This is a genomic window from Rhizobium sp. P43 (assembly GCF_056730705.1).
Window position 1 is genome coordinate 398026 of sequence record NZ_CM161539.1, and the last position, 112893, is coordinate 510918.

The 112893-nt window shown below is 61.4% G+C and carries 103 protein-coding genes, 1 tRNA gene and 1 pseudogene (2 of these 105 cut by a window edge); 43 read left to right on the forward strand and 62 right to left on the reverse strand.

The annotated features are described in order from the left end of the window. Positions 1 to 497: the 3' portion of a substrate-binding domain-containing protein gene (locus tag AC1PUL_RS01870; RefSeq protein ID WP_480466355.1), read on the forward strand. 457 nt of this gene lie to the left of the window's left edge; 497 of the gene's 954 nt are visible here — the last part of the coding sequence; the start codon falls outside the window, past its left edge; it ends in the stop codon at positions 495 to 497. Between the two features lie 141 nt (positions 498 to 638). Continuing rightward, entirely contained in the window at positions 639 to 1691 is a 1053-nt protein-coding gene (locus AC1PUL_RS01875; protein WP_480466356.1) for a sugar phosphate isomerase/epimerase family protein, read from the forward strand. A gap of 2 nt (positions 1692 to 1693) precedes the next feature. On the opposite strand, the gene AC1PUL_RS01880 is transcribed toward AC1PUL_RS01875, so the two are convergent. Then, positions 1694 to 2329: a CatB-related O-acetyltransferase gene (locus AC1PUL_RS01880; protein ID WP_480466357.1), complete on the reverse strand. Its 636-nt coding sequence runs from the start codon at positions 2327 to 2329 to the stop codon at positions 1694 to 1696. Positions 2330 to 2512: 183 nt separating this feature from the next. Between AC1PUL_RS01880 and AC1PUL_RS01885 the strand changes: the two genes are divergently transcribed. Continuing rightward, complete coding sequence (locus tag AC1PUL_RS01885) at positions 2513 to 3685, forward strand: Gfo/Idh/MocA family protein (RefSeq protein ID WP_480466358.1); 1173 nt, start codon at positions 2513 to 2515, stop codon at positions 3683 to 3685. 468 nt (positions 3686 to 4153) lie between these two features. After that, complete coding sequence (locus AC1PUL_RS01890; RefSeq protein WP_480466359.1) at positions 4154 to 5527, forward strand: GH1 family beta-glucosidase; 1374 nt, start codon at positions 4154 to 4156, stop codon at positions 5525 to 5527. A gap of 33 nt (positions 5528 to 5560) precedes the next feature. Here AC1PUL_RS01890 and AC1PUL_RS01895 read toward each other — a convergent pair whose 3' ends face one another. Then, a complete protein-coding gene (locus tag AC1PUL_RS01895; protein WP_166601513.1) occupies positions 5561 to 5956 on the reverse strand; it encodes a winged helix-turn-helix transcriptional regulator in 396 nt (131 codons plus the stop codon). A gap of 162 nt (positions 5957 to 6118) precedes the next feature. On the opposite strand from AC1PUL_RS01895, the gene AC1PUL_RS01900 reads away from it, so the two are divergent. The 3 genes from AC1PUL_RS01900 (at position 6119) to AC1PUL_RS01910 (ending at position 9487) form a co-directional block, all read left to right on the forward strand. Further along, a complete protein-coding gene (locus tag AC1PUL_RS01900; protein ID WP_480466360.1) occupies positions 6119 to 6757 on the forward strand; it encodes an NAD(P)H-dependent oxidoreductase in 639 nt (212 codons plus the stop codon). 180 nt (positions 6758 to 6937) lie between these two features. Then, positions 6938 to 9172: a putative bifunctional diguanylate cyclase/phosphodiesterase gene (locus AC1PUL_RS01905; protein ID WP_480466361.1), complete on the forward strand. Its 2235-nt coding sequence runs from the start codon at positions 6938 to 6940 to the stop codon at positions 9170 to 9172. Positions 9173 to 9238: 66 nt separating this feature from the next. Continuing rightward, positions 9239 to 9487, forward strand: a complete 249-nt coding sequence (locus AC1PUL_RS01910) for a hypothetical protein (RefSeq protein ID WP_480466362.1) — start codon at positions 9239 to 9241, stop codon at positions 9485 to 9487. A 28-nt stretch (positions 9488 to 9515) separates the two neighbouring features. Here AC1PUL_RS01910 and trhO read toward each other — a convergent pair whose 3' ends face one another. After that, a complete protein-coding gene (trhO, locus tag AC1PUL_RS01915) occupies positions 9516 to 10460 on the reverse strand; it encodes an oxygen-dependent tRNA uridine(34) hydroxylase TrhO (protein WP_480466363.1) in 945 nt (314 codons plus the stop codon). A gap of 172 nt (positions 10461 to 10632) precedes the next feature. Between trhO and AC1PUL_RS01920 the strand changes: the two genes are divergently transcribed. From AC1PUL_RS01920 to AC1PUL_RS01935, 4 genes are read left to right on the forward strand one after another with little or no spacing between them, the layout of a single operon-like run. Next, entirely contained in the window at positions 10633 to 12150 is a 1518-nt protein-coding gene (locus AC1PUL_RS01920) for an ABC transporter substrate-binding protein (RefSeq protein ID WP_480466364.1), read from the forward strand. Next, entirely contained in the window at positions 12147 to 13082 is a 936-nt protein-coding gene (locus AC1PUL_RS01925) for an ABC transporter permease (protein WP_480466365.1), read from the forward strand. Before AC1PUL_RS01920 ends, AC1PUL_RS01925 begins: the two co-directional genes overlap by 4 nt. Then, positions 13079 to 13897 carry an ABC transporter permease gene (locus tag AC1PUL_RS01930; RefSeq protein ID WP_480466366.1) on the forward strand — a complete coding sequence of 273 codons (819 nt, stop codon included), beginning with the start codon at positions 13079 to 13081 and terminating at the stop codon, positions 13895 to 13897. Before AC1PUL_RS01925 ends, AC1PUL_RS01930 begins: the two co-directional genes overlap by 4 nt. Next, positions 13894 to 15297: an ABC transporter ATP-binding protein gene (locus AC1PUL_RS01935; protein WP_480466367.1), complete on the forward strand. Its 1404-nt coding sequence runs from the start codon at positions 13894 to 13896 to the stop codon at positions 15295 to 15297. Before AC1PUL_RS01930 ends, AC1PUL_RS01935 begins: the two co-directional genes overlap by 4 nt. Here the strand turns inward: AC1PUL_RS01935 and AC1PUL_RS01940 are convergent. Further along, the gene (locus tag AC1PUL_RS01940) at positions 15294 to 16202 is read right to left on the reverse strand and encodes a CHAD domain-containing protein (RefSeq protein ID WP_480466368.1); all 909 of its coding nucleotides are present in this window, start codon (positions 16200 to 16202) and stop codon (positions 15294 to 15296) included. The two genes, AC1PUL_RS01935 and AC1PUL_RS01940, sit on opposite strands and share 4 nt — an antisense overlap. Further along, on the reverse strand, positions 16192 to 16674 hold the full coding sequence (locus AC1PUL_RS01945) for a CYTH domain-containing protein (RefSeq protein WP_480466369.1): 483 nt from the start codon (positions 16672 to 16674) through the stop codon (positions 16192 to 16194). Before AC1PUL_RS01945 ends, AC1PUL_RS01940 begins: the two co-directional genes overlap by 11 nt. A 155-nt stretch (positions 16675 to 16829) precedes the next feature. Here AC1PUL_RS01945 and AC1PUL_RS01950 point away from each other — a divergent pair, with 155 nt between their 5' ends. The 4 genes from AC1PUL_RS01950 (at position 16830) to AC1PUL_RS01965 (ending at position 19467) form a co-directional block, all read left to right on the forward strand. Then, positions 16830 to 17468 carry a 2-dehydro-3-deoxy-phosphogluconate aldolase gene (locus AC1PUL_RS01950; protein ID WP_480466370.1) on the forward strand — a complete coding sequence of 213 codons (639 nt, stop codon included), beginning with the start codon at positions 16830 to 16832 and terminating at the stop codon, positions 17466 to 17468. Between the two features lie 87 nt (positions 17469 to 17555). Continuing rightward, positions 17556 to 18254 carry a tellurite resistance TerB family protein gene (locus tag AC1PUL_RS01955; RefSeq protein WP_480466371.1) on the forward strand — a complete coding sequence of 233 codons (699 nt, stop codon included), beginning with the start codon at positions 17556 to 17558 and terminating at the stop codon, positions 18252 to 18254. A 104-nt stretch (positions 18255 to 18358) separates the two neighbouring features. Next, the gene (locus AC1PUL_RS01960; protein WP_480466372.1) at positions 18359 to 19051 is read left to right on the forward strand and encodes a GNAT family N-acetyltransferase; all 693 of its coding nucleotides are present in this window, start codon (positions 18359 to 18361) and stop codon (positions 19049 to 19051) included. Positions 19052 to 19065: 14 nt separating this feature from the next. Then, entirely contained in the window at positions 19066 to 19467 is a 402-nt protein-coding gene (locus AC1PUL_RS01965) for a hypothetical protein (protein ID WP_480466373.1), read from the forward strand. Positions 19468 to 19472: 5 nt separating this feature from the next. Here AC1PUL_RS01965 and AC1PUL_RS01970 read toward each other — a convergent pair whose 3' ends face one another. The 3 genes from AC1PUL_RS01970 to AC1PUL_RS01980 form a co-directional block, all read right to left on the reverse strand. Continuing rightward, on the reverse strand, positions 19473 to 20597 hold the full coding sequence (locus AC1PUL_RS01970; protein ID WP_480466374.1) for a nickel/cobalt transporter: 1125 nt from the start codon (positions 20595 to 20597) through the stop codon (positions 19473 to 19475). Beyond that, a complete protein-coding gene (locus tag AC1PUL_RS01975; protein ID WP_480466375.1) occupies positions 20591 to 21235 on the reverse strand; it encodes a DUF1007 family protein in 645 nt (214 codons plus the stop codon). Before AC1PUL_RS01975 ends, AC1PUL_RS01970 begins: the two co-directional genes overlap by 7 nt. 87 nt (positions 21236 to 21322) lie before the next feature. After that, entirely contained in the window at positions 21323 to 22216 is an 894-nt protein-coding gene (locus AC1PUL_RS01980; protein ID WP_480466376.1) for a LysR family transcriptional regulator, read from the reverse strand. A gap of 576 nt (positions 22217 to 22792) precedes the next feature. Here AC1PUL_RS01980 and odc2 point away from each other — a divergent pair. Next, entirely contained in the window at positions 22793 to 23926 is a 1134-nt protein-coding gene (odc2, locus tag AC1PUL_RS01985) for an ornithine/lysine decarboxylase (protein WP_480466377.1), read from the forward strand. Between the two features lie 69 nt (positions 23927 to 23995). Continuing rightward, positions 23996 to 24580 (forward strand): GNAT family N-acetyltransferase, encoded by a 585-nt coding sequence (locus tag AC1PUL_RS01990; RefSeq protein ID WP_480466378.1) that lies wholly within the window; start codon positions 23996 to 23998, stop codon positions 24578 to 24580. Positions 24581 to 24667: 87 nt separating this feature from the next. Here AC1PUL_RS01990 and AC1PUL_RS01995 read toward each other — a convergent pair whose 3' ends face one another. Then, positions 24668 to 25627, reverse strand: coding sequence for a hypothetical protein (locus AC1PUL_RS01995; protein WP_480466379.1), 960 nt, complete (start codon positions 25625 to 25627; stop codon positions 24668 to 24670). 11 nt (positions 25628 to 25638) lie between these two features. Between AC1PUL_RS01995 and AC1PUL_RS02000 the strand changes: the two genes are divergently transcribed. Continuing rightward, complete coding sequence (locus tag AC1PUL_RS02000; RefSeq protein ID WP_480466380.1) at positions 25639 to 26274, forward strand: outer membrane protein; 636 nt, start codon at positions 25639 to 25641, stop codon at positions 26272 to 26274. A gap of 330 nt (positions 26275 to 26604) precedes the next feature. Continuing rightward, positions 26605 to 27225 carry an outer membrane protein gene (locus tag AC1PUL_RS02005; protein ID WP_480466381.1) on the forward strand — a complete coding sequence of 207 codons (621 nt, stop codon included), beginning with the start codon at positions 26605 to 26607 and terminating at the stop codon, positions 27223 to 27225. An 81-nt stretch (positions 27226 to 27306) separates the two neighbouring features. On the opposite strand, the gene AC1PUL_RS02010 is transcribed toward AC1PUL_RS02005, so the two are convergent. The 6 genes from AC1PUL_RS02010 to AC1PUL_RS02035 all read right to left on the reverse strand — a co-directional run bounded on the left by AC1PUL_RS02010 (position 27307) and on the right by AC1PUL_RS02035 (position 33205). After that, complete coding sequence (locus tag AC1PUL_RS02010) at positions 27307 to 29142, reverse strand: methyl-accepting chemotaxis protein (protein ID WP_480466382.1); 1836 nt, start codon at positions 29140 to 29142, stop codon at positions 27307 to 27309. Between the two features lie 294 nt (positions 29143 to 29436). Beyond that, on the reverse strand, positions 29437 to 30423 hold the full coding sequence (locus AC1PUL_RS02015) for a WD40 repeat domain-containing protein (protein WP_480466383.1): 987 nt from the start codon (positions 30421 to 30423) through the stop codon (positions 29437 to 29439). Between the two features lie 56 nt (positions 30424 to 30479). Beyond that, positions 30480 to 31586 (reverse strand): CobW family GTP-binding protein, encoded by a 1107-nt coding sequence (locus AC1PUL_RS02020; protein WP_480466384.1) that lies wholly within the window; start codon positions 31584 to 31586, stop codon positions 30480 to 30482. Between the two features lie 98 nt (positions 31587 to 31684). Further along, positions 31685 to 32080, reverse strand: coding sequence for a type II toxin-antitoxin system VapC family toxin (locus AC1PUL_RS02025; RefSeq protein WP_480466385.1), 396 nt, complete (start codon positions 32078 to 32080; stop codon positions 31685 to 31687). After that, positions 32077 to 32355 carry a type II toxin-antitoxin system Phd/YefM family antitoxin gene (locus AC1PUL_RS02030; protein WP_480466386.1) on the reverse strand — a complete coding sequence of 93 codons (279 nt, stop codon included), beginning with the start codon at positions 32353 to 32355 and terminating at the stop codon, positions 32077 to 32079. The genes AC1PUL_RS02025 and AC1PUL_RS02030 overlap by 4 nt, the downstream gene beginning before the upstream one ends. A 58-nt stretch (positions 32356 to 32413) precedes the next feature. After that, positions 32414 to 33205 carry a creatininase family protein gene (locus tag AC1PUL_RS02035; RefSeq protein ID WP_480466387.1) on the reverse strand — a complete coding sequence of 264 codons (792 nt, stop codon included), beginning with the start codon at positions 33203 to 33205 and terminating at the stop codon, positions 32414 to 32416. 88 nt (positions 33206 to 33293) lie between these two features. Here AC1PUL_RS02035 and AC1PUL_RS02040 point away from each other — a divergent pair, with 88 nt between their 5' ends. The 5 genes from AC1PUL_RS02040 (at position 33294) to AC1PUL_RS02060 (ending at position 37823) form a co-directional block, all read left to right on the forward strand. Further along, positions 33294 to 33824 carry a MarR family winged helix-turn-helix transcriptional regulator gene (locus AC1PUL_RS02040; RefSeq protein ID WP_480466388.1) on the forward strand — a complete coding sequence of 177 codons (531 nt, stop codon included), beginning with the start codon at positions 33294 to 33296 and terminating at the stop codon, positions 33822 to 33824. A gap of 76 nt (positions 33825 to 33900) precedes the next feature. Further along, a complete protein-coding gene (locus tag AC1PUL_RS02045; RefSeq protein WP_480466389.1) occupies positions 33901 to 34917 on the forward strand; it encodes a LacI family DNA-binding transcriptional regulator in 1017 nt (338 codons plus the stop codon). 58 nt (positions 34918 to 34975) lie between these two features. Continuing rightward, on the forward strand, positions 34976 to 35938 hold the full coding sequence (locus tag AC1PUL_RS02050; protein ID WP_480466390.1) for a 2-hydroxyacid dehydrogenase: 963 nt from the start codon (positions 34976 to 34978) through the stop codon (positions 35936 to 35938). A gap of 74 nt (positions 35939 to 36012) precedes the next feature. After that, the gene (locus tag AC1PUL_RS02055; protein ID WP_480466392.1) at positions 36013 to 36492 is read left to right on the forward strand and encodes a hypothetical protein; all 480 of its coding nucleotides are present in this window, start codon (positions 36013 to 36015) and stop codon (positions 36490 to 36492) included. A gap of 224 nt (positions 36493 to 36716) precedes the next feature. Next, positions 36717 to 37823, forward strand: a complete 1107-nt coding sequence (locus tag AC1PUL_RS02060) for a TRAP transporter substrate-binding protein (protein WP_480466393.1) — start codon at positions 36717 to 36719, stop codon at positions 37821 to 37823. Positions 37824 to 37973: 150 nt separating this feature from the next. Here the strand turns inward: AC1PUL_RS02060 and AC1PUL_RS02065 are convergent. Both AC1PUL_RS02065 and AC1PUL_RS02070 read right to left on the reverse strand, forming a co-directional pair. Next, positions 37974 to 39798: pseudogene (locus AC1PUL_RS02065) on the reverse strand (TRAP transporter large permease). Next, positions 39791 to 40366, reverse strand: coding sequence for a TRAP transporter small permease subunit (locus AC1PUL_RS02070; protein WP_480466394.1), 576 nt, complete (start codon positions 40364 to 40366; stop codon positions 39791 to 39793). The pseudogene AC1PUL_RS02065 and the gene AC1PUL_RS02070 overlap by 8 nt, the downstream one beginning before the upstream one ends. 516 nt (positions 40367 to 40882) lie before the next feature. On the opposite strand from AC1PUL_RS02070, the gene AC1PUL_RS02075 reads away from it, so the two are divergent. After that, positions 40883 to 41107 carry an aa3-type cytochrome c oxidase subunit IV gene (locus AC1PUL_RS02075; RefSeq protein ID WP_298468541.1) on the forward strand — a complete coding sequence of 75 codons (225 nt, stop codon included), beginning with the start codon at positions 40883 to 40885 and terminating at the stop codon, positions 41105 to 41107. Between the two features lie 133 nt (positions 41108 to 41240). Here the strand turns inward: AC1PUL_RS02075 and AC1PUL_RS02080 are convergent, their stop codons facing one another. Both AC1PUL_RS02080 and rpsU read right to left on the reverse strand, forming a co-directional pair. Further along, complete coding sequence (locus AC1PUL_RS02080; protein ID WP_480466395.1) at positions 41241 to 42107, reverse strand: tetratricopeptide repeat protein; 867 nt, start codon at positions 42105 to 42107, stop codon at positions 41241 to 41243. A gap of 138 nt (positions 42108 to 42245) precedes the next feature. After that, positions 42246 to 42470: a 30S ribosomal protein S21 gene (gene rpsU / locus AC1PUL_RS02085; protein WP_006726944.1), complete on the reverse strand. Its 225-nt coding sequence runs from the start codon at positions 42468 to 42470 to the stop codon at positions 42246 to 42248. A 304-nt stretch (positions 42471 to 42774) separates the two neighbouring features. Between rpsU and AC1PUL_RS02090 the strand changes: the two genes are divergently transcribed. The 5 genes from AC1PUL_RS02090 (at position 42775) to AC1PUL_RS02110 (ending at position 48630) form a co-directional block, all read left to right on the forward strand. Next, on the forward strand, positions 42775 to 44028 hold the full coding sequence (locus AC1PUL_RS02090) for a sarcosine oxidase subunit beta family protein (RefSeq protein WP_480466396.1): 1254 nt from the start codon (positions 42775 to 42777) through the stop codon (positions 44026 to 44028). A gap of 17 nt (positions 44029 to 44045) precedes the next feature. Next, positions 44046 to 44366 carry a sarcosine oxidase subunit delta gene (locus tag AC1PUL_RS02095; RefSeq protein ID WP_136538109.1) on the forward strand — a complete coding sequence of 107 codons (321 nt, stop codon included), beginning with the start codon at positions 44046 to 44048 and terminating at the stop codon, positions 44364 to 44366. After that, the gene (locus AC1PUL_RS02100) at positions 44363 to 47356 is read left to right on the forward strand and encodes a sarcosine oxidase subunit alpha (protein ID WP_480466397.1); all 2994 of its coding nucleotides are present in this window, start codon (positions 44363 to 44365) and stop codon (positions 47354 to 47356) included. Before AC1PUL_RS02095 ends, AC1PUL_RS02100 begins: the two co-directional genes overlap by 4 nt. Then, positions 47349 to 47903, forward strand: coding sequence for a sarcosine oxidase subunit gamma (locus tag AC1PUL_RS02105; RefSeq protein WP_480466398.1), 555 nt, complete (start codon positions 47349 to 47351; stop codon positions 47901 to 47903). Before AC1PUL_RS02100 ends, AC1PUL_RS02105 begins: the two co-directional genes overlap by 8 nt. A gap of 301 nt (positions 47904 to 48204) precedes the next feature. Continuing rightward, positions 48205 to 48630 carry a type II toxin-antitoxin system VapC family toxin gene (locus tag AC1PUL_RS02110; RefSeq protein ID WP_480466399.1) on the forward strand — a complete coding sequence of 142 codons (426 nt, stop codon included), beginning with the start codon at positions 48205 to 48207 and terminating at the stop codon, positions 48628 to 48630. 3 nt (positions 48631 to 48633) lie between these two features. Here AC1PUL_RS02110 and AC1PUL_RS02115 read toward each other — a convergent pair whose 3' ends face one another. The 18 genes from AC1PUL_RS02115 to AC1PUL_RS02200 form a co-directional block, all read right to left on the reverse strand. After that, a complete protein-coding gene (locus AC1PUL_RS02115) occupies positions 48634 to 49692 on the reverse strand; it encodes a DUF2332 domain-containing protein (RefSeq protein WP_480466400.1) in 1059 nt (352 codons plus the stop codon). 20 nt (positions 49693 to 49712) lie between these two features. Next, complete coding sequence (locus AC1PUL_RS02120) at positions 49713 to 50201, reverse strand: MaoC family dehydratase (protein WP_480466401.1); 489 nt, start codon at positions 50199 to 50201, stop codon at positions 49713 to 49715. 88 nt (positions 50202 to 50289) lie between these two features. Further along, positions 50290 to 52248 carry a glycogen debranching protein GlgX gene (glgX, locus tag AC1PUL_RS02125; RefSeq protein ID WP_480466402.1) on the reverse strand — a complete coding sequence of 653 codons (1959 nt, stop codon included), beginning with the start codon at positions 52246 to 52248 and terminating at the stop codon, positions 50290 to 50292. Positions 52249 to 52330: 82 nt separating this feature from the next. Next, a complete protein-coding gene (gene arsH, locus AC1PUL_RS02130; RefSeq protein WP_480466403.1) occupies positions 52331 to 53059 on the reverse strand; it encodes an arsenical resistance protein ArsH in 729 nt (242 codons plus the stop codon). After that, a complete protein-coding gene (gene arsC, locus AC1PUL_RS02135; RefSeq protein ID WP_480466404.1) occupies positions 53034 to 53459 on the reverse strand; it encodes an arsenate reductase (glutaredoxin) in 426 nt (141 codons plus the stop codon). Before arsC ends, arsH begins: the two co-directional genes overlap by 26 nt. Continuing rightward, complete coding sequence (locus tag AC1PUL_RS02140) at positions 53456 to 54157, reverse strand: aquaporin (protein WP_480466405.1); 702 nt, start codon at positions 54155 to 54157, stop codon at positions 53456 to 53458. Before AC1PUL_RS02140 ends, arsC begins: the two co-directional genes overlap by 4 nt. Positions 54158 to 54162: 5 nt before the next feature. Beyond that, entirely contained in the window at positions 54163 to 54672 is a 510-nt protein-coding gene (locus AC1PUL_RS02145) for an arsenate reductase ArsC (RefSeq protein ID WP_480466406.1), read from the reverse strand. 10 nt (positions 54673 to 54682) lie between these two features. Continuing rightward, on the reverse strand, positions 54683 to 55042 hold the full coding sequence (locus AC1PUL_RS02150) for an ArsR/SmtB family transcription factor (RefSeq protein ID WP_480466407.1): 360 nt from the start codon (positions 55040 to 55042) through the stop codon (positions 54683 to 54685). A 116-nt stretch (positions 55043 to 55158) separates the two neighbouring features. Beyond that, a complete protein-coding gene (locus tag AC1PUL_RS02155; protein ID WP_480466408.1) occupies positions 55159 to 56787 on the reverse strand; it encodes an alpha-D-glucose phosphate-specific phosphoglucomutase in 1629 nt (542 codons plus the stop codon). Positions 56788 to 56790: 3 nt separating this feature from the next. Continuing rightward, entirely contained in the window at positions 56791 to 58230 is a 1440-nt protein-coding gene (gene glgA, locus AC1PUL_RS02160) for a glycogen synthase GlgA (RefSeq protein WP_480466409.1), read from the reverse strand. A gap of 8 nt (positions 58231 to 58238) precedes the next feature. Further along, on the reverse strand, positions 58239 to 59498 hold the full coding sequence (gene glgC, locus AC1PUL_RS02165; protein WP_480466410.1) for a glucose-1-phosphate adenylyltransferase: 1260 nt from the start codon (positions 59496 to 59498) through the stop codon (positions 58239 to 58241). A gap of 13 nt (positions 59499 to 59511) precedes the next feature. Beyond that, positions 59512 to 61725: a 1,4-alpha-glucan branching protein GlgB gene (gene glgB / locus AC1PUL_RS02170; RefSeq protein ID WP_480466411.1), complete on the reverse strand. Its 2214-nt coding sequence runs from the start codon at positions 61723 to 61725 to the stop codon at positions 59512 to 59514. Beyond that, a complete protein-coding gene (locus AC1PUL_RS02175) occupies positions 61725 to 64187 on the reverse strand; it encodes a glycogen/starch/alpha-glucan phosphorylase (RefSeq protein WP_480466412.1) in 2463 nt (820 codons plus the stop codon). Before AC1PUL_RS02175 ends, glgB begins: the two co-directional genes overlap by 1 nt. A gap of 260 nt (positions 64188 to 64447) precedes the next feature. Then, positions 64448 to 65671, reverse strand: a complete 1224-nt coding sequence (locus AC1PUL_RS02180) for a VWA domain-containing protein (protein ID WP_480466413.1) — start codon at positions 65669 to 65671, stop codon at positions 64448 to 64450. A gap of 93 nt (positions 65672 to 65764) precedes the next feature. Then, entirely contained in the window at positions 65765 to 66646 is an 882-nt protein-coding gene (locus AC1PUL_RS02185; RefSeq protein ID WP_480466414.1) for a transglutaminase family protein, read from the reverse strand. Between the two features lie 4 nt (positions 66647 to 66650). Further along, positions 66651 to 69065 carry a circularly permuted type 2 ATP-grasp protein gene (locus tag AC1PUL_RS02190; RefSeq protein WP_480466415.1) on the reverse strand — a complete coding sequence of 805 codons (2415 nt, stop codon included), beginning with the start codon at positions 69063 to 69065 and terminating at the stop codon, positions 66651 to 66653. Between the two features lie 3 nt (positions 69066 to 69068). Further along, complete coding sequence (locus AC1PUL_RS02195) at positions 69069 to 72395, reverse strand: transglutaminase family protein (RefSeq protein ID WP_480466416.1); 3327 nt, start codon at positions 72393 to 72395, stop codon at positions 69069 to 69071. 130 nt (positions 72396 to 72525) lie between these two features. Beyond that, positions 72526 to 73953: a mannose-1-phosphate guanylyltransferase/mannose-6-phosphate isomerase gene (locus tag AC1PUL_RS02200; RefSeq protein ID WP_480466417.1), complete on the reverse strand. Its 1428-nt coding sequence runs from the start codon at positions 73951 to 73953 to the stop codon at positions 72526 to 72528. A 248-nt stretch (positions 73954 to 74201) separates the two neighbouring features. Here AC1PUL_RS02200 and AC1PUL_RS02205 point away from each other — a divergent pair, with 248 nt between their 5' ends. Together AC1PUL_RS02205 and AC1PUL_RS02210 are read left to right on the forward strand one after the other, a co-directional pair. After that, positions 74202 to 74894 carry a fumarylacetoacetate hydrolase family protein gene (locus AC1PUL_RS02205; RefSeq protein WP_480468460.1) on the forward strand — a complete coding sequence of 231 codons (693 nt, stop codon included), beginning with the start codon at positions 74202 to 74204 and terminating at the stop codon, positions 74892 to 74894. A gap of 1 nt (position 74895) precedes the next feature. Next, positions 74896 to 75333, forward strand: coding sequence for a hypothetical protein (locus AC1PUL_RS02210; RefSeq protein WP_480466418.1), 438 nt, complete (start codon positions 74896 to 74898; stop codon positions 75331 to 75333). A gap of 138 nt (positions 75334 to 75471) precedes the next feature. Here the strand turns inward: AC1PUL_RS02210 and AC1PUL_RS02215 are convergent, their stop codons facing one another. The 3 genes from AC1PUL_RS02215 to cpdR1 all read right to left on the reverse strand — a co-directional run bounded on the left by AC1PUL_RS02215 (position 75472) and on the right by cpdR1 (position 77008). Continuing rightward, on the reverse strand, positions 75472 to 76266 hold the full coding sequence (locus AC1PUL_RS02215; protein WP_480466419.1) for a DUF3800 domain-containing protein: 795 nt from the start codon (positions 76264 to 76266) through the stop codon (positions 75472 to 75474). Positions 76267 to 76475: 209 nt separating this feature from the next. After that, positions 76476 to 76550: transfer RNA gene (locus AC1PUL_RS02220), tRNA-Val, on the reverse strand. 95 nt (positions 76551 to 76645) lie between these two features. Then, on the reverse strand, positions 76646 to 77008 hold the full coding sequence (gene cpdR1 / locus AC1PUL_RS02225; RefSeq protein ID WP_006726917.1) for a response regulator CpdR1: 363 nt from the start codon (positions 77006 to 77008) through the stop codon (positions 76646 to 76648). A 198-nt stretch (positions 77009 to 77206) separates the two neighbouring features. Between cpdR1 and AC1PUL_RS02230 the strand changes: the two genes are divergently transcribed. Next, entirely contained in the window at positions 77207 to 78082 is an 876-nt protein-coding gene (locus tag AC1PUL_RS02230) for an N-formylglutamate amidohydrolase (protein WP_480466420.1), read from the forward strand. A 326-nt stretch (positions 78083 to 78408) separates the two neighbouring features. Further along, entirely contained in the window at positions 78409 to 79185 is a 777-nt protein-coding gene (hisN, locus tag AC1PUL_RS02235; protein ID WP_480466421.1) for a histidinol-phosphatase, read from the forward strand. Positions 79186 to 79194: 9 nt separating this feature from the next. On the opposite strand, the gene AC1PUL_RS02240 is transcribed toward hisN, so the two are convergent. After that, the gene (locus AC1PUL_RS02240) at positions 79195 to 80184 is read right to left on the reverse strand and encodes an alpha/beta fold hydrolase (protein WP_480466422.1); all 990 of its coding nucleotides are present in this window, start codon (positions 80182 to 80184) and stop codon (positions 79195 to 79197) included. A gap of 398 nt (positions 80185 to 80582) precedes the next feature. Here AC1PUL_RS02240 and AC1PUL_RS02245 point away from each other — a divergent pair, with 398 nt between their 5' ends. After that, positions 80583 to 81053 (forward strand): Hsp20 family protein, encoded by a 471-nt coding sequence (locus AC1PUL_RS02245; RefSeq protein WP_480466423.1) that lies wholly within the window; start codon positions 80583 to 80585, stop codon positions 81051 to 81053. Positions 81054 to 81080: 27 nt separating this feature from the next. Here the strand turns inward: AC1PUL_RS02245 and AC1PUL_RS02250 are convergent, their stop codons facing one another. The 5 genes from AC1PUL_RS02250 to AC1PUL_RS02270 all read right to left on the reverse strand — a co-directional run bounded on the left by AC1PUL_RS02250 (position 81081) and on the right by AC1PUL_RS02270 (position 84938). After that, entirely contained in the window at positions 81081 to 81680 is a 600-nt protein-coding gene (locus tag AC1PUL_RS02250; RefSeq protein WP_480466424.1) for a DoxX family protein, read from the reverse strand. Beyond that, entirely contained in the window at positions 81677 to 82456 is a 780-nt protein-coding gene (locus tag AC1PUL_RS02255) for an HvfC/BufC N-terminal domain-containing protein (RefSeq protein ID WP_480466425.1), read from the reverse strand. The genes AC1PUL_RS02250 and AC1PUL_RS02255 overlap by 4 nt, the downstream gene beginning before the upstream one ends. Further along, on the reverse strand, positions 82446 to 83366 hold the full coding sequence (bufB, locus tag AC1PUL_RS02260) for an MNIO family bufferin maturase (protein WP_480466426.1): 921 nt from the start codon (positions 83364 to 83366) through the stop codon (positions 82446 to 82448). Before bufB ends, AC1PUL_RS02255 begins: the two co-directional genes overlap by 11 nt. 77 nt (positions 83367 to 83443) lie before the next feature. After that, complete coding sequence (locus AC1PUL_RS02265; RefSeq protein WP_480466427.1) at positions 83444 to 83746, reverse strand: BufA1 family periplasmic bufferin-type metallophore; 303 nt, start codon at positions 83744 to 83746, stop codon at positions 83444 to 83446. Positions 83747 to 83891: 145 nt separating this feature from the next. Continuing rightward, the gene (locus tag AC1PUL_RS02270; protein ID WP_480466428.1) at positions 83892 to 84938 is read right to left on the reverse strand and encodes a threonine aldolase family protein; all 1047 of its coding nucleotides are present in this window, start codon (positions 84936 to 84938) and stop codon (positions 83892 to 83894) included. A gap of 415 nt (positions 84939 to 85353) precedes the next feature. Here AC1PUL_RS02270 and gltB point away from each other — a divergent pair, with 415 nt between their 5' ends. The 4 genes from gltB to AC1PUL_RS02290 are packed head-to-tail and all read left to right on the forward strand — an operon-like array spanning position 85354 to position 92278. Beyond that, positions 85354 to 90072: a glutamate synthase large subunit gene (gene gltB / locus AC1PUL_RS02275; protein ID WP_480466430.1), complete on the forward strand. Its 4719-nt coding sequence runs from the start codon at positions 85354 to 85356 to the stop codon at positions 90070 to 90072. A gap of 59 nt (positions 90073 to 90131) precedes the next feature. Beyond that, complete coding sequence (locus AC1PUL_RS02280; RefSeq protein WP_480466431.1) at positions 90132 to 90404, forward strand: antitoxin; 273 nt, start codon at positions 90132 to 90134, stop codon at positions 90402 to 90404. An 8-nt stretch (positions 90405 to 90412) separates the two neighbouring features. After that, positions 90413 to 90799, forward strand: coding sequence for a PIN domain-containing protein (locus tag AC1PUL_RS02285; protein ID WP_480466432.1), 387 nt, complete (start codon positions 90413 to 90415; stop codon positions 90797 to 90799). Between the two features lie 24 nt (positions 90800 to 90823). Further along, positions 90824 to 92278 (forward strand): glutamate synthase subunit beta, encoded by a 1455-nt coding sequence (locus tag AC1PUL_RS02290; RefSeq protein ID WP_480466433.1) that lies wholly within the window; start codon positions 90824 to 90826, stop codon positions 92276 to 92278. A gap of 80 nt (positions 92279 to 92358) precedes the next feature. Here the strand turns inward: AC1PUL_RS02290 and AC1PUL_RS02295 are convergent, their stop codons facing one another. Continuing rightward, a complete protein-coding gene (locus AC1PUL_RS02295; RefSeq protein ID WP_480466434.1) occupies positions 92359 to 93579 on the reverse strand; it encodes an SGNH/GDSL hydrolase family protein in 1221 nt (406 codons plus the stop codon). Positions 93580 to 93691: 112 nt separating this feature from the next. After that, positions 93692 to 94903: a lytic murein transglycosylase gene (locus tag AC1PUL_RS02300; RefSeq protein WP_480466435.1), complete on the reverse strand. Its 1212-nt coding sequence runs from the start codon at positions 94901 to 94903 to the stop codon at positions 93692 to 93694. Between the two features lie 195 nt (positions 94904 to 95098). On the opposite strand from AC1PUL_RS02300, the gene galU reads away from it, so the two are divergent. Then, positions 95099 to 95986: a UTP--glucose-1-phosphate uridylyltransferase GalU gene (gene galU / locus AC1PUL_RS02305; protein WP_480466436.1), complete on the forward strand. Its 888-nt coding sequence runs from the start codon at positions 95099 to 95101 to the stop codon at positions 95984 to 95986. A gap of 25 nt (positions 95987 to 96011) precedes the next feature. Here galU and AC1PUL_RS02310 read toward each other — a convergent pair whose 3' ends face one another. Continuing rightward, positions 96012 to 97547: an outer membrane beta-barrel protein gene (locus tag AC1PUL_RS02310; RefSeq protein ID WP_480466437.1), complete on the reverse strand. Its 1536-nt coding sequence runs from the start codon at positions 97545 to 97547 to the stop codon at positions 96012 to 96014. 155 nt (positions 97548 to 97702) lie between these two features. On the opposite strand from AC1PUL_RS02310, the gene AC1PUL_RS02315 reads away from it, so the two are divergent. Then, positions 97703 to 98698 carry a KpsF/GutQ family sugar-phosphate isomerase gene (locus tag AC1PUL_RS02315; protein ID WP_480466438.1) on the forward strand — a complete coding sequence of 332 codons (996 nt, stop codon included), beginning with the start codon at positions 97703 to 97705 and terminating at the stop codon, positions 98696 to 98698. A gap of 8 nt (positions 98699 to 98706) precedes the next feature. Here the strand turns inward: AC1PUL_RS02315 and AC1PUL_RS02320 are convergent, their stop codons facing one another. From AC1PUL_RS02320 to AC1PUL_RS02360, 9 genes are all read right to left on the reverse strand, one after another. Beyond that, positions 98707 to 99165 carry an NfeD family protein gene (locus AC1PUL_RS02320; protein ID WP_480466439.1) on the reverse strand — a complete coding sequence of 153 codons (459 nt, stop codon included), beginning with the start codon at positions 99163 to 99165 and terminating at the stop codon, positions 98707 to 98709. A 5-nt stretch (positions 99166 to 99170) separates the two neighbouring features. Continuing rightward, entirely contained in the window at positions 99171 to 100172 is a 1002-nt protein-coding gene (locus AC1PUL_RS02325; RefSeq protein ID WP_480466440.1) for an SPFH domain-containing protein, read from the reverse strand. A gap of 183 nt (positions 100173 to 100355) precedes the next feature. Then, positions 100356 to 102323 carry a methyl-accepting chemotaxis protein gene (locus AC1PUL_RS02330; RefSeq protein ID WP_480466441.1) on the reverse strand — a complete coding sequence of 656 codons (1968 nt, stop codon included), beginning with the start codon at positions 102321 to 102323 and terminating at the stop codon, positions 100356 to 100358. 83 nt (positions 102324 to 102406) lie between these two features. Then, positions 102407 to 103015, reverse strand: coding sequence for a hypothetical protein (locus AC1PUL_RS02335; protein WP_480466442.1), 609 nt, complete (start codon positions 103013 to 103015; stop codon positions 102407 to 102409). Positions 103016 to 103433: 418 nt separating this feature from the next. Then, positions 103434 to 104468 (reverse strand): ferrochelatase, encoded by a 1035-nt coding sequence (hemH, locus tag AC1PUL_RS02340; RefSeq protein ID WP_480466443.1) that lies wholly within the window; start codon positions 104466 to 104468, stop codon positions 103434 to 103436. 121 nt (positions 104469 to 104589) lie between these two features. Further along, complete coding sequence (locus AC1PUL_RS02345) at positions 104590 to 106467, reverse strand: 5'-nucleotidase C-terminal domain-containing protein (RefSeq protein ID WP_480466444.1); 1878 nt, start codon at positions 106465 to 106467, stop codon at positions 104590 to 104592. Between the two features lie 200 nt (positions 106468 to 106667). Next, positions 106668 to 107030: an outer membrane lipoprotein Omp10 gene (omp10, locus tag AC1PUL_RS02350; protein WP_480466445.1), complete on the reverse strand. Its 363-nt coding sequence runs from the start codon at positions 107028 to 107030 to the stop codon at positions 106668 to 106670. A 185-nt stretch (positions 107031 to 107215) separates the two neighbouring features. After that, a complete protein-coding gene (locus tag AC1PUL_RS02355) occupies positions 107216 to 108658 on the reverse strand; it encodes a homospermidine synthase (protein ID WP_298467525.1) in 1443 nt (480 codons plus the stop codon). A 136-nt stretch (positions 108659 to 108794) separates the two neighbouring features. Continuing rightward, positions 108795 to 109655, reverse strand: coding sequence for a heme-dependent oxidative N-demethylase family protein (locus AC1PUL_RS02360; RefSeq protein WP_480466446.1), 861 nt, complete (start codon positions 109653 to 109655; stop codon positions 108795 to 108797). 97 nt (positions 109656 to 109752) lie between these two features. On the opposite strand from AC1PUL_RS02360, the gene AC1PUL_RS02365 reads away from it, so the two are divergent. Next, entirely contained in the window at positions 109753 to 110028 is a 276-nt protein-coding gene (locus tag AC1PUL_RS02365) for a CopG family ribbon-helix-helix protein (RefSeq protein ID WP_480466447.1), read from the forward strand. A gap of 5 nt (positions 110029 to 110033) precedes the next feature. Beyond that, entirely contained in the window at positions 110034 to 110330 is a 297-nt protein-coding gene (locus AC1PUL_RS02370) for a type II toxin-antitoxin system RelE/ParE family toxin (protein WP_480466448.1), read from the forward strand. A gap of 4 nt (positions 110331 to 110334) precedes the next feature. Here the strand turns inward: AC1PUL_RS02370 and AC1PUL_RS02375 are convergent, their stop codons facing one another. The 4 genes in view from AC1PUL_RS02375 to AC1PUL_RS02390 are tightly spaced (at most 22 nt apart) and all read right to left on the reverse strand, a layout consistent with a single transcriptional unit that may run on beyond the window. Further along, positions 110335 to 110616: a YciI family protein gene (locus AC1PUL_RS02375; RefSeq protein ID WP_480466449.1), complete on the reverse strand. Its 282-nt coding sequence runs from the start codon at positions 110614 to 110616 to the stop codon at positions 110335 to 110337. Between the two features lie 8 nt (positions 110617 to 110624). Next, positions 110625 to 111245, reverse strand: a complete 621-nt coding sequence (locus tag AC1PUL_RS02380; protein ID WP_480466450.1) for an aminotransferase class IV family protein — start codon at positions 111243 to 111245, stop codon at positions 110625 to 110627. Then, positions 111230 to 112393, reverse strand: a complete 1164-nt coding sequence (locus AC1PUL_RS02385) for an aminodeoxychorismate synthase component I (RefSeq protein ID WP_480466451.1) — start codon at positions 112391 to 112393, stop codon at positions 111230 to 111232. Before AC1PUL_RS02385 ends, AC1PUL_RS02380 begins: the two co-directional genes overlap by 16 nt. A gap of 22 nt (positions 112394 to 112415) precedes the next feature. After that, positions 112416 to 112893, reverse strand: the end of a protein-coding gene (locus AC1PUL_RS02390) for a M3 family oligoendopeptidase (protein WP_480466452.1). The gene runs 1373 nt beyond the window's last position; the window shows 478 of its 1851 coding nt (coding positions 1374–1851); its start codon lies off the right edge, out of view; it ends in the stop codon at positions 112416 to 112418.

Genomic DNA, 112893 nt, shown 5'->3' on the forward strand with positions numbered 1-112893 from the left:
CGCCCGATGCCGAAGTCGTCGTGATCCGCGGCATGCCGATCCCGATCGATCAGCAGCGCCAGGACGGTTTCGACAAGGGCATTGCCGGCTCGAACGTCAAGGTTCTCGACCGCCAGTTCGGCAACTGGAACCGCGACGATGCCTTCAAGGTGATGCAGGACTATCTGACCAAGTATCCGAAGATCGACGTGGTCTGGTGCCAGGATGACGACATGGCCGTCGGCGTGCTCCAGGCGATCGAACAGGCTGGCCGCACCGACATCCAGTACATCATCGGCGGTGCCGGCTCCAAGGACATGATCAAGAAGGTTATGGACGGTGACAAGATGGTTCCGGTCAACGTTCTCTATCCGCCGTCGATGGTGGGGACTGCCATGGAGCTGACGGCTGCCGCGATCTATGACGCGGTTCCCGTCCACGGCACCTATACGCTCGACGCGACGCTGATCACGCCTGATAACGCGAAGAATTACTACTTCCCGGATTCGCCGTTCTGATCCCCCGTTCCTGCCGCGATTGCTCTGCCCGGGTTTTCCCGGGCAGATGCTTGAATGCCTGCATCATTCAGGTTGTCACGAAAATCCATCTCCTGTAACCGTTTACGGAAACGTTGCAGGAAGTCTCAGGGAGGAGAATTCATGAAGACGATCAAGGGGCCGGCGATCTTTCTCGGCCAGTTTGCCGGCGATGCCGCGCCGTTCAATACCTGGGATGGAATCACCAAATGGGCGGCCGACAAGGGCTATGTCGGTGTGCAGGTTCCAACCTGGGCCGGCCAGCTGATGGACCTGAAGAAGGCGGCCGAATCCAAGGATTACTGCGACGAGCTTGCCGGTGTCGCCCGGGCAAACGGTATCGAGATCACCGAGCTTTCCACGCATTTGCAGGGACAGCTGGTGGCCGTGCATCCGGCCTATGACGAGGCTTTCGATGGCTTTGCGGCACCCGAAGTGCGCGGTAATCCCAAGGCGCGGCAGGAATGGGCGGTGCAACAGGTCAAGTATGCGCTCAAGGCCTCCAAGCTTCTCGGCATCAAGGCGCATGCGACCTTCTCCGGCGCGCTGGCCTGGCCCTATATCTATCCCTGGCCGCAGCGTCCGGCGGGTCTGGTCGAGACGGCCTTTGACGAACTGGCGCGCCGCTGGCTGCCGATCCTCGACTATGCCGAGGAGCAGGGCGTCGATGTCTGCTACGAAATCCATCCGGGCGAAGACCTGCATGACGGGGTCACCTTCGAGATGTTCCTCGAGCGGGTGAAGAACCATTCCCGCGCCAACATGCTCTACGACCCGTCGCACTATGTGCTCCAGTGCCTCGACTATCTCGACAACATCGACATCTACAAGGACCGGATCAAGATGTTCCACGTCAAGGACGCGGAGTTCAATCCGACCGGTCGCCAAGGCGTCTATGGCGGCTATCAGGGCTGGGTGAACAGGGCCGGGCGCTTCCGCTCGCTCGGCGACGGCCAGGTCGATTTCGGCGCAATCTTTTCGAAGATGGCGGCGAATGATTTCGACGGCTGGGCCGTTGTCGAATGGGAATGCGCGCTGAAGCATCCGGAAGACGGCGCCCGTGAAGGGGCCGAGTTTGTTCGGGCGCATATCATCCGGGTGACCGAAAAGGCGTTCGACGACTTCGCATCCGGCGGAACCGACGATGCGGCCAACCGCCGGATGTTGGGGCTCTGAGACTAGACGGCCTTGAGGGCGGCGATGTCGCCGCTCTCGAGGTGGGGCAGGGCGCGCTCGATTTTGTCGAGCGGCCAGTCCCACCAGGCGAGCGTCAGGAGATCCTCGATTTGCGTATCCGTAAGGCGTTTGCGGATCAGGGTCGCGGGATTGCCGCCGACGATGGCGTAGGGCGGTACATCGCGGGTGACCACGGCGCGAGCGGCGATGATGGCGCCCGGGCCGATCGTGACACCCGGCATGATCGTGGCACCATGGCCGATCCAGACATCGTGGCCGATCACAGTGTCGCGGTAGGGCAGATCCTGGTAGCCGTCGATGGTCTGAGGGCTGAAGACGCGGAAGGGATAGGTCGTCACGCCCGACATGGCATGATTGGCCGAGCTGGTGATGATGATCGCCTCGCGGGCGATCTGCACGAAGCGGCCGATCACGAGACGCTCTTGGCTGAAGGGATAGAGATAGGGCGCAAGAATTGTCGCCGTTTCTTCCGCTTTGCCGGAATGGGTGAAGTAGCTGAAGTCGCCGATCTCCATTTTGGGATGGTCGATGACGGCGGCAAGCTGGACGGTCTCGCGATAGGGCGTGCCGTCGGCAAGCGTGATGGGATAGGGTTGTCTCGGGTCGAGAAAAGGCATGGTCGAGATCCTTCAGAAGAGCATGCGTCGCGCGTCGCGTTGACCGCTGACGCCGGTTTGAAATGCTTTGCCTCAGAAGAGGCGGATCTCAGATGTTCACTGTCAGGGCATCCTTCTTTACGGATGTCAGTCTAACGGATCTGGAGAGCGAACTCCAGACACCGCATTTCAAGGAGGAAGCATATGGCGATCGAAGCGAGCAAGTCGGGCAAGCGAACCCCGAAGATCCGGCTGGGCATGGTTGGCGGCGGGCAGGGCGCCTTTATCGGTGCGGTGCATCGCATGGCGGCCCGTCTCGACGACCAGTATGATCTCGTTGCCGGTGCGCTGTCCTCGACGCCGGAAAAGTCTGTCGCTTCGGGCCGCGAACTCGGGCTTGATCCGGAGCGCTGCTACGGCTCTTACGAAGAGATGGCGGAGAAGGAAGCGGCGCGTCCCGATGGGATCGAGGCGGTGTCGATCGTGACGCCCAACCATGTGCATTTCCCGGCGGCGAAGGCCTTTCTGGAGTGCGGCATCCATGTCATCTGCGACAAGCCGCTGACCTCGAACCTCGAGGATGCCAAGGCGTTGAAGGCAGTTGCCGACAAGGCGAAGGCGCTGTTCATCCTGACACACAATTACACCGGCTATCCCATGGTTCGGCATGCGCGCGAACTGGTGCGCTCCGGCGAGCTTGGCGATATCAGGCTGGTGCAGATGGAATATCCGCAGGATTGGCTGGCGGAACCGATCGAGCAGACCGGCCAGAAGCAGGCCGCCTGGCGCACCGATCCGAAACAGTCGGGTGCAGGTGGTTCGACCGGCGATATCGGCACGCATGCCTATAATCTCGGTTCGTTCATTTCGGGCCTCGAACTGGATGAGCTGGCAGCAGATGTGCACACCTTTGTCGAAGGTCGCCGTCTCGATGACAATGCCCATGTGATGCTGCGCTTCAAGGGCGGGGCAAAGGGTCTTTTGTGGTGCAGCCAGGTAGCGACCGGCAACGAGAACGGGCTGAAGGTTCGTATTTACGGAACCAAGGCCGGCATCGAATGGACGCAGGCCGATCCCAACTATCTGTGGTTCACGCGCCTCGGCGAGCCGAAGAAGCTGATCACGCGGGGCGGTGCAGGGGCGAATGCCGCAGCTGGCCGTGTGACGCGCATTCCGTCGGGGCATCCGGAGGGATATCTGGAAGCCTTCGCGACGATCTATACGGAAGCCGCTGCCGCCATCAATGCAGCGAAGTCGGGTGCTGCTGTCGATCCGGCGGTGGTCTATCCGACGGTGGATGACGGCGTGAAGGGTGTCGCCTTCGTCGAGGCCTGTATCGCGTCTTCGAAGCAGAATGGCGGTTGGGTGAAGGTTTGAGCCCAGCTCCCCTTTCAGGGGGGAGGTCGCCGCAGAGCGGCGGCTGGGAGTGATCGATAAACTTGCCCCTCACCCTGACCCTCTCCCCGCAAGCGGGGAGAGGGGATGTCAGGCGTTTGCGGGTCCGGCCTTCTCCCCGCTCGCGGGGAGAAGGTGCCCGAAGGGCGGATGAGGGGCATATTTGGCGAACAAAACCGATAATGCTTAGCCGGTCCTCACCCTGCCTCCGCTTCGCTCGGCTTCCCTCTCCCCAAGGGGAGAGGAGGTCACGCAGGCGCTCTGCCGATTCCGGAGATGCACCCCACCCCGGACCTTCGGTCCGACCCTCCCCCTCGAGGGAGGGTGGATTTCCTGCAACGTTGCAGTTTTTTGTTTCTGCCGTCTTCACCGCGTCGCGCGATTGCTCTAAATCGCTTTTGACTGACCAGTGGCGGCCGTTCCGCACTGACATGACGAAGGATGTGTTTGATGATCGATCCCAAGGCGCTCGCCTCGCGTTTCCCCGGTGATTTCCTCTTCGGTGTCGCCACCGCTTCCTTCCAGATCGAAGGGGCGTCGAAGGCGGATGGCCGCAAGCCGTCTATCTGGGATGCGTTTTCCAACATGCCGGGTCGGGTCTTCGGGCGGCACAATGGCGACATGGCCTGCGATCACTACAACAGGTGGGAAAGCGATCTTGACCTGATCAAGGACATGGGCGTCACCGGCTATCGCTTCTCGATTGCCTGGCCGCGGATCATTCCCGAGGGCACCGGACCGATCAACGAGAAGGGTCTCGATTTCTACGACAAACTGGTCGACGGGCTGAAGGCGCGCGGCATCAAGGCCTATGCGACGCTCTACCATTGGGATCTGCCGCTGGCCCTCATGGGCGATGGTGGCTGGACGGCGCGCTCCACGGCGCAGGCCTTCCAACGCTACACCCGCGTGGTGATGGAGCGGCTTGGCGACCGGCTGGATGCAGTCGCGACCTTCAACGAGCCCTGGTGCTCGGTCTGGCTCAGCCATCTCTACGGTGTGCATGCGCCGGGCGAGCGCAGCATGGATGCTGCCCTTCATGCGCTGCATTACACCAACCTTGCGCATGGTCTGTCGGTTCAGGCGATCCGCGAAGTGGCACCCAATGTCCCGGTCGGGCTGGTACTCAATGCGCATGAGACGCTGCCGGGTTCGGACAGCGCTGAAGACCGTGCTGCGGCCGAGCGCGCGCATCAGTTCCACAATGGTGTCTTCTTCGATCCGGTGTTCAAGGGCGAGTACCCCGCCGAGTTCCTTTCGGCGCTTGGCCATCGCATGCCGAAAATCGAGGAGGGGGATCTCGCCATCATCAGCCAGAAGCTCGACTGGTGGGGGCTCAACTATTACACGCCGATGCGCGTGGCCGATGATCCGACGCCAGGTGCCGAATTCCCGGCCACGGTGGGCGCGCCGCCGGTCTCCAAGGTCAAGACCGATATCGGCTGGGAGGTCTATGCGCCTGCCTTGAAGTCGCTCGTCGAGCGGCTCTACGCCCGCTACGATCTGCCCCCCTGCTACATCACCGAGAACGGTGCCTGCTACAACATGGAGGTCGAGGGTGGTGAGGTCGAAGACCAGCCGCGGCTGGATTACTATGCCGAGCATCTCGACAAGGTCGCCGACCTGATTGCCGAGGGCTATCCGATGCAGGGCTACTTCGCCTGGTCGCTGATGGACAATTTCGAATGGGCCGAGGGCTACAGGATGCGCTTCGGCCTGGTGCATGTCGATTACGACACGCAGGTCCGCACCATCAAGAAGAGCGGCAAGTGGTATCGCGATCTGGCTCTCGAATTCCCCAAGGGTAACTTCAAGGCCGATTGACCAGGCAGGGGGCTCCGGCCCCCATGCTCCAACTCAGCCGAGCTTGATCAGCTTGTTGCCGGCGTCAACCTCGTTGCGGCGGTCGAATTCCGCGCGGGCCGTCTGGATGCGGTCGTGATGGGTGAAGACCCAGCCTCCGAGTGCCCGGATCGGCTCACCGAAAGAGCGGCCGAGATCGGTCAGCGCATATTCCACTTTCGGCGGGACAGTCGGATGCACAGTGCGCTCGACGATGCCGTCTCTCTCCAGTGAACGCAGCGTCAATGTCAGCATGCGCTGCGAGATTCCGACGACCGATCGTTTGAGATCTGAGAAGCGCTGCGGACCGTCGCCCAGCATCATGATCACCAGAACCGTCCATTTATCGCCAAGCCTCGCCAGCATTTCGCTGACGGTCTGGCATTTCGTGGGGTCATAGTTGTCGCACATGGCGGGTCCAATCGTTCTATCGGTGTAACCTGGTATCAAAAATGTGCCTTCTTGCACAAATTTTCCGGTTCCATATCTAGGCCTGGTTACGAATTGATACCAGACCTTGTCGTCCGTGCCAACTCCCAAGGCGCCCCGGCGGGTCCAACCAGGAGCGAGACCATGTCCGCACTTATTGAAAAGCTGAACTGGCGTTATGCCACCAAGAAGATGGATCCGTCCAAGGTTGTTTCCGAAGACAAGGTCGAACGGATCGTTGAAGCCGCCCGTCTGGCCCCGACCTCCAGCGGCCTGCAGCCCTTCGAAGTCATCGTCGTCACCAACAAGGACGTGCGCGCCAAGATCCAGGAAATCGCCTGGAACCAGGCCCAGGTCACCGAAGGCTCGCACCTGCTCGTCTTCGCTGCCTGGGACAATTACACGCCCGAGCGCATCAACCACATGTTCGACCTCGTCAATGAGGAGCGTGGTTTCACCAATGAAGGCTGGGAAAACTACCGCCAGATGCTGCTCAACAGCTATCCGCAGCGCGACGCCCAGGTGAATTTCGAGCATGCCGCGCGTCAGGCCTATATCGGCTTCGGCATGTCGGTCGCACAGGCCGCCTTCGAGGGCGTCGATGCAACCCCGATGGAAGGTTTTGACCCGGTCAAGCTCGACGAAATCCTTGGCCTGAAGGAAAAGGGCCTGCGTTCGGTCACGATCCTGCCGCTCGGCTATCGTGCCGCCGAGGGCGATTGGCTCGCACCGCTGAAGAAGGTCCGCCGTCTGAAGGATCAGTTCGTGTCGGTTGTTGCCTGACACTCTCGCAATTCGCGTCGGCACCTCCAGGCCGACCGCCAGGGCTCCGGGTAACCGGGGCCCTTTCTGTTGGTGTATCAAGATACCCGATTGAGTTGTTATTGTGCATGCTCTTCAGTGTGTTAAGTCAAATTGAACACATTGTGACGCAAGGTGTAGCCTCAGCCTTGGGTAACTCGTATGCGGCTTCATCATTTGGACAGACGGCTTCGGCCACTCGCTACCCGACGGGTGGCGGTCGCAGCCTTGCTCGTCGTTTTTGCGACCATGGCGATGATGGTGGCCTCTATCGTGATGACGGCGCTCGATCGGGTCGCGGGTTATGCCAATCACCTGGACGAGGAACGCTCACGCCAGACGCTGGTCGGTGCCGTCCAGACATTCGAACACCAGCTGGGCGCGACGCTTCTCGACTATACCGCCTGGGATGATGCCGCTGCCAATGCCTATGTCCACAAGGACATGGCCTGGATGATCAGCAACTTTGGCGACATGACCTTCGATAGCGATTTGTTCGATGTGGCCATCGTGCTCGATGCCGAGGGACGCCCGATGATGGCCTATTCGGATGGCCAGCCTTTGGACGCCGGTGCCAAAGGTTATCTGACACCGGGACTGATGAAGCTGTTTGACAAGGTTCGCTATGGTCAGACTGGTCGTGTGCCGCAGGCGCTCGGCTTCATCCGAACACAGAAGGGCATCGGTGCCGCGGGTGTAGCGCTGATCCGGCCGAAATCCGGCGAGATCGACAGGCCTGTTGCGGACTATGTCTATCTCGCATTCATTCGCCATCTCACGCCTGCGACCGTCGAACGCCTCTCGGAGGCCTATGTGCTGCCCGGTCTTGTGCTGACGCCGCCATCCTCCGCAAATACTGCGGTCACAATCTCCGCTCCGTCCGGCGAGAGCATTGCTGCGCTGGCCTGGATACCTCGTGCACCTGGTGACCAGAGCCGCGAGCAGGTTGCACCCTTGATCAAGGCCGCGCTTGTGATCGTGACCATCTACGCATTGCTGCTGGTCGTCATAGGCAATTCCGAGATGCGAAGGGTCCGTGCCGACGAGGCAAACGCCGTCAAACTTGCGCAGACCGATCGGCTCAGCGGGCTCTTGAACCGGGCTGGCCTCACCCAGATGCTGGATGACCAGGTTCGCCGCGCTCGTGAACTCGATGAAGATGTTGTCCTGCTCTATCTCGATCTCGATGGGTTCAAGGAGGTCAACGATGCCTATGGTCATGCGACAGGCGACCGGCTGATCCGGGCCGTGGCGGCTGGTCTTGCTGTGCTCGTCGGAGACCGGGCCGGTCTTGCCCGGATCGGCGGTGACGAGTTTGGAATTGTGCTCTCCGGCAAGGATGCGCAGCAGCGCGCTCTGGCGCTGGCCAGTTCGATCATTGCTTTCTTCGATGAACCCGTCTTGCTCGGTGAGCGCACCGTTGTGGTCGGCTGCAGCATCGGCATCTGCGTTTCGGAAGGCGGCCTGGTGGAGGGCGGCGAACTGACGCGGCGCGCCGATATGGCCATGTATTCGTCAAAGGATGGCGGGCGCGGGCGCTGGACCGTTTATGATCCCCGCATGGACGAAGAGCGGGAAAGCCGCAACCAGATGGAGATCGATCTCCGTGAGGCGATTGCTCGCGGCGAGATCGACGTCGTCTACCAGCCGGTTGTCGATGCGAAGACCTTCACACTTGTCAGTGTCGAGGCCTTGGCACGCTGGACGCGCAGAGGGCACGGGCCTGTGTCGCCGGATGTTTTCATTCCGATCGCCGAGACGAGTGGCTTGATCGACCAGCTCGGCCTCTGCGTTCTCAAGCAGGCCTTGCGCCAGCTCCGAGACTGGCCGGAGCTGAAGCTTTCGGTCAATGTTTCGCCCGGTCAGTTCCGAGATCCAGCCTTTGTCGATCATGTTGCCGCGACCTTTGAAGAGGCAGGCGTCGAGCCCGGCCGGGTCGTCCTGGAAATGACCGAGACCTACTTTATCCAGAGCCCCGACCGGGCAAGGCTCGCATTGGAGCGGCTGCGCTCGCTCGGTCTCAGGATCGCGCTCGACGATTTCGGCGCCGGCTTCTCCAGCGTCGGTTATCTCAGGCAATTCGGTTTCGACCGGATGAAGATCGATAGGTCGCTCGTGCAGTCTTTGGAGCGCGGGCATCGGGCCGTCGAAATGCTGCAGGCGACGGTGGCGCTCGCGCGCTCGCTCGGCATACCTGTCACGGCTGAGGGGGTCGAGACGGAGCAGCAGGCCGTCATCCTGCGCCTTGCCGGCTGCGACCAGTTGCAGGGCTATCTTTTTGGCCGTCCGCAATCGCCTGAGGAGATCGCTGCCTTCATGCTGCGCCCGATGGAATTGCGTGCCAAGGCCGCCGAACTCGCCTTTGCCGCCGGGCGGGATCAGGGCTCGCTCGGCTGAACTTGTCGGCGTTCGGGGAACCTAGGGCCGGGGTTCAGGCTTCTCCTTTCAGAAAGGAGATTGACCATGTTTACCACCGATACCTGGCTCAGAGTTGTCTGCAGCATGATGATCAACGCCGTGATCTTCGGCACGGGCGCCATCCTCGTGCTGTCGGTCCCGGCGCTGGCGGTGCATGCCAAGGTCCTGCTGCCACTCGTTGTCATCGCAGCCTTTGCAGCCGCACCCTTCTTCGCCCTCGTTGTGGCGCCACGCATGCGGCTGAGGAACTGGGGTCGACGGAACTGGCAGCGCGGCGATGTGATCTCCGGCTGATCGGGGCCCGCGACGCAGTCGGCGGCTTTCAGCCGCCGATATGCCGCTCGCCGCGTTTCTTGGCGAGCGCGATCTGCAGTTGGCGCTGGCGGTAGCGGTCGCGGTCGGCCTCCGTGCGGCTGTCATAGCAATGGCTGCAGGAGACGCCTTCCTCATAATGAGGATGGGTCAGTTCCTCCGCCGTGATCGGGTTGCGGCAGGCGTGGCAGAGCTTGTGGTTGCCTTCCTTCAGGCCATGGGTCACCGAGACGCGCTCGTCGAAGACGAAGCAGGCGCCGTCCCAGAGGCTCTGTTCTTCCGGCACTTCCTCCAGATATTTCAGGATGCCTCCCTTGAGGTGGTAGACCTCCTCGAAGCCCTGTTGCTTCATGAAGGCTGTCGCCTTCTCGCAACGGATTCCGCCGGTGCAATACATCGCGATCTTCGGCTTGTTGTGCAGGCCGGGATTGTTCTTCACCCAGTCGGGAAACTCGCGAAACGTCTTGGTGTTCGGATCGATGGCACCGCGGAAGATGCCGATCGCCGTCTCGTAATCGTTGCGGGTGTCGATCACGATGGTCTCGGGGTCGGAAATCAGGTCGTTCCAGTCCTTCGGATCGACATAGGTGCCGACGATCTCGTTGGGGTCGATGTCCTCGACGCCCATGGTGACGATTTCCTTCTTCAGCCGCACCTTCATGCGCAGGAAGGGCATCTTCGATGCCCTGCTCTCCTTGTGCTCAAGGCTTGCGAATTCCGGCTGGCTGCGGATGTAGGCCAGAACCTTGGCGATCGCGGCGTCGGTGCCGGCGATCGTGCCGTTGATGCCTTCATGCGCAATCAGCAGCGTGCCCTTGACGCCTTCCGCCTTGCACAGGCTCTCCAGCGGCTCCTGAAAACTCTCGAAGCGCGGAAACTTGGCAAAGTGATAGAGGGCGGCGACGCAAAAGGCGCCGCTTGTCTCGGGGCGGGGGGCTGTCGTGTGTTCGGTCATGGCCAGCGAAATACCGCCTCAGCCCCTGTGGCGCAACGCATTTCCTACGTTCGATGCAAGTTTGAAATTCGTCAAGTCGCACGTTGATTGTGCGTTTGTGCCTTGCAGCACTGGACAGCGCAGCATCGTTTAGATAGATCGATGTAACTTTATAACATTAAAGGTGATCCTAATGTTCAGGAATATCTTCGCTGCCTCTTTCGCCCTTCTGCTCGCCGGTGCCGCGCCCGCCATAGCCTCCGACGGTGTGGTCGATATCGTCGCTCCTTTCGAAATCACCGGTCTCGACCCTGCAAAATCCGGAGACATTTTCCTCCGCATGCGGATCGTCGAGACACTGGTCGAAGCCGACAGGGACGGCAATCCGGTTCCGGCGCTGGCGAAGAACTGGTCGGTGAGCGAAGACGGTCTCATCTGGCACTTCGAGCTGCAGCCGGGCGTGAAGTTCCAGGACGGCACAGCGCTGACGGCAGAAGCGGTGGCGTCCGCACTTAACATCGCCAAGGACAAGGCTGGGCTGCTCAGCAAGGCGCCGATCACCGAGATCAAGGGGGAGGGCGCGGGCGCTGTCGTCGTCTCGCTGTCGAAGCCCTTTGTGCCGCTCTTGGCCTTCCTCGCCGAAAACCGTGCCCAGATCCTGGCGCCGGCTGCCTATGAGGGTGCCGAGGTCAAGGCGATCGTCGGTACGGGGCCGTACAAGCTTACCAAGCTTGAGGCGCCGCAGAGCCTCGCCGTTGAACGTTTCGCCGACTATTGGGGCCAGAAGCCGGAAATCGAAAAGGCGACCTATCTCTCGGTCAGCCGTGCGGAGACCCGCGCGCTGATGGCCGAGAGCGGTGACGCCGATTATGTGTTCAACCTTGATCCGGCGAGCCGCACGCGGCTGGCGAAGAGCGACAAGGTCGTGCTGCAGTCCGTATCGATCCCGCGCAGCGTGCTCCTGAAGGTCAATGCCGGCCATCCCTTCCTCGCCGATGTGAAGGCACGCGAGGCGCTGAGCCTGGCCATCGACCGCGAAGGGCTTGCGGTAGCCATCCTGCGCTACCCGGCCGCGGCCACGCAGCTTTTCCCGCCGAGCCTGAAGATCTGGCACGATGCCGATCTGGCACCGCTCGGCTACGACCCTGAGAAGGCCAAGGCGCTGCTGGCCGAACTTGGCTGGACGCCGGGCGGCGACGGCATCCTGCAGAAGGACGGCAAGCCGTTCGCGCTGACGCTGACGACCTATCCGGATCGCCCGGAACTGCCGCTGATCGCCGCTGTCCTGCAGGACCAGCTGAAGGAAATTGGCGTGGCGCTGACGATCAACTCGACCAATTCCTCCGAGATCCCGGCGAAGCATCAGGACGGCTCGCTGGAGCTTGCACTGATGGCGCGCAACTTCGCGCTGGTTCCCGATCCGATCGGCACCATGCTTTCCGACTACGGCCCAGGCGGCGGTGACTGGGGCGCGATGAACTGGACGAATGCCGGGTTCGAAAAGGCACTGGATGATCTGACCCGGGTTACGGACCCCGCTGAGGGCGAGGCGCTTCGCCATCAGGCCGTGGCTGCGATCCAGGCTGATCTGCCGGTCATTCCGATCGCCTGGTATCAGCAGACGGTCGCCTTCTCGCCGAAGCTGGAGGGGGCCACGATCGACCCGTTCGAGCGGACCTTTGGACTTGAGACCATGCGGTGGGCGAAATGACCAGGGCGATCCTGAACCGCCTGATCCAGGCGGCTCTGGTGGCCTTCATGGTGGGCATCATCTGCTTTGTGATGACAAGATCGCTTCCGGGCGATCTTGCCTACCGGATTGCTGCAGGCCGCTATGGTTATGATGTCGTCGACAGTGCGGCCGCTGCCAAGGTGGCCGCCGAGCTTGATCTCGCCAAACCGGCCATCCTGGCCCTCTTCGACTGGATGGCCGACCTCCTGCGTTTTGACCTCGGAACGTCGCTGGTCACGGGCAAGCCGGTCATCGAGGAAATCGGCATGCAGCTCGGCCATACGATCGAGCTGGCGCTGGCCGCCATCGTGCTCTCGCTGTTCATCGGTCCGCCGCTCGGCATTCTCGCGGGGCTCAGGCCCGGCGGCTTGCTCGACCGGTCGCTGATGCTGGTGTCCACGGCTTTGCGGGCTCTGCCGCAATTCGTCGTCGGTCTCATCCTGATCATCGTCTTCGGTATCACGCTCAATCTGCTTCCGGCGGCCGGTCATACTCATGGCACGCATCTCATCCTGCCGGCGCTGACTCTGGCGCTTGGGCTGGCTGCTGTCTCCAACAGGGTGGCGCGCGATGCGATGGTTGCCGTGTCGCGCTCGCCCTACTACGCCTTCGGTCGAACGAAGGGGTTGTCGGAATGGCAGGTCTTTTCGCGGCACGGATTGCGCAATGTCGCGGTTCCAATCGTCACCTATCTCGGCGTGCAGTTCGTCTATCTCGTCGAAGGCGTCGTGGTGGTCGAGACGCTGTTTGCCTGGCCGGGCATCGGCCATGCGCTGGTGCATGCGATCTTCGGCCGCGACGTACCGATGATCCAAGGGACGGCGCTTGTCATGGGGTTGATGTTCGTCGCGCTCAACGCGCTGGTCGATCTCTTCTGCCATGGCATTGATCCGCGGAGGCGCAGCGCATGACGACACTCGATTATGTGGCGCCGCGCCCGGCGCGCTGGCCACTGCGCCGGCTCGCCGGTGTGGCCATCCTTGGCGGCTTGCTGGCCTTTGCCTTCCTGCCGCTGGTGATCGGTGGCGTCGATCCGCTGAAGCAGACGCTGCGCCTGACCCTGCAGGGGCCGAGCGCTGCCGACTGGTTCGGCTATGACCATCTTGGTCGTTCGATGCAGGCGCGGCTTGCGGCAGCGCTGCGCCTGTCGCTCGGGCTGGCTTTGCTGTCGGTCTTCACCGCGATGATCCCTGGCGTGTTGCTTGGGGTTCTCGCTGCCTGGCGCGGCGGCTTTGTCGACCGGGCCGTTGGCTCGGTGTCGGAGGCGTTCCTGGCCCTTCCGGGACTGTTGCTTGTGCTGATGCTGACGGCGATCGTGCCTGACAATCCGGCCATGCTCTATATCGGCATTTCGCTGGTGCTGTGGGTCGAGTATTTCCGCCTGACGCGGGCCATGGCGCGGCCTTTGCTGATGTCGCCGGCGGTGGAAGCCTCGCGGCTGCTCGGTTTCGGTCCGGCCTATATCCTGCGCCGGCATCTCTGGCCGGAACTGGCGCCGATGATTTTGACGGTGGCCGCTTACGGTGCTGCGTCGGCGATCATGGCTATCGCAGCGCTCGGCTTCGTCAGCGTCGGCGTCCGCCCGCCGACGCCGGAGCTCGGATCGATGATGATCGAGCTCTTGCCCTATTACCAGGAAGCGCCGCATGCGCTGCTGCAGCCGATTGCCGTGATCTTCCTGATGGTGCTGGCGCTGCAGCTGATCGGCGGAAAGGATAAGCCATGACTACTCTACTTTCCGTCGAAGCGGCCTCGGTCTCTGCCGCGACCGGCGAGATCGTCGCTCCGGTCTCGTTCTCCCTCAAGGCCGGGCGGCCCTTCACCATTCTCGGCGAAACCGGCTCGGGCAAGAGCCTGCTCGCTCAGGCGATCATCGGTGTGTTGCCGGAGGGGCTGACGGCCACTGGTAGTGTGACCATCGACGGGCAGGTCCTATCGCTGGCCGAGCCGAAGCGGTTTCGGCCGCTCTGGGGCCGCAAGGTCGGCGTTCTGCCGCAGGAACCCTGGCTGGCGCTTGACCCCACCATGATGGCGCTCGAGCAGGTGGCCGAGGGGCATCGTTATCTCGGACGTCTCGGGGAAGACGAGGCCATCTCTGCCGCTCGGACCGATCTCGAAGCGCTGGGTGTGCTCGATGCCGAGGCGAAGCTTCCCGGGCAGCTCTCCGGAGGCATGGCGCAGCGCGTCGCCTTTGCCGCCGCGCGGGCCGGCGGTGCGCGGATCATCATCGCCGACGAACCGACCAAGGGGCTCGATGTCAGCAGGCGCGACGAGGTGATTGCACTTCTGATGCAGGAGGTCGAGGCCGGCGGTACGGTCCTCGTCATCACCCATGATCTGGCGCTGGCCCGGCAAATGGGTGGCGATCTCGCCGTCATGCTGGAGGGCAAGATCATCGAGACGGGGGAGGCGGACGAGCTTCTGTCTTCGCCCTCGCATGACTATACCCGTCGTCTGATTGCGGCGGAGCCGGAGAACTGGGCTGAACGAGAGGCCGTGGTCGTTGAGGATGGCGACCCGATCCTGATCGCTTCGGGTCTGAAGAAGGCACGCGGCGGGAAGCTGCTGTTTGCCGATCAGGATTTCGCGCTCCGACCCGGCGAGATCGTCGGCATTACCGGTCCCAGCGGCTCGGGCAAGAGCTCGCTCGGCGATGTGCTGCTCGGGCTCTTGAAGGCGGATGCAGGTGAGGTGACCCGTTTGCCGCAGGCGAAGCCCGTTCGCTATCAGAAGCTCTACCAGGATCCGCCCTCTGCCTTCCCGCAGAAGATCACGCTCGGGGAGGCAATCGCCGATCTGGTGCGCCTGCATCGGCTGGATGGAACGCGCGTCCAGCCTTTGATGGAGCGGCTGCGCCTCGCCCCCGTGCTTCTCACGCGCCTGCCGACGGAGGTCTCCGGCGGCGAGTTGCAGCGTTTCGCGTTGCTGCGGGTGCTGCTCCTTGATCCGCTCTTCCTCTTCGCCGACGAGCCAACTTCGCGCCTTGATCTGATCACCCAGCAGGAAACGATTGACTTGCTGACGGAGCTGGCGCGCGAGCGCAACTGCGCGGTGCTGCTTGTCAGCCATGATGCGGCGCTGATCGAGAAGACCTGCGACCGACAGGTGCGTATCGGCCAGGCTTAAGCTGTCGCCCGCAGCCAAAGCGTCTCGATGACGTCGGCCTCGCGTCTCGCGGGATCGGCGAAGACCTGGCCGGCAAGGGCCACAGCCTCGCGGCGGAGATCCTGCTGGCGGCGGATGATGATCGCCAGCAGGAAGGACTGTCCTTCGCCGTCGCCGAAGATCTGCGGCTCGTTGTCAAGCAGCGTGGTCAGGACGGTCAGGTCATGCTCATGGCCGAGCAAATCGACCAGGCGCTTGGCATCCTTTCGCTTGGCGGCAAAGGCGCTTGGCCAGAGGTCGCGGAGCAATGCAAGGTTCATCCAGTAGGCCTGGGCCGCCTTGCGCAAATCGTGATAGGCCTCGCCGTGACCTTGCCCCTCGCAGAACTCCAGCGCTTCGGTTGCGCGTTCCAGGCCGTTGCGCCAGCCGCGTGCGAGCAGGCGGGCGGCGTGTCCTGGTTTTGTCGAGAGTTCAAGGCCGTCAAGCGCTGCCTGCGCGTCGTGACAGCCGTCGATTGCGTGGCACACCTTGTCTTCTAGATCCGTTTCCGAAGAGGCGAGGTGGTCCCGCCTCAGCACCAACACTGCGCGGGCTGCATCCAGCGTCTCGGCCTCGTCATCGGTCAGGGTGTGTTCCGAGAGGTGATCGACGGTTTCGATCAGGGCTGTCGCATCGCGGACCAAAGCAAGGCTGTGGGCGATGTCGCGCAGGCGCGCATTTTCGTGCCGGCGGAAGGTTTTGTCGGCCTGGGCGATGAGGCGGTAGAGGTTGCGCACCCGCTTGAACTTCTTGCGGGCCTCATGGATCGCCTCGTGCAACCCCGCTGGTCTGGTCTCCAGGGCGGTTACGGCCTGCTGCAACTGCTCGCGGGCAATCCGCGTGACCTCAGCTCCCAGTCCGGCGTCCGGGCTGATCCTATAGGACATGCACCCGCTCCGGCCGGGTTCGCTCGGTCGCCAGGGCCTGGTTGGAGTAGCGCTTGTCGCCGGTTACTTCTCGGCCCAGCCAGCTTGGCAGCTTCGGATCGTCTGTTTCCGACTGCATCTCGACTTCGGCAATGACGAGGCCGCGGTGATGGCCGCCGAAGACGTCGATCTCCCAGGTGAAGCCGGCAAAATCCACCGTGTAGCGTGTCTTGTCGATCACGTGACCATTGGCGATGCCAATCATCTCACGGGCGTCGTCTATAGGGATGGGATATTCGAATTCGTCGCGGATGCGCAGGTTGCTGCCGAACTTGATCGTCAGCTGGGCGGTTTCATCATTGCGGGTGCGAATGCGCACCGATCGATCGCTTTCAGCGGAGATATAGGCCTGGAGGATCCGGGTCTCGGAGGTGACGCTGCTCTTCCAGGCATCGTCCCGCACGAGAAACTTGCGTTCGATTTCTTTCGCCATACGCACACGCTCCGAAAAATGACGCCCTTGAACCATAGCGGAGCCGGTCCTGTTAGGAAACTGGAAAGATTCCGTGCTACCTGTCGGTCTCGACATCCTGGCCCATGCGGGTTAGTGAAAGGCCGATCTAATCGTTTTAAAAAGAGGGTCCTGCCATGGGCGACAAAACCGAAAAGCTCCTCTCCACCCTGAAGCTTCAGCCGGTTGTGCCGGTTTTGATCATCGAGGATGCCAAGACGGCTGTGCCTTTGGCGCGCGCTCTTGTCGCAGGTGGCCTGAAGGCGATCGAGATCACTTTGCGCACCTCTGCGGCACTCGAAGCGGTTCGCCTCGTTGCCCAGGAAGTCGAAGGGGCCGTGGTCGGTGCCGGCACGATCCTGAACGCCGCGCATTACGCCGCAGCCGTTGATGCCGGTTCGCAGTTCATCGTCAGCCCGGGCACGACGCAGGAACTGCTTGATGTCGCGCGCGACTCCGACATTCCGCTGCTGCCGGGTGCCGCAACGGCATCGGAGGTCATGGCGCTGCGCGAAGAGGGCTACAAGGTCTTGAAGTTCTTCCCGGCCGAGCAGGCCGGCGGTGCCGCCTATCTCAAGGCGCTGTCCTCGCCGCTCGCCGGCACGTTGTTCTGCCCGACCGGCGGCATCTCGCTGAAGAACGCCATGGACTATCTGTCCCTGCCGAACGTCGTTTGCGTCGGCGGGTCCTGGGTCGCGCCGAAGGAGCTGGTGTCTGCCGGTGACTGGGCGGGTATCACCAAGCTTGCCAGCGAAGCCGCCGCGCTCAAGGGCTGAGTTTTCAGGCGGTTTGTGTTCCAGCCTCTTTGTAATGTCACAGTCGCTTCCTATCTAGGGAGCGACTGTTTCAACAAGGAGACCCCGATGTTCGACGCCAAGAAGCTGCTGGATCAATTCCTCGGATCGCAGATGCCGGGAGCGTCGGGCTCCATCGGCAAGAAGGGCAATGATCTGCTCGATCTTGCCAAGAACAATCCGTGGAAGAGCGGCGCGCTTGCGGCTGTGCTGCTCGGCACCAAGACCGGTCGCTCGATCGGTGGCAATGCGCTGAAGCTTGGCGGTCTCGCCGTGATCGCTGGCCTCGGCTACCAGGCCTATAAGAATTATCAGGCGGGTCAGAAGCCTGAACCGACGCAATCTCTGCCGGAGCTCCTGCCGCCACCGAAGGATTCGCCCTTCAGCACCGAGCCCCAGGCAGTATCCGACGACTTCGCTCTGTCCCTGGTGCGGGCGATGATTGCCGCGGCCAAGGCCGATGGCCATATCGACGTCGCCGAACGGTCGCGCATCATGGACAAGATCCACCTTTCGGGTCTCGGCGCCGAGGCTGAAGCCTTTATCGAAGCCGAGCTTGCCAAGCCGATCGATCTCGATGCGCTGGTGGCCTCGGCCAAGACCGAAGAGCAGAAGGTTGAGATCTACACCGCTTCGCGCCTGACCATCGAGCCGGATACGCGCACCGAGCGCGGCTATCTCGACATGCTGGCCGGTCGCCTTGGGCTTCCCGATGCGCTGGTCGATCACATTGAGGCCACTGTCGCCTCCGCCAAGGTCAGTCTGTGACGCCAGGCTGCGGCATCGGGTCCGGTGCCGTGTCCATGCCGATGGTTGCCTTTGCCTGATCTCTGGCCTAAGCCTCGGACGATCGATCGGCCCGAGGCTTCATCATGCGTGACCTGTCCAGTTTCAAGGGATGTCCGGCTCCCCAGCCCGTCAGGCTGGAGGGCCGTTTCGTTGTGATCGAGCCCTATGATCGCTCTGCGCATCTGAAGGCCCTGTGGGATGGCCTTGGCGGCATGGAGGGGATCAATCCGCTGCTTGCCTATTTCACGCAGCCTGATTTCCGGGGCATCGAGGATTTCGACGCCTGGCTGACGGGCGTACAGAAGGGCGGCTGGGTCACGGAAGTCATGCGTGACAGGGCGACGGGTAAGGTCGTTGGTGTGGCGAATTACATGCGGCCTGATCCGGCCAATGGCGTGGTCGAGGTGGGTGGCGTTGCGCACGGCCCTGATATGAGCCGTTCGCCGCTTGCGACCGAGGCGCATTATCTGCTGGCCCGGCACGTCTTCGACGATCTCGGCTATCGCCGCTACGAATGGAAGTGCCACAACGAGAACGAGCCGAGCAAAGTCACGGCGAAGCGCTACGGATTCAGCTTCGAGGGTGTGTTCCGCCAGCACATGCTGTCCAAGGGCAAGAACCGCGACACCGCCTGGTTCTCGATGATCGACAGCGAGTGGCCGCTGATCCGGGCCGCATTCGAGGCCTGGCTTTCGCCTGAGAATTTCGACGCAACCGGTCGCCAGCGGCGCCGGCTGGAGGATCTGCGGGCCGAGCTCGCGGCCAGAGAGACATGATTGGAAAGCAAACCGTGAAGCCGAACATCTTCAGCATCATTCTCTATGTCGGCACGGCTCTGGCCGTCGCCGCTCTCGCCTATGCGAGCTTCAAGAGCGTCACCGTTGCCTGGTCTGTCGGGCTGTGCGTGGCGATCGGCGTGGTCGTCTATGCCTTCAGCCTCTTGCCGGAACCCAAGAAGGTGGCACGCAAGGAAGGGGCTGCGGCATCCGCCCGGTCCCCGGCAGCGCAGGCCGCAGCCGTGGTCGCGGTGATCTTCGGGCTGATGCTGGTCGTTCCGACCGTCGTGCTCTGGATTGGCCGCTGGTCGCCGGAACTCGGCGCATTGGTCGGCGCCCTGGCGCTGATGGCGATGTTCCTGATCCTCTGGCTTCGCTCGCGCTATCAGCGCAGCCATGGAAGCGACGAGAGCTGAGGCTTTCAGGCGCTGAGGCCAGCCGCCAGCAACAGGGCGCCGAGCAGGATCAGCATGAGGGCAGCTGCCACCTCGATGGAACTGGCGACCATGCCGGCCCGGCGGGAGCCGGGGCCTGACAGCTTCAGTGCGATGCCCTTGGCGCCGACGGCAAGGCTTGCGAGAGCCGACACCGTAATCGCCGTCCCGAGTGCCATGGCGAAAACGGACAAGACGCCGCCGAGCAGCAGGCCGTTGAGGAGCGCAAAGGTCATCACCAAAAGTGCGCCGGAACACGGGCGCATGCCGACCGCAATGACCGCCGACCAGGCATCCCGGAGGCTGAAGACGCTGCCACCGACCAGGCTCGGATCGGGCAGATGGGCAATCCCGCATTCATGGCAGACCGAGCCCGGGGCAAGAGCGTCGTGGTCATGGGACACGGCCATGGCGCGGAAGCGGGAGCCGCTGGCTTCGGGGCGGGCGCTGGTTTCGGTGGGGCCCGCAAACAGCGAGGCCGTGACGCTGCCGCCCGCGGCGCTGTCGGCGCCATCGAAAAGGCCTCCCGTCGTCGCGGCTGCGGCAGGAGCGGTATGGGCGAAGGAGGCTCTGAGCTTGCGGACGAGCAGCCACAGTCCGAAGGCGATGATCATCGCATAGCTTGCGATCTCCAGCGTGCGCGTTGCATCCGTCATGCTGATCGAGGTGCCGCGCAGCACGAGATAGGCAGTGCCGACAACGGCAATCGCGACCAGGCCCTGGAGGAAGGCGGAGACGAAGGAGACGAGGATCCCGCGGCGAAGCTCTATTTCGTTGGCAAGCAGATAGGACGAAATCACCGCCTTGCCATGCCCTGGGCCGGCGGCGTGGAAGACGCCATAGACAAAGGACAGGCCAACCAGCGTTGCAAGGCTCCAGGGATCCTCGCGCATGGCCTTCAAGGCGGTCGTCAGCGAACGGTAGAAGGCTTGCTGATGGGCGTTGATCCAGACCAGAAGCTCGGCGAAGGGGCCACTTGCCGGCTGATAGCTCGGCTCGGCCGCTCCTATGCCCAAAGGCGAGGCCGCATGCGCTATGCCGGCGAGCAGCACGAAGGAGACGGCCAGCGCGGCAAACCTTGCGGTGTTTGCTGAACGGGCCGGTCTCAGCATGTGACCTCCATGCGGGTGGCAAAGAGCTTGCCCATGTCGTTGCCCGTGGGGTCGCTGAAGAAGGCTTCCGTCAGGTTGAGTTGGTTTTGCGCGATGACCTCATCCGGATCGGGGCGCACGACCTTTTGCGCGCAGGCGGAGAAGGCCTTGCCCTCCAAGACCATGTCCTCGTCTTTCGCAAAGTCGATCGCGGTATAGAGGGTCGGATCGTAGATGCCGAAGGTCATGCGTCCGCCCACCTTCACGGGGGTCTTCGGCTTGGCGATGAAGAAGACAAGGAGCTGGTTGTCCTTGAAGTCGACGTTGAAGACGTCCGGTCGGCCGATCTCGCTCGATGCACCGTCTTGGGTGACGAACGTGAAGTAGCTGTAGTCGCCAAGCGAGTCGCGGATGGTATTGGCGATGTCGGTCAGTTCGCTGTGGTCGAGCTTCAGGTCGCTGTTCTTGTCGAAGTCCATGAGGACACTCGAGGAGAAGATGTCGTCGAAGCGCCAGACATTGCGCAGCTCCTTCAGCGTGCCGTCATCGGCCGCGACGATCTCCACCCGTGCTTCGGCAAAAACGTGCGGATGGGAGAGCGCCGGCGTCGCGAATGCGACGACCGCTGCGGTCGCCCAGTAACCGAGGCGTTTCAGCATGCTTGGATAACCCTTCCCGAATTCCGGCTTGGCTCCCTCCCTGTCCGATGATTGGGACAAAAGTGGGACCCGCTGCATCTCCAGCCGTTACGAATAGCGCTTGAACCATGCGTGAAGGTAGTCAACGAAAGCGCGGACCTTGGCCGGCAGGTAGCGGCGATGCGGATAGACGGCATAGATGCCGCGATCCTTGGCGATGAAGTCATCAAACAGCGAGACGAGTTCGCCGGAGGCGAGATAGGGGCGGGCGATGAAGTCGGGGATCATCGCCACGCCCATGCTGGCGCGGGCCGCCCGCAAGGTCGCCTGCGGACTGTTGACCTCGATCGGGCCGGAGACGCTGACGGAGATCATTTCACCATCCGGCTCCTGAAAGCGAAGGCTGTTGTGCGAGCGGGAATTGGTGTCGATGAGGAAGGGGATGCGGGACAATTCGCTCGGATGGGCGAGGGGGCCGTTCTCGGCAATGAAGGCCGGCGTGGCGCAGGCATAGACCCGGAAATCGGAGAGCTTGCGGGCGATCATGCCGGAATCGTCGAGCTTGGTGATTCGGATGCCGAGATCGAAACCTTCCTCGATCAGATCGACGAAGCGGTCTTCGGCGACGATTTCGAGCGAGAGCTGCGGATTTTCCTTGGCGAAATCAATCAGCGACTGGCCGATTTCGGCGTCGATAAAGGTGCGGGGAACGGTGACCTTCAGCTTGCCTTTGAGGTCGGCATTGTTCTCACGGACGAGGTCCGCGAGGTTGTCGATCTCCTTCAGGATGTCGGCTGCGGTCCGATAATAGGTGTGGCCGGCCTCGGTGAGGGAGAACTGACGGGTGGTGCGGTTGAGCAGAAGAGCCCCGAGCTCGTCTTCCAACTCCCTGACATATTTTGACAAAAGTGCTTTTGAGCGGCCGGTCTTGCGGGCGGCGGCAGAGAAGCCTTCTGCTTCCACCACGTCGATGAAGGCTCTGATGCGCGTCAGCGTGTCCATGTCTGTCCCGTCCCCTCGCAAAGTTGCCAGATTGTGAACAAAGCGCCCGCTTCGTTCAATAGGCGCTGCATAAACGGCGAAAAAACTTCCGGGCGGCCTCAAAAAATCTCTTGATTATGACGGACAGTTTTCTTATCTCCGTGCTTGCCCAAAGTCGCACGTGCCTGTGGGTGTCCGCCGACCCTCGAATTGGGATTTATCCCTAAGGTGAGGTCATCGGTAAGGTACCTGGAACTAACCCCTCCAGTCGCTATTCCGGCCAACCGGGAAATGCGAGGACATCTTGAAGCAACGACGGTGCGGGCCTTTCTGGTTCTCTGCCGGCTTTCCAACAGCCGGGGTACTGAAGAGGCACACCATCATTGCCGGAAGTGCGGTAGGGTCTCCCTCCAATCCATGGCAGACAAAGCGGATTTATGCGCTCAGGCAAGAGTGCGTTCATCCATCGTTTCGCGCGTCGAGCGTTCGTACGGTACCGGTGTCTCCACCGACTGGTTTCGAGCGATGTCTCGCCGTCCTTTGTCCATCCGAAGCCTGGCCGCTTCGGATATCGCTGGAATTTGGAAGGTTACATCGATGACCACTGCACGCATCCTCGACTTCATCAACACCCGACGTCCGGAAGGTCCCTGCCTCGTGGTCGACCTCGACGTCGTGCGCGACAATTTCGGTGCCTTCCGTCATGCCCTGCCGGACAGCGCCATCTACTACGCAGTCAAGGCGAACCCGGCGCCGGAGATCCTCCAGCTCCTGGCCTCGCTCGGCTCGAACTTCGACTGCGCTTCCGTTGCCGAAATCCAGATGGCACTCGATGCCGGCGCCACCGCCGATCGCATCTCGTTCGGCAACACCATCAAGAAGGAGCGCGACATCGCCCGTGCGTTTGCACTCGGTGTCAACCTCTATGCCGTCGACAGCCATGAGGAAGTCGAGAAGATCGCGCGTGCCGCACCTGGCGCTCGTGTGTTCTGCCGCGTCTTGACTGATGGTGAAGGCGCCGAATGGCCGCTGTCGCGCAAGTTCGGCTGCGTGCCGCAGATGGCTGTCGACGTGCTCGTCTATGCCCACCAGCTGGGCCTGGAGTCCTTCGGCGTCTCGTTCCATGTCGGCTCGCAGATGACCAAGGTCGATGCCTGGGATGGTGCTCTTGCCGATGCCAAGCGCGTGTTCAACTCGCTGGCGAAGCAGGGCATCGTGCTGAAGATGGTCAATATGGGTGGTGGTTTCCCGACCAAGTACCTGCGCGACATTCCGTCGGCAGAGGCTTACGGTCAGGCGATCAATGCGTCGCTGAAGAAGCACTTCGGCAACAATATCCCGCAAACCATCATCGAGCCGGGCCGCGGCATGGTCGGCAATGCCGGTGTGATCAAGGCGGAAGTTGTGCTGATCTCCCGGAAGTCCGACAATGACGAACACCGCTGGGTGTTCCTCGACATCGGCAAGTTCGGCGGTCTGGCCGAAACCATGGACGAAGCGATCCGTTACCCGATCCGCACCGTCCGTGACGCCGATGACATGGCGCCCTGCGTGCTCGCCGGTCCGACCTGCGATTCGGCCGACGTGCTCTACGAGAAGAACATGTATCCGCTGCCGATCTCGCTTTCGATCGGCGACGAGGTTCTGATCGAATGCACCGGCGCCTACACCACCACCTATTCGGCGGTGGCGTTCAACGGCTTCGAGCCACTGAAGTCATACGTCATCTGACGTCTCCCGCGCCGGCCAACCGGCGCGGACCTTCACAATCATCGTCATCGCTTGGGATGGGAGGCCAGAATGGCCGCTGTTCTGGAAAGCATGCGCGCGCTTTTCGCGCCGGCGCCTGCATTCGTCATCGATCATGAAACGCCGGCCGACGTCGTCGCCCGTGAGTCGCTGCTCGACCGCTCCATGGGCAAGGATCGCCGCAAGAAGTCGTCGGAGAAGATCCGGCGTGGGCGCATTCCCGCGGAAGGCCTTGCCTTCGTCGCGCGGGACGCTGCGGGGCATGTGATCGGCACCGTACGCCTGTGGAATATTGAAGCCGGCGTTAGCCGTGAGGGTATGGCCGTTGATGCCTTGCTGCTTGGTCCGCTCGCTGTCGATGCCGGCCATGAAGGCAAAGGCATTGGTGCCGCACTGATGCGGGCAGCCCTTCTGGAAGCGCGCAAGCGTGGCCATGGCGCCGTGTTGCTTGTGGGTGACGCCCCCTATTACGAGCGTTTCGGCTTCTTCGCCGAAAAGGCGCAGCATCTGGTGATGCCGGGTCCGTTTGCGCGTGACCGCTTCCTGGCGCTGGAACTCTTGCCCGGCTGGCTCGAAGGAGCCGCCGGCATGGTGGTCGCGTCGGGTCGCAAGCTCGGCGGACTGTCGCGCAGATAGGCAGCCTGAAACTGTCGCCGTCCAACAATCATCAAATTCGCCGGTGTGTGCCTCACGCCCACTCCGGCGACATCTGTTTTTGGGCTTTCAGAAGCGCTGCTGATTTCGTTCAGCAAGCTTGGCCAGCGCGTCCGTATCAGGTTGATATCGAGCGTTGCTCTCGTCCCACCGGTACGTGACGTTTATGACCTCAGTCGCTCTCGGCGGTGGAGCGTCAGCACAAGCCTCGTCATCCGTCGGTCCGTCCACGAGGCGCACCGTCACCATGACGTTCGGTCTCTGGTCCTTACCTTCTTCCAGCGTCAGGTCCACGTCCTGACGTCGCTCAAGGCCGCAAAGCGCTTCCGAAAACGTCGAGACATCTGTGATCGGAATAAGCTGGTTTGGGATAGCAAGGTAAAGACTGGCAATCCGGTATGTTTGTGATGAGTTGGAATGGCTGTTGTCGATGACGATGAACGCCGTCTGATCGTTGATGACCCGCGTTTCTGTTCCGAGAGACGTTAGCCGATCAAACCCGACATTTACGAGATCCTGCAACACCGGTGTTGGTCCCTGGGTGTTGTAGAGGGCAAGAATGGCGGGCGCATCTGGGGCCCCGGCAGGCTCTCCGAAATCGAAGAGCGCAACCAGGCTGGCCTCTCTGGAGAAGCGAATGATTGGGGCGCTTGTGATCTCAAGGCCGTCCGGCGAGGCCGCGTCCATGTCGAGACGGTCTACCAGGGCTGGATTGAATGTGGTGCCGCGCCATCCGGATTGTGTTTGTGCAAGGTCCGGGACAAGCGTTCTCGCGAGATCTGCATAGCGCGTTGTCTGGTCTTGTCGAATAGGCTCGTCGAGCAGCGCTGAGCGCCACGTCTCCTGCGCTTTCGATAGGGTGACCGAAAGGGCAAGCATGGCTGCGATTGCACCAGGCAAAAGGCGGGGCATCATCTCATCCTCCACGTAGCTTCCGTCGTGACGCGAAAATTGCCTGCAAAGATTGGACTGGTCCCACTTCGCCACATCTCTTAGCTGGAAGAAACTGCTGAGTTTCTTTTTGATCAAGGAGAAGATTGATGGCTACACTCCGAAATTTAACATTGGTCGCGGCATTGACTGCGGCCGGGGCCGTTCAAGCTGCCGATGCCGTCATGGCGCCGGCCGAGCCGCCGCCGCAGGCGGCAGAGGTGTCCACCTGGTCCTGGGCTGGCGGTTATGCCGGTGTTCAGGGCGGCTATGGCTGGGGTGATACGACGTTGAGCCGCAGCGGCACCTCCGGCGAGGTTGATTTCGACGGCGGACGGTTCGGTGGTTTTGTCGGCTACAACTGGGCTCTCGGCTCCGCCTTCATCCTTGGTGCCGAAGCGGATCTTGGCTATGACTGGAATGAATACACCAGTGGCACGGAAGCTCTGGAGACCACCGTGCAGGGTGGCCTGCGGGCGCGGGTGGGTTACGCTGCCGATCGTGCGCTGCTCTATGCCGCCGGTGGCTGGACCGCAACGCAGCTCTCCTACCGGGATACGGGTGTTTCCATCGAAGACACCTTGAACGGCTGGACCATTGGTGCCGGTGTTGACTACGCCTTGACCGATCGCCTGTTCGCACGTGGGGAGTATCGTTACAACGACTATGGCCGCAAGACGGTCGATGGGACTGGTGTGGATTTCGACCAGCATGTCGTGCAGGTGGGCCTGGGCTTAAAATTCTGATCCCTCCCTAGCTTGCATCTCTATCGCCCGGCCGCGCAGCGAGCCGGGCATTTTCGTTCGCGTCGCGCTTGCGGCTTTCAAAATGATCCGCATCTCACGCAGCTTTCACGGAGAGCTGACACAGTCCTGACACACCCGCCCCTTTTTTCCGCCACCTCAGGGAACTATCTCCACGTTCGTTGCTTCTTCGGGCGGGGGTCCGGGGCGAAAAACATCGCGCCGGCAGGAACACAGGCGCCAGATCGGTTTTGATGGTTATGTTGTATAATCATCACATACATTAACCAGAGATGGCGCTATATGCGGACTTGTAACACAGGAGTTAAACACATGATCAAAAGCATCCTTCTCGGATCTGCCGCCGCTCTGGCGATTTCGACTTCGGCCTTCGCGGCTGACGCCATCATGGAAGCACCGGCTGAGCCGCCGGTGGTTGTCGAGACCGCACCGCAGTTCTCGTGGACAGGCGGCTATGCAGGTATCCTGACCGGCTACGGTTGGGGCGACGCAGACGTATCCGGTGCCGGCAACGCTGATTTCGACGGTGCTCGCTTTGGTGGCTTCGTCGGTTACAACTGGGATCTCGGCAACCAGCTCGTCGTCGGTCTCGAAGGCGACCTGAACTATGACTGGAACGAAGAAACCGTCGCTGGCGTTGGTGACTTCGAAACCGGCCTGAACTGGTCGACCCGCGCTCGCATCGGCTATGCCATGGACCGCGCGCTGTTGTTCGCGGCCGGCGGTTACACCGGCACAAACCTCGAAGGTCCTGGCGGCGATGACACGCTGCACGGCTGGACCGTCGGCGGTGGTGTCGATTACGCTCTGACCGATCGTATGTTCACGCGTCTCGAGTACCGCTACAACGACTTCGGTGATGGCACTGTCGGCGCCCGTAACGTTGATTTCAATCAGCATACGGTCAATGTGGGTCTCGCCGTCAAATTCTGATCCAATCTGATATGATCAGAGCAACGCCCGGCCTTCCGAGAGAGGAAGGCCGGGCGTTTGTGTATAAGTCGCTCGGTGAACTCAGGCCGCGCGATGGTCGATGACGTGTCCACCAGGGCCGCGGACTTCTTTGCGACGATTGAGTTCGAAACGGTTGACCAGCGTGGTCAGCTGGACCGCACCTTCCGCCAGCGTATGGCTGATGGCCGTTGTCTCCTCGACCATCGCGGCATTCTGTTGCGTCATCTGGTCGATGCTGTTGATGGCGGATCCGATTTCCTGCAGGCCGATCGCCTGTTCGCGCGCCGCCGTGGCGATTGCATCGACATTGGTGTCGATGCGGCTGACGAAGTCGCCGATCTGTGTCAGTGCCTCGCCCGTTTCACCGACCAGCTGAACACCGGACGACACTTCCACGCTCGACTTCTGGATCAGACCCTTGATGTCGCGTGCAGCGTTCGCAGAGCGCTGTGCCAGTTCGCGTACTTCCTGGGCGACAACCGCAAAACCCTTGCCGGCGTCACCGGCGCGAGCTGCTTCGACGCCAGCGTTCAGGGCCAGGAGATTGGTCTGGAAGGCGATCTCGTCGATCACGCCGATGATCTGGCCGATCTCGGACGATGCGGATTCGATACGCTCCATGGCCGACACGGCTGAGCGGACCACGTCGCCGGAAGCGAGCGCACAGTTCTTGGCTTCTCGCACCAGTTCACGAGTGTCGCTGGTGCGCTGGGCCGAAGCCCGGACGGTTGCCGTGACCTCTTCAAGTGCTGACGACGTCTGTTCAAGGGCGGCTGCCTGCTGCTCGGTGCGTTGCGCCAGATTGCTGGAAGCCTCGCGCATTTCCTGGCTGTTTTCCAGCAGGCGGCGGGTCTCTTCCATCACCTTTTCCAGCGTAGCCTGGAAGGTCGCGATTGAGTTGTTGAAGTCCTGGCGAAGAGGTTCGAAACGCGGATCAAAGGCTTCGTCCAGCGTCATGCGGATGTTGCATTCGGCCAGACGATGCAGGCCAGCGCCAAGCGCTTCAATGACGAAGCGCAGAGCTTCGGCCTCGATCACACGGTCCTTGTCGCGCAGAGCCCGTTCGCGATCGACTTCAGCGCGTGCTGCCTCTGTCTCGGCCTGCAGACGCTGGTTCTCCAAGCCAGCCTGGCGGAAGATTTCAACCGCAGCGGCGATATGCCCGATCTCGTCGGTACGCTTTGCATGGGGAACAGTGGCGGTAAAGTCGCCAGTCGCCATATGGGTCATGAAATCGGTGATTTCGCCAAGTGGCCTCAAAGCGCGGCGATGGATGAAATAGACACTGCCCAGGGCGGTTGCGATGAGAAGCAGTCCGAGTGCCAGCAGCAGCGCTTCCTGCCGGCTCGATTCTCCGGCCGCGTAGGTTTCACGGTCCACCAGATACTCGCTGGCCATGGTCACGAGCTCGTTCACGGATGCCTCATGATCATGAAACTCGACCTTCAGCTTCGACAGGACCGGTGTGATAGCGCTGGCATCGCCTGCAACAAGAGCGGGCTTCAATTCGTTTTGAAGGGTGCTCCAGTAGCGGTCGCCCTTGGCGATGACCTCGTTGTAAAGCTTGGCGCGCAGGTTGTCGGGAAGGGTTGAGCTCTTCCAGTATTCCTCGCGTTCGTCATAAAGCTTGTTCAGCAAGTCGAAGCGAGGGATGTTTACAGCAGCCGTGTCCGGATGGATGAAGACTTCGTTGGCCAGCGCATAGGATTCGATGAGGTAAAGCGGTGGCGGAAGAATGTCGGCGATCAGGTCCTTGCCGTCTACGATCTGCTTATAGATCGGTCCATTGACCTTCAGCGTCTGCAGCGTTTGAGCTCCGACACCCGCGACAGCGATGATTCCGGTAGCAAGAGCAAGGCCGGCTGCCGTCACCACGATTTTCAGGTTTAGGTTCATGTTGCGTCCGTTTGCAATCCGTCCGCCGGACAGGCGCGTGCGTCAGCGCCCCCGGCATGCCGTGGTTGATAAGAAAAATGGAATAGGCTTTGGAGGAATGATTCCCAGTCCAGACGAGACGCGGCTTTTTTCTCTCGCTCGTCGCCCCAAAAATAGGGGGCGATTTACTACCACATTGTTAAGGTGACCATTTAGTAAATCACCTATTGCAATATTTTATAGTATTTGAACGTTTTGCGCGATTTTTTACAGTGACGCACGCAACCATCGCGCTTTGATGGTGGTTCGGATCAATTATGCGGTGATGTCGATCACGCCGCAGTCGCCCGCTTCCGACGCGAATGCGAGGAGCTTGCCGGTGCTGCTCCAGGCCAGAGACGTGATTGCACCCTTGCCTGGACGGCGCAGAAGCGCCTCCTTGCCGTCGGCAATCCGCACTGCCAGGATCATGCCGTCGATGAAGCCGATGGCAAGCACCTCTTCGGCCGGATGGAAGGCAACCTGGGTGACGAGGATGTTGGACCGGGTGCCGAGTTCCAGCGGTGCCTTGCCCATGGGGCCGTCCTTGCCGGAGAAGGGCCAGACAATCGCTGCTGGTGCGCCTGATGAGGCAAGCCACTTGCCCTTCGGCGACCAGGACAGCGATTTCACTTTCGCCGGGTAGCCGGTCATCCGCATATGGCGCGTTTCGGATGCCTTTCCGTCAAGCTTCCAGCCATGCAGGGCGCTCTCCTGCATCATGGTCACGGCGAAGCGGCCGTCCGGCGAGAAGGTGACGCCGGTATGGGCTCCCTTCCAGTCGAGATCGACAGCTGCCCCTGCCGTCCCGACCCAATGCAGGGTGACGCCGTTATAGCGGGCAACCGCGATGCGCAGACCTTTCGGTGCGAAGTCGACGGCTTCGACGGTGCGCTCCTCGGCAAATTCCTTGGTCGTGCCGTCGGAAAGGCGCACAAAGGTGGACTTGGCATAGGCATAGGCCACGGCCCCCTGCGGTCCGGGAGCAACGACCGTGATCCACTTGCGCGGAACATTGGCGAGTTCGGTGATCGTCCCGTCATGGGCGATGCGCAGCACGCGGCCATCCTCGCCGCCGGTCAGCAGCGTCTGGCTTGCCGGATCCTTGACGCAGGTCAGCAGGCCGGCATTGGCTTCGGTGACCTTCTCTCCGCCGTCCAGACGATGGATTGCACCACTTGCGGCGGCGAAGACCGGGATGTCACCGAGAAAATGGGTCGAGACAACGTGACCTTCGATATCGAGCGGCGCAACGGTGGGCATTGGTGCAGGCTTTCTTTCAGGCAGACTTCAGAAAAAGAGGGCGCCGAAGCGCCCCGTCAGGCGGTGGCTTCGCAGGCCTTGAAGCTCGCTTCGAGCTTCTCGCGGTCGAGTTCGCGGCCGATGAAGACGAGGCGGCTTTCGCGCTTCTCGCCGTCCTTCCACGGACGCTGGTGGTCGCCCTCGACAATCATGTGAACGCCCTGGACGACATAACGCTCCTCGTCGCCCTTGAATGCGATGATGCCCTTGAGGCGCAGGATGTTGGGGCCTTGCGTCTGCGTGATCTTCTGGATCCAGGGGAAGAAGCGGTCCGGGTTCATCTCGCCGCCGCGCAGCGACACCGAGGTCACCGTCACGTCATGGATCGGCGAGGGGGCGTGGTCGTGATGATGGTGGTGATCATGGCCATGATGGTGATCGTGGTCGTGATCATGGTGGTGATGGTCATGGCCGTGGTGATGATGATCGTGGTCGCAATCCGGGCCGCAGACATGGTTCGGGTCGTCATGGTCGAGGAAGTGCGGATCGTTCTCCAGTGCGCGCTCCAGGTTGAAGGCGCCCTGATCCAGAACCTTGGTCAGGTCGACGCCCGAGCGGGTCGTCGAATAGATGCGTGCCGACGGGTTGATCGCACGGACGATGTCTTCGATGCGGTGCAGCTCGTCATGGCTGACGAGGTCGGTCTTGTTGATGACGACGACATCGGCGAAGGCGATCTGGTCCTCGGCTTCTCGGCTGTCCTTGAGGCGCAGCGGCAGGTGCTTGGCGTCAACAAGTGCCACGACCGCGTCGAGTTCGGTCTTCGAACGCACGTCGTCATCCATGAAGAAGGTCTGGGCAACCGGGACCGGGTCGGCAAGGCCCGTGGTTTCGACGATGATGCCGTCGAAGCGACCGGGACGGCGCATCAGGCCCTCCACGACGCGGATCAGGTCGCCGCGTACCGTGCAGCAGACGCAGCCATTGTTCATTTCGTAGATTTCTTCATCCGACTCAACGATCAGGTCGTTGTCGATGCCGATCTCGCCGAACTCGTTGACGATGACCGCGTATTTCTTGCCGTGGTTCTCGGAGAGAATGCGGTTCAAGAGCGTCGTCTTGCCGGCGCCGAGATAGCCGGTGAGCACGGTAACGGGTGTCGGTTTCGCGGTTGCTTCGGTCATGAATGCCTCTGATGTCAGGGGGCGCCGGGCGATGCGGCTGTAATGGTATTACCCCATATAGGGGTTCCGGTGCGTCAGTTCAAAGGCTTTCGTACGTGTCAGGCAGGGGCCAGTGCCGAGCGGATATCTGTGCGCGTGAAGTCGTCTCCGACGAAGAGTAGCGGGCAGTCAAACTCCTTGGCCGTGGCATAGGAAAAGCAGTCGCCGAAATTGAGGGCGGCGGAGTGGAAGCCTTTGCCGAAGCGTTGGTAGGCCGCCGCGGCGCGTTCTGAACGGGCGGCTGTCAAAGGGATGATCTCGGTGATTGATGCTGTCATGAGCATCTTCATTTCCGCGAGCCGCTGATTGCGTGCAGCGACGATATGGGCTTCCGTCACCGTGGCAGCAGACATCAGCAGGCGTTGTGATCCATCAGAGAGAATGGCCTCGCACGCATCTACTGCCGTCTCCCGCTTGAGTACCGCCATCAGCGCCGAGGTGTCGACCACTATCACTTGGGCAGGCCGTTCTCGTCATACAGGAAGTCTTGGCTTCTCGCTGCAGTTTCGTCCGGGTAAGGGTCGGGCATCTGTGCGGTGCGTTCCCGTATCTCCTTCAAGATTTGCCGTCTTTCCTCAAGCGAGAGAGTTGGCCGTATCTCGACCGGCTCTGCCGGTCGCAAGGCGACAGCATCCTGCCCATCGCGGGTAATGATCACGGGCTCTCCGCGTTCGGCTCGCTCCACGAGTTCTTCGAACCGTTCGCCTGCTTGCTCCATGGAAACGCGCATGCTTCTTCCCCGCGATTTCTGCCGATCAATATGCGCCTTCCCTGGAGAGCCTGCAAGCTCACGCCAGTGTTGCAACATCGAAGTGATGTACGTCTTCGAGCAGTTCGAGCATGCCCTTCACAGCATGGGTCAAGAGCTTTTCACCCCTCTCTGCCGTCGCCGCTGCCGCATTGCCGGCGACGCCGTCGGGGTTGAGATCCGACATCTTCCAGCCGAAAGCATGCGGGCCATAGGCGCGCAGGTGTCTGTAGCGCATGGCAAACTCCGACTGGCGCGAGGGGAACGCCCGCGCGCTTGTCATGTCGACCCGATCCGGCGCCAGTGCCAGCATGACCGATGTCTCGATGTCGCCGCCATGAATGTCGATGGCCTTGTCTTCTGGCGAGATCCAGCCTTCCGGTTGACCGAAGCGGGTCCAGCTTGTGGCGACGACCAGCATGTCGAAGCGCACCCGCGCTTCGGTTGCGACAATGGTCAGCAGGGGGGAGTTGCCGCCATGGGCATTGAGCAGCACGAGCTTGCGGATGCCCTGTCGATGCAGATCCTCGGCAATCCCGAGCCAACGGATGACTGCCTCGTCATAGGTGAGCGTCCGGCTACCTGCGACATCCATGTGCTCGATCGAATAACCGACGGGTTCGACCGGCAGAATGGTGACCGGCAAATGCGCCGGCAGGGCATCGGCGACACGGCGCATGATCCCTTCGGCGATGATCGTATCGGTCTCGAAGGGCAGGTGAGGGCCGTGCTGCTCGTGGGCGCCAAACGGGAGAACTGCGATCCAGTCGCGTCGGTCCTCGATCGTCAGCCGGGGATCATTGTCCGCAAACCTTGGTGCCGGCTTCGCCATCTGGCCTAACCTCGTCATCTTCGTTATGCATGGCAGCCATCGCGGCGGAGTACCGTGGGGCCGCAGCGTTTGTCGACCGGGGAGAGTCATGGCGAAAAAGGACAAGGCCGACAAGGACCGCAGTGAAAAGAAGAAGGGCAAGAAGAAGGAGCCACCGGCTTCCGGCGTGTTGAGCAGCGCCGTCATCCAGGCCGCTCGTGCCATGCGCACGCGTTTGTCGCACGGTCTTGCCGAAAGTGGGCTTTATCCCGGACAGGATGGCGTGGTGCAACTGCTTGCCCAGGAGGACGGTCAGACGCCCGGAGCGCTGGCCCATCAGCTCGGTGTGAAAGCCCCGACTATGACACGAACCATCGGGCGTATGGAGGCGCAGGGGTTCGTTATGCGTCGAACCGATGACCGCGACGGTCGCCTGACCAAGGTCTATCTGACGGATGAGGGGCGCGGCAGCGTCGCGCGTATCGCCGAGGCCACATCGGCCTGTGAGACACATGCGATCCAGGGCCTTTCCGGCAAGGAGCTGAAGACGCTGGTCAAACTGCTGACCATCATCGAAGGCAATCTTTCCGGCCACAGTGTGGTCCGTTCCGCCGATCAGGCGGATGATGACGACGATTGAAATCGCGGATTAAATTGTTTAATTAAATCTTTTAAGGGCGGTCGAACGCCCACCGATTTGCTGCGAGGGAGGAAACGTGGCACAGAAGGTAAAGCTTTCGACCATTGCGGAAACGCTTGGTCTTTCCACGGCGACCATTTCGCTTGCCCTGCGTGACAGCCCGCTGGTTGCGGTCGATACGCGGGAGAAGATCAAGGAGCAGGCGCGGGCTCTCGGCTATATCTACAACCGCCGCGCCGCCAGCCTTCGTACATCTCGATCCGGGATCATCGGTGTCGTCGTGCATGACATCATGAACCCGTTCTACGGGGAAATTTTGAAGGCGATCGAAACTGAACTCGACCGCAGCCGCCACACCTTCATCCTTTCCAACCACTATGACAGCGTCGACAAGCAGCGCATGTTCGTCGAGACGCTGCTGCAATTGGGTGGTGACGGTGTGATCATGTCACCGGCCATCGGCACGCCGCCGGAAGACGTCATGCTGGCGGAAAACAATGGGATGCCGGCGATCTTTATCGCCCGTTCCATGGATGGGCTCGATGTGCCGATCTATCGCGGTGATGACAGCTACGGGATCTCGCTTGCCACCAATCATCTGATCGGCCTTGGCCATCGCTCCATCGCCATGATCGGCGGCACCGATCAGACGTCGACGGGACGCGACCGCTATCAGGGCTATGTCAATGCGTTGCGCAAGGCGGGGATCGAAGTCGATCCGGGCCTTCGCATTCCCGGGCCGCGCACGAAGCAGGGCGGCTTCGAAGCTGCCGTCAATTTCCTGTCGCTGCCGCAAAAGCCGACGGCGGCCGTCTGCTGGAACGATCTCGTCGCCATCGGTCTGATGAACGGTATTGCCCGTGCCGGGCTTATCCCCGGCCAGGATATTTCGGTCACCGGCTATGACGATCTCGAAGAAGCCTCGATTGCGACGCCGTCGCTCACCACCGTCTGGAACGGTCAGGCGGAGGTCGGGCGGCTTGCGGCGCGTGCGCTTCTCGACAAGCTGGCCGGTAGCCATGAGCCGGATGGTATTCACCTGATCAAGCCAGAGATGCGAATTCGTCAATCGACCGGTCCGAACCGTCGGTAGCCTTCAAGCCGGCTTGCATGCCGCTCGCCAATCTTCCGCGCCCTGCAAGGAGACAGCCATGTCCGATCGCCCACTCGTGCTCATTCCCGGCCGTATTCATCCGCGTGTCCGTGCCCGTCTTGCGGATCGGTTCGATCTTCTGGAGGTCACTGATGCCACGGCCATCGGCGCGGAGCCGGGTCAATTGGAGAAGGTGCGTGGTGCTGCTGTTTCTGGCCGCTTCCCGGCTTCGCTCATCGATCGCTTGCCGAAGCTTGAGGTGATCGGCAGTTTCGGGGTCGGTTATGACGGCGTTGACGTGCAGGCGGCCGCTGCGGCAGGGGTGATCGTGACGAACACGCCGGATGTGCTGAATGATGAAGTGGCGGATACGGCGATCGCGCTGCTTCTCAACACCATGCGTCAGTTCTATTTCGCTGAGCGGTACCTGCGGGATGGTCGCTGGGAGAAGGAGGGAGCCTTTCCGCTTTCGCCGCTTTCGCTCAAGGGCCGTAAGGTCGGTCTCCATGGTCTCGGCCGGATCGGCATGGAGATTGCCAATCGTCTGCTGCCGTTCAAGGTTGAACTCGCCTATCACACACGACGCCCGCGTACGGATGTCGATTTTGCCTATCACGATACGCTGACGGGCTTGGCACAGGCAGTCGATGTGCTCATCTCGATCGTCCCATCGACGCCTGAGACCATTGGTTCGATCAATGCAGAGGTTCTCTCCGCTCTTGGAGGTGACGGTGTACTCATCAATGTCGGCCGTGGTTCGACCGTTGATGAGCCGGCGCTGATTTCGGCGCTCCAGAATGGCACGATCGCTGCCGCGGGCCTCGATGTCTTTGCCGATGAACCTCGCGTGCCACAGGCGCTGATCGACTTGCCGAATGTCTCGCTGTTGCCGCATGTCGCGTCCGCCTCGGTGCCGACGCGCAATGCCATGGCTGATCTCGTCGCGGACAACCTCATCGCCTGGTTCGACAAGGGGCAACCGCTCACGCCTGTTCCTGAAACACCCTATCCGCGAAACTGATTCGGCAGTTCAGCCTTCGGCAAGTTTCGAGGTCCATCCTTCTTGGGCTGGGTTTCGAGCGGAGGGGTGATGCAATGAAGGCTTCTCTCGTCATTGTGACGACCGCAATTGCATGTGCTGGTGTGTCGGCTGCCGGGCTTGCCTTCTGGGCAACGCCTCAGCTGCCTGATCGCATGGCTCCTGATCCGATCGTGCTCGGGACCATCCCCTCGGCCGCTCCCTTGCCACCAATGCTTTCGGCGCCCATGGATGCGGGCACGGTTTCGCCCCCCGCCGTCTTTTCGGTCTCGAACTTCAAACGCAAGACCGTCTGCCTTGTCGAACGCGGTGCAGCGCTGACCAGCCGAAGCCGTGATTTCTTCGCCCCGCCCGACTGCGCGCTTGTGTGGCCGGGTCTGACCCAGGCAACGACCTGGACTCAGAACGAGGATGGCAGCGTGACGATCAGTGACTCGTCAGGCACGACATTGCTGATGCTCACGCGCGGACGACACTTTTCCTATGAAGTGACTGACATGCCCGATGCCGATCTCGCCCTGCTGATGCTGCCTTGAACAGGGCATCGCTGGCGCACCGAACCGGATTTGAACGTCACTTGTGTTCATGTTCGCGCTAACAGCGCGGTCCGGCCCAAAAAGGCACGTTCAAGTGAAAGCTCTCATCCAAAAGAATAGCGCCCAAGCGCTTGAAACGCTTTGGACAAAATGGTTAGCTCGCGCATCGCTGCCGGGAGGGGCCGACGATGCCCACCGGCGGGGCAACACTTGGGAGGTAGTTCATGGATCGTCGTTCATTTATCAAGAAGGCCAGCGTGGCAGGTGCAGGTGTGGCAGCGTCCACAGTGCTTGCAGCACCGGCCATCGCGCAGAGTTCTCCGAAAATCACCTGGCGCTGCTCTTCGGGCTTCCCGAAGGCGCTCGACACCATCTATGGCGCTGCTGAAGTCTTCGCCGCAGCCGTCAACGAAGCGACCGACGGCAATTTCCAGATCCAGGTTTTCGGTGCAGGCGAAATCGTTGGCGCGCTGGAAGGTGCAGATGCCGTTCGCGACGGCACCATCGAAATGGCGCATACCGCGTCCTACTACTTCTTCGGCAAGGATCCGTCCTGGGCATTCGGCACGGGCGTTCCGTTCGGTCTGAACCAGCGCATGACCAATGGCTGGCTCTATGAGGGCGGCGGTCTTGATCTGCTCAACGAGTTCTATGCCGCCAACAACATGATCTCTTTCCCGGCTGGTAACACCGGTGCACAGATGGGTGGCTGGTTCCGCAAGGAAATCAACACGGTTGCCGACCTGCAGGGCCTGAAGTTCCGTATCGGTGGCTTCGGTGGACGCATCATCTCCGAACTCGGCGTCGTTCCGCAGAACATCCCGGGCGGTGACATCTACGCGGCTCTCGAGCGTGGTACGATTGATGGTGCTGAATTCGTCGGTCCTTACGACGATGCCAAGCTCGGCTTCAACAAGGTTGCGCCTTACTGCTACTACCCCGGCTGGTGGGAAGGCGGCGTTACCCTGATGAACATGATCAACCTCGACAAGTGGAACGAACTGCCGAGCAACTACAAGGGCATCGTCAAGAGTGCTTCGGCGCTCGCCAACGGTGTGATGATGGCGCGTTACGACAGCCTCAACCCGGCTGCCCTGAAGCAGCTCGTTGCTGACGGCACCCAGCTTCGTCCGTACAGCCGCGAAATCCTGGAAGCTTGCTATGATGCGGCGACCAAGGTCTATGCTCAGATCAGTGCAGAGAACCCGCAGTTCAAGAAGCTGCACGATTCCTACATGGGCTATCGTGGCGATGGTTATCTGTGGTTCCAGCTGTCCGAATACAGCTTCGATACCTTCATGATGCTGCAGCAGCGCGCGGGCAAGCTCTAAGCTCTCGCGATCTGACGCTCGATCAAGCGGCCCTGGGACGAGAGTCCCGGGGCTTTTTTGTTGCCGGTATCTCGGTGACGCGTCGCGACGAGGCAAAAAAGAAACCCGGCGCGTGGCGCCGGGTTTCACAGTTCGAGGTGCGTTCTGGCCTTAGTCGAAGCGAGGCAAGCCGCCAGCATCGCCGGGGCCCGGCAAGCCGCCGGGTGCCGGCTGGGACGCCCCACCTGCCGGTGCATTGGCTGGCGGCGTTGCGGGCGCGCCGAAGTTCGGCATCGCAGGCATGCCATCTCCGGGTCCCGGAAGGCCCAGCGCAGGTGCGCCATCGAGGCTCATTCCGGGAAGACCGAAGCCTGCACCACCGGCATTGTTGATCTGCTGGTTGATGTCCGTCTGGTTCATCTGAACCGGCTCGGTCTTGTAGTGGGTGACCAGGCCGGGGAAGGCGATGAGCAGACCGAGCATCACGATATTGATAAGAATGAACGGCAGCGTTCCGGCATAGATCGAGCGCGTGCTGATCGGGTCAATCATACGATTGGTCGTCTTGTCATGCCATGCCTTGGTCGGAGCAACCGAGCGCAGGTAGAACAGGGCAAAGCCGAAGGGTGGCGTCAGGAACCCGACTTGGAGGTTGAAGCCAAGAAGGACGCCGAACCAGATCAGATCGATGCCAAGTTGCTCGGCTACCGGCACCAGGAGCGGCACGAGAACGAAGGCGATCTCGAAAAAGTCCAGGAAGCAGCCGAGGATGAAGACGATGATCGTCACCACGATCAGGAAGCCTGTCTGGCCGCCCGGCAGGGCGAGCATCAGGTCTTTGACCCAGATATCGCCCGAGATTCCGTAGAAGGTCAGTGCGAAGACGCGGGCGCCGATCAGGATGAACATCACAAACGTTGCCAGTTTGGCGGTCGAGTTCGAGCGCCTGCGACAGAGTCGTATAGTTCAGACGACCCTTTGCTGCTGCCAGAACCAGAGCGCCAGCCGCACCCATGGCACCACCCTCCGTAGGGGTGGCGATGCCGAGGAAGATCGTGCCGAGCACCAGGAAGATCAGAGCAAGCGGCGGAATGAGAACGATCACCACCTGCTCCGCCATCTTCGACAGCAAGCCGAGTTTCATCTGGCGGTTTGCCACGGCAAACAGGTAGGGAATGACGGTTGCCAACACGGCGGACCACACGACCCGGATCTCGTAGCGCAACTCGGTGAACACAAAATAGTAAGCGAGCGTGTAGAGGGCTATCGCTGCCAACAAGATGATGTAGAGAGATTTCCCACCACTGCCGAGCGGACGCGCCTCAGGCGGCAGGGCAGGAGCCCATTCTGGCTTAACCAGTGTCACGGCAAAGATGTAGAGGCAGTACATGCCGATCAGGATCATGGCCGGCAGAATGGCGCCGAGATACATGTCGCCCACGGAACGGCCGAGCTGGTCGGCCATGACGATCAGCACCAGCGATGGCGGAACGATCTGTGCGAGCGTGCCTGACGCTGCGATCGTGCCGGCCGCCAGGCCGGGATTGTAGTTGTAGCGCATCATGATCGGCAGCGAGATCAGTCCCATGGCAATGACCGATGCCGCGACGACGCCCGTGGTCGCGGCCAGAAGCGCGCCGACGATGACAACGGCAAATGCCAGGCCGCCACGAACCGTGCCGAAAAGCTGTCCGACTGTATCGAGAAGGTCTTCGGCCATGCGTGACCGTTCGAGGATTAATCCCATGAAGGTGAAGAACGGGATCGCCAGAAGCGTGTCGTTGCGCATGATGTCGAAGACACGGTTCATATTGGCCTGGGCCAACGGCCAGGAGAGCTTGATCTCAGGCGAGATGTAGCTCAGTTCGACGCCGAAGACGAAGAAGTACATGCCCCCGGCGGCGAGCGTAAAGGCGACAGGATAGCCCAGCAGCAGCAGGCTCATCACGACGATGAACATGATGGGGGCCAGGTTGTGCGCGAAAAGATCAAGCATGGTTGCCCTCCTTCGTCTCGTCGGCAGGGGCCGCAGATCCATGGCCGCCGCCAGCGGTATCCTCCAATTCGCCCCGGATGATGGCGGAGCGCTTGATGATCTCGGAGAAGGCTTGGAAGGTTAGAAGCACGAAGCCGAGAAGAATGGCACCTTTGGCCGGCCAGATGATCAGGCCACCGGCATTGGAGGAAATTTCGCCCGACGTGAAGGACCGCCAGAAGAACGGTACGGCGAGATAGGTCATCATCAGCGCGAATGGCAGAAGGAAGAAGATGTGGCCCAGCAGGTCGATCCAGTCGCGTGTGCGCTTCTGGAGCTTACCGGCAAGCACGTCGATGCGCACATGCTCGTTGCGCTGCAGTGTGTAAGCCGCAGCCAGCATGAAGACAGCACCGAACAGGTACCACTGGACTTCCAGCCAGGCATTCGACGAGGTATCGAACGCCTTGCGGATGATCGCATTGCCGGAGCTGATGATGACGGCGACCAACAGAAGCCATCCCACAGTCTTCCCGACAAGGATATTGGTAGCGTCAATCGCTCGCGCGATTGTCAATAGAAGCTGCATAGAACCTCTCTCCCCTTCTTATTATCGAGTGAAGCTTAGAGCATGGGCTTTTGGGTCGTGCAACCGGTCAGCTTGCGCGGTCGGCGAACTTCCACCAAAGTTGATTGGATGACTGGGAGCTCATCGCATCCAGAGGGTGTCTGCAAGGGCAGTGGCGCAAATCCAGCGCTTCCTGATCGCTGAATTTGCCTGATCGCAACAGAGATCTCAGATCTGCATTTCCATCGCTCTGCGAAGTGCAGCAAATTCCCCACAGCTGAATTCTAAGCGAACCTGTGACCTTGAAGATCATAAGTTTCCGCCCGCTGCTGACAATCTTGCCAGCCGCTCCGACCGCCGTCAGCCGGCAAAACTGTGGGTGCGGGTGCTGGTCGCGATTGTTGACCATGAGGGGCAGATGCGATTGCGCTCCGGCTGACGTTTGTGTATGCGAGAAACTGACGAAAATTCAGCCTGCGCCGGCATCCTCTACGATTCTGTCGTGGTGCCGCAGTCTTACGATTGGGGAGATCGAACATGAGCGAACATCATTCCGGTCCGGTCGAAACCGGTGCTTCCATGGACTACAAGGAACATGAGAAGACCTACGACTTCTTCATTGCCGGCACCAAGTATGGCACGGCCATTCTGGTCGCTCTGATGATCGCCATGGCGGCCGGTTTCTTCGGCGGCGCAGGCCTGATCGGTGGCTTCTTCATCTGGATCATCCTGTCGATCGCCGGTGTTTTCATCATGCGCTGATCGACGCGCAAGTCGACGTCAGGTGAAGGGCGGTCCGCAAACGGGCCGCCCTTTTCGTTTGTGCGCATGGGCTCAGAACAAAAAAACGGCGGGTTGCCCCGCCGCTCACATTTGATCAAATCTCTGTCGCCTGTCAGCTCGTCGTGGCCCGCGTCCGCGCCAGACCCTGCTTGGCCGGCTCGTATTTCGGGTCGAGACGAAGCGCATGCGCGTAGGACTTTGCGGCCCGGGCCTTGTCGCCGCGGCGCTCGTAGATGAGCGCCTGGTTGGCCCAGCTTTCGGCGATGTTGTTGTTCAACTCGATTGCGAGGTTGAAGTCGGCGAATGCGTTGTCGTCGTCGTTCAGCGCCACGTAGGAAACGCCGCGACCGTTATAGGGCTCAGGTGCGCGCGGCGAGAGCGAGATCGCCTTCGAGAAGTCTTCGATCGCCTTGGCGTGATCGCCGCGCAGCTGATAAATCAGGCCGCGATTGTGGTAGGCGCGACCATCGGTCGTGTCGAGCTGGATGGCGCGGTTGAAATCGCCGAAGGCCTCGTCGATGCGGCCGGCCTGGCGGTAGATATTGCCACGGCCGATATAGGCGACGTCATAGTTCGGGTTGATCTTCAGCGCCATGTTGTAGTCGGCGGCGGCTTCGACCGGCTTGCCCATGTTGCGATAGACGAGGGCGCGGTTGGCATAAGCCTGGAAGAATTGTGGGTTCAGCTGGAGCGCGGTGTTGAAATCGTCCAGCGCCTGCTTGAACTGGCCGGCGCGGCCATAGGCAGAACCGCGGACGTTGTAGCCTTCCGGATCGCGCGGGTTGGCCTGGATCACGGCGGTCAGCGAGGCAATGTTTTCGTCGGAGCCCTGGGCGCGGTCGAGACGAATGACATCCGTGGTTTCCGTTGTCGTGGCGCAGCCAGCCAAAGTGAGCGTGGCGAGCAGGGCTGCCGCAGTCGCCAGGCGCGGCAAGCGCGAAGCGTGGGAGGCGGGGAAAAGCACGGAGGTTTTCGTCATGAGGCGCATCATCCGGCGGCCGCCAGAACCCCTCGTAGGCGTCAGACAGCGCAAGTTTGTGTTGCATATCAAAAGAGCGGCGGCGATTCGTCTCGCCCCCGCCCTCATTTCATAGGAAAACGCCCAAATCGGGGCAGATCAGCGACCGCGTGCAGCCGGCAGCAGGCCTTCGCGCTGCATCTTCTTGCGCGCCAGCTTGCGGACGCGACGAACAGCTTCAGCCTTTTCGCGTGCACGCTTCTCAGACGGCTTTTCGAAGAAGTCGCGCATCTTCATTTCGCGGAAGATACCTTCGCGCTGCATTTTCTTCTTGAGAGCGCGGAGCGCCTGGTCAACGTTGTTGTCGCGGACTAGTACCTGCACGTTTATCCCGTTCCTTTGGTTCTTAGAGTTGGATCTCCCGTCGATGCAGGTCACATTGACGGAAATAGCATATAAGTTCGCCCGGCCCGTGAGTCCGGCGATTAGGCTGCGAAATACCAGAAGACCCCCGTGAAGTCCATATGGTGCAAGGCGTCCGATCAATAAATTTGCGCCATAACCCGTGCTTCATCGAAGGTGTCGAAAGACGGATGACATTGCGTCGCAAAACGGACGTCATGTCGTGGGTTGATCTGCGACCTGTATCATCCTACCCACATGCCTGAACCACAGGAGTTTAAGGCGAATGCGCAAATATTCGGTCTTTGCCGTTGTCCGTGAGGCCATGCGAGCCCACAAGGGATGGGAGGCTCAATGGGTCTCTCCCGAGCCGCGGCAGTCCTATGACGTCATCATCATCGGTGCCGGCGGCCATGGTCTTGGTGCCGCCTATTATCTCGCCAAGGAACACGGCATCACCAATGTCGCCGTGATCGAGAAGGGCTGGCTCGGCGGGGGCAATACCGGCCGTAACACGACGATCATCCGGTCCAACTATCTCTATGAAGAGAGCATGGACATCTACGAGCATTCGCTGAAGCTCTGGGAGGGCCTCAGCCAGGACCTCAACTACAATGTCATGTATTCGCCGCGCGGCGTGATGATGCTGTCGCATAATGTGCATGACATGCAGTCCTTCAAGCGGCATGTGAATGCCAACAATCTCTATGGCATCGACAATGAGTGGCTGACGCCGGAGCAGGCCAAGGCCTTCTGCCCGCCGCTCGATATCTCGAAGACCGCTCGCTACCCGATCAATGGGGCAGCACTCCAGCGTCGCGGCGGCACGGCGCGTCACGATGCTGTCGCCTGGGGTTATGCGCGTGCAGCGTCTGATCGCGGCGTGCACATCATCCAGAATTGCGAAGTGACCGGCATCCGTCGCGGCCCGAATGGTGGAGTCACCGGCGTTGATACGACCAAGGGCTTCATCGGCGCGAAGAAGGTCGGCGTCTCGGCTGCCGGTCATTCCTCCGTCGTCATGGGCATGGCGGGCGTGCGTCTTCCGGTGCATTCGACGCCGCTGCAGGCTCTCGTTTCCGAGCCGCTGAAGCCGATCTTCCCCTGCGTCGTCATGTCGAACACCGTGCATGCCTATATCTCGCAGTCGGACAAGGGCGAGCTGGTCATCGGTGCCGGCACCGACCAGTACAACTCCTACAGCCAGACCGGCGGCATGCAGATCATCACGCATACGCTCGATGCGATCTGCGAGCTCTTCCCGATGTTCCGTCGCGTCAAGATGATGCGCCAGTGGGGCGGGATCACCGACAATACGGCCGACCGTTCGCCGATCCAGAGCGTCACGCCGGTTCCGAACCTCTTCGTCAATGCCGGCTGGGGTACGGGCGGTTTCAAGGCGACGCCGGGGTCTGCCAACCTCTTTGCCCATCTCATCGCCAAGGGCGAGCCGCATAGGCTGGCTCAGGGCCTGACGCTCGACCGGTTCCGCACCGGCCGCCTCATCGACGAGGCAGCCGCCGCTGCCGTGGCGCACTGAATTAGGGATCGTCCATCATGCTGGTCATCAAATGCCCCTATTGCGAAGAAGAGCGAGCCGAGCTCGAGTTTCGCGCCGCCGGTGAAGCGCATATCGCGCGCCCGGAAAACATCGCCTCGATCACCGACGAGGAATTCGCCGACTACTTCTTCCTGCGCGACAACCCGAAGGGCCTCATCTTCGAGCGCTGGCGCCATATCCATGGCTGTGGGCGCTTCTTCAATGCGGCCCGCGACACCATCTCCGACAAGATCCTGCTGACATACAAGGCCGGTGAACCCATGCCCGATCCCGCGACGCTTCAGTCCGCAACCGTCACCAAGGGAGAGAAGGCATGAGCGCTGCCAACCGTATCTCCGGCAAGGGGCGCCTGACGCCAGCGCTGACCGCCCGCTTCACCATCGATGGCCGTACGCTGACGGCTTACGAAGGCGATACCGTGGCTTCCGCCATGATCGCCAACGGCATGCATCTCGCCGGCCGCTCGTTCAAGTATCACCGTCCGCGCGGCATCCTGACCGCAGGTCCGGAAGAGCCGAATGCGCTGCTCGACGTCTCGCGTGACGCTGCTCGCCGCCAGCCGAATGTTCGGGCGACCGTGCAGGAAGTCTTCGACGGGATGAAGATTGAGACGCAGAACCGCTGGCCGTCGCTGTCACTCGACATCGGCGAGGTCAACAATCTGCTGTCGCCCTTCTTCGCTGCCGGCTTCTACTACAAGACCTTCATGTGGCCAAAGGCAGCCTGGCACCAGATCTATGAACCCTTCATCCGTCGCGCCGCCGGTCTCGGCCATGCGCCGAAAGAAGCCGATCCGGATCATTACGCCAACCGTTACGCCCATTGCGACGTGCTGGTGATCGGTGGTGGTGCCGCTGGTCTCGCCTCGGCACTGGCTGCCGCCCAGACGGGCGTGCGGGTGATGATCGTTGACGAACAGCCGGAAATGGGCGGTGCCTTCCACTTCGACACGGGCGCCACCATCGACGGCCAGAGCGGCTGGGACTGGGCGCAAGCGACCGTTGCCAAGCTGAAGGGCATGGCGAACGTCACCGTGCTCTCGCGCACGACGGCCTTCGGCTATCACAACCACAATTACGTCGCGCTGGTTGAACGCGTCACTGACCACGTCGCCAAGCCCGCCAAGAACCAGCCGCGCGAGCGGCTGTGGCAGGTGCGTGCCAAGCGCGTGATCATCGCCAGCGGTGCAATCGAACGCCACATGGTCTTCGCCAACAATGATCGCCCCGGCATCATGCTGGCAGCTGCCGGCCGCACCTATCTCAACCATTTCGGCGTCGCCGTCGGTGCCAAGGTCGGTGTCTACACCGCGCATGACTCGGCCTATGAAGCGGCGATCGATCTGAAGAAGGCCGGCGTTTCCGTGCCCGTCATCGTCGATGCGCGCGAAAAGCCGGGCGACAAGGTGCTGGCAGAGGCCCGCGCGCTCGGCATTGAGGTGCTGACCGGCCATGGCGTGGTCGATACCGCCGGCCGTCTGCGCGTCCGCTCGATCACCGTTCGCCGCAATGGCGGTGGTGCAAGCCGCAAGATCGAGGTCGATGCGCTCCTGATGTGCGCCGGCTGGACGCCCTCCGTGCATATGTTCTCGCAGTCGCGCGGCAAGCTGAAGTTCGATGCTGCCAACCAGCGCTTCCTGCCGGATGTCTATGCCCAGGACTGCATCTGCGTTGGCGCATGCAACGGCACCGACGATCTGCAGGCGCTGCTCGACGAGGCGACTGCTGCCGGTCTCTCCTCGGCCAAGGCTGCGGGTGCGACCGAGACGCCAGCCGTCTCGCTCTCGGGCGCCAATGCGCATGCCTGGACCGGCGGCATGATCGGCGCTGCCGAAGGCGCCGGCCGCGAGGACAACGTCAAGGCCTTTGTCGACTTCCAGCACGATGTCTGCGCCAAGGATATTCGTCTGGCCGTGCGCGAGGGCATGCATTCGATCGAGCATATCAAGCGCTTCACCACGAATGGCATGGCGTCTGATCAGGGCAAGCTTTCCAACATGCATGGCCTTGCGATTGCAGCCGAAGTGCTGGGCAAGGAGATCCCGCAGGTCGGTCTCACCACCTTCCGTGCGCCCTATACGCCCGTGACCTTCGGCACGCTGATCAACCATTCGCGCGATGCGCTGTTTGATCCCGTGCGCAAGACGCCGATGCATGCCTATGAAGTATCCCAAGGTGCCGTCTATGAAGATGTCGGCAACTGGAAACGTGCCTGGTATTATCCGAAGGCCGGCGAGGACATGCATACCGCCGTCAACCGCGAGTGCAAGACGGTCCGTGAGGCGGCCGGCGTGTTCAACGCCTCGACACTCGGCAAGATCGAGGTTGTCGGGCCTGATGCCGCCGAGTTCCTGAACCTGATGTATACCAATGCCTGGGAAACGCTGAAGCCCGGCAAGGCGCGTTATGGCATCATGACCCGCGAAGACGGCTTCATCTATGACGATGGCGTCGTCGGGCGTCTCGCCGAGGATCGCTTCCACGTGACGACCACGACGGGCGGTGCGCCGCGTGTCATGCACCACATGGAAGACTATCTGCAGACGGAATTCCCGCATCTGAAGGTCTGGCTGACGTCGACCACCGAACAATGGGCGGTCATTGCCGTCCAGGGTCCGAAGGCGCGCGACATCATCGCGCCTTTCGTCGAGGGCATCGACATCTCGAACGAGGCCTTCCCGCATATGAGCGTGGCCGAAGGCAAGTTCTGCGGCGTGCCGACGCGCCTCTTCCGCGTCTCTTTCACCGGCGAGCTCGGTTTCGAAGTCAATGTGCCCGCCGATTTCGGTGCTGATGTCTTCCGCCAGATCTGGGAGCGCGCGCAATCACTTGGTGCTTGCCTCTATGGCACCGAGACCATGCACGTGCTGCGCGCCGAGAAGGGTTATATCATCGTCGGTCAGGACACCGACGGCACCCTGACGGCTGACGATGCCGGCCTTTCCTGGGCGGTGTCGAAGAAGAAGACCGACTTTGTCGGCATTCGCGGCATGAAGCGGCCTGACCTCGTCAAGGAAGGCCGCAAGCAGCTGGTCGGGATCTTCACCAAGGATCCGAACGAAGTGCTGGAGGAGGGCGCACAGATCGTCGCCAATCCGAACCAGCCGAAGCCGATGACCATGCTCGGGCATGTCACCTCGTCCTACTGGTCGGAAAACCTCGGTCGCTCGATTGCGATCGCCATGGTGGCTGGTGGACGTGCCCGCATGGGCGAGACGCTTTACGTGCCGATGAAGGACAAGACCATCGCGGTGGAAGTCACCGACATGGTGTTCGTTGACAAGGAAGGAGGCCGCATCCATGGCTGATATGTCTGTTGCAGACCGCAAGACCGTTCTTGCCGGCTTCCACGGCGGCAGCGCCAAGGTACGGCTGACGCCCGCGCTTCCGGCTACCCGCGTGTCGCTGCGCACTGCGGAAGATGGCGTTGCCGGTCTTTCGAAGTCTCTGGGCCTGAAGCTTCCGACAAAGCCGAAGACGTCCGCCTCGGCCAAGGGCCGCACGGCCTTCTGGATCGGTCCGGACGAATGGTTCCTGATCGACGAGAAGGGTGACACGCTGATGGCCGATTGCGCCGCCTCCGGCGTGGTTCATTCGGCGACCGACATCTCCCACCGCAACACAGCAATCATCGTCTCGGGGCCCGCCGCTGCCGACACCCTGAATGCGGCCTGCCCGCTGGATCTGTCGCTTGCCGCCTTCCCGGTGGGGGCGGTGACACGCACCGTCTTCGGCAAGATCGAGATCATCCTCTATCGCGTCGAGGAAGAGACCTTCCGCGTCGAATGCTGGCGGTCGTTTGCGGAGTATGCGTTTGGCATGCTCGCCGAGGGCGCGGAGGATGCCTCGCTCTGAGGGGCGGGGTGTTCGTGCAGGTATTTGAGGAGGCCGGGGTGACCCGGCCTTTTTTGGATATGGTTGTGCCAGCGTAAGCATCTCGTCTTTAAGCAGATCCCGTGCTACATATATCCTATGGACAAGATGCGCAAAGTTCCAGAGATGGTTGTTCGTGACCCTAGGACCGGTGAGACCGTTGTGGTTCAAGGTGCTGGCGCCATGAAGGATAGGCCGTTGAACTTGCGAAAAGGCATCGACCTGACTAAGCCGATTGCCGAACAAGTCTCAAAGATCAAACGCAAGGGCAGATCCTGAGGATATGACGGGTGCGCTTCTCGACACCCATGTGCTGTATTGGCTTGTGCATGAGCCAACTCAGCTATCCGTTGACGCAGCATTGTTGATCGGGCGAAGCCAAACCGCGAGTAGTCTCTTCGTTTCGCCAATTTCTGCCTGGGAATTGGCTCTCGCCGCACGTAAAAAGAGCAATGCACCTGTTGTGGGTCCGACGTCTCTCCCCAAATGGTTCGAAGACTCATGTTCGTCTCTCGGTGCACGCGTGGCTGCCATCGATCTTGCGGTGGCACTGGCAGCCGCCGAAGTGGTTGAGAATACAGGCCACAAGGATCCTGGCGACTGCTATCTCATCGCTGCCGCTCGGGTACTGAATGTGCCGTTGATTACTCGGGATGCAACAATCCTTGAAATCTCAGGTAGCGGTTATCTGAAAACACTCCCCTGCTGACCGCTAGATTTCCCATCCCACCCATTTCACCCAGCGCCCGTGAAAATCCGCCCGGCCGATCTCGCGGGTTTCCCGTGATGGCCAGAGCGTGAGCAGAATGGCTGCCCCGTCGGGCTTGCCGTCGGCCTCCAGCTGCAAGCGGGCGAGCGGTGCGGCTTCCGTCGCGCGGGCGCCGGCTGCGGCGATCAGCGTTTCGCCTTCGGCCTTCAGCGCCGACGGCAGGTATTGCCAGGCGATGGTGTGGTAGATCACGTGCGTTAGCCCTGAGCGCGGCGTTGCCAGACGTTTTCGCAGCCAGTCGATGGCATCGGCCTTTTCGACCTTCAGGCCGCTTTCGGTGGCCATTTCAAGCGCTGCTGCCGTGCGGTCGAGGCGGTCTTGCTGGTCGGCCCAGATATAGGAGAAGAGCCGCAGGCGGTCGTCTTGCGAGGCTGGGTCGAGCGGGTTCAGATCGCAGCCGGCGCGTTCGGTGATATCGATTGCGGCTTGCGGCGGCGGCGGGCCTTCCCAGCGCGGGGCGAGCTCGACGGCGGAGGTCTTGCCCCAGCTTAAGGCTCTCAATTGATAGCTGTAGCGGTCCCATTGCAGGTTGAGGCCGGCGCTGGCGCCGACCTCCGAGAGGCTCAGCGGCTTGCCGGTCAGTGCCGCAATGGTCAGGAAGCCGGGAAGCAGGGCGGAGGAGCGGCGCACCTCGTTGGTTTGCGGGGCGGATGTCAGGCGCTCCAGGATGAAGGCTTCGTCGCGGCTCAAGGCGGCTTCCACGGCGGCCCAGAGCGTGTCGTCGTCGACGGCATTTGGCGGATAGACGGCTGACAAAGCCGGGTCCTGGCCGGATCGGACCAGCGCATGCAGCGTGCCGGCGAGCCGAAGCGCCAGTGCATCGCCGGTGCCGTCTGGATTACCGGGCCAACCGAGGACGGTTGTCCCGACATGGCTGTGCCCGGTCAGCCTCTCTGCCGCCAGTGTGCAGAGGCGTGCGGTGAAGGGGGAGCCGAGATCGCTGCAGGCCTTGGCCTGGCGCAGGAAACTCTGGCGGATCAGTTCGCTGCGGTCGTCGCTCATGGTCTGAGGCGCCTTTCGTGTCAGACGCCTTCCGGGCGATCCTTCGGGTCGAATTGGGAAATGGTGATCCAGTCAGCTGTCAGAGCCGGCTTGCGCTCGTCCTCGATCTCGACGGTCACCTCATAGGTGTTCATCAGCATGCCGGCGCCGCGAAAGCGGGCTTCGGCGAGCTTGAAGGAGCCCCTGATACGCTTGCCCGTCTTCACCGGCGACAGAAAGCGCAGCTTCTCGAAGCCGTAATTGATGCCCATGGTCTGCTCGCGGATCTTCGGCAGGCAGTTGTAGTTCATCGCCGACAGCAGTGAGACGGTGAGGAAACCATGGGCGATCGTGCCGCCGAAGGGCGTCTCGGCGGCTGCGCGCACCGGGTCGGTATGGATGAATTGATGGTCCATGGTGGCGCCGGCAAAGGCGTCGATCATCGGCTGGTCGACGGTGATCCAGTCGGAGACGCCGACTATGGTTCCAACGAGGCCCGGCACGTCCTTGAGCGAAATCTCTTGCGGCATGAAAAGAACCTGATCCTTCAATAATTCCCGCAGGCTACAGCCGCTTTATGTCGTGAGGAAGAGGCTAACGTCACTGGTGGGGAAAAACTCAAGTTTCGATCCAGAAATCGACACTGCGTGCCTTCACCGTCAACTTGGCGGCGCTTCGGCCCGTCTCAAGGCGGCGCCATTTGCGCTTGTCGTGCGCGGGGAGCATGAAGTCCCTCGGCTCAGGTGATCGATTGAAGAGCACGGCAACATGGCAGTCCTTGCCCGTCTCGCGGTCGATGGACGCGAGCACCATGGTAAAGGCGCCGAGGTCGGGCGTTTCCCAGTCGGCGACCGTCATCGGCAGGCCGTCGGTGTTCAGCCAGCTGACATCACCATCGCCGGTCAGCACACTTGTGTCCATGAAGCAGGAGAAACGCTGGCGCATGGCGGCAAGGCGGGCGGTGGTTTCGATCAGCTCCTCGTCTGCCCCGGACCAATCGAGCCAGGTGAGGGTATTGTCCTGGCAATAGGCATTGTTGTTGCCGCGTTGGCTGCGGCCGAACTCGTCGCCTGCCGTCAGCATCACCGCGCCGCGGCTGGCAAACAGCGTCGAGAGCAGAGCTTCGACATCCTGCCGGCGCTTCTTCAGGATCGCCTTGTCGGATGTCTCACCCTCGACGCCGTTGTTCCAGGAATGGTTCTCGTTGTGGCCGTCGCGGTTTTCCTCGCCATTCGCCTCGTTGTGTTTGTGCTCAAAGGAGACGAGATCGTAGAGCGAAAAGCCGTCATGGGCGGCGATGAAGTTGACGCTGCGAGTCTGGCCGTGGGCGTCATGGGCGAAGAGATCGGCGGAACCGGCGAGCGCCGTTGCAAGATCGCCTGTTGTCCAGGCGTCGCCCCGCCAGTGGCGTCGGAAGGTGTCACGGGCGCGATCGTTCCATTCGAGGAAGGCGGGCGGGAAGCGGCCAAGCTGGTAACCGCCCGGTCCGATATCCCAGGGTTCGGCGATCAGGATGCGGTCTTCCAGCACTTCGTCCTCGAGGATGGCCTTCAAGGTCGGGGCGTCTTGATGAAAACCGTCCCAGTGACGGCCCATGATCGGGGCGAGGTCGAAGCGGAAACCATCCACGCCTGCTGCCAGAACGAAGTGGCGCAGCGTATCGACGATCAGCCGGCGGATAAAGGGATGGTCGCAGGCCAGCGTATTGCCGCAGCCGGTGTCGTTGACCAGCGTGCCGGGATCATCCGCCACATGGCGGAAGAGCGAGCGGTTGTCGATGCCGCGAAGCGAGAGCGTGGTGCCGTGGACATCGCTTTCGCCCGTATGGTTGAACACGAGGTCGAGGATGACGCCGATGCCCTCGGCATGCAGGGCAGCGACCGTGTCGCGCAGTTCCTTCACGCCGCCCGGCACGAGGCGCGGATCAAGCGCCATCATCGCGACGGGATTGTAGCCCCAGCTGTTGGTGAGGCCGAGGGGGGGCAGATGGCGCTCGTCGATCCAGGCGGTGATCGGCATCAGTTCGACCATGTCGACGCCGATGCGCCTGAGATGGGCGAGGATGGCGGGGTGGGCGAGGGCGGAGAGCGTGCCGCGTTGGGCGTCCGGCACATCCGGATGCAGCATGGTCAGCGCCTTGACGTTGACCTCGTAGATGAAGCCGCTGCGCTCGCCGAGCGGCATCATCGGTCTCACCGGCTTGTGGGCCTTCAGGATCGCCTTCGGCATCAGGGCGGCGGTGTCGACGCCGAACTGGCCGAGCCGGACATCATAGACGAAGGGGCGGTCGAGTTCGGTCGCATAGGGGTCGACCAGCAGCTTGGACGGATCGTACCAATGGCCTTCGCCCGGATCATAGGGGCCGTGGATGCGGAAGCCGTAGCGGGCGCCTTCCTTCATCCCCTCGACGAAAACGTGGTGCACGTCGCCATCGCCTCGTGTCATCGAAAGCCTGGCGAGTTCGGTCTCGCCCCGCTCATCGAAGAGGCAGAGCTCTACGTGGCTTGCATGATGCGACCAGAGGCGGAAATCGGCACCCGTCTTGCCGATGATTGCTCCGAGCATAGGCATGGTCATGGGTCGCCTCGCGGTCCGTGTGATTCGCTCGCCTCAGAGGGAACAATAGCAGGCGGGCTATCCTCGGCCAGAGCGGTTGCGCTTACATGGCCGCGACGTTCACCGATTTCACCGCCGCTTCCTTGCGTTCGCTGTAGCGATCGGTCAGGTAGTCGGAGATGTCGCGTGTCAGAAGCGTGAACTTCACCAGTTCCTCGCAGACATCGACGACGCGCTCGTAATAGGACGAGGGCTTCATCCGGCCATTGCCGTCGAATTCCTGCCAGGCCTTGGCGACGGAGGACTGGTTGGGGATGGTGATCATCCGCATCCAGCGGCCGAGCAGGCGCATGGCATTGACGGCGTTGAACGACTGCGAGCCGCCGGAGACCTGCATGACCGCGAGCGTCTTGCCCTGGGTCGGGCGGATGGCGCCGACGGACAGCGGAATCCAGTCGATCTGCGCCTTCATGATGCCCGTCAGCGTGCCGTGGCGCTCGGGGCTCACCCAGACCTGGCCTTCCGACCACGCGGAAAGGTCGCGCAGTTCCTGCACCTTGGGATGGCTTACCGGCGCATCGTCGGGGAGCGGCAGGCCGGAGGGATCGAAAACCCTGACATCGGCGCCGAAATGCTCCAGCAGGCGCTTGGCCTCCATGGCGAGCAGTCGGCTGTAGGAGACCTGCCGGACCGAGCCATAGAGGATCAGAATGCGCGGCTTGTGGGTGGAGAAGGGGCGCCGCAGCGCCTCCAGATCCGGCAGGCGCAGGTGATCGAGATCGGCGGCGGGCAGGTCTACATTCACGTCAGACAATGCGCTTGCCCTCCACATCGAGCACGGCCTCGCCGTCTTCCTTGACGAAGGCGGAGGTGAAGGCGTCGGCGGGAAGGATGTCGAGCACCACTTCGGACGGACGGCAGAGGCGGGTGCCCATCTCGGTGACGACAAGCGGACGGTTGATCAGGATCGGCGTCGCGATCATGGCGTCGAGCAATTGGTCGTCCGAGAGGGCGGGATCGGCAAGGCCGAGTTCCTCATAGGGCGTGCCCTTTTCGCGGATCGCCTGCCGCACGGTGAGGCCTGAGTCGGCGATCATCTTTGCCAGTTCCGGTTTGCTCGGCGGGGTCTTCAGATATTCGATGACCGTGGGCTCGATGCCGGCATGGCGGATGAGGTCGAGCGTGTTGCGCGAGGTGCCGCAGGCCGGGTTGTGATAGATGGTGACGTTCATGGACGGTCGGTTCCTTCGGAGGCGACAGGGGGATTTGTGTTGCGGCTCTCGGCAAAGAGCCATGCGGCCAGCGCGGCGGCGATAAGGGCGCCGACCAGTTGGGCGAGGATGAAGCCGGTCAGATCGATCGGGCGGATACCGGCAAAGGTGTTGGTCAGGCTTCGGGCAATCGCCACGGCCGGATTGGCGAACGAGGTCGATGCGGTGAACCAGTAGGCCGCCGTGATATAGAGCCCGACCAGCATGGGAATGGCCTTTGGGCGGAAGCGCAGGCCGCCGAGGATTGTGAGCAGCAGACCAAAGGTCGCGACCGCTTCCGCCGTCCATTGGGCAGAGCCCGTGCGAACCGTCTCCGAGATCTGGAAGATCGGCAGCTCGAACATGGCATGGGCGATGAGCGTTCCGGCGATACCACCGAGGATCTGGGCGAGCATGTAAGGCAGTAGGGCGGAGGCCTCCAGCTCCTTGCGCAGGGCAAAGACCATTGTCACCGCCGGGTTGAAATGGGCGCCGGAAATCGGCCCCAGTATGGTGATCAGCACGAAGAGGATGGCGCCGGTCGGGATGGTGTTGCCGAGTAGGGACACGGCGACATCGTCGGACAGGCGATCGGCCATGATGCCGGAGCCGACGACGGTGGCGACCAGGATGGCTGTGCCGAGCGCTTCGGCTGTGAGGCGGCGGGGGAGGTCGGTCATGGTCGTCAGCTGGCCGTCTGCTCGGCGGCACCAATCTCCTGCAGACGCTTTTGCAGCGAAAGCTTGTCGAGGCTCGCCATCGGCAGGCTGACAAAGATCGAGATGCGGTGATTGAGCATGCGATAGGCTTCGGCGAAGGCGAAATGCTTCTCGCTATCCGTACCCTCTGCAGCGGCCGGGTCGGGCACGCCCCAATGGGCGGTCATCGGCTGGCCGGGCCAGACGGGGCAGGCTTCGGCAGCGGCGTTGTCGCAGACGGTGAAGACAAAATCGAGCTCAGGCGCGCCGGGGATTGCGAACTCGTCCCAGTTCTTCGAACGGGCGAAGCTCGTGTCGTAGTTCATGCCCTTCAGCAGTTGCAGCGTGTAGGGGTGAACCTCACCCTTCGGCTGCGAACCGGCGGAATAAGCCTTGAACTTTCCCTGGCCGAGCCGGTTGAGCAGCGCTTCGGCGATGATCGAGCGGGCGGAATTGCCGGTGCAGAGGAAAAGCACGTTGTAGATCTTGTCGGACATGGCCGGTCTCTCAGTTCGGGCGGGTTGGTTGTAGCTTTGGGCTGCAGCAGGCGAGATCGTCGATCAGCGGCTGGCAGAGGCTGGCATTGCCGCCGCAGCAATCCTTAAGCAGGTAAAGCGCGACAGCGCGGAAGCGGTCGAGATCGGCGCGGTAGATGATCGAGCGGCTCTGGCGCTCGCCTGTGACCAGCCCGGCTTGCGAGAGTGTCGACAGATGCGCCGACATGGTGTTCTGCGGCACCCCGATCAGACGCGCGAGCTCACCGGCGGGCACACCATCGGGTTCATGCGCCACCAGCAGGCGGAAGGTCTGCAGCCGGGTCGGCTGGGCCAGGGCGGCAAGGGCCGCGATCGTCGATTTTTCATCCATATATCCAGAATAACGGATATGATTGGGGAGTCAATTGGGGTCGTGCCGAAGTCACAGAAAAACCCCGGCGTCGAGGACACCGGGGTTTCAATATGTGAGAGAGGGCCTCTATGGGATCAGGTGATGACCGTCGGCTCGTTCATGCCCGTGTAGCGCTTGATCTCCGCCACCTCTTCCGCTGCCGCGATCAGGTCAGCGAGTGCTGCCTGCGTCTCGATTGCGTGGCGGCTGGCGTCGGGCTCGTAGCGTTCGACATAGAGGCGCAGCGTAGCACCCGAGGTGCCGGTGCCGGAGAGGCGGAAGACGATGCGGCTGCCGCCTTCGAAGAGGATGCGGATGCCCTGGTTCTTCGAGACGGAGTGGTCGATCGGGTCGTGATAGGCGAAGTCGTCGGCGGCGGTCACGGTCAGGCCGTTGATCCTGGTGCCGGGCAGGCTGTCGAGCTTGGCGCGCAGAGCGGTGACCAGGGCGTTGGCATTGTCCGTATCGACGCCTTCATAGTCGTGGCGGGAATAGTAGTTGCGGCCGTATTCGGCCCAGTGGCTTTCCACGATCTGCTTCACGCTCTGCTTGCGGGCGGCGACGATGTTGAGCCAGAAGAGCACGGCCCAAAGACCGTCTTTCTCGCGCACATGGTCGGAGCCGGTGCCGAAGCTTTCCTCGCCGCAGACGGTGACCTTGCCGGCATCCATGAGGTTGCCGAAGAATTTCCAGCCGGTCGGGGTCTCATACATGCCGATGCCGAGCTTTTCCGCCACGCGATCGGCGGCAGCACTTGTCGGCATCGAGCGGGCGATGCCGGCGATGCCGTTTTTGTAGCCGGGGGCGCAGGTGGCGTTGGCGGCGATCATCGCCAGGCTGTCTGAGGGCGTGACGAACATGCCCTTGCCGACCACCATGTTTCGGTCGCCGTCGCCATCGGAGGCGGCGCCGAAGTCCGGGCCGTCGGCGCTCATGACATCGTCATAAAGGTCCTTGGCATGGACGAGGTTCGGATCGGGATGGTGGTGGCCGAAGTCTGGCAGGGGGACTTCGTTGCGCACGGAACCGGCGGGCGCGCCGAGGCGCTTTTCGAGGATCTCGACGGCATAGGGGCCGGTGACGGCGCTCATTGAATCGATCACAACGCGGAAGCCGCCCGAGATCAGCGCGCGGATGGCCGGGAAGTCGAAGAGGGTTTCCATCAGGTCGGCATAGTCGGTGACCGGGTCGATCACCTCGACGGTCATGCCGGCGAGATCGAAGCTGCCGACGGTGTCGAGATCGATGTCGGCGACTTGGGCGATCTTGTAGCTGTCGATTGTCTTGGTGCGGGCGAAGATCGCGTCGGTGATCTTTTCCGGTGCCGGGCCGCCATTGCCGATATTGTATTTGATGCCGAAATCTTCGGTCGGGCCGCCGGGATTGTGGCTGGCCGAGAGAACGATGCCGCCAAAGGCCTTGTATTTGCGGATGACATGCGAGGCGGCTGGCGTCGAGAGGATTCCGCCCTTGCCGACCAGGACCTTGCCGAAACCATTGGCGGCCGCCATTTTCAGCGCCTTCTGGATGACTTCGCGGTTGTAGTAGCGGCCGTCGCCGCCGATCACCAGCGTCTGGCCTTCAAAGCCTTCCAGGCTGTCGAAGATCGCCTGAATGAAGTTCTCCGCATAGTTCTCCTGCTGGAAGACCGGAACCTTCTTGCGCAGTCCCGATGTGCCGGGCTTCTGGTCCGCATAGGGTTTCGTGGAGACGGTCGAGATCATCGATTACTGGCCTTTCGAGACGAGGCGTTGATAAAGTTCGGCATAGGTCGCGCCGCTCCTGGTCCAGGAGACGTCGGATTTCATGCCCTGCTTCTGCATTTGCGACCAGAGACGCTGGTCACTGTAAAGGCGGAGCGTGCGGCGGATGGCGCGGCGGAAGGCGTCCGCCGTGACGGGTGCGAACTGGACGCCTGTGGCGACACCGGCAGCAAGAGCCGCTTCATTGGCGTCGATGATGGTGTCGGCGAGGCCGCCGGTGCGGGCGACGAGCGGAATGCAGCCGTAGCGCAGGGCGTAAAGCTGGGTCAGGCCACAGGGCTCGAAGCGCGAGGGCACGAGGATGACGTCGGAGCCGGCCTGCATGACATGCGAGAGGCCTTCATCATAACCGAGCACCATGCCGACGCGGCCGCGATGATGGGCGGCGGCACCCTGCAGGGCAGCCTCGATGCCGCTCTCGCCGGAGCCGAGGATGGCGAGCCTACCGCCGGCATTGACGATGTCGTCGATCACCTCCGGCAGCAGGTCTAGACCCTTCTGCCAGGTGAGGCGCGAGATGACGCAGAAGATCGGGCCGTCATCGCCATCGAAGGCGAAGCGCTCGACCATGGCTGCCCGGTTGCCGGCGCGCTTCTTCAGAGCGGTACCGGAATAGTGGCTGGTGAGCAGCGGGTCGGAGGCCGGGTTCCAGGTCTCGGCGTCTATGCCGTTGACGATGCCGTAGAGATCGGCAGCGCGGCTGGCGATGACCCCATCGAGCCCCATGCCGAATTCCGGCGTCAGGATTTCCTCGGCATAGGAGGGGCTGACGGTGGAGAGTGCGTGGGCGGTCACAAGGCCGCTCTTCAGGTAGCTGATCGTGCCGTAATATTCGAGCGCTTCGTACCAGGCGTGGCCGGGCAGACCGAGATAGGGAAAGAGCGTCGCGCCGAACTGGCCCTGGAAGGCGATGTTGTGGATGGTGATGAGGCTCGGAACTTCCGGGGCCTCGGCGTACCGCATGTAGACGGGGGCCAGTGCACCCTGCCAGTCATGTACATGGACGAGGTCGGGTTTGAAGTTGGGCAGCAAGCCCGCCGCGATCTCGGCGCCCACCTTGGAGAGCACGGCAAAGCGCTTCCAGTTGTCGGGATAGTCGCGGCCCTGGGTGTCGAGATAAGGACCGCCAGACCGCTCGTAGAGTGTCGGGCAATCGAGGATCAGCAGGTCGAGGCCTTCGTGTCTCACCTCAAGTAGGGTCGCCCGCTCATCGAGCACATCCTCGAACTCGTGGACCTTCTTCGGCTTCTTCACCGCCTTCATCACAGCCGGGTAGCCGGGGATCAGCGTCTTCGTCTCAATACCATGGGCGGCGAGCGCGATGGGAAGCGCGCCCGCGACGTCGGCGAGGCCTCCGGTCTTGATCAGCGGATAAAGTTCGGAGGCGACCGAAAGGACCTTCATGGGAGTGACTAACCCAGTTTGTCGATCATCGACTGTGTGATGAGGCAAATCCCGTTTTCGCTGCGGCGGAAGCGCTTGGCATCCATTTCCGGATCCTCGCCAACGATCAGCCCCTCCGGGATCACCACGCCATGGTCTATGACGACATTGGTGAGACGCGCATGACGGCCGATCTGCACCTTCGGTAGGACGACCGCGCCTTCGAGGCGGGAATAGGAATTCGCCCGCACGCCGGTGAACAGCAGGCTCTTGTAGAGGGCCGAACCGGAGATGATGCAGTCGCCCGAAACCAGCGAAGAGATCGCCGAGCCGCGGCGGCCTTCGTCGTCATGGACGAACTTGGCGGGCGGCGTGATCTCGGAATAGGTCCAGATCGGCCAGGACTTGTCGTAGAGGTCGAGCTCGGGAACGATATCCGTCAGGTCGATATTGGCCTGCCAATAGGCATCGATCGTGCCGACGTCGCGCCAGTAGGGTTCGCGTTCGAAGTCTGAGCGGACGCAGGACTGGGCGAAGCGATGGGCGACGGCTTTGCCGTTTTTCACCACATAGGGGATGATGTCCTTGCCGAAGTCGCGGCTCGAATCCGGGTCGGCGGCATCGCGGCGCAGCAGTTCCATCAGGTATTTCGTCTGGAAGACGTAGATACCCATGGAGGCGAGCGCAAAATCTTCATTGCCCGGGATGCCCGGCGGGTCGGCAGGCTTTTCGACGAAATCGATGATCCGGTCGGTCGCATCGACATGCATTACCCCGAAGCCGGTTGCCTCCATGCGCGGCACTTCCAGGCAGCCGATGGTGACATCCGCGCCCGAATTGACGTGCTGCTGCAGCATCAGCTCGTAGTCCATCTTGTAGATGTGGTCGCCCGCGAGGATGACCATGTATTCCGGCGCGTAGGATTCGATGATGTCGGCGTTCTGATAGACGGCGTCGGCGGTGCCTTCATACCACTGCGTTTCGGACACACGCTGCGAAGCCGGGAGGATGTCGAAGCTCTCGTTGCGCTCGGGGCGGAAGAAGTTCCAGCCGAGCTGCAGATGGCGGATCAGCGAGTGGGCCTTGTACTGGGTGGCCACACCGATACGGCGGATACCGGAGTTCAGCGCATTGGAGAGGGCAAAATCGATGATGCGGGCCTTGCCGCCGAAATAGACGGCGGGCTTGGCGCGCCGGTCCGTCAATTCCTTCAGGCGGCTGCCGCGCCCGCCGGCCAGAACATAGGCCATGGCATCACGCGACAGGCTCCGTGCCGTTTTTTCGGTCATATCTTTCCTCCCCTTACTGTTCCAATTCCAGCATGATCACGGCCAGCGGCGGGAGCGTCAGCCCTGCTTTTGCCCATCCGCTTCCCGTGGCATGCGCCTCCACGCGGCCACCATTGCCCTTGCCGCTACCACCATAGATTTCGGCATCGGTGTTCAGTATCTCACGCCAACGGCCTGCTGCAGGCAAGCTCAATTCGTATCGCTCGTGATAGTTCGGCGTCAGGTTGCAGACGACGGCAATCGGCTTTTCACCAGGCGCCTTGCGCAGCCAGGCGAGAACCGAGTTTTCCTGGTCGTCGGCATTGATCCACTCGAAGCCTTCGCCCTCGCAGTCGCGGGCGTGCAGAGCCGGCTTGGAGCGATAGGTGAAGTTCAAGTCACGGACCAGGCGCCGCATGCCTTCATGCGGGGCGTAGTCGAGCAGGTTCCAATCCAGGGAACGGGCTTCCGACCACTCGCCCCATTGGGCGAATTCCTGGCCCATGAAGAGCAGCTTCTTGCCAGGATGACCCCACATATAGCCGTAATAGGCGCGGAGATTGGCGAACTTCTGCCAGTCATCGCCCGGCATCTTGGCGATCATCGAACCCTTGCCGTGTACCACTTCGTCGTGGGAGATCGGCAGGACGAAATTCTCCGAGAAGGCATAGAGCAGACCGAAGGTCAGCTCCTGGTGATGATACTTCCTGTAGATCGGATCCCGGGCAAAGTAGCTCAGGGTGTCGTGCATGAAGCCCATGTTCCACTTGAAGCCGAAGCCGAGGCCGCCTTCATGGACCGGCTGGGAGACCTTCGGCCAGGAGGTGCTCTCCTCGGCAATGGTCATGATGCCGGGATGGCTGCCATAGACATGGTGGTTCATCTGCTGCAGGAAGCGAACCGACTCCAGATTTTCGCGCCCACCATATTCGTTGGGGATCCACTCGCCTTCCTTGCGGGAGTAGTCGAGGTAGAGCATTGAGGCGACCGCATCGACGCGCAACCCGTCGAGATGGAATTTTTCCGCCCAGTAGAGCGCGTTGTTGATCAGGTAGGACGAAACCTCGACACGGCCGAAATTGTAGATCGCCGTGTTCCAGTCGGGGTGGAAGCCCTGACGGGGATCGGCGTGTTCGTAGAGTGCCGTGCCATCGAAATGGCGAAGCCCGTGGGCATCCGTCGGGAAATGGGCCGGCACCCAGTCCAGGATGACGCTCAAGCCGACCTTGTGGCAGCCGTTGACGAAGCGCGCAAAACCCTCCGGCTCGCCGAAGCGGGCGCTGGGCGCATAGAGGCCCGTGGTCTGGTAGCCCCAGGAGGGGTCGTAGGGATGCTCGGTGATGGGCAGGAATTCGATATGGGTGAAGCCCATGTCGACGCAGTAGGGGATCAGCCTTGCCGCCATCTCATCCCAGGAGAGCATCGAGCCGTCATCGCGGCGCTGCCATGAGCCGGCATGCACCTCATAAATCGAGATCGGCTGGCGTCGCTGGTCGATGCTCGCCCAATGCTTGCGATGTGCCTCGTCTTCCCAGACCTGTTCGAGCTCTGCCGTCGTTACCGATGCGTTCTTCGGGCGCATCTCGGCGCGCCGGGCATAGGGGTCGGCCTTGAGCGGCTGAAGCTCGCCATGTGGTCCGACGATCTCGAACTTGTAGGTGGCACCGGTCCGGACATCAGGCGCAAAGATCTCCCAGATGCCGGTGTCGCGGCGCAGCCGCATGACGTGGCGGCGCCCGTCCCAGTCGTTGAAGTCGCCAACGACCGAAACACGGCGGGCGTTGGGGGCCCAGACGGCGAAATGGAAGCCGTCGACGCCCTGGTGCCTCATGGGATGGGCGCCCATCTTGTCGAAAAGGCGCAGATGCGAGCCTTCGCGGATGAAATAGTCATCCATCGGCCCGAGGATTGGCCAGAAGCTGTAGGGATCGGTGACCGTCCATTCGGCGTCACCGCGCGTGGCGCGATAGCGCACGGGCAAGACGCCATCCAGCTTGACGGGCCCGGAGAAGAAGCCCGCATCATGATGCCGGACCAGTTCGCCAATCGGTTCGCCGGCCAGATTGTGGGCGACTACGGTCTCCGCGCCTGGAATGAAGCAGCGTGCGACATGGCCGGCGCCTGCCTCATGCACACCGAGAAAGGCAAAGGGGTCACCATGGGTGCCCTGGATGATCGCCTCGATTTCTGCTGCCGACGGTGTGTCCGGCTTTGCTACGTCACCGCTCCTCTTCGGTGATTTTGCCATCAAGCTCTCCAGATGTCCGCGTTGTATTGCCGGATGGTGCGGTCCGACGAGAACCAGCCCATGCGCGCTGTGTTGCGAATAGTCTTGGAGTACCAGGCCGTTTTGTCCGTCCAGATCGCGTCAACATCCCGCTGGGCCTTGGCATAGGCATCGAAGTCAGCGGCGACCATGAACCAGTCATGCTGATAGATGCCCTGCATCAGATCGACATAGCGGTCACGGTCGTCAGGCGAGAAGACGCCCGAGGCAATCGCCGCAAGGGCCTGCTGCAGCTCGCGAGAGGCTTCGATGGCGGCGCGGGGATTATGCCCCTCGGCGCGCACGCGACCGACCTCGTCGGCGGTCATTCCAAAAATCACGATGTTCTCCTCGCCCACATGATCGCGCATTTCGACATTGGCGCCGTCGAGCGTTCCAATGGTCAATGCACCGTTCAACGCGAACTTCATGTTCCCGGTTCCAGATGCTTCCATGCCGGCGGTGGAAATCTGTTCGGAGAGGTCGGCCGCGGGCACCATGACTTCGGCCAGCGAGACATTGTAGTTGGGAATGAAGACGACCTTCAGCAGGCCGCGCACCGAGGGGTCGGTGTTGATGACGCGGGCAACATCGTTCGCCAGTTTGATGATGAGCTTGGCATTGTGGTAGCTCGGTGCGGCCTTGCCGGCGAAGAGCTTGACGCGCGGCACCCAGTCCCGCTCGGGATGCGAGCGGATCTGGTCGAAAAGCGCGACCGTCTCGATAATGTTTAGGAGCTGGCGCTTGTATTCGTGGATGCGCTTGATCTGGATGTCGAACATCGCGTGCGGATCGAGCTTGATGCCCATGCGGCTGGCGACGAGGCCGGCAAGCTTCTGCTTGTTGGCGAATTTCACCGCTGCGAATTTCTGCTGGAAGGCTGCATCATCGGCGAAGGCGTCGAGGCCCTTCAGCTTGGTCGCATCATCCAGGAATTCTGGTCCGATGGCTTCCTTGATCAGGTCGGTGAGAGCCGGATTGCACTGCATTAGCCAGCGGCGTGGAGTGATGCCGTTGGTCTTGTTGTTGATGCGGGTGGGGTAAAGCTTGTGGAGATCGGCAAAGACCGTCTCCTTCATCAGCTCGGTATGCAGTGCCGACACGCCATTGATCGAATGCGAGCCCATGAAGGCGAGATTGCCCATGCGCACGCGGCGGTCGCCGCTTTCGTCGATCAGCGAAATCTGGCGGATCTCGTGGTCGTTGAAGCCGCGCTTCTTGCGAGCATCAAGCAGGACCTTGGCGTTGATCGCATAGACCAGCTGCATGTGGCGCGGCAGCAGCCGCTCGAAGAGCGGCACCGGCCAGCTTTCCAGCGCTTCCGGAAGCAGCGTGTGGTTGGTGTAGGAGAAGGTCTTGGAGGAGATCTCCCAGGCTTCATCGAAGGCGACACCGTGAACATCGACCAGCAGGCGCATCAGTTCGGCGACGGAGACGGCGGGATGGGTGTCGTTGAGCTGGATCGCCACCTTTTCCGGCAGCTGGGCGAGCGTATTGCCCTGCTGCAGGTGACGGCGGACAATGTCCTGCAGCGATGCCGAACAGAAGAAGAATTCCTGGCGCAGGCGCAGTTCCTGGCCGGCAGGCGTGGCATCCGCCGGGTAGAGAACGCGGGTCAGCGATTCCGCCTTGTTGCTCTCGCGCAGCGCGCCGATATGGTCGCCGGCATTGAAGGCATCGAGCAGGATCGGGTCGATCGGTTGGGCCGACCAGAGACGCAGCGTGTTGACTCGCTCGCCACGCCAGCCAACGGCGGGCGTGTCATAGGCGGTGGCAATGACGCGCTCGCCCTGTTTCCACACGTAACGCGGCTCACCGTCGGGCCCGTCGACGGTCTCGACCGTGCCGCCGAAGCCGACTTCGTAGGAGCTTTCGCGGCGCTCGAATTCCCAGGGGTTGCCATGGGCGAGCCAGCTTTCCGGCAGTTCGACCTGCCAGCCCTCCGCCATCTGCTGGCGGAAGAGGCCGTGGACATATCGGATGCCGTAGCCGTAAGCCGGGATGTTGACGGTCGCCATGCTCTCCATGAAACAGGCGGCCAGACGTCCCAGACCACCATTGCCGAGTGCAGCATCGGGCTCAAGGCCGGCAATGACGTCAAACTCGACGGAGAGCGAGGAGAGCGCCTGTCGGATGTTGTCGATCAGGCCGAGGTTCGACATGGCGTCGCGCAGCAGGCGGCCGATCAGGAATTCAAGCGAAAGATAATAAACCCGCTTGCCGTTGTTCATATAGGTATTGCGGGTCGATTCCATCCAGGTGTCGATGATGCGGTCACGCACCACGAGGATCGTTGCGGTCAGCCAGTCATGCGGGGTCGCGACCTTCGCGTCCTTGCCGATGCTGTAGGTCAGCTTGTCCATGATCTCGGCGGCCAGGGCGTCCGGATCGGAAACGCCGCGCTTGGGAAGGGGAAGGTCGACTTTGTGGGGAGTCTTGATCATCGGTCCGCCTGGCGTTGTTCGTGTCTCCGACCGGTTCCGATGCGATTGTCGATGCCGGCCCCTGTTTCGCCAGTTTACGCATCGAAATGAAACAGTTGCAACAGGCGCAATGCTCAGCCGAAAAATTTGTTAAAGCTGCCTACAATTCAGGCAAGTCTCTGTTCTGATTGTTTTATCTCTGAAACACGAAGATACGATAAGGCCGCGGTCGAGTTGGCCACGGCCTGATTGATGTCAAAAACTAAATCGATTTGATCGGATCAGTTGGTGAGACGGGTTGCCGCCTCGACAGCCTTGTCACCGATTTCCTTGAATGCCGCGACAAGTTCCGCCGCGTCCTGTGCGTCGTAGTAGTTTGAGGGGCTCGAAGCGCAGGCCTTAAGAAGCCCTTGTCCCTTCTTGGGCGCCATGAACGCCACGGTGTAGATCTGGATCCCGTCTTTCTTGGCGGCAGTGCAAGTGGCCAGTGTTTCGGTATCGGCGCTGGAGAAGTTGTTGTCGCCGTCGGTCATGAACAGGATGAACTTGCTCGGTTGCTGACCGTTCCTGTTCTTGTGCGCCGTGTCTTCACTCGCCTTGATGATGTCGGAATAGGCGCGGGCCATCGCATCGGATGAGTCCGTGCCGCCCTCGGCGATCAGGTCCTGCACGTAGCTCAGGGTATGCGATGTGCCCCAATCGAAGGCGACGGGCGTATGCATCCTCGCTTCATAGGAAACGGCCGCCGTCCGCACGTAGCGATCCTCAGGATCGGCGGTGTCGAGCTGCGTGGTCAGGCTCGCGACCGCCATTTTCAGAGCGTCGATCTTGATGATGTAATTGTCCGCCTCGTAGCTGCAGGTTCTCGGTCTCCACGAGGATCCGCAGTTGTAGTAGACCGTCTTCGTTGGCTGTGCTTCGTTGATGGTCTCGGTGTCCCAGGCCATTGAGCCGGATCGGTCGAGAACGAGATACATCGACATGGCATTCTTGCTCTCGGTCGTCGCGCGCGCCGTTGCCGTGACCCCGACCTTCATCTCTTCCCAGCCAAGAAGCGCGGTCATGCCGTTGGTCTTTACGACGAAGTCGGTGGTCAACGTCACGTCGTAAGTGTTGCCCGACGTGCTCTTGTTGCGGGTCACGGTCCCGATTGCACTGTCGAGCGGATCGACGGGTGTCGTTTCGCCCGGAATGGAATCGTTCGTCTTTGCATCTGGGATGACGTTGTAGAACTGCGCCTTCATGAACTTGCATGCCATGTCGAGCGCCTCCTTGTCCGACATGGTCTTGTCCTTCGCCAAGGCGTTGGCGGCGGAAAGCACGGCGGAGTCGGCCGAATCCTGCAAGGCGTTGCGCACCTGGACCACCTGGTTGTAGTCAAGCGCAATACCGGCTGTCGCTGCCGTCACCGGCAGGATGATCGCAGTGGCAATACCGAAGTTCCCGGCACGGTCGCGCCAGAAGCGTCCAAAGAGAGATTTGCCGCGGCTGTCTGTGGTAGTCATCATGTCCATCCAAAAATCAGCGTTTGGACGGTTTTAGACCAGAAGTTATTGCATCCGCTTTAAATGGATTGCTTAAATTTGAATCAATGGAGATTATTGCCGTACGGGGATGACATCGACAGCCTGGGCCGTCTGATGCGATCCATAGCTTTTCAGAACCCCGATCACCGGGGCGACATCGGCATAGTCCCGCCCATAGCCGACCACGATGTGGTCCGTGCCGGCGATGATGTCATTGGTCGGGTCGAGCTCGATCCAGCCTGTGAGTTTGCCGCACCAGACCCTGACCCAGGCATGCATGGCGTCTGCACCTTCGAGCCGTTCCTTGCCCGGAGGCGGGATCGTGCGCAGAAAGCCACTGACATAGCCGGCGGGGATGCCGAGGCTGCGCAGCGCCACGATCATAACATGGCTGAAATCCTGGCACACGCCGCGCTTCTTGGCGAAGGCCTCCGCCGGCGTTGTATCGACCGTCGTTGCCTCCGCGTCGTATTTGAAGTCCTTGTGAATACGACTGCAGAGTATTTCTGCGATCTGGCGAACCGTCATGCTGGGTTTCAGCATCCCGCGGACATAGGCCGCGATTGCCTTGTCGCGGGGCAGGCGGGGGCTGGTGCCGAGGAAATGATGCGGCGATTCAGCGTCGAGCGACCAGGTTTCCGCGATCTCCTGTGGAAGGCGGTCGAGCAGTGGTGAGAAATCCGCAGCGATCGGCTGGGCCTGCACCATGACGCGGGCCTGCATGCGGATATCCAGCTTCTCGTGCGGACCGCGCAGGATGGCGTGGCTGGTCGGATGGCGAAAGAAGTCGCTGAAAGTGGAGATCTCGTCCGGCTCCGGGGTCACGGTGATTGCGCCGGCGATCAGCCGCTGGCGATCCGGCAGGGAGAGCGGCAGCAAGCGCAGCATGTGATGGGCACCGGATGCCGGGACCTCGTAATGATAGCCGATATGGAGCGAGAGGTCGTAGAGCATCGCGTCAGCTCAGATAGGTTTGGGCGAGAATGTCGGAGAGTTTCTCCAGTTCCCGCTCGAGACTGGTATAGACGTCGGCGCTCATGGTCTCCGGCGTCATCACGGCCAAGCCCGAATGCAGACGCATGGCCTCGCGGAAGAGGCTCGACATCTGGCCGTTGACCATGGCGTTCGGCAGTTGCTCGACCTCGATGCGGATCTCGTTCAGCTGGAAGAGGATCGAGCGTGGGTTGAGCGGATCGAGCGCCAGAAGGTCGGTCACCGTCAGCCGTGCCGTCGACACATTGTAGCGGCGGCGATGGGTCATGACGTTGTCGCCGATTTCGAGCAGCATATCGAGCGAGCCGTCGGGCGCGTCTGGGCCTGTCATGTGGCCGAGCAGACGCGTCATGTGCAGGCCGCGTTCCAGCAAGCGGCCGATGGTCAGGAAGCGCCAGCCGGTAAACCGGTACATGTTCTCATGCACGAGACCGGCAAAGCCCGCCAGCTTGCGCAACAGGATCGTCATCGCATGGGCCGCGTCGTCGCCCGGCTTCACGCGCTCGTGGAAGCGTTTCGCGGTTTTCGACAGATCGTTCAGCGCCAGCCATCCATCGGGCGAGAAGCGGTCGCGGATGTTGCTGGCCGAATAGACGGCGCTGTCGATGTTGCGCAGCAGGCTTTCCGGCACACCGGACTTCGTATCGACATCGATGTCCGAGAGGTATTCCGTGACGAAGGCAAGCAAAGGCTGGTCCGGATTGGCGCTTTCGGCATAACGGGCATGCCAGGCCCGCAGGATGCGAAGCACGCCTTCGGCCCGCTCGATGTAGCGACCCAGCCAGAAGAGGTTGTCGGCCGCACGGCTCGGCAGGCTGCCCGGCATGTTGCGGGTAAAGGTTTCCTCGGCCGGCAGCAGCGACGTGCGATCCACGGGCTTGTCGGAGACGATCCAGACATCGGCGGCACTTCCGCCGGATTGCATGGCGATGGCCGACACGTCCGAGCCGCTGCCGATGCGGGCAAAGCCGCCCGGCATGATCTGCCAGCCGTTTTGCGTGCGGGCTGCGAAGACGCGCAGCGACATCGGGCGCGGGGTCAGCTTGCCGTCGACCATGGCCGGCGTCGTCGAGAGCGTCACGACTTCCTGCCCGACGAGATTGCCGGCTTCCGTCTCCAGCCATTCGGCGGTGGTCCGGCCTTGCGGGTCCTTGTAGCGCGACCCCATGACCGAGCGCCCGCCATCGTCGAAGAAGGGCAGGCGCGAGAAGGCGGAGCCGATCACCATGCGGTCGAGATGCGCTGCCACATGCTCGCGCTCCGCCTTCTGGCCGCACCACCAGGTGGCGATCGAGGGCAGCTTCAGTTCCTCGCCGAGCAGATGGCGCGAGAGGGTGGGCATGAAGGCGAGAAGCGCGCGCGTTTCGAGAATGCCCGAGCCGAGCGCGTTGACGAAGGTGACGGCGCCATTGCGCAGTGCCTGCACCATGCCGGGCGTGCCGATATAGGAGTTCTGGTCGAGTTCGAGCGGATCGGCGAAGGCGGCATCCAGGCGGCGCCAGAGCACGCTGACGGGTTTCAGGCCGGCCACGGTGCGAACCATGACACGACCGTTGACGATCGTCAGGTCTTCGCCCTCCAGCAGCATGATGCCGAGATAGCGGGCGATATAGGCGTGTTCGAAATAGGTCTCGTTGGCGGGGCCCGGTGACAGGACGGCGATGCGCTCGTCCGTGCTGCGGGTGCGGGCCTGAAGCGCCTTGCGGAAGGCGCCGAAGAACGACGCAAGCCGGTGGACATGGGTTTCGGCATAAACGTCGGAAAAGGCGCGGGCGGTGGCTACGCGGTTTTCCAGCGCAAAGCCTGCACCAGAGGGCGCCTGCGTCCGGTCAGCGAGAACCCACCAGTTGCCGTCGGGGCCGCGACCAATTTCGAAGGAACAGAAATGCAGGTAGTGACCGCCGGCCGGCTTGATGCCGACGAGCGGTCGCAGGAATTCAGGATTCGAGGCAATCAGCTGGGGGGGCAGGAAGCCTTCCTGCACCAGTCTGTTTTCCGAGTAGATGTCGGCAACGACCGCTTCCAGCAGGTTCGCGCGCTGGACCAGGCCGTCGGCCAGAACCTGCCACTCGGGTTCCGAGATCATCACCGGGATATGCGAGAAAGGCCAGGCGCGCTCGCTTGATCCGCCGGAACCATAGGCGCGGTAGAAGACGCCGGCGTCGCGCAGATAGCGGTCGGCACGGGCGAAGCGCTCGTGCAGATCTTCCTCCGGCATGGTGTCTATGGCCGAAACAAGCGCCTGCCAGACAGGCCGGACATTGCCCTTGTTGTCGATCATCTCGTCGGCAGCGCCCGACAGCGCGCGATAGCCGGCCGTGCGGGCCTTGCTCTTCGGCGCGTCTGGCGGGGAAAGCTCCGCTGCCGTCTTCTGTGCCATCAATCAGATACCTTGCGGTCTTCTCAGGTCCAAAGTGTGCGGGAATTCCGGCGACACGGCTTCGGGCCATAGGGAATAGGAGCCGGCTGTATGGCCCCATGGCTCGAAACGTGCAAGCCGACGGGCTTCCGCTTCATTCCCATTCACAGGGAAAGTATCGTAATTCCGGCCACCGGGATGGGCGACGTGGTAGACGCAGCCTCCGATCGATCGGCCGGACCATGTATCATAGATGTCGAATGTTAGCGGTGTGTTGACGGGTAAAACCGGATGCAGGCCCGATGCCGGCTGCCAGGCCTTGTAACGAACGCCGGCGACGGCGATGCCGTTGACATCCGTCTTGCGCAGCGGGACTGCGCGCCCGTTGCAGGCGACAGTGAAGCGATCGGGGTTGGCCGTCTCCAGCTTCACCTGCAGACGCTCGACGGACGAGTCCACATACCGCACCGTTCCGCCGATCGCCCCCTGTTCGCCCATCACATGCCAGGGTTCGAGCGCGCCACGCAATTCGAGCTTGGAGCCTTCGTATTCGACTTCGCCGTAGAAGGGGAAGCGGAATTCCAGCTGGGCTGCAAACCATTCCGGCTTGAAGTCGAAGCCGTTCTGGCGGAGGTCGGCCAGCACTTCGAGGAAGTCCTGCCAGATGTAATGTGGCAGCATGAAGCGATCATGCAGGCTCGTGCCCCAGCGGACGAAACGGCCGCCGATCGGGTTCTTCCAGAAGCGGGCAATCAGCGCGCGGATCAGCAGCTGTTGGGCCAGCGACATGCGGGCATTCGGTGGCATCTCGAAGCCGCGGAATTCGACAAGGCCAAGCCTGCCTGTCGGACCATCCGGCGAGAAGAGCTTGTCGATGCAGATTTCCGAGCGATGCGTGTTGCCGGTGACGTCGACCAGCAGGTTGCGGAACAGGCGGTCGACGAGCCATGGCAGTGGCGGTGCCATGCCCTGATCGGGCATGGGGATCTGCGCCATGGCGATTTCGAGCTGATAGAGCGAATCGTGCCGGGCTTCGTCAAAGCGTGGCGCCTGGCTGGTCGGGCCGATGAACAGACCGGAGAAGAGATAGGACAGCGAGGGATGGCGCTGCCAGTGCAGGACCAGGCTCTTCAGCAGGTCCGGGCGGCGGAGGAACGGGCTGTCGTTCGGCGTTGCACCGCCGACGACGACATGGTTGCCGCCACCGGTGCCGCAATGGCGGCCGTCGATCATGAACTTGTCGGCGCCAAGGCGGCACAGGCGCGCTTCCTCGTAGATCGCCGTGGTGGTGGCGACGCAATCCTCCCAGTCATAGGCAGGGTGGATGTTGACCTCGATGACGCCGGGATCGGGCGCGACGCGGATGACGTTCAGCCGTTCGTCATGGGGCGGTGTATAGCCCTCGATGTGGACGGGCAGGTTGAGTGCTGCCGCCGCGCGTTCGGCCGAGGCGATGAGATCGAGATAGTCCTCGAGCGCTTCGGTCGGGGGCATGAAGACGCAGACGCGACCGTCGCGCACTTCAACCGAAATCGCAGTGCGCACACGTCCGCCGATCTCCTCGAACGACTGGCCCATCTGCGTCTGCTGGCCGGTCTCGGTCTTCACCGAATGCTCTGGCATGGCGCGGCCCTTGTCGGTCGCGAAGTCCGGCAGCGGCGGCTTTTCCACCGTCGGGTCGACGGGGTTGATGTAGGGATACATCGAGGGCGCGACATAGGGCAGGGAGTTCAGCGGCAGGCGGAAGCCGACGGGGCTGTCGCCCGGCACGAGATAAAGCCGCCCGCGCCGGGTCCGCCATTTTTCGCTGACCCACTGGCGCCCCGTGGAACGTCCCTGCCAGGCCTGGACCGGCAGCACGTAGCCGGCGGGATTGGTCAGCCCGTTGCCAAACACCCTGGCGATGCGGTTGCGCTCTTCAGGGTCCTTGAGCTTCGAATTGGCCGGGTCGACGTTTTCCGGCAGGCTCGCTTCCTTGATGATCCATTCGGCGGGATCCTCGAAGGCGGGTGCGACGTTTTCGCTGGGGATATCGAGCTCGGTCGCGATCGCCTGCAACAGGCGGGCGGCATCGTCATGGCCGACGCTGTATCTCCGGTTCTCGACCGCGATCAGGTCGGGATTGCGCCAGACCGGCTTGTTGTCGCGGCGCCAATAGAGCGAAAAGGTCCAGCGCGGCAGGCTTTCGCCCGGATACCACTTGCCCTGGCCGTAATGCAGGAAGCCGCCCGGCGCGAAACGGTCGCGCAGCCGGCGGATCAGCTGGTCGGCCTTGTCACGCTTGGTCGGGCCGACGGCTGCGGTGTTCCACTCGTCCGACTGGAAGTCGTCTATGGAAACGAAAGTCGGCTCACCGCCCATGGTGAGCCTGATGTCACGGGCCTGCAGCTCGGCATCGACCTTGTGGCCGAGGTGATTGAGTGCGTCCCAGCTGTCGTCGGAGAAGGGCTTGGTGATGCGGGGGTGTTCGGCGACACGCTTGACCTGCATGTCGAAAGCGAAATCGGTGTTCGCCTCGCCGAAATAGCCGCCTGAAATCGGGGCTGCGTTCTTGTAATGGGGCGTGGCGGCGAGCGGAATATGGCTTTCGCCGGTCAAGAGACCGGAGGTGGGGTCGAGGCCGATCCAGCCGGCGCCGGGGATGTAGACCTCGGTCCAGGCATGCAGGTCGGTGAAATCGACCTCTGTGCCCGAAGGGCCGTCGAGTGCCTTCAGGTCCGGTGCGAGCTGGATGAGATAGCCAGAGACAAAACGGGCGGCAAAACCGAGGCGGCGCAGGATCTGGACGAACAGCCAGCTCGAATCACGGCAGGAGCCGCGGGCCGATGTCAGCGTATCCTCCGGCGTCTGGACGCCGGGCTCCATGCGGATGACATAGCCGATCTCCTGCTGCAGGCGGGCATTCAGCCCGACCACCATGTCGACCGTTCCCTGACCTTGCGTCCTGTCGACAGTCGCCATGAAGGCATCGAGCGCCGGCGACGCAGGTTCCGGTGTCATATAGATCTTCAGGTCGTCCCTCAGATCCTCCGGATAGTCGAACGGCCATTTGACCGCGACTTCCTCGGTGAAGAAGTCGAAGGGATTGTAGACCGTCATGTCGGCGACGAGATCGACCTCGATCTTGAACTCGGTCACCGGGTCGGGAAAGACGAAGCGGGCGAGATAGTTGCCGTAGGGATCCTGCTGCAGATTGACGAAATGGTTCTCGGGCGTGACCTTGAGCGAATGCGAGAGAACCTTGGTGCGCGAATGGGCAGCGGGCTTCAGCCGGATGATCTGGGGGCCAAGACGGACCGGCTTGTCATAGATGTAATGGGTGAGATGATAAATGCTTGCCTTGATTGACATTCGTTACCGCTTCGCTGTTCGCCCTGCCGCTTTTTCCGGCTTGCATCGATCTTGTGCAATGCAGCGCCATAAAGCAAGCGGCCCGGACGGTGGAAACCGCCGGGCCAACCGGTTTCGATTTGGATGAAAATCAGCTTCGCCCGAATTCGTCCACCAGGCGGATGATGTCGTCCTCGCCGAGATAGGAGCCCGTCTGGACCTCGATGACTTCAAGCCGGATCTTGCCCGGATTGGCGAGGCGATGGACTGAGCCCTGCGGAATGTAGATCGACTGGTTCTCGTGCAGCACGGTGACCTTGTCGTCGATCGTCACTTCCGCCGTTCCCTTGACGCAGACCCAGTGTTCGGCGCGGTGGTGATGCTTCTGCAGCGAGAGCTTCTTTTCCGGATGGACGAAGAGGCGCTTCACCTGGAAGCGGTCGCCGTTGAGGATCGAGGTATAGCCACCCCAGGGACGCAGCGCCGTCGGGTGGTTCTCGGTCAGATGCGCCGTGTCCTTGTTGGCGGCGAGCAGCTTTACCAGATTGCCGACATCCTGGGCCCGGTCGAGGCGGCCGACATAGACGGCATCTTCCGAGGCGACGACGGCAACACCTTCCATGCCCTGGACCGCGAGATGCGCATTGCGCGACATGACGAGCGAATTGGTGGTGTCCGAGACGGTCGCATTGCCGCTGACGACATTGCCGTTCTCGTCACCGCCGGCAAGCTTCCAGATCGCATCCCAGCTGCCGAGATCGGACCAGGTGATCGGGGAGGGGACAACCGCTGCATTCGGGGTCTTTTCCATGACGGCATAGTCGATGGAGATGCTGGGGCTGCGGCCAAAGCTTGTCCCATCAAGTCGGGTGAAGTCGAGATCGCCCTTGGCACCCTCGACCGACTGTTCGACGGCGGCAAGCACTTCGGGGGCGAGCGCCTGAAGTTCTGCAATCATCTGGCCGGCGGAGAAGACGAACATGCCGGAGTTCCAGGCATAGTTACCGCTCGCCAGCATCTTTTCAGCGACGTCTGCCTTGGGCTTTTCGACGAAACGCGAGACCTTGTGGACGCCGCTTCCCAGATCCTCGCCGATCTCGATATAGCCATAGCCGGTCGCGGGTTCGGTCGGCGTGATGCCGAACGTGACGATCTTGCCGTTCCGGGCAGCCTGGGCAGCCTTTTCCACGCAGCCGCGATAGATATCGTCGACGGTGATCTCGTGGTCGGAGGGCAGGATCTGGATCAGCGTGTCGCTACCATGGCGCTCACCGACGATGACGGCGGCAGCAGCCACGGCGGCTGCCGTGTTGCGTGCCTCGGGCTCCAGAATGATGCCGTCGAGCGCGATACCGATCTCGCGGGCCTGTTCGGCGACGAGGAAGCGGAAATCCTCATTGGTCACGATGACAGGGGCTTCATAGATCGTCTTGTCGGAGACGCGTGCGAGCGTCTTCTGCAGCAAGGTTTCTTCGCCGAGGAAGCGGATGAACTGCTTCGCAGCGGCTGCGCGCGACAGCGGCCAAAGCCGCGTTCCCTTGCCGCCGGCCATGATGACCGGCACGATCTTGTTGCTCATGTTTATCTGCCTTTCGATGTCTCGCCGGGGCGTTTCCGTCCCGGCCGAATTCGGTGCGACCGTGGTGCCGCATATGCTGTTGAACGCGGGTGCGGCGGTTTTGTTACATGTTTGGGCTGATGTTCCAAGCCCGTCGATGGAGGATGCGGGTTGAACATCGCGGATGCACTGTCCTTGCGACATCGCTATGCTGCCATCACCCGCATGCCGGTTCGTCATAGTCAGAAGAGAGAGCATCCTTGTCCAAGATCCGCCCGCTGTTTTCCATTCCGGCCGCCCCGCTTATTCCCGTTCTGGGGCTGCAGGCTGGCTTCCCGATCCATCGCATCTTCTGCGTCGGGCGCAATTATGCGGCGCATGCCGCCGAGCTTGGCAATACGGTCGATCGCGTCGCGCCCTTCTACTTTACCAAGCCGCCGACGGGCCTTGTTCTTCACGGCGGCTCCATTGCCTATCCGCCGGGCACCGAGGATTATCACCACGAGATCGAACTTGTGATTGCGATCGGCGCGCCGGCTTTTCGGGTGTCGACCGAAGAGGCGATGAAAGCGGTGTTCGGCTATGCCGTCGGGCTCGACATGACGCGGCGCGACCTGCAGAACGCGATGAAGGAAAAGCAACGTCCCTGGGATATCTCAAAGGCGTTTGAAGAGTCTGCCGTCATCGGCCCGATCACGCCGGCCTCCGAATTCGCGCCTGAGGCACAGCGCATCTCGCTCGTCGTCAATGGCAGCCTGCGCCAGGAGGGCCATCTCAACGAAATGGTCTGGTCCGTGCCCGAGATCATCAGCCATCTGTCGCGCTATTATCACCTGACACCCGGAGACCTGATCTTCACCGGCACGCCGTCTGGCGTCGGGGCGCTGCAGCCGGGCGATCGTCTGGCGGGTGCTGTCGAGGGGCTCACGCCGATTGCGGTCACGATCGGACCGGCGGCCTGACGTGACGGCAGTGGGCGGGCGAAGAGGAGCAGAAGCCGGTCCGGCGCTGGTGCCGGGCCGCGACTGTGGAACCTGTTCGCTATGCTGCATCCTTCCCGATATCGCGGAATTCGACAAACCGGCCAACCAGCCCTGTCGCCACTGTCTCAGCGGTGGTGGCTGTGACGCCTATGATGTCAGGCCCGCGACCTGCCGGGACTTCTTCTGTCTCTGGCGCACGGATGCGACGCTCGGACCCGAATGGGAGCCGAGTGTCAGCCGGATGATGATGTATGCGCAGGGGCCGCAGCTGACGGTGCTGGTCGAGCCGGAGGCCGGAGCCAGCTGGCGGGAGGCGCCCTATCGCGGCTGGCTCGAGGCGAGGGCGGAGGCGCTGAAGCCTTCGGGTGGCTATATGGTGGTCTATGCGGGGGATGAGGTGACGGTGGTGAAGCGGTGAGCTGAGCTTCCAGATTGCCGTGGAAATGGGAGGTGGAGAATGCTATATGTGGGGAGGGCAGCCATGCGCCGGAACAACCCAGAGCACTCGAAAGACTGCAGGTGAGCAATCGCAATCATGGGCCGGGGGGCTGCCGTTTCATTTGAAGAGCTCGATGAACCTGGTCTGCTGACCGTCCAGCCCACAGTCTTGATATCTCGGCACAACTTTCACGCCATAGCTCAGATAGTTGCCGTTTCGATGATACGTCACGGGGCGTAGCAGTTCTGCATAGCGTAGTTCGCAATTACCATAGAAATCCGGTTCGACTGCTGCCGCGAAAGACGAAGCAACCGCATCAACGAGTTGAAGGCTCGCATTCTTTTTATGATCCTGTGCGTCCACAGCCTCAATGTCGATCACCGGCCAATGGATTTTGACATCAGCATCAGGTTGATCTTTCAGATCAGCCAGATAAGCGCGAAAGCTCTCGTAGGACATGCCACCGCGACGCGAGAAGGTTATCTGCACTCGTCCATCACCTTCGGGAACTTGGGGACGGTGATCGCGGCAAAGCCAAGAAATCCGCTCGACCAGATATCGCGCCATGTAGAAGTAAAGTTGGTTCCTGGCTGAGTAGACGCCAACGGGAATGGGTGGCTTGGCCGCCATGACGCTTATTGTTCTGAGTGGTAGCGTGGCGATCATTTGTGCTGCGACTGTGCGCTGTCCGTGGTTCAGTTCCATGAAGTGAAGCGTTCGGCTTTTCTTGTTGACGAATTTGTCCGAGATCGAATCGCGCCATCGTACCGCTTCCAGGGTGTAGACCTGTCGGAAAACGCAGGCGGATAGAACGAGCCAACGCGAGGACCCGCCGCGGCGACCAGGCTCGCGAAAGTTGCCAAGGCCGTCGTCCCCCGACTCATCGATATAAGCGACGTAGGAATGAGGCATACGTTCTCTCCACAATCAGTGCTCGTTGGATCAATTGCCGACCAGAGATTGTTGATGAGAGCGATGTTCCACTTTTCCGTCAACCGGATTGCGAATCGGTTCACGTCAAAAGCGGTGGCCTGATGCCGGGTTGGGAGGCGAAATTGCGTCAATCCGACCAAAACTCAAAAGGGCTCGCCGTTTCCGGCAAGCCCTTGAAAGAATTCGAATGGTGGGCGTGACAGGGATTGAACCTGTGACCCCTACGATGTCAACGTAGTGCTCTCCCGCTGAGCTACACGCCCATCCGATGAGCGGCTTAAGACCACAAAACCGCTTCGCCCGTCAATAGGCATTTTGCAGTTTTATGAAGAGATTTTTCCAATCCCTTCGGCAGGCCTTATGCAGCAAGGAGTTTGTTCACTTCGTCGACGAGATCGCGAAGGTGGAAAGGCTTGGAGAGGACCTTGGCGTCTTTCGGCGCCTTCGAATCCGCGTTCAATGCGACGGCTGCAAAGCCGGTGATGAACATGACCTTGAGGTCCGGATCGAGTTCAGTGGCGCGGCGCGCCAGCTCAATGCCGTCCATTTCCGGCATCACGATGTCTGTCAGGAGAAGGGAGAAGGGTTCTTCCCGCAGGCGATCATAGGCTGAGGCGCCGTTGTCGAAGGAGGAGACTTTATAGCCTGCCTTTTCCAGCGCCTTCACCAGGAACCGGCGCATGTCGTTGTCATCTTCGGCGAGAAGGATTTTCTGAGTCATTTGGGGACCGCTGTACTCGATTGCATTAGGAAGGCCGCAGCCGCTCACTTTAGGTTGGGCTCAGTAAAGAACCGGTGAACAACGAAAAATTGAACCTGCAGCGCCATTTCCGGCAGTATGGACTTTGCGACGGGTGACTGGCAACATGGCGAACACAACAAGTTTGTGACGTGGTAAAGAAGAGGGCCAGAGAAGCGGATGACCAACGAAATCGAGCTGTTCGAGGTTCGAGAGCCCGCGACTCAGACCATCCCCTTTGTCTATAATTCGCCGCATAGCGGCCGTCTGTATCCACTGACCTTTCTAGATGAGTCGCGGCTTGACGAGCTCTCGATCCGCCGATCTGAAGATCATTATGTTGACGAGCTGTTTTCGGCAGCACCCAGCTTTGGCGCGCCGCTTCTGGTCGCGCACTTCCCGCGTGCCTATGTCGATGTCAACAGAGAGCCTTATGAGCTCGATCCGCGGATGTTTTCCGATCCATTGCCGCCGTTTGCCAACAGCAATTCGGCGCGCGTTGCCGGCGGGCTTGGGACGATCCCGCGTATTGTTGCCGAGAATATGGAGATCTATGCGCGGCGCATGCCGCTTGCCGTCGCCATGGAACGGATCGAGAGCTGCTACAAGCCCTATCACGCCTGCCTTCGGCGACTGATTGCCCGGACCCATGCGGTGTTCGGCTTCGGCGTGTTGATCGATTGCCATTCGATGCCCGGCAATATCCGCGTTGCCGGCAGTGGCCTCAAACCGGATTTCATTGTCGGCGATCGCTATGGCACGAGCGCCTCTGCGGAGCTCAGCCAGGCGGCCCTGCAGTTTCTCGAGGATCTCGGCTTCACGGCCGTGCGTAACAAGCCTTATGCCGGCGGTTTTATCACCGAGCATTATGGCCGTCCGGCGCGTGGTCTGCATGCCCTGCAGATCGAGGTCAACAGATCACTCTATATCGACGAAGTAACGCTTGAAAAGCGGTCGGATTTCTCCGCTCTGGCCGGCTCGATCGCGGTGTTCATGGAGCAGATGGCCGCATTCGTCGCCGACTATGCTGGCGACCGGGCGCTGGCGGCCGAATAGCCTATTCCTCAGCTTGGTGATGTCTTGCTCTCGACGTGCTGCGCCGGGCAAAAAAAACCGCGCTCGTGGCGCGGCTGAGTCTAGGGAGGAAACACCCAAGGAGGGTATTTACAGTCAAAAGACTGTACCTGTGACGTTACATATTGCGGCGCACCATTGTCAAGCCGAATCTTGGTGCATTTTTGGGCATGGCGAAAAAATACGCAGTTTCGTCATGCGCGGCGTCCGATGACATGTTCTACGGCACGGTTAGGGCTCGCGGCGGAGGTTTTCTTTCGGCGCAACTGGCATTAAGACGAAGCTCCCTCCAGACGACGGATTTTTTCATGCGCCCTGATCGTGATTTCTTCTTCCGCCTTGCCGATGCCGCCAAGGCCGAGACGCTTCCCCGCTTTCGCTCGGGTCTCTCCGTCGTCAACAAGGAGAAGGCTGGCTTTGACCCTGTCACCGAAGGCGATCAGGCCGCCGAGATCGCCATCCGCCGGCTGATCGAAGCGGAATTCCCGACCCATGGCATTCTTGGCGAAGAGCATGAAAACATCCGCATGGACAGCGATCAGCTCTGGGTGATCGATCCGATTGATGGCACACGGGCCTTCATCTCCGGCGTGCCCGTCTGGGGCACGCTGATCGGCTTCCAGGAACAGGGCCGCTCGATGATGGGTCTGATGGAACAGCCGTTCACCGGTGAGCGCTATTATGCCGATGGCGAGCGGTCCTGGTACTCAGGCCCCGATGGCGAACGGCAGAATCAGGTTCGCGATTGCGGCAGCCTCGAAAACGCGATCCTCTTCACCACCTCGCCGCATCTCTTCAAGGACTGGGAGGTCGAACGCTTCCAGGCGGTGCAGGACAAGGTGAAGCTATTCCGCTACGGCGTCGACTGCTACGCCTATTGCCTGCTGGCGGCTGGCCATGTCGACCTGGTCATCGAGACGGTGCTCAAGCCCTATGACGTCGGCGCGCTGATTCCGATCATCGAACAGGCCGGCGGGGTGATCACCACCTGGGACGGCGGTCGTCCGGAGGCGGGCGGTTCGATCATCGCAGCGGGCTCAAAGGCCGTGCATGCCGAGGCCATGGCGATGCTGAAACGGCCCTGAGGCGGTTGCTTAGGCCTCAAGACTGGAAGCCATGGCGTCTTCAGCCACATCCGCCTGCTCGGGTTCTCCGCCCGGCATGAAGGCAAACAGCGCTGCGAGTGCCTGCTTTCGGTAGCGATCCTGCTCCTGGAAGATTTCATGCCGCGCGCCCGGCACCGGAACCAGCTGTCCGGCACGGAAATATTGGGCGAGCGATTCCTGATGATGGAATGGCACGATAGGGTCGTTTCCGGGCGCGATAATGACCGTTGGAACCGTGATCGAGGCAAGATGCCCGGGGCGTCGGATCGCATCGATGGCCTTCTGGCTTTCGTAGATCCAGCGCGCTGTGGGCGGTCCCAGTGCCAGTTCCGGATGATCCATCAGAATGCGCTGGTTGCGTGCAAAGCGCGTGGCGTCCGATGTCAGTGGATTGCCTTCAAAGGGCTTCAGTGGTTCATCCTTGTTGAGTGTGACGCGGCCAAAGCCGGTAAAGCTTGCCAGCATCGAGAGCCGGCGGATGTTCTCCGGCGATGTTCTCTGCCCTCCAAGCCCAACGAAGGGAGCGGCCAGAACCATGCGCTCGATGCGATTGGCAAGGCGGGGTGCTGCCTTGAGCGCGATCAGACCGCCCGTCGAATGGGCGACCAGGAAAAAGGGCAGGCGCGTATCCGGCAGGACGATCTGCTCGAGGAAGATTTCGAGGTCGCGGATATAGTGGTCGAAACGGGCGACATAGCCCGGGCGGGGATCCTTCAACAGCCGCTCGGAACCACCCTGACCCCGGAAGTCGTAAGTCGCGACCCAGAAGCCGCGCTCGTTCAGCTCGCGGATCGTTTCAAAATACTTCTCGATCGTCTCGTTGCGGCCGTGGAGCAGAACGATCGTGCCGAGTATCTTCGGTGCTTGCGACCGGAAGACTGCATAGCGGAGCCGCACGCCGCGATGGCCCTCGAAAAATCCGACCAAGGGTGTGCCGGGGATCGGGTTGCCTAGGGTGGCGTGAAGAATGGCATCCATGCCTGCAACTGCCTGTCGGTTGAAAGCGCCTCTGGTACTCCGGGATAGGATGCTGGCCCGGCGGAAGTCAAAGAAAAAAGCCGGAACCGCAAACTGAGGGCTGCGGTTCCGGCGAAGTCCGGCCGAAGTGGAAGGGACGATATCTCCGGCCCGGTCGGTCGAGACAACCGATGCCATGAACCCTAGTGATAGCAAGTTGAATACGGCTTGAACCGGGCGTTCACCGACAGTTCATCGCGCCCGTCTGGCCGGGATGGGGATGATCTTGAATTCGCGAAAAGCATTTCCCACATCGGGGTTGCGGACGCCAAACGGGTCCGTGAGCCGCCGCCAGCATCGCCCCAAGCGGGATGCCCGCGGCCCCAAGAAAACGCCAACGTCGCTTCAAGGAGGACACCATGCGTCACGTCGATTTTTCCCCTCTCTACCGTTCCACCGTCGGTTTCGATCGCCTGTTCACCATGCTGGACAGCCTCGGTCAGCCGGAACAGGCCCAGAGCTACCCGCCCTACAACATCGAACGCACCGGCGAGAACCTTTACCGGATCACTATGGCCGTTGCCGGCTTCGACGAAACCGAGCTTTCGATCGAGGCGCATGCGCATGTGCTGACCGTCAAGGGTGAAAAGCTTGAGGACGAGAAGGCCGAGCAGAGCGAATTCCTTTATCGCGGCATTGCCAAGCGCGCCTTCGAGCGCCGCTTCCAGCTTGCCGACCATGTGGAAGTGACCGCCGCCTCGCTGAAGAACGGCCTGTTGCACATCGATCTCCTGCGCAACATCCCCGAAGCCATGAAGCCCCGCCGGATTGCCATCGCCGCCGAACCCGTCGGCACGGCCCCCAAGGCGATCGAGGCGCATGTGAACTAAGCGCAGCTGCGCTCCACGAGCTCCCAGTCAGGCGGTCGGCGAAAGCCGGCCGCTTTTTTCGTCTGCCGCCATGCGCCGCGTCCAGATCGTGCACAGCAGCTTGTCGAGCGAAAGGAGACCTGCGCCCTTCACGGCGAGATAGGCGAGCGGAAAGATCCACAGGAGCCGCTGGTCGAGGATGACGCTGTCGGGGAAGCGGTCGAAGAGCGCGCCGATCGTTATTGCATCGACATTATGGACGAGAATGTCGGTGAGGGTCTGCACGATGATGAAGCCGATCATGCCAAGGGCGGCGATGCGGGTGAAGAGACCTGCAACGAGAAGCAGCGGCAGGATGAACTCACCATAGGAGCCGAAGAAAACCATCAGCCCCCAGGGAAAGAAGGAGACGGCGGAGACGTCGCCGCCGGCTGCTTCCACAGCGGGGAGCGCGATCTGGTAATAGGCGCTGTCGGCGATCGCCAAGGGGCCGTCGAATTTGGTCAGCGCCGAGTTGATGTAGTAGGGCAAAAGCACCGCGAGAAAGACCAGCCGCGCAAAAAGGCCAAGAAACCAGCGGTCGAGCATCGGCTCGACCTGGCGAACCGTTTTGCGATAGATTTCGATGATCGACACGGCGAGGGTCATGGCTTTTTACTTTCATGATGCGTTTGGAGGCCGGCGAAGGCGCCGGATGTCACTGCAAGACCAATGAGGGCGGGGATCTCGGCATCCTCCTCGCTGGCAGCGAGGCAGGCGTCGCCAAGCGAGCGGCCTGACAGCAATGCTTCGAAAAAGGCCGCACCTCCGGCGGGTAGGGGTTCAATGGTCACGTCGAGGGCAGGGCGGGTGATCAACACCGCTTCCGGACTTGTCGGGTCGAAGCCCTCCAGAGAGGTCCCCTCGCGATCTCGTCGGCAGATCGTGCCAGCCGCGTAACGCAAGCGCATGAGGCGGGCCGCCGGGTGGGCCACGAAGCCGACGCCTGCCAGATCTTCGGGCGCGATTTGCCCAAGTGCCATCGGATCGAGCGGATCGGCATCGGCGGCGTGATAGGCATCGAGCCAGAGGCGTTCGACACGCGCCACATCCGCCAGGAAAGGCAAGTCTGCAGCAGGCGGAAAGCTCTCCAGGAAGGAGGGAAAGGTTTCGCCGTAGGTGAAGAGAAGCGGAGACGTCGGCGGGTGATGGGCGACGTAGAGGCGTGCCATGGCGCGGAAGAAGTCCTCCCCCACCAGATTTTGCACCGTCGGAAAGATCGATGCCATGGCGTCGACCAGGGATACGGTCACGTTGTTGCGGTAGACGGCAAAGCGTCTGCTCGGTGCGGGATTGCCCCGGCCGGTCAACCCCGCAGGCAAGGGCAAGTCGGGCTCGACAAGCGCTTCGGCGAAGGCGCCACTCGATACGGGGTCAGGACGCATGACGTAATCCGGCGCTCTTTGCTTCGGATTGGTCGAGGATTGCCTCTGCCCGTTGCGCCTCATGCCGGAGCACCGGCCATTCCGGCACCTCGTTGTCCCATTCGATCAGCGTTGGAAGTGCGCCAATTCCGTCAATGATATGGGCGTAGAGATCCCAGACGAGATCATCGACCGGCCGATCGTGGCTGTCGATCAGAAGCGGCAGACCTGCGTCATCGATGTCCTCAGCATGCCCGGCGAGATGGATTTCCGCGACCTCAGAGAGCGGGAAATCGGCGAGATAATCATGGGCTGAATAGCCGTGATTGGTGGCTGAGACATGGACGTTGTTGATGTCCAGAAGAAGCCCGCAGCCTGTGCGGCGCACGATCGCGCGGATGAAATCCGTCTCGGACATCGTCGAGGCTTCAAAGCCGAGATAGGTCGATGGGTTTTCCAGCAGAATTCTGCGGCCAAGCGTTTCCTGGACCCGGTCGATATGATCGCAAACGCGGTTCAGCGTCGGCTCGTCATAGGGGACCGGAAGCAGGTCGTTGAAGAAATAGCTGTCATGCGTCGACCAGGCGAGATGCTCGGACACCTGTTCCGGCTGGTAGCGATCGACGACGGTCTTGAGGCGGTTGAGATGTTCCAGATCAAGGCCGCTGGGGCTGCCGATCGAAAGTCCTACGCCGTGGATCGAAAGTGCGAAGTCCTCGCGCATGCGTTTCAGCATTCGATGCGGATATCCGCCTGCGCCCATATAGTTTTCCGCGTGAACTTCCAGAAAACCGATCCGATAGGAATCAGCCTGGATCGCTTCGGCATGTTGCGGCTTGAAACCGGCGCCAGCGCGAGCAGGCAGCCTTCGGGATCCTCGATCCCCGCAGTGGTCAGGGCGAACAGTTTTTACTTCGGCACGAGCGGACATGGCCTGCACCTCTCGGAGAAAGGTTAAACACTCTGTGGGGACGGCACCTGCGGCCATGCCGCAGATGCCGTATCGGCTCAGGCCTTGGGAAGGTCGCGGTCGAGGGCTTCCAGCGAGCCCATGCGGCCATCGGGCAGTGCCATGGTCGTGCAGGTGCCCTTGGCGACATAGGTCCAGGCATTGCCCTGGTAGTCGACCTTGGAGGTGCCGGCGCAGGTGGTGCCGGGGCCGGCGGCGCAATCGTTCTTGCCGGCCATGGAAACGCCGAAGCACTTTTCCTTTTCCTGGGCGACGGCCGGACCCGACAGAAGGGCGGCGCTGCCGATGGCCATGGTGACGGCGGCGGCCAGCGCCGCAGTGTTGATGGTGGTCTTGGTCATGAAACTTCTCCTCGGATCGTGATGCGCGTTGTCGTTCCAGCCCTCATCGGGGCTGACAGATGCATCATGTCGGGAAGTTCCGGCTTTGGAAAGTCAAGGTTTTTTGTAGCAAATCTCTAGGTTTCGACTGTAAGAAAACTTTCGGTCAAACGACTTCTAGAAATTGATCAACTTCCTCAACTGTCGTGGCAAAGCTTGTTACCAGTCTAACTAGGGTCTCGTTTTCCTGCGGCAAGGGTTGCCAGCCATGCGGCGCCTGCCACGGATGAAATCGCGCGCCTTTTTCTCTCGCGCGCTCGGCGGCTGATTTTTCAATCACGACGAAGACCTCGTTGGCCGTCGTGTCCCAGGCGAGGCGCGCCGTGTTCTTTGCGGCAAGCCCCTCGCGTAGCCGATCGGCCATGGCATTCGCGTGGCGTGCGAGGTCGAGCCAGAGATCGCCGTCGAGGTAGGCTTCGAGCTGGGCAGCGATGAAGCGGCTCTTGGAGAAGAGCTGGGCGGAGCGCTTGCGGATAAAGGGCATGTCGGCTGCCATGTTCTGATCGAAGAAGACGACCGCCTCGGCGCACCAGCAACCATTCTTCGTGCCGCCGAAGGACAGCATGTCGATCCCGCGCTTCCAGGTCATTTCGGCCGGGCTTGCGCCGAGTGCCACCAGGGCATTGGCGAAGCGGGCGCCATCCATATGGAGCGGCAGGTTGCGGGCCTTGGCGACGGCGGCGATCGCGTCGAGTTCATCGAGCGAATAGACGGTGCCGACTTCGGTCGCCTGGGTGACGGTGACTGCCATGGCGCGACCGTGATGGGGCGAGGCGGGTTCGAAGCGCGAGATGGCGGCTTCGAGCGCCTTCGGGTCGATCCTGCCTTCGGCTCCCTCGACGCCGAAGAGCCTTGTTCCGCCGGTCAGGAATTCCGGCGCGCCGCCTTCATCCGCGTTGACGTGGGCATCGGCGTGACAGAAACTCACGCCGCCGGCTTTGGTCACGCTTGCCAGCGCCAGCGAATTGGCGGCCGTGCCGGTTGCGACGAAGAAGACCGAAACCTGGCGCTCGAAAATCTCTGAGAAGCGCTCTTCGACCGCCGTGTCCAGGTCGCTCGTACCATAGGCCGGGGCAAAGCCCTGGGCATGGCGGGTGAGATTTTCGGCGATCCTCGGGTGAGCGCCGGACCAGTTGTCGGAAGCAAAGTGCATGGGATCATTCCTGAGGCAAAGGCGGGTGAGAGGACTTTAGCCCTTTCAGCCTCACGATCAATGCGGACCGGCATTGCACAGCGCTCAAGACGATGAGTTGGCAAGAAGCCGAAACAAAAGAATGGCGTGACGTAATTAAATTTCTCCGATGCCTTGATCGTCGTAATTTCGCGTCCTTTGCTCCGTTAATTTTCTGGTGCAACGCTTGCATGATCGTTTACTTTCTGTCATAGGAACAGCAGAAATTAGGTCAGATTAGTTGACCTAATTCCAGTTTCGAAGGCGACAAGTTTTCGGGCGTCATGGGATGGTCAAGCGATCCGTATAGGGGTGGCGGGACTGTCGCTGGCGCCCATCGGCGCCGGAAGCGGGTCCAAACAGTCCGGTCAGTCCGGCTCAAACGGAGGTAAAGGTCATGACGAAGGTTCCGTCATCCGAAGAGATCATCCGGTCCGCCAGTGCGGAGAAGGTCGCCGATGTGGCGACGTCGCGCGCCGGTCTGCCTCCGAAACAGGGTCTTTATGATCCCCGCAACGAACATGACGCCTGCGGCGTCGGCTTCATCGCCCACATGAAGGGTCAGAAGTCGCACCAGATCGTCAAGGACGGCCTGTTCATCCTGGAGAACCTGACGCACCGCGGTGCTGTCGGTGCCGATCCGCTGATGGGTGATGGCGCCGGTATTCTGGTCCAGATCCCCGATCGCTTCTTCCGCGAGGAAATGGCGGCCCAGGGGATTACGCTTCCGAAGGCGGGCGAATATGCCGTCGGTCACTTCTTCTTTCCGCAGGACGAAGAGCAGATCGCGCATTTCAAGCAGGTCATCGCTGAAGTCTGTCAGTCCGAAGGCCAGCATCTGATCGGCTATCGTGACGTGCCGGTCGACAACTCGTCGCTGTCCAAGGCGCCCGAGATTGCCGCGACCGAGCCGCGCCAGATCCAGGTCTTCATCGGCGCCGGTCGCGATGCCGCGACCCAGCAGGCTTTTGAGCGTCGCCTGTTCCTGCTGCGCAAGGTGATCTCGAACCGCATCTATGATCAGTATGGCGGTCAGGAAACCGGCTTCTATCCGGTGTCCCTGTCGTCCTCGACGATCGTCTACAAGGGCATGTTCCTCGCCTATCAGGTCGGCGCCTACTACAAGGATCTCGCTGATCCGCGCTTCGAGTCGGCCGTTGCCCTCGTACACCAGCGTTTCTCGACCAATACCTTCCCGTCCTGGAAGTTGGCGCATCCTTACCGCATGGTTGCCCATAACGGCGAAATCAACACGCTGCGTGGCAACGTCAACTGGATGGCTGCGCGTCAGGCGTCCGTCTCCTCGCCGCTCTTCGGCGACGACATCTCCAAGCTCTGGCCGATCTCCTATGAAGGTCAGTCGGACACCGCCTGCTTCGACAACGCGCTGGAGTTCCTCGTTCAGGGTGGCTACTCGCTGGCGCATGCGGTGATGATGCTGATCCCGGAAGCCTGGGCCGGCAACCAGCTGATGACGCCGGAGCGGAAGGCCTTCTACGAATATCATGCTGCCCTGATGGAGCCGTGGGACGGTCCGGCTGCCGTCTGCTTTACCGATGGTCGCCAGATTGGTGCCACGCTCGACCGCAACGGCCTGCGTCCGGCGCGCTACCTCGTCACCGACGACGATCGTGTGATCCTCGCCTCCGAGGCTGGCACGCTGCCGGTTCCGGAAGAGAAGATCGTCAAGAAGTGGCGCCTGCAGCCGGGCAAGATGCTGCTGATCGACATGCAGGAAGGCCGCATCATTTCCGACGAGGAAGTGAAGTCGAAGCTTGCTCAGAGCCATCCCTATCGCGACTGGCTGGATCGCACCCAGCTGATCCTCGAAGACCTGAAGCCTGTCGAGCCACGGGCGCTGCGCCGCGACGTATCGCTGCTCGATCGCCAGCAGGCCTTTGGCTACACGACCGAAGACACCAAGCTCCTGATGTCGCCGATGGCGACGACGGGCCAGGAAGCGATCGGCTCCATGGGCACCGATACACCGATCTCGGCGATGTCGGAAAAGTCGAAGCTGCTTTACACCTATTTCAAGCAGAACTTCGCCCAGGTCACCAACCCGCCGATCGACCCGATCCGCGAAGAGCTCGTCATGAGCCTGGTGTCCTTTATCGGGCCGCGTCCGAACATCCTCGATCATGAAGGCATGGCGAACGCCAAGCGCATGGAAGTGCGCCAGCCGATCCTGACCAATGGGGATCTCGAAAAGATCCGCTCCATCGGTCACATGGAAGACCGGTTCGACACCAAGACGCTCGACTTCACCTATGACGTGGAGCGTGGCGCCGAAGGCATGCCGGAAATGCTCGATCGCCTCTGCGAGCGTGCGGAAGCGGCTGTTCGCGGCGGCTACAACATCATCGTCCTCTCTGACCGCCAGATCGGCCCCGATCGTATCGCGATCCCGGCGCTGCTTGCGACCGCTGCCGTGCACCATCACCTGATCCGCAAGGGTCTGCGCACCTCGGTCGGTCTCGTCGTTGAATCCGGCGAGCCGCGCGAAGTGCATCACTTCTGCTGTCTCGCGGGCTTCGGTGCCGAGGCCATCAACCCCTATCTCGCCTTCGACACGCTGCTCGACATGCACAAGCATGGCGAATTCCCGAAGGAAGTGTCGGAAGACGAAGTCGTCTACCGCTACATCAAGGCTGTCGGTAAGGGCATCCTCAAGGTCATGTCCAAGATGGGCATCTCGACCTACCAGTCCTATTGCGGCGCGCAGATCTTCGACGCGATCGGCCTCTCGTCCGAACTGGTCGACAAGTACTTCTTCGGTACGGCGACCACCATCGAAGGCATCGGCCTTACGGAAATCGCCGAGGAAACCGTCGCGCGCCACATGTCGGCCTTCGGCAAGGATCCGGTGCTTGCCAGCACGCTCGATATCGGCGGCGAATATGCCTACCGCATGCGCGGCGAAAACCACGCCTGGAGCCCTGATTCGATCGCCTCGCTGCAGCATGCCGTGCGCGGCAACAGCCAGGATCGTTACCGCGAATTCGCCGAGATGGTGAACGAGAGCAATCTCAGGATGAACACCATCCGTGGCCTGTTCAAGATCAAGTCGGCGGACGCGCTCGGTCGCAAGCCCATCTCGGTCGACGAGGTCGAGCCGGCGGTCGATATCGTCAAGCGTTTCTCGACCGGCGCCATGTCCTTCGGCTCCATCAGCCGCGAGGCGCATACGACGCTGGCGATTGCCATGAACCGGATCGGCGGTAAGTCGAACACCGGCGAGGGTGGCGAAGAGAGCGACCGTTACCTGCCGCTGCCGGATGGCTCGATGAACCCGGAACGTTCGGCGATCAAGCAGATCGCCTCCGGTCGCTTCGGTGTCACCACCGAATATCTGGTGAATGCCGACGTCTTGCAGATCAAGGTCGCGCAGGGTGCCAAGCCCGGCGAAGGCGGTCAGCTGCCCGGCCACAAGGTCGATGCGACGGTTGCCAAGACCCGTCACTCGACGCCGGGTGTCGGCCTGATCTCGCCGCCGCCGCACCACGACATCTATTCGATCGAAGATCTGGCGCAGCTGATCTACGACCTGAAGAACGTCAACCCGGTGGCCGACATCTCGGTCAAGCTCGTCTCGGAAGTCGGCGTCGGCACGGTTGCCGCCGGTGTGGCCAAGGCACGCGCAGACCATATCACGGTTGCCGGCTTCGACGGTGGCACGGGTGCGTCGCCGCTCACCTCGCTGAAGCATGCCGGTTCTCCTTGGGAAATCGGTCTTGCTGAAACACAGCAGACGCTGGTGCTGAACGGCCTGCGCTCGCGCATCGCTCTGCAGGTCGATGGTGGTCTGAAGACCGGCCGTGACGTGATCATCGGCGCGCTGCTGGGTGCCGACGAATTCGGCTTTGCCACGGCTCCGCTGATTGCGGCCGGCTGCATCATGATGCGCAAGTGCCATCTCAACACCTGCCCGGTTGGCGTTGCCACCCAGGATCCGGTGCTGCGCAAGCGCTTCAAGGGTACGCCCGAGCATGTCATCAACTACTTCTTCTTCGTGGCCGAAGAAGTGCGCGAAATCCTCGCCTCGCTTGGTGTTCGCGAGCTCGATGAGATCATCGGTGCTTCCGAATTGCTCGAAAAGGACGAGATGCTCGCCCACTGGAAGGCCAAGGGTCTCGACTTCTCGAAGATCTTCCACAAGGTGGAGGCTCCGAAGGAGGCGACCTATTGGACCGAGCGCCAGAAGCACCCGATCGATGACATTCTCGATCGCAAGCTGATCGAGAAGGCCATGCCGTCGCTCGAAAGCAAGCAGCCCGTCGTCTTCGACGTCGACATCAAGAACGTCGACCGTTCGGCTGGCGCCATGCTGTCGGGCGAAGTCGCCAAGCGCTACGGCCACAAGGGCCTGAAGGATGATACGATCCATGTCACGCTGAACGGCACTGCTGGTCAGTCCTTCGGCGCGTTCCTCGCGCGTGGCATCACCTTCGATCTCGTGGGCGACGGCAACGACTATGTCGGCAAGGGCCTGTCGGGTGGCCGCATCATCGTGCGCCCGCCGGAAAACGCCAAGATCGTTGCCGAGCAGTCGATCATCGTCGGCAACACCGTGCTCTACGGCGCGATCTCCGGCGAATGCTATTTCCGTGGCGTGGCGGGCGAGCGTTTTGCTGTTCGCAACTCGGGTGCCATTGCCGTCGTCGAGGGCGTGGGTGACCATGGCTGCGAATACATGACGGGCGGCGTGGTCGTCGTGCTCGGCGAAACGGGCCGCAACTTCGCAGCCGGCATGTCGGGCGGTGTTGCCTATGTGCTCGACGAGAGCGGCGATTTCGCCAAGCGCTGCAACATGGCCATGGTCGAACTCGAGCCGGTTCCGGAAGAGGACGACATGCTGGAGAAGCTGCACCATCACGGCGGCGACCTCATGCACAAGGGCCTTGTCGACGTATCGGGCGACATGACCCGCCACGACGAGGAGCGCCTCTACCAGCTGATCTCGAACCATCTGCACTACACGGGCTCGAACCGTGCCAAGCAGATCCTCGACAGCTGGGCCGAGTATCGTCCGAAGTTCCGCAAGGTCATGCCGGTGGAATACCGCCGTGCGCTTGAGGAGATGGAACGCATGCGAATGGGCGTGGCTGCGGAATAAGTTCTACAGCTTCATATGTTGTGATATGCTGTTGGCATATCGCAAGAATGAGGCCTGTCATGAACGAGCATGTGAAGGACACGGGGGAAGGTGGCGAGGTTGCAGTCGCCATCTTCAAGAATGGTCGAAGCCGGGCTGTGCGTATCCCGAAGGAATTCGATCTGGAAGGTGATCGCGCCGTGATGGTGCGCCAACCGGATGGATCGATCCTGATGCGCACGGCAGTGACTGCCGGACTGATCGAATATCTCAAACAGGCGGAAGCCTGGAGTGGAGAGGACTTCGTCGAAAATGACGAGGAGCTGGCTCCGCTCAATGAGGTCGAGATCTGATGCGGTACATGCTCGATACCAACATCGTTTCGGCGATCGTGAGGGACCCACGCGGCAAGGTTCTCGAGCGACTGCTCGATGTTGGGGAAGAGAACGCTTTCATCAGCATCATCACCCACGGTGAGATCTGGTACGGCGTTAAGAAGAACGGCTCGGAAGAGCTGTCGCAGAAGGTGTCAGCGGTGACGCGGCGCCTGTATGTGGCGCCTCTGCAGCTACCGACTGATCAGCGTTATGTCGAGATCCGGCTCGCGCTGAGACAAGGAAAGAATATCGGTCCAAACGACCTTTGGATCGCGGCACATGCAGTGGCGCTGGACGTCGTGCTCGTGACGAATAATGAAACCGAGTTTTCCCGGGTTCCGGGACTGAAGATCGAGAACTGGCTGCGATAGCGGCGGAGATTGAGGGAAGTAGACATGGGCAAGGTTACAGGTTTCATGGAAATCGACCGGCAGGTGGCGAAGTATCAGCCGGCCTCCGACCGCATCCGCCATTTCCGCGAATTCACCATCCCCATGTCGGATGCCGAGGTCACCAAGCAGGCGGCGCGCTGCATGGATTGTGGCATTCCCTATTGCCATGGTCCGACCGGCTGTCCGGTGCATAACCAGATCCCGGACTGGAACGACCTCGTCTATAACAACAAGTGGGAGGAGGCGATCCGCAACCTCCACTCGACGAACAACTTCCCGGAATTCACCGGTCGCGTCTGCCCGGCACCGTGCGAGGAAGCCTGCACGCTGAACCTCGAAGACACGCCGGTCGCGATCAAGACCGTCGAGCAGGCGATTGCCGACAAGGCCTATGAGCTCGGCTTTATCGTGCCGCAGCCGGCAACGATCCATACCGGCAAGAAGGTCGCGATCATCGGCTCCGGTCCGTCGGGTCTCGCCGCAGCCCAGCAGCTCGGTCGTGCCGGTCATGAAGTGCATGTCTATGAGCGTGAATCCAAGCCCGGCGGGTTGCTGCGCTACGGTATTCCCGACTTCAAGATGGAGAAGAACTTCATCGATCGCCGCGTCGAGCAGATGAAGGGCGAAAACGTCACCTTCCATTGCGGCGTCAATGTCGGCGTCGACGTCACCGTCGAGAAGCTGCGTGCGGATTATGATGCCGTGCTCTATTGCGGCGGTTCGGAAACCCCGCGCGAAGCCGGCATTCCCGGCGTCGAGTTCCATGGCGTGCATGATGCCATGCCCTATCTCGTGCAGCAGAACCGCCGCGTCGGTCGCGAAAACATCGACAGCGCCGGCTGGCCGGCCGATCCGATCCTGGCTGGCGGCAAGCATGTCGTCGTCGTCGGTGGTGGTGATACGGCATCTGACTGCGTCGGCACGGCCTTCCGCCAGGGCGCCGTCAAGGTCACCCAGCTCGATATCCGCCCGCAGCCGCCGCAGACCGAAGACAAGCTCGCCGTCTGGCCCTTCTGGGCAACCAAGATGCGCACCTCGTCTTCACAGGCCGAAGGCGCTGTTCGCGAGTTCCAGGTCGCAACACTGGAATTCGTCGGCGAAGACGGCGTGCTGACCGGCGTGAAGTGCTGCCAGGTGGACGAGCGCCGCAAGCCGATCGCCGGCACCGAGTTCATCATCAAGGCCGATCTCGCCTTCATCGCCATCGGCTTCTCCGGCCCGTTCACCGACAGCGTGCTGAAGGAGCTCGACGGCAAGCTCGAGCTCAATACCGACCGCCGTGGCTCGACCAATGTGGTTGCGAATGACAAGGACTATCGTTCGTCGATCGACAAGCTCTGGGTGGCCGGCGACGCCCGTCGCGGTCAGTCACTGGTTGTCTGGGCGATCCGCGAAGGACGTCAGGCCGCCCGCGCCATCGACGAAGCCCTGATGGGCGAGAGCGTGCTGCCGCGGTGAAGGCGGACAAAACAACATAAAGGATAGAGAAGGGGCCGCTCTTGAGTGGCCCCTTTCTTCTTATCAGTGTCTCGTTAGAATCAGGGTGTCGCCGTTGTCGGTGTGGCAGCCGTGGTGGATTGAGGCTCAACCGTGTGCTTCACATAGTCCACTCGGCCGACCGGCGGATCAGGCAGGCGGCCGTTCTGGACCAGCTGGTCGCGCGGCGTGGGGACGCTGGATGGGGGCGGGGATGCGCCGCCGAGCAATTCGTCGGCGCCATCAAGTTCCGGATCGAAAAGGTCGATCGGCGGTGTCGTGACGATCGCCTTGTTTTCCGACGGAGGCAGGCTGACAAGGGCGGGCAGGTTGCTTGCGTCGAGGCGGACGAGGTCGGGGCTCGTCATATCGCCGAGATAGCGGCGCACGGATTTCTCGACATAGAAGGCGAGCTTGCGCTTGCCCGGGCCGGTGAAGCCGATGCCGTCATTGCCGCGCAGGCGGACCGGCTGACCGTTGATGTCGGAGCCTGTGACGATAAAGCGGCCTTCCTGATCGACAAAGCCCTCCCAGACATCGACGAATTCGCCGTTCACTTTCTCAATGCTGGAACGATAGATGGTGTTGAGGCGCAGCGCGTCCGCCGTCATGTTCTGCGGTCGGAAGGCCGGAAGCCCGACCCAGATGACGGGCACGCGCGTTTCTGCCGCGATGCTCACCAGTCTTGCGACGCGGTCACCATAGGCGGAGAACCAGTCATCTGTCCGAAAATCCAGGCGGCCCGACGATGTGACGAGCTGCTGCCGATCGTTCGCACCGATCTGGATGACCAGAACGCTCGGCTTCACTTCGCTCACCAGGATAGGAAGTTCCGTTGGCCAATCGTAGAAGTCATCGCGTACGAGGCCTGAAGAGCCGTTCGATCTCGTCTCGACGACCACGCCGGGTGCGTCTTCGAACGCACTCTCAAGCCCGTCGCCGAGTGCGCCGGCAACGAAGTCGCCGACCACGAGAACCTTCTTGGCATTTTCGAGCTTCGGCTGCGGCTGAGCTGCTGCGGTCGCGCGGGCGGATGGTTCCCTTGTGTTGATGGTCGTGACGCTGCGGTTGTTCTTCTTCCGCACCTTGCCATCCCGCGGGCGCTGGGCGTTCTGCGGCGGAACATAGGCCGGTTGCCGTTCACCGAACAACATGTCGAGCAGAGTGCGGCGGCGTTCAGGCTGCTGGGCTTCTGCGGACGTGGCAACAAAGCTGGTCGCGACGATTGTCAGCGCCAGACCGAGCGTCATGAGGCGGGCGAATGCTGCGCGCGGGCTCTTCAAGTCACACTCCATGGCCGCAGGGCGATAGTCCAGAAACGTCTTCGCCGCGATCCCCTTTTTGTGGATCGCGGCGATTGGTTAGTCAACAGGCGGGGCTGCCGAAGCCTGCGGCTCAGTTGCGCAATGCGTCGAGGAGGACACGCGACGGCTGCCCGTCCACGGACATGCCGAGCCGCTGCTGGATTGCGGTGATCGCCGCACGCGAGCCGGAGCCGAAATTGCCGTCGATCTTGCCGTCGTAGTAGCCGAGCGCCTGAAGGCGTGTCTGAAGCTCGAACTTTTCCTTGATGTCGAGCGAACCGTCGGGCCGCGGCCAGCGCTGCTGCATGCCGCCATAACCGGCGATCTCCTCCGCGAGCAGACCGACGCCAAGCGCATAGCTGTCGGCAGCATTGTAGCGTTTGATGACAAAGAAGTTTTTGGTCATCAGAAAGCCCGGTCCGTTCCGCCCTCCGAGCATCTTCAGTTCGGCCCGCTCATTGCCGTTGCGGAACCCCTTGCCGGATGGCCGGGCAAAGCCGAGCGCCTGCCACTGGGCGACCGTCTTTGTCTGGCCGGTGTATTTGTGGCCACCCTTCGGCACGACGATTTCATAGCCCCAGGTGCGACCGGTCTGCCAGTCGTTCTTGGCGAGCAGGTTGGCGGCGGTCGCCAGCGCATCGGGGATGGAATGCCAGATGTCCTTGTCGCCATTGCCATCGGCATCGATGCCGTAAAGCAGGTAGCTCGTCGGAATGAACTGGGTATGACCCATGGCCCCGGCCCAGGAACCCATCAAGTTCTTGTTCGTGACGTCGCCGTTTTGCAGCATCTTCAGAGCCGCGATCAGCTGACTGCGGGCGTATTTGGCGCGTTTCCTGTCAGCATAAGCAAGCGTGGCCAGCGAACGCGGCACGTTATGAAGGCGGTCCGGCCGCTCAAGGGCGGCACCATAATTCGATTCCATCGACCAGATGGCGAGCAGCACATGCTTGTCCACGCCGAAATGGTTTTCCAGCGCGGTCAGCAGCCGGCCGTGCTTGGCCAGCATTTCCTGGCCGATCTTCACCGTGTAGGGGTTCACGCGGCTGTCGAGATAGTCCCAGATCTCGTGCTTGAATTCCGGCTGGAAGGCCGCCTTTTCCAGGACGAACTGATCGGGCTCCGTCACGCCCTTGAAGGCCTGGCGATAGGTCTCTTCGGTGATGCCGGCCTTGGCCGCCGTCGGGTAGAAGTCCCGAATCCACTTCTGGAAACCGGCGTCCGCAAAGGCGTCCAGCGGAATGAGCGCTGTCGACAGCGTCAGGGCAATGGCGCCGAGCAGGCTGGGGCGGTGTCTTTTCATGGGCATCTCCCGTGCATTCTCAAGTTTGCAGCCGGAACAAGGCTGTTCACCACAGGTTAATGCTGTTCAGTCAACAAACCCTTTACCACGTTGTCCGACCGCAGTTAGTCTTTGCCATTTTGAAGCAATTGTATGTTACTGGCCGTGACCGCGTTATGATGGCGTAAATCGATTAGAATCCTCGAGGAGGAATGAGTGGTTCAGACTAAGAAGCTCCGCAAGGCCGTATTCCCTGTTGCCGGTCTCGGCACCCGCTTTCTGCCGGCGACAAAGGCAGTTCCGAAGGAAATGCTGACCGTCGTCGACAAGCCGGTCATTCAGTATGTCGTTGATGAGGCCATTGAGGCCGGCATCGAGCATTTCGTCTTCGTCACCGGCCGCGGCAAGGCCGTCATCGAGGATTATTTCGACATTCAGTTCGAACTCGAACAAACACTGAAGGCACGCAACAAGAACGCTGAGTTGTCACTTCTTGATCAGCTCCAGCCGACGGCCGGCCAGACCAGCTTCACACGTCAGCAGGAGCCGCTCGGTCTCGGTCATGCGGTCTGGTGCGCCCGGGACATCGTCGGCCACGAGCCGTTCGCCCTGCTTCTTCCCGACATGATTATGCGCGGAGAACAGGCCTGCCTCAAGGGCATGGTCGAACTTTATGAAAAGACCGGTGGCAATATCGTTGCGGTCGAGGAATGTGCGCCCGAGCAGGCCCACAAATATGGGATCGTCGGCGTCGGTGATGCGCTGGAAGGCGGCTTCAAGATTACGCAGATGGTCGAAAAGCCGGCCAAGGGTACGGCCCCTTCGAACTTTTTCATCAACGGTCGCTACATTCTGCAGCCTGAAATCTTTGAAATCCTGTCGACCCAGGAGCGCGGTGCAGGCAATGAGATCCAGCTGACGGACGGGATGCTGAAGCTCGCCCAGAACCAGGACTTTGCCGCCTACCACTTCAAGGGTCAGACCTTCGACTGTGGCGCCAAGGATGGCTTCATCCTCGCAAACGTGGCCTTCGCGATCGAACGCGCCGACATTCGCCCGGCGATCGAGGATCAGTTGAAGGCGCTGCTTGCCGCGCTGAAGTGACGATAAAAATCGCTGACCGCCGGCTTCAACGCTTGGCGGTCAGCCCGACAAGGGCCGTCACCGTGCTGCTGTCGCTGCCAGTATCGGCGTTTGTGCGCTCGTAGTTCAGATCAGCTGTCGCATCGAGGTAACGGTTGATTTTCCAGGTCAGGCCCGCGCCGGCATTGTAGGCGGTCGTGTCGCTGGCGCTTGCCGCTCCATCGTAGTTCGTGAACGTCGTGCCGCCGGTCAGGCGCGCCACGAGATTGGTGCGCAGGTCGCGGGAGAGTGTGGCGGTCAGACGATGGATCGTGGCGCCGTTGACGCCCGCAGTGGTCGAAGGATCGATGCTGGTGTCGAGCCCAAGGTCGATGCGGGTGCCGTCCCGAGGCGACCAGAAGATGTTTCCGTCGACCGTCAGGGCCGACAATTCCGCCAGACGGCCGTCCTCGAATTTCTGCTGCTCGTGGCCGACGGCGATTTCGCCGCGCAGCTTTTCCCCGAGATCCACCGCGACACCTGCCTTCACGCCATAAAGATCGGCTGATCGGCGATAGCCGGACGAATCTACTTTCTCATCATAGTCGATCCGTCCGATCGTTCCTTCGATGAAAGGTGTGAGCGCCGGCGACAGCTCGTAGCCGAGACGTGCGCTCAGACTGTATCGGTTCCGATCGCGGTCGGTGCGGTCCAGGATGGTGCCATTGGAAAGTGTGGCATCCGAATACTGAAAGCGCGCGATGTCGCCCGCGATTGAACCGCGGATCACGCCGAAGTCGCGCTCGATCGACAGGCCGCCGCCAAACTGGTTGACGCCGGATTGGACCTTGGCGCCAGAGACGGCGTTGGGATCGTCGCTGTCCTCGCGGCTGAAATTGTAGGAGCCCGAAAGTGTGGCGATGGTGTCATCGGCGAGATCGAGGCGTAGGCGCGCATCGATATTGGCGCGGGGCTTGTCGCTATCTGTTCCGGAGAGTGTTTCCTGCCAGGCCCCTTCGGCGCCGACATTCAGCTCATGTCGCGACCAGTCGGAGGTCAATGTTCCCTTCAGCCCGGTTTCCGAAAAGGTTCGGTTGGCTTTTACATCGCCTGTCTTCTGCCGTTCGGTCCCCAGCTTCTGGCTGATTGATGGGCGAAGCACGAGGCTGCCGAGCCGGATGCCCGTGCCGTCTTCTGCTTCCAGGGCGTCGCGACGAATGCGGGCGGCCGTTGCATCGTCGAGCCGTGTCTCGCGCATGTTCTGGCGGCCAAAGTCTTCGTCCAGCGGCATGGCATCCGGTTCGCCCATGGGGGCGAGGGTGACGCTGTTCGGATTGACTGTCGCCGTTGTGGTCGGGTCGGTGGGAATGCTCTGCGCAGCCGTGGGCAATTCCGCCGTCCGGGTTGCGATGCCTTCCGGGCCGATGCCGGTCACCGATGTCGGACTTGCCGCAGTCTCTGCCGAAGTTTGTCCCGTCGGGCGGGCCTGTTGCGCGGCGAGCAGTGACGGATGAGCAAGGACCGACAGGGCCAATACGCCTGCGAAGGCACGCAGGCCAAGGCGGTCTGTGCCGCGCATCTCCCGATTTTCGATTGAATTCATGCTTGCGCCCGGCAACCTCTAATGCTTACCCAAACGTAAAGCCTGATGGTTAATGTTTGGTTTCGCGCGCAAGATTGCTTGGTCTGCTACCATCTGACCTGCCGTCACTAGCGGACGAGAATTTACAGCAGCCATCAAACGCAGTATGGGACGGCATGATCAAGCGCGCAGTCAATCTCGTTGAAGCCAGTGCGACCGAATCCGCTCTTCGGGTCATCTCGACCGAGCGGGAAGGGCTCCGTGTTCTCGAGGAGGCTCTGGCTGGGCCTCTCGCGGCGCCGTTCTGCCATGCCGTGAAGACGATCGGAGACATTGGTGGTCGGGTGATCGTCACCGGTGTCGGCAAAAGCGGGCATATCGGTTCCAAGATCGCCGCGACCTTTGCCTCTACCGGCACGCCCGCGTTCTTTGTCCATCCGGCCGAAGCCAATCATGGTGATCTCGGCATGATTGCGCAGGACGACGCGATCCTGGCGATTTCGTGGGGCGGTGAGACGGCAGAACTGCAGGGCATACTCGCCTTTTCCCGTCGATTCTCGATCCCGTTGATCGCAATCACCGCAGGCGAGAATTCCACGTTAGCGCGCAATGCTGATGTGGTTCTGCTGATGCCGAAGATCCAGGAAGCCTGCCCGCATGGTCTCGCGCCGACGACGTCTGCCGTGCTGCAGCTTGCCATCGGCGATGCGATTGCCGTTGCACTGCTTGAAGCGCGCGGGTTTTCGCCATCGGACTTCCGTACCTTCCATCCGGGCGGCAAGCTCGGAGCGAGCCTGACCCATGTGCGTGACATCATGCATACGGGTGATCGTATGCCCCTAGCGAAACTCGGCACTCCAATGCCCGAGGCGGTGAAGACGCTTTCGCACAAGCGCTTCGGCTGCGTCGGCATTGTCGATGAAGCCGGAAAGCTCTGTGGCATCGTCACTGAAGGGGACATGGCCCGCAATCTGGCGCGGGATCTCTCGGTGCTCGCGGTCGATGATGTGATGACCCGCAATCCGAAGGTCATCAAAGGCGATGCGCTTGCAACGACCGCTGCAGCGATGATCAACAAACATGGTATCGGCGCGCTGATCGTGGTCGATGATGAGAACACGCCGATCGGCCTCATCCACTTCCATGATCTGCTCAGGATCGGAGTCGCCTGAGAACGGCTCTAAGCCTCTTCAACCGTCAGGTCGCGCCCGTTGCTTGATGCAACGCGCACACGGGCTCCGATCGGAAGATCGGGTCCGCTCACCACCCAGAAGGTATCATCGAGCCGAATGCGGCCACGACCTTCGCGGATGGGCTCTGCCAGTACGGCTGTCCGTCCGACAAGGCTTGCGCCCCGCTGGTTCAAGAGCGGTTCGTCGGTTTCGGCCTCAAGACTGGAGAAAAAGCGGCGACCGATCAGCGTGAAGACGGCGGCGCTCGCGGCGAAAACCAGCGACTGCACCTGCCAGGTCCAGAATCCGGCATCCCAAAGGAGCAGCGACAGCGACCCGGTCAAGATGGCTCCAAGACCGATCCAGACGAGAAATACGCCGGGCATGATGAGTTCAGCCGCCAGCAACAGCATGCCCAGCACCCACCAGCTCCAGGGTCCGAGTTCGGCGATGATGCGTTCCAGCATGACCGTCACTCACCGTTCGGGTTGAATGAAGAAATCGGCGGCGTCGTGCGCGGCGTGGCTGCCGGACGCGGCGGGGCGGGGCGTTTCTCTTCGCCGAATACCTCACGGGCGATCGCGCCGATACCACCAAGCGAGCCGATCAGGGATGTCGCTTCCATCGGCATCAGGACCACCTTGGAGTTACTGGAGGTCCCGATCGCGGCCATGGCTTCCGTATATTTCTGCGCCACGAAGTAGTTGATGGCGTTCACGTCACCGGCGGCAATCGCCTCGGACACCAGTCGCGTCGCCTTGGCTTCGGCTTCGGCCAGGCGTTCGCGGGCTTCGGCCTCGCGATAGGCGGCTTCGCGCTGGCCTTCCGCCTGCAGGATGGCCGCCTGCTTGGCGCCTTCTGCCTTGAGGATCTGGGCATTGCGCAGACCCTCGGCTTCCAGCACCTGGGCGCGCTTTTCGCGCTCGGCCTTCATCTGGCGGCCCATGGCATCAACCAGATCGACCGGCGGCTGGATATCCTTGATCTCGACGCGGGTGACCTTGATGCCCCAGGGGCGAACAGCCTCGTCGACGACACGCAAAAGGCGATCGTTGATCACCTCGCGGTTCGAGAGGAGTTCGTCGAGGTCCATCGATCCCATGACCGACCGGATATTGGTCATTGTCAGGTTGAGGATGGCATTTTCAAGGTCGGAGACCTGGTAGGCGGCCTCGGCGGCGTTGAGAACCTGGAAGAAGGCGACGGCATCCGCAGAGACGGAGGCGTTGTCCTTGGTGATAACCTCCTGGGTGGGCACGTCGAGCACCTGCTCCTTCACATTCATCTTTGCGCCGATGCGCTCGAAGAACGGGATGATCAGGTTGAGACCGGGTTCCAGCGTTCGGGTGTAGCGTCCAAAACGCTCAATCGTGTAGCGATAGCCTTGGGGAACCGTCTTGATGCCGGCGAAAAGGACCAGGATGACCAGGACCACGAGCGCAATGACAACGATATCTGGACCAGTAATGGGCATGAATTCCTCCAGCTCGGGCGCGATGGGACACTGCGCATCCGCGAACTAACATCGTGAGGTGCAAGAGGAAATGCAAGCTATCGTGGTCACAGACTGGCGGTTGGTCTGCGCTCTCCACAAAGATGAAGGGCGGCCGGGGTCTCCCCCGCCGCCCTCCAGATCTGCACTCGGCTAAGGCCGGTCTCAGAACTCTTCCCAGTTGTCCTGGGCAACGGCCGCGTTGCCGTGGCTACGCGGGGCAGGGGCTGCCGGACGTGCCGGCGCCGGTGCTCGGGTCGCCTGGGCCGGAGCGCGGGTTGCCTGGCTCGAAGGCTGTGCCATGGAGCGCGCTGTCTCGCGCAGAGCAGAAGCCTGGGCCTGCTGTACGCCTTCGATGGTGAAGTGCGAGATCAGATCGCGCAGCTTTGCCGCTTCGGATGCGAGCGCTGCGGAGGCGGCGTTCGATTCCTCGACCATGGCTGCGTTCTGCTGGGTCGTCTGGTCCATCGCGTTGACGGCGTGGTTGACTTCCGAAAGGCCGGTTGCCTGTTCCTTCGCCGAGATGGCGATCGCATCCATATGCGTGTTCATCTCGGTGATGAAGCCACCGATGGTGCGCAGGGCCTCGCCGGTCTTGCGGACCAGATCCACGCCACCCGCGACTTCCGTCGAGGAGTTCTGGATGAGTGCCTTGATCTCCTTCGCGGCATTTGCAGACCGCTGGGCGAGTTCGCGGACTTCCTGAGCGACGACGGCGAAGCCCTTGCCGGCTTCACCGGCACGTGCTGCTTCAACACCGGCATTCAGTGCCAGAAGGTTGGTCTGGAAGGCGATTTCATCGATGACGCCGATGATGTTCGAGATCTGCTGCGAAGACCCCTCGATACGGCGCATGGCGTCCTCGGCCTTGGCCACCACATCCGAAGACTGTGTCGCGGAGGTGTTGGCCTGCGCGGCTACCGAGCGAGCCTCTTCGGTGCGTTTCGTCGAATTGACCACGTTGGCGGTGATCTCCTCGACAGCTGCTGCCGTCTGTTCGAGAGCGGCGGCCTGCTGTTCGGTGCGCTTCGACAGATGATCGGTGCCCGAGGCGATCTCGCGGGTGCCGGTTTCCATGGTCGCGACGCTGTTGGTGATCGAGGCCATGGTCTGGTTGAGCTGGCGAACCGACTGGTTGAAATCGTGGCGCAGAGCTTCGAAATCAGGTGCGAAGGCTTCGTTGATCTGGAAGGCGAGGTCGCCGGCTGCGAGGCGCTTCAGGCCCGTCGCAAGGCCCGAGGTTGCGATGCGCAGACGTTCCGCGGCGTCCGCTTCGGCACGCTGCTGGGTCGCAATGCGTTCGGCTTCTGCGCGCTGGCGGTTGCCTTCGGCTTCGGCTTCGAGACGCTTGTTGGCAATGGCCGCCTCGCGGAAGATCTGCATCGCAGCTGCCATCTTGCCGATCTCGTCCTTGCCGCCCTGGTCAATCGCGATGTCGAGGTCGCCATTGGCAAGCCGTGTCGTAGCATCGGCAAGTCTGCCAAGCGGACGGGAGACGAGTTGGAAGTTCAGGAAGCCGAGAAGGATCGCGGCTGCCGCCACGACGATCGAGGCGATCAGACTGACGTTTTCCACCTGCGCAAGAGCCAGGCTCTGGTTCTCGGTTGCTGTCGCAGCACGGGCAGTCATGGCCGTCTTGACTTCACCCAGCTTGTCCTGAAACGCCTTTGCGAGCGCCTCACCTTCGCCGGTGACTTCGATGGCACGCGCGAGCTCTACCGTGACCGGATCGCGCATCAAAAGGATCTGACGGTCTACGAAGTTGGCTTTCCAGGTGTCGAGAGAAGCAAAAGCCTCCCGCAGCCTCGGCAATTCAGAGGGGGCGGCTTCCGAGAACAGCTTTTCCAGGGCCGCCTTGTCATTGGTCATTTCGCCAACGAGTTCCTGAGAGGCGGCCGCGTAGTCACGGTTGCCGGTCAACAGGAAGGTTTTCAGCTGAAGGTTGGCCAGCGAAAGGTCGGAGCCGAATTCTTCGACGGCGGTGACCACTTGGTTGACCGTTGCCGTTTCGATGACCTGATCGCGCGCGACGATCGCGCGGTTGTAGATGAAAGTCGACGCCGCAATGGCGATGGCAGCCAATATACCGAAAGCGATAAAGCCCTTTGCGCTTACGGATAGGTTCTTAAGCATGATGCTGGTCCAGTCTCAATCAGAGAGGGAGAATCTACATGGGTGGGAAAACGGGCGCATTCATGCGCCCGTTGCTAGGTCGATCAGGACGCGGCCAGCAAACGTCTTTCAAGTTCGGTGAGGTTCAGCTCAACGGTCACAGCGCCGATTTTCTTCTTGGACGCATCGACGATTGTGAAGCTGACCTGGTTGCGCCAGATCTTGGCCTCGTCATCCCATTCGGGTGCATCGACGAACATGGCGTCTTCAGAGACGGCAAAGGTCTTCTGGAACTTGTCTTCATCACCCTGCCAGAAGTCGCTCGTGACGGAGCTTTGGCCGACATTGAGGCCGTTCTGGTCCATCACGAAGATCTCGGCATAGAGACCCAGCGATTTGCCCTGGATGCGGGCAAGATAGACCGAGAGCGGATTGGACAGGGTGGCGGCGATCAGCGGCTTGTCCGCGGCTTCGCGTTCGGCCTTCCACTGGTTATCAAGCTCGTCGATCTGCGCCTGGGTCATGGTGTTCAGGCGATTGTTCTGCGCCTCGACGGAAACTTGCACGATCTCCGCGCCAATGAACTGGCGCATCTCTTCCACGAGGGCGGGCGAGATCAGTTTGTTGACGTCGGGCTGCGGTGTTTCGGCATGGGCCGGGGCAAGGGCCATCGCCAAGAAGGCCGATGCAAGGGTCAATCTGTAACGATACATGTCAGTTCTCCTTCAATGCCCCTAATTCTAGGGATCATTATTAAACGGAGCGTTAATATAAGAAATCGCTCCTCTAAAATTATATTTAAATCCAATTATTTAGGCTCTTTGCTCGCTCATGCTAACGGGAGCTTCTGGCACCTTTGGGTTGCTCTCGGCGGGATTGGAGTTGCACGAAATATCGTCATAAAGCGATGAATTCACAATGCAAAACACAGGTTTGCCTTTGGTCGGCTGACCATCCGGGGGAGCGTGAAAATTTCTTTGGAAACGTCTCGGTTGCAACGGCGTGAGCGTACCAGAATGAGGCAGGTTGCCGAGGTCAGTTAAGTCACTGGAAAGAGGTTACGGCTTGAAACGAAAACGACCGCCTCGCGGCGGCCGTGGGTGTGAGACCTTTTTTGGGCTGAGAGGTGTGTCAGACCCAGCCCTGCAATTCGCGGCGAACGACATTCTCGATCACGCGCATGCCGTCTTCGCTGTCATTGAGGCAGGGAATATGCGTGAATTTCTCGCCGCCATTGTGAAGGAAGTCTTCGCCTGCCTCACCGGCGATTTCCTCGAGCGTCTCCAGGCAGTCGGAGACGAAGCCGGGGTTCATGATGGCGATGCGCTTGACACCTTCCTGCGCGAGCTTCTCGACGGTCTTGTCGGTGTAGGGCTGAAGCCATTCCTCCGGCCCAAAACGGGACTGGAAGGTGACCATCAGCTTTTCCTTTTCCCAGCCAAGGTGCTCACGCAGCAAACGCGTCGTCTTGTAACACTGGCAGTGATAGGGATCGCCCTTCATGAAGTAGGACTTGGGGATCCCATGGTAGGAGGTGATCACCAGTTCCGGCTCCCAGTCGAGCGTCGCGAGGTGCTTGTTGATCGAGTTGGCGAGCGCCTCGATATAGACCGGATCATCGGCATATTGCGGAACCGTGCGCAACGCTGGCTGCCAGCGCATCTTCAGAAGCGCCTTGAAGGCCTCGTCATTGACGGTGGCCGTCGTGGCCGCCGCGTATTGCGGATAGAGCGGATAGACGAGGATGCGCTCGCAGCCGGCCTTCTGCATCTCGTTCATCTTGGCCTGAATGGCCGGCTGACCGTAGCGCATGGCCCAATCGACATGCACGTTCGGAAGATCCTTGAGGGCCAAGGCGAGCTTTTCGCCCTGGCTGCGCGTGTAGGTTCGCAGATAGCTCTCATCGAGATCTTTATTCCAGATCTCCTCATAGGCCTTGCCGACCTTCTGCGGACGGCGGTTGAGAACGATGCCGTAGAGGATCGGGTACCAAAACCACCGTGACCACTCGATGACGCGCTTGTCCGTCAGGAACTCCTCGAGATAGCGGCGCATGGACTTGTAGTCCGTGCCGTCAGGGGTTCCGAGATTGACGAGCAGCACGCCGACCTTGCCGAAATTGACGGGCGGGTGGTCGGAGGGCCAATGGGCGGGAAGTGCATTCATCTTGAAATCCTGGAGCTGAGAACTCGACCGTTACGTGACGAAGGCCAGTTGAGATCATCTGATAAGAGCAAAAGCCGGCCCGGGGAAGCCCGGACCGGCTTTTGTCATGCGTCAAACGGTCTTACTTCGCCGGAAGCTGCAATTCGCGGCCGATCGAGATGATGTTCGGATTGCGCAGAGCATTGGCCTCGGCGATCTTGCTCCAAAGCATGCCGTCGCCATAAGTGGCTTCTGCGATCTTCCAAAGGCTGTCGCCAGCGATGACCTTATACACCGTGGCGGCGGCCGCAGCTGCCGTCTCGGTCGGCGTTGTTGCCGGTGCGGCTGCCGTTTCAGCAGCCGGCGCGGCGGCCGGTGTCTCGGCGGTTGCCTCGGCGGATGCTGGGGCCGCTGCCGCGATCACCGTGATACGGCCATCCGTGTAGGGCTTGTATGGGCTGTTCTTGGCGATGTAGTCGGCAACAACACTTTCAAGCCCCGGACCGAAGTCGTAGGCGTTCTGGCCGCCGGTTGCGAAGACCTTGTAGCCGTCACCGCCGGAGCGCATGTAGTTGTTGGTTGCCACGCCATAGACCTTGTTCGGATCGATGGCGACGAAGGCATCGCCTTCCTTCACCTCGACCGAGGTGATGCGGCTGCCGGCCGGCTTGTTCAGGTCTGCCGTGTATTTCAGACCCGAAACCTGCGGGAAGCGACCAGCGCCTTCCTCGACCTGGCTCACGCCGTTTTCAAGCGCTGCCACGATATCCGAGCCCTTCAGCTGGAATGAGGCGAGCGTGTTCTGGAAGGGCAGGACGGTCAGGACTTCACCCATCGTCACCGTGCCGGCATCGATCGAAGCGCGCAGGCCGCCACCGTTCTGAATGGCGATGGTGATGCCCTGATCGCTGAGACGGTCGATCATGGCGTCGGCCACGAGGTTGCCCATGGAGCATTCCATGGCGCGGCAGACATCACGCGAGCCCTCGATCGCTTCGGCTGTCGCGCCGATTTCCTTCAGCTTCAGTTCTTCGATCGGGCCGGCGAGCTCGGCAACCTTGGCGACAAAACCAGCGTCCGGCGTGACCGAGGCGTCGAGCAGCTTCGGTTCGCCGGTTGCGCTCTTAACGACGCCGGCATCGTCGAAGACGACCGTGAGGTCACCGAGATATTTGGAATAGGAATAGGCCTGGACGATCGGGACGTCCTTGCCGGACGGGCTCTTCACCATGGTCGGGTAGGGGCCTGCCGCATTTTCATCGGTGTTGGAAAGCAGCGTATGGCTGTGACCGCCGACGATCACGTCGATGCCGTCGACGGCTGCGGCGATTTCCTGGTCCTTCGGGTAACCGACATGCGAGAGCAGCACGATCTTGTCGATGCCCTGGCCCTCGATTTCCTTCACTGCCTCCTTGAGGTAGCCGATTTCATCAGCAAACAGGATGCTGTCGCCGGGGGAGGAGGTTTCATCCGTATCGGTGGCCAGGACGGACACAACCGCGACCTTTTCGCCGCCGAAGTCTTTGACGATATACGGCTTGAATTTATCGGCCACGGGGGAGTTCAGACCGGCCAGCGTGTTGCCGGAGATCATCGGGAACTCCAGCGCGTCGATGAACTTGGCCAGCTCTTCCGGGCCGTCGTCGAATTCGTGGTTGCCGATCGCCATGGCGTCGAAGCCGATGCCGTTCATGAATTCGGCAATCGGGGCGCTCTTGTAAGTGGTGTAGAAGAGCGAGCCCTGGAACTGGTCACCGGCGTCGAGCGTCAGGACATTCTTGCCGGTGAGTTCGGCGCGGCGGGCGTCGATGGCGGCCTTCACACGGGCGATGCCGCCGAAGCACTCGTTCTTGGCTGCGTCATCCGCCGAGCAGGTGGAGTCGGACTTGTTGATTGCCTCAATGCGCGAATGCATGTCGTTGATGTGCAGGATATTGAGCTCGAAATCGGCGAAAGCCGTTCCAGCCGTCAGGGCCAGCACCGAGGCGCTGAACAAGCCAATCTTCAAATGTCTGAACATCTCATCTCTCCTGTTGCAATACATCGCTAGCAGTCTGGCACGCGATGATGACAGTCACACGCCAGAATTCGGATGCCGGATGTTTTCATCTCGACCGGGGGAGGGCAAGCAGAAATCGCTGTCGATCCGCAGGTTCGCGACACCTGAAACGAAAGAAGCGGCCACTGGGGCCGCTTCCGATAATACGATACTGGACGGTCTCAGGCCCGGCGCGCGAGCGAGAACTGGGCACCGGTATCGGTGGTGCAGTTCAGCTGGGTGGGCGTGACCAGCGCGCAATTGACCTTCTGCTGGGTGTTGCGCACCAGCGATGTCATGTTGATCTCGACGAGACGATCATTGACCAGCATGTAGGTGCCGGAGGCGAGGATCTGATTGGTGTCCGTGGTGCGGGTGGTAAAGGTTCCGCCCTGGAAGGTCGAGCTGATGCCATTGGGATCGACCCAGGCCCCTTCGATCGATGGCCCTTGCTGAACGACCGGCAGCTGGCGCGGCGGGCTGGAATAGCAGGATGAAAGCGCGAGGCTCGCTGCAGCGACTGCGACCAGGGATTTGATTTTCATTCTTGTCTCCCACCAATTCAGCGGCCCGGCAACGCCGTCCACCGTCTGTGTTATCACCGAGAACATGCCGCGAAGGCTTGGCCAAAGCAAGGCGAGAGCCTTGTATTGCCGGGGTTATCCCGATCTTGCTCGCGATGCAAGAAGGCCCGCCGCAAGCGACGGGCCCTGTTCATGCGTAAAACCGGTCAGCGGACCAGGATGTTCCGGAACTGCCACGGATCCTTTTCGTCGAGGTCTTCCGGGAAGAGGCCCGGGCGACCGTCGAGCGGGGTCCAGTCGGTGTAGTGGCCTTCGACCGGGCCGAGATAGGGCGACTGCACTTCGAGGCAGCGCTTGTAGTCCATCTCGTCGGCCTCGACGATGCCGGCCTTCGGATTTTCGAGCGCCCAGACCATGCCGGCGAGAACCGCCGAGGTCACCTGCAGGCCGGTCGCGTTCTGATAGGGCGCGATGCGGCGGGTTTCTTCCAGCGACAGGCGCGAGCCATACCAGTAGGCGTTCTTCTCGTGGCCGTAGAGCAGTACGCCGAGTTCATCGACGCCATCGACCAGTTCGTCCTCGTTCAGAACATGCAGGACCGGCTGCGGCGTGCCGCCATTGCCGAACATCTCGTGCAGCGAGAGCACGGCATCATTGGCTGGGTGATAGGCATAATGGCAGGTCGGGCGGTAGACGACTTCGCCATCCTTCTCGACGGTGAAGTAGTCCGCAATCGAGATCGACTCGTTGTGGGTGACGAGGAAGCCATACTGCGGACCCGGCGTCGGGCACCAGGTGCGTACGCGGGTGTTGGCGCCCGGCTGCTCCAGATAGATCGCGGCCTTGCAGCCCTTCTTGTGCTTCTTGGCGTTTTTCGGCATCCAGTTTTCATGGGTGCCCCAGCCGAGTTCGGCCGGCTGCATGCCTTCCGACAGGAAGCCCTCGACGGACCAGGTGTTCCAGAAGACGTTAAGCGGCTTCGGGTTCTTGGTGCGCTGGGTATCGCGCTCGGCGATATGCACGCCCTTGACGCCGACCTTCTTCATCAGCTTGGCCCAGCCGTCGCGATCGTTCTGGTCCGGCTCGTCGAACTTGACGCCGGTTTCATGGGCGATGTTGACCAGCGCCTGCTTGACGAACCAGGAGACCATGCCCGGGTTTGCGCCGCAGGTGGAGACGGCCGTGGTGCCGCCCGGGTTCTTGGCCTTTTCCTGGCGCACGGTCTCGCGCAAAGCATAGTTGGTGCGCTCGGAATTCTTCATGTTCTTGTCGAAGTAGAAGCCGAGCCAGGGCTCAACGACGGTGTCGATGTAGAGCACGTCGAGCTTGCGGCAGAGCTTCATCAGGTCGAGCGAACCGGTATCAACCGAAAGGTTGACGCAGAAGCCCTGGCCTTCGCCTTCGGTCAGAAGCGGCTTCAGCAGCTTCTTGTAGTTCTCTTTCGTGACATGCGCCTGGATGTGCTTGATGCCATGCTTGGCGAGCAGCTCGGCCTCGTCATTGCGGGGATCGATGACGACCATCCGGCTCTTGTCGAACTTGAAGTGGCGTTCGATCAGCGGCAGGGTGCCGCGGCCGATCGAGCCGAAACCGATCATCACGATCGGGCCGGTGATCTCGCCATAAACCGGGTAGGTCATTTCGCTCATTTCCGTCTCCTTGGAGGCCCGGTCGTTTCGCCTGGGCCATGTTTCCGGCCTGTCTCATGCGGCCGGAGCGATACTGGCGGTTCTAGATCACAAAACTCTGACACAATAAAGGGTGGGGCCTATGCCCAGAGATGGGCTAGCAGTGATTTTCCGACGCCACATCTTGCCGCAGGCGGTCAACCAGGCGCTTGCGTTGGCGGTTGAGCCCCTTGTAGCGCAGTTGCGGCTCGGTCAGCCCCTCGAGCTGACTGGCGAGAGAATGTGCCAGACGCCGGCCCTCCGGGTGGCGATCAAACAGGGTGACCGGGTCGAGATAGATGCGGATCGTAAAGACAATCGCGCCTGTCACGGGCAGTTTCGTCAGCGTCTGTCGTTCGACGCGCACCACGGCCTCGTCTGGCTCAGCCGTATCGTTGCGACCTGTCTCCGGATGGAAGAGCTTCTCCTTCCAGTTGATCGACCAGTTGAAGCGCTCGGCGGGCAGGTCGGGGGCCAGATTGTCGAAGATGCGATTGATCATCGCCGCGTTTCGGGTGCCGCCTTCGAAACCCGGCACATGTTCGTGGACTTCCTCCATCGGGCGATCGAACTTTTCCGCAAGCACCCAGGAGGAGGGGAAGGAGAGGTGCGCTGCGGCGATAAACCAGCCCGCCTCGCGCCGCATCATGATCACGAGGTCGTCCTGCACCAGCATTCCGGCGCGCAGAAGCGGGGGCAGGTCATCATCGCTCAGGCCTGTCTTTGCCATGAGCTGCCGATGATGGGCGTTGAGATAGCCGGTGAGAGCTGCAAGACATTCCTCCTGCGCGGGAAGGCTGTCGCCGGTCGCCCGGTAGACCTCGTCAAGCCGCGTCGCGGCCAGCGCGCTCTTTTCCGCCAGGTAATAATCGCGGTCGGCATCCGGTTCGATCCAGCGGGTTGGGTCTAGTGCCGACAGGCCTATGGTGAAAGGGCGCGTCGGGCCGGCATAGGGGGTATGGGTAAATTGAGGAACCATCGAGAAAGTGAGCCGTGTTTGCCTGCAGCCTGCCGCCTTGCTATCATCATCGCAAGACGTTTCTTTTTCCGACTGCGCGCGAAGTCGGGAGGTACCAATGACAGCACAGCTTGCACGGATTGCTATCTCACCCGAAACCATGTCGCGTTTGAGATCGACTGCCGCACAAAACGGCCGCGATGAAAACGAGTTGATGGAAGAAGCGATTGTCGCCTATCTCGACCGTCACGACATGGAAATGTCCGTCGTCGAGGAGGGTATGATTTCCGCCAGAGCCGAAGGGCTTATCTCCCACGAGGCCATGACAGCTTGGCTTGAGAGCTGGGGGACATCAGACGAGCAGCAAGCTCCGAAACCCGATATCGCACGATAAATGCCATGAAAGTCGTCTGGTCAATCACTGCCAGACAGGATCTCGTTCACATCCGCTCGTATATCGCCCGTTTTCATCCCGTTGCCGCTGGTGAAATTGCCCGTCATATCCTGATGGCCGTCGAAAACATTTCCAGGCATCCCGAGATCGGGACCGGTACCAGGCTCCCGGATGCCAGGCGTTTTGTGGTGTCCGGAACGCCCTACGTGGTCTACTACAAGCTTGGCTCCAGTCGTATCGAGATACTTGAAGCGTTCGATGGACGGCGCGCGGTTCCGCGGACCCTTGGGGATGAAGACTGAGGCATCACTTCAGCGCCTCCAGTCCGACAGCCGTGCGGGTTATCGTCACCTCCGTTATGTCGTACACCGCCACGCCCTCGACCGTGAACGGATCGGCTGCGACATAGGCCTCGATGTCAGCCCGGTCGCCCTTGGCCAGGATGACGCCACCGGTGCGCGGGTTCTTGCGGCCCGAGGCCAGAAACATGCCGTTGTCATAGCCGGCATTCACCCAGTCCATATGCGGAGCCATGACGCGGTCGGCGTCTTCGGTCGGTTTCACATAGGTGAGGGAGAGGATGAACATGGGCAGCCCTAATCAATGAGTTCGGCGGGGATCAGCCCGCGCAGGGAGTTGCCGACAAAGAGCTTGCGGTGGCGCAGGTCGTCGAGTTTCAGGACCTCGCCGCGTGCCTTGCGTTCACGGATCAGTTCGGCGCGCAAGACGCCGGGAAGAAGGCCGCTTGTGAGTGGCGGGGTGAGCAGCATGCCGTCGGCGGCTTCGGCGAAAATGTTGGTGATCGTGCCTTCGCAGACCTCGCCCCGCTCGTTGAGAAGGATCACCTCGTCCGCCTCGTCCTTAGAGAATTCGGCGCGGGCGGCCTCATAGGGTTCGCGACGGGTGGTCTTGTGGCGGAACAGGCTGTCTTCGGATTGCAGGCGTGTCTTTGCGATTTTCAGCCGCCAGACCGTGCCGTCGGGCATGGGTTCGAAGGGGGTGGCGGTCACCTCCATCTTGCCGCGATAGGTCATGACAAGGCGCACCCTCAGCGGTGCATCCCCGGACACTTCCTTCTCAAGTTTTCCCTTCGCGTCCTGCGGTTGGCGAAAACCCAGCGCATCGGCGGAACGGGACAGGCGGCGCAAATGCTGGTCGAGCCGCAGGAAGCCTGCGTCCGGTTGCCACCGCATCGTCTCGATCAGCGAGAAATCCATTCATCTCCCACGGCAAAGCGCGCCTTCAGCAGGCATTCTTCGTATTCGGCGTCCGCCTTCGAATCGAAGACGATGCCGCCGCCGACATTGAAGACGGCGCGCCCATGGTTGAAAAGGGAGATGGTGCGGATTGCCACCGAAAATCGCATGGGACCCGAAGGGTCGCACCATCCGATTGCGCCGCAATAGACGTCGCGCGGGCCGGCTTCGAGTTCGTGCAGGATGCGCATGGCCCACATCTTGGGCGCGCCGGTCACGGAGCCGCAGGGGAAGAGGGCGGCCACGATCTCGGGCAGGCCGATTTCGGGCAAGAGCCTGGCCCTGACATAGCTTACCATCTGATGTACGGTCGGATAGGTCTCGATGGCAAACAGCTTGGGGACCGAAAGTGTGCCGACCTCCGAGATGACGGAGACGTCGTTGCGCAAGAGATCGACGATCATCCGGTTCTCGGCCTGGGTCTTTTCGTCGCCGAGCATGGCGGCGATGATCGCCTCGTCCTCCGCCGGTGACGCGCCGCGCGCTGCTGTGCCCTTCATGGGCCTTGTCTCGATCCAGCCGTCTTGATCGACGGAAAAGAACAGTTCCGGTGAGCGGGACAGGATGACGGGGCCGATGCCATAGTCGATCAGCGCGCCGTAATGCACGGGCTGGCGATCGACGAGGGACCAGAAGGCGGCGCGGGGGTCGCCCTCCCATTTTGCCTCGACCGGCATGGTCAGGTTCGCCTGATAGCAGTCGCCCTTGCGCAGATGATGATGAAGCCGCTCAAAGCGGTTCCGATAGGTTTCGAAGTCCCAGGCGGCTCTTGGCTCGCTCAAGAGCGGCGCATTCGGAATGTTCGAGGGTGGCGTCGCAAGCGGGTGGTCTGTCGGCGCGGGCGCTGAAAAGACGCCCATCGAAATCAGCGGTGTCTCGCGGCCCTCTTCGATCAGGGGACGGAGCTTTGGTTCAAAGACAAACCCGGCTTCATAGGAAAGGTAGCCCGCCAGCCACTTGCCGGCCTTCCGATGCGCTTCCAGTCTCGCAAGCGCCGGCTCGACCTCGTCGGCCGACCGGGCGACGACGAGCGTCTCCGGTTCGGCAAAAACGAGGCTCGTTCCCGCGCGGTCGTCGCGGAAGAGCGCATAGGGCGCGTGGTCACGCATGGTATGTCGGCAGCTCCGCTGTTCAGGCTGCCTTATCTAGCGCTTCCAACTCGTCAATCAGCCCCTCGATCATCGACAGACCCTTGGCCCAGAACGACGGATCGGTGGCATCGAGGCCGAACGGAGCCAGAAGCTCCGAGTGGTGCTTGGTACCGCCGGCCTTCAAGAGCGCGAAGTACTTGTCCTGGAAGCCCTGGTCGGCGTTCTGGTAGACGGCATAAAGCGAGTTTACCAGGCAGTCGCCAAAGGCATAGGCATAGACATAGAAGGGCGAGTGGATGAAGTGGGGAATATAGGCCCACCAGGTCTCGTAGCCTTCCGAGATCTTGATTGCCGGCCCAAGGCTTTCCGACTGAACGGAGAGCCAGAGTTCGCCGATCTGCTCGGCGGTCAGTTCGCCTTCCTTGCGGGCCGTGTGGATCTTGCGCTCGAACTGGTAAAAGGCGATCTGGCGGACAACCGTGTTGATCATGTCTTCGACCTTCTGGGCGAGCATGGCC

Excerpts from the sequence above, each read along its gene's own strand:
- AC1PUL_RS01875 (WP_480466356.1), top strand. The coding sequence starts at position 639 with ATGAAGACGATCAAGGGGCCGGCGATCTTTCTCGGCCAGTTTGCCGGC.
- AC1PUL_RS01880 (WP_480466357.1), bottom strand. The coding sequence starts at position 2,329 with ATGCCTTTTCTCGACCCGAGACAACCCTATCCCATCACGCTTGCCGAC.
- AC1PUL_RS01885 (WP_480466358.1), top strand. The coding sequence starts at position 2,513 with ATGGCGATCGAAGCGAGCAAGTCGGGCAAGCGAACCCCGAAGATCCGG.
- AC1PUL_RS01890 (WP_480466359.1), top strand. The coding sequence starts at position 4,154 with ATGATCGATCCCAAGGCGCTCGCCTCGCGTTTCCCCGGTGATTTCCTC.
- AC1PUL_RS01895 (WP_166601513.1), bottom strand. The coding sequence starts at position 5,956 with ATGTGCGACAACTATGACCCCACGAAATGCCAGACCGTCAGCGAAATG.
- AC1PUL_RS01900 (WP_480466360.1), top strand. The coding sequence starts at position 6,119 with ATGTCCGCACTTATTGAAAAGCTGAACTGGCGTTATGCCACCAAGAAG.
- AC1PUL_RS01905 (WP_480466361.1), top strand. The coding sequence starts at position 6,938 with ATGCGGCTTCATCATTTGGACAGACGGCTTCGGCCACTCGCTACCCGA.
- AC1PUL_RS01910 (WP_480466362.1), top strand. The coding sequence starts at position 9,239 with ATGTTTACCACCGATACCTGGCTCAGAGTTGTCTGCAGCATGATGATC.
- trhO (WP_480466363.1), bottom strand. The coding sequence starts at position 10,460 with ATGACCGAACACACGACAGCCCCCCGCCCCGAGACAAGCGGCGCCTTT.
- AC1PUL_RS01920 (WP_480466364.1), top strand. The coding sequence starts at position 10,633 with ATGTTCAGGAATATCTTCGCTGCCTCTTTCGCCCTTCTGCTCGCCGGT.
- AC1PUL_RS01925 (WP_480466365.1), top strand. The coding sequence starts at position 12,147 with ATGACCAGGGCGATCCTGAACCGCCTGATCCAGGCGGCTCTGGTGGCC.
- AC1PUL_RS01930 (WP_480466366.1), top strand. The coding sequence starts at position 13,079 with ATGACGACACTCGATTATGTGGCGCCGCGCCCGGCGCGCTGGCCACTG.
- AC1PUL_RS01935 (WP_480466367.1), top strand. The coding sequence starts at position 13,894 with ATGACTACTCTACTTTCCGTCGAAGCGGCCTCGGTCTCTGCCGCGACC.
- AC1PUL_RS01940 (WP_480466368.1), bottom strand. The coding sequence starts at position 16,202 with ATGTCCTATAGGATCAGCCCGGACGCCGGACTGGGAGCTGAGGTCACG.
- AC1PUL_RS01945 (WP_480466369.1), bottom strand. The coding sequence starts at position 16,674 with ATGGCGAAAGAAATCGAACGCAAGTTTCTCGTGCGGGACGATGCCTGG.
- AC1PUL_RS01950 (WP_480466370.1), top strand. The coding sequence starts at position 16,830 with ATGGGCGACAAAACCGAAAAGCTCCTCTCCACCCTGAAGCTTCAGCCG.
- AC1PUL_RS01955 (WP_480466371.1), top strand. The coding sequence starts at position 17,556 with ATGTTCGACGCCAAGAAGCTGCTGGATCAATTCCTCGGATCGCAGATG.
- AC1PUL_RS01960 (WP_480466372.1), top strand. The coding sequence starts at position 18,359 with ATGCGTGACCTGTCCAGTTTCAAGGGATGTCCGGCTCCCCAGCCCGTC.
- AC1PUL_RS01970 (WP_480466374.1), bottom strand. The coding sequence starts at position 20,597 with ATGCTGAGACCGGCCCGTTCAGCAAACACCGCAAGGTTTGCCGCGCTG.
- AC1PUL_RS01975 (WP_480466375.1), bottom strand. The coding sequence starts at position 21,235 with ATGCTGAAACGCCTCGGTTACTGGGCGACCGCAGCGGTCGTCGCATTC.
- AC1PUL_RS01980 (WP_480466376.1), bottom strand. The coding sequence starts at position 22,216 with ATGGACACGCTGACGCGCATCAGAGCCTTCATCGACGTGGTGGAAGCA.
- odc2 (WP_480466377.1), top strand. The coding sequence starts at position 22,793 with ATGACCACTGCACGCATCCTCGACTTCATCAACACCCGACGTCCGGAA.
- AC1PUL_RS01990 (WP_480466378.1), top strand. The coding sequence starts at position 23,996 with ATGGCCGCTGTTCTGGAAAGCATGCGCGCGCTTTTCGCGCCGGCGCCT.
- AC1PUL_RS02000 (WP_480466380.1), top strand. The coding sequence starts at position 25,639 with ATGGCTACACTCCGAAATTTAACATTGGTCGCGGCATTGACTGCGGCC.
- AC1PUL_RS02005 (WP_480466381.1), top strand. The coding sequence starts at position 26,605 with ATGATCAAAAGCATCCTTCTCGGATCTGCCGCCGCTCTGGCGATTTCG.
- AC1PUL_RS02010 (WP_480466382.1), bottom strand. The coding sequence starts at position 29,142 with ATGAACCTAAACCTGAAAATCGTGGTGACGGCAGCCGGCCTTGCTCTT.
- AC1PUL_RS02015 (WP_480466383.1), bottom strand. The coding sequence starts at position 30,423 with ATGCCCACCGTTGCGCCGCTCGATATCGAAGGTCACGTTGTCTCGACC.
- AC1PUL_RS02020 (WP_480466384.1), bottom strand. The coding sequence starts at position 31,586 with ATGACCGAAGCAACCGCGAAACCGACACCCGTTACCGTGCTCACCGGC.
- AC1PUL_RS02030 (WP_480466386.1), bottom strand. The coding sequence starts at position 32,355 with ATGCGCGTTTCCATGGAGCAAGCAGGCGAACGGTTCGAAGAACTCGTG.
- AC1PUL_RS02035 (WP_480466387.1), bottom strand. The coding sequence starts at position 33,205 with ATGGCGAAGCCGGCACCAAGGTTTGCGGACAATGATCCCCGGCTGACG.
- AC1PUL_RS02040 (WP_480466388.1), top strand. The coding sequence starts at position 33,294 with ATGGCGAAAAAGGACAAGGCCGACAAGGACCGCAGTGAAAAGAAGAAG.
- AC1PUL_RS02050 (WP_480466390.1), top strand. The coding sequence starts at position 34,976 with ATGTCCGATCGCCCACTCGTGCTCATTCCCGGCCGTATTCATCCGCGT.
- AC1PUL_RS02055 (WP_480466392.1), top strand. The coding sequence starts at position 36,013 with ATGAAGGCTTCTCTCGTCATTGTGACGACCGCAATTGCATGTGCTGGT.
- AC1PUL_RS02060 (WP_480466393.1), top strand. The coding sequence starts at position 36,717 with ATGGATCGTCGTTCATTTATCAAGAAGGCCAGCGTGGCAGGTGCAGGT.
- AC1PUL_RS02070 (WP_480466394.1), bottom strand. The coding sequence starts at position 40,366 with ATGCAGCTTCTATTGACAATCGCGCGAGCGATTGACGCTACCAATATC.
- AC1PUL_RS02075 (WP_298468541.1), top strand. The coding sequence starts at position 40,883 with ATGAGCGAACATCATTCCGGTCCGGTCGAAACCGGTGCTTCCATGGAC.
- AC1PUL_RS02080 (WP_480466395.1), bottom strand. The coding sequence starts at position 42,107 with ATGACGAAAACCTCCGTGCTTTTCCCCGCCTCCCACGCTTCGCGCTTG.
- AC1PUL_RS02090 (WP_480466396.1), top strand. The coding sequence starts at position 42,775 with ATGCGCAAATATTCGGTCTTTGCCGTTGTCCGTGAGGCCATGCGAGCC.
- AC1PUL_RS02095 (WP_136538109.1), top strand. The coding sequence starts at position 44,046 with ATGCTGGTCATCAAATGCCCCTATTGCGAAGAAGAGCGAGCCGAGCTC.
- AC1PUL_RS02100 (WP_480466397.1), top strand. The coding sequence starts at position 44,363 with ATGAGCGCTGCCAACCGTATCTCCGGCAAGGGGCGCCTGACGCCAGCG.
- AC1PUL_RS02105 (WP_480466398.1), top strand. The coding sequence starts at position 47,349 with ATGGCTGATATGTCTGTTGCAGACCGCAAGACCGTTCTTGCCGGCTTC.
- AC1PUL_RS02110 (WP_480466399.1), top strand. The coding sequence starts at position 48,205 with ATGACGGGTGCGCTTCTCGACACCCATGTGCTGTATTGGCTTGTGCAT.
- AC1PUL_RS02115 (WP_480466400.1), bottom strand. The coding sequence starts at position 49,692 with ATGAGCGACGACCGCAGCGAACTGATCCGCCAGAGTTTCCTGCGCCAG.
- AC1PUL_RS02120 (WP_480466401.1), bottom strand. The coding sequence starts at position 50,201 with ATGCCGCAAGAGATTTCGCTCAAGGACGTGCCGGGCCTCGTTGGAACC.
- glgX (WP_480466402.1), bottom strand. The coding sequence starts at position 52,248 with ATGACCATGCCTATGCTCGGAGCAATCATCGGCAAGACGGGTGCCGAT.
- arsH (WP_480466403.1), bottom strand. The coding sequence starts at position 53,059 with ATGTGGAGGGCAAGCGCATTGTCTGACGTGAATGTAGACCTGCCCGCC.
- arsC (WP_480466404.1), bottom strand. The coding sequence starts at position 53,459 with ATGAACGTCACCATCTATCACAACCCGGCCTGCGGCACCTCGCGCAAC.
- AC1PUL_RS02140 (WP_480466405.1), bottom strand. The coding sequence starts at position 54,157 with ATGACCGACCTCCCCCGCCGCCTCACAGCCGAAGCGCTCGGCACAGCC.
- AC1PUL_RS02145 (WP_480466406.1), bottom strand. The coding sequence starts at position 54,672 with ATGTCCGACAAGATCTACAACGTGCTTTTCCTCTGCACCGGCAATTCC.
- AC1PUL_RS02150 (WP_480466407.1), bottom strand. The coding sequence starts at position 55,042 with ATGGATGAAAAATCGACGATCGCGGCCCTTGCCGCCCTGGCCCAGCCG.
- AC1PUL_RS02155 (WP_480466408.1), bottom strand. The coding sequence starts at position 56,787 with ATGATCTCGACCGTCTCCACGAAACCCTATGCGGACCAGAAGCCCGGC.
- glgA (WP_480466409.1), bottom strand. The coding sequence starts at position 58,230 with ATGAAGGTCCTTTCGGTCGCCTCCGAACTTTATCCGCTGATCAAGACC.
- glgC (WP_480466410.1), bottom strand. The coding sequence starts at position 59,498 with ATGACCGAAAAAACGGCACGGAGCCTGTCGCGTGATGCCATGGCCTAT.
- glgB (WP_480466411.1), bottom strand. The coding sequence starts at position 61,725 with ATGGCAAAATCACCGAAGAGGAGCGGTGACGTAGCAAAGCCGGACACA.
- AC1PUL_RS02175 (WP_480466412.1), bottom strand. The coding sequence starts at position 64,187 with ATGATCAAGACTCCCCACAAAGTCGACCTTCCCCTTCCCAAGCGCGGC.
- AC1PUL_RS02180 (WP_480466413.1), bottom strand. The coding sequence starts at position 65,671 with ATGACTACCACAGACAGCCGCGGCAAATCTCTCTTTGGACGCTTCTGG.
- AC1PUL_RS02185 (WP_480466414.1), bottom strand. The coding sequence starts at position 66,646 with ATGCTCTACGACCTCTCGCTCCATATCGGCTATCATTACGAGGTCCCG.
- AC1PUL_RS02190 (WP_480466415.1), bottom strand. The coding sequence starts at position 69,065 with ATGGCACAGAAGACGGCAGCGGAGCTTTCCCCGCCAGACGCGCCGAAG.
- AC1PUL_RS02195 (WP_480466416.1), bottom strand. The coding sequence starts at position 72,395 with ATGTCAATCAAGGCAAGCATTTATCATCTCACCCATTACATCTATGAC.
- AC1PUL_RS02200 (WP_480466417.1), bottom strand. The coding sequence starts at position 73,953 with ATGAGCAACAAGATCGTGCCGGTCATCATGGCCGGCGGCAAGGGAACG.
- AC1PUL_RS02215 (WP_480466419.1), bottom strand. The coding sequence starts at position 76,266 with ATGCCTCATTCCTACGTCGCTTATATCGATGAGTCGGGGGACGACGGC.
- cpdR1 (WP_006726917.1), bottom strand. The coding sequence starts at position 77,008 with ATGACTCAGAAAATCCTTCTCGCCGAAGATGACAACGACATGCGCCGG.
- AC1PUL_RS02230 (WP_480466420.1), top strand. The coding sequence starts at position 77,207 with ATGACCAACGAAATCGAGCTGTTCGAGGTTCGAGAGCCCGCGACTCAG.
- hisN (WP_480466421.1), top strand. The coding sequence starts at position 78,409 with ATGCGCCCTGATCGTGATTTCTTCTTCCGCCTTGCCGATGCCGCCAAG.
- AC1PUL_RS02240 (WP_480466422.1), bottom strand. The coding sequence starts at position 80,184 with ATGGATGCCATTCTTCACGCCACCCTAGGCAACCCGATCCCCGGCACA.
- AC1PUL_RS02245 (WP_480466423.1), top strand. The coding sequence starts at position 80,583 with ATGCGTCACGTCGATTTTTCCCCTCTCTACCGTTCCACCGTCGGTTTC.
- AC1PUL_RS02250 (WP_480466424.1), bottom strand. The coding sequence starts at position 81,680 with ATGACCCTCGCCGTGTCGATCATCGAAATCTATCGCAAAACGGTTCGC.
- AC1PUL_RS02255 (WP_480466425.1), bottom strand. The coding sequence starts at position 82,456 with ATGCGTCCTGACCCCGTATCGAGTGGCGCCTTCGCCGAAGCGCTTGTC.
- bufB (WP_480466426.1), bottom strand. The coding sequence starts at position 83,366 with ATGTCCGCTCGTGCCGAAGTAAAAACTGTTCGCCCTGACCACTGCGGG.
- AC1PUL_RS02265 (WP_480466427.1), bottom strand. The coding sequence starts at position 83,746 with ATGACCAAGACCACCATCAACACTGCGGCGCTGGCCGCCGCCGTCACC.
- AC1PUL_RS02270 (WP_480466428.1), bottom strand. The coding sequence starts at position 84,938 with ATGCACTTTGCTTCCGACAACTGGTCCGGCGCTCACCCGAGGATCGCC.
- gltB (WP_480466430.1), top strand. The coding sequence starts at position 85,354 with ATGACGAAGGTTCCGTCATCCGAAGAGATCATCCGGTCCGCCAGTGCG.
- AC1PUL_RS02280 (WP_480466431.1), top strand. The coding sequence starts at position 90,132 with ATGAACGAGCATGTGAAGGACACGGGGGAAGGTGGCGAGGTTGCAGTC.
- AC1PUL_RS02285 (WP_480466432.1), top strand. The coding sequence starts at position 90,413 with ATGCTCGATACCAACATCGTTTCGGCGATCGTGAGGGACCCACGCGGC.
- AC1PUL_RS02290 (WP_480466433.1), top strand. The coding sequence starts at position 90,824 with ATGGGCAAGGTTACAGGTTTCATGGAAATCGACCGGCAGGTGGCGAAG.
- AC1PUL_RS02300 (WP_480466435.1), bottom strand. The coding sequence starts at position 94,903 with ATGAAAAGACACCGCCCCAGCCTGCTCGGCGCCATTGCCCTGACGCTG.
- AC1PUL_RS02310 (WP_480466437.1), bottom strand. The coding sequence starts at position 97,547 with ATGAATTCAATCGAAAATCGGGAGATGCGCGGCACAGACCGCCTTGGC.
- AC1PUL_RS02315 (WP_480466438.1), top strand. The coding sequence starts at position 97,703 with ATGATCAAGCGCGCAGTCAATCTCGTTGAAGCCAGTGCGACCGAATCC.
- AC1PUL_RS02320 (WP_480466439.1), bottom strand. The coding sequence starts at position 99,165 with ATGCTGGAACGCATCATCGCCGAACTCGGACCCTGGAGCTGGTGGGTG.
- AC1PUL_RS02325 (WP_480466440.1), bottom strand. The coding sequence starts at position 100,172 with ATGCCCATTACTGGTCCAGATATCGTTGTCATTGCGCTCGTGGTCCTG.
- AC1PUL_RS02330 (WP_480466441.1), bottom strand. The coding sequence starts at position 102,323 with ATGCTTAAGAACCTATCCGTAAGCGCAAAGGGCTTTATCGCTTTCGGT.
- AC1PUL_RS02335 (WP_480466442.1), bottom strand. The coding sequence starts at position 103,015 with ATGTATCGTTACAGATTGACCCTTGCATCGGCCTTCTTGGCGATGGCC.
- hemH (WP_480466443.1), bottom strand. The coding sequence starts at position 104,468 with ATGAATGCACTTCCCGCCCATTGGCCCTCCGACCACCCGCCCGTCAAT.
- AC1PUL_RS02345 (WP_480466444.1), bottom strand. The coding sequence starts at position 106,467 with ATGTTCAGACATTTGAAGATTGGCTTGTTCAGCGCCTCGGTGCTGGCC.
- omp10 (WP_480466445.1), bottom strand. The coding sequence starts at position 107,030 with ATGAAAATCAAATCCCTGGTCGCAGTCGCTGCAGCGAGCCTCGCGCTT.
- AC1PUL_RS02355 (WP_298467525.1), bottom strand. The coding sequence starts at position 108,658 with ATGAGCGAAATGACCTACCCGGTTTATGGCGAGATCACCGGCCCGATC.
- AC1PUL_RS02360 (WP_480466446.1), bottom strand. The coding sequence starts at position 109,655 with ATGGTTCCTCAATTTACCCATACCCCCTATGCCGGCCCGACGCGCCCT.
- AC1PUL_RS02365 (WP_480466447.1), top strand. The coding sequence starts at position 109,753 with ATGACAGCACAGCTTGCACGGATTGCTATCTCACCCGAAACCATGTCG.
- AC1PUL_RS02370 (WP_480466448.1), top strand. The coding sequence starts at position 110,034 with ATGAAAGTCGTCTGGTCAATCACTGCCAGACAGGATCTCGTTCACATC.
- AC1PUL_RS02375 (WP_480466449.1), bottom strand. The coding sequence starts at position 110,616 with ATGTTCATCCTCTCCCTCACCTATGTGAAACCGACCGAAGACGCCGAC.
- AC1PUL_RS02380 (WP_480466450.1), bottom strand. The coding sequence starts at position 111,245 with ATGGATTTCTCGCTGATCGAGACGATGCGGTGGCAACCGGACGCAGGC.
- AC1PUL_RS02385 (WP_480466451.1), bottom strand. The coding sequence starts at position 112,393 with ATGCGTGACCACGCGCCCTATGCGCTCTTCCGCGACGACCGCGCGGGA.